This window comes from Sphingobacterium sp. BIGb0116, from assembly GCF_024808035.1.
GTDB lineage: Bacteria > Bacteroidota > Bacteroidia > Sphingobacteriales > Sphingobacteriaceae > Sphingobacterium > Sphingobacterium paramultivorum.
Genome location: NZ_JANUDT010000009.1, coordinates 230,686 through 346,028, shown reverse-complemented (window position 1 = coordinate 346,028; position 115,343 = coordinate 230,686). Strand labels below are relative to the sequence as shown.

The following is a 115,343-nucleotide window of genomic DNA, read 5'->3' as shown; positions in this document are numbered from 1 at the left end:
TCGACATTCTTTTCAACAAAAGATAACGCTGCTCTAATTAAACCTGGTGATTCAGACTCCAAAGTTGAATCATTCCTTCAAAAAGAAGCAGACAATGCTATCCAAAATTCATACAAAGTACTTCGTACACGTATCGACAAATTTGGCGTTGCATCTCCAAACATTCAAATTCAACAAGGTACAAACCGTATTTTGATCGAATTACCTGGTGTGAAAGATGAAAGCCGTGTTCGTAACCTATTACAAGGTTCGGCTAAATTGGAATTCTACGAAACATATACAAACCAGGAAGTTTATCCAATACTGGAAAATATCGATAAAACTTTAGCATCAACGTTAAAAGCTGCTCCAGCTGCTACGACAAATGCTGCTGCAGATACGAGCAAAAAATCAGATGATTTATTGTCTAATCTAACCGGTGGTAAAAAAGATGCTAAGAAAGACAGTGCTGCTGTAAATCTAGGTCAGAAAAACCCATTATTTGAAGTATTACGTCCAGCTGTTTATATGGGCGAAAACCAACAAATGGCACTTATGCCAGGTTCAATGGTCGGTATTGCTTCATTAAAAGATACGGCAAAAGTAAATGCTTACTTGCAACGTCCTGAGGTGAAATCAATCCTTCCAGGAAACTTAAAGCTTTTATGGGCTGTTAAACCTGAACAAAAAACACCTGAGCAACTATCATTATATGCAATTAAGGGGTCTGGACAGGACAATGGTGCTGTATTGACAGGTGATGTGGTCACTGACGCAACAGCAAACTTTGATGAGAAAAATCAACCTGTGGTTGGTATGCAAATGAACAGTGAAGGTGCTCATCAATGGAAGAAAATTACAGCAAAAGCAGCTCAAAACAGAGATGCAATTGCTATCGTGCTTGATAATGTAGTTTATTCTGCTCCTTCTGTAAACGGTGAAATTCCAAATGGTAGCTCATCAATCTCTGGATCTTTTACGGTAGAAGATACCAAAGATTTAGCAAACGTATTGAAGGCAGGTCGTCTTCCGACAACTGCTAAAATCGTTGAAGAAGCCGTTGTTGGTCCTACTTTAGGTCAAGCTGCCATTGACGCCGGTGTAAATTCTGCTGTTATCGGTATTATCGTTGTAATGATCTTTATGATCGCTTACTACAATACTGCGGGTATCGTAGCGAACATCGCGGTATTGTTAAACGTATTTATCATTATGGGGGTATTGGCATCCTTAAATGCTGTACTGACCCTACCTGGTATTGCCGGTATCGTATTGACAATGGGTACTGCTGTCGATGCAAACGTTTTGATTTATGAACGTATCCGTGAAGAACTAGGCTTAGGAAAATCGATCCGTCAGGCTGTTGCCGATGGTTACAAACATGCTTTACCTTCCATCCTGGATTCGCAGATCACAACCTTCTTAATTGGTATTATCCTATTTTTATTTGGTAGTGGTCCGATCTTAGGTTTCGCAACAACGTTAATGGTGGGTATTATTACTTCATTGTTTACTGCGATCTTAGTTACACGTGTTATCTTTGAATGGATGTTGGCGAAAGATTTCAAAATCAAAGTCTCTTTCCCTTGGTCTGCAAACACTCTGCATAACGCAAACTTCAAATTCGTGCAGAAACGTAAAATCTTTTACGCGATTTCAATCGTTGCTGTGTTAATTTCTGCTGCATCAATTTTCACAAAAGGATTCAGTTTAGGTGTGGATTTCCAAGGTGGACGTACTTATACTGTTCGCTATGATAAACCTGTGGACTTAGAAGCTGTGCGTACAAACTTGGATGATATCTTCAAGAAAACAACAGAGGTAAAAGTATTCGGTGCAGCCAATCAATTGCGTATTACAACAACTTACCATATTGAAGAAACTTCGGATACTGCCGATAAAGAAGTATTGGACAAATTAAACCAAGGTTTATCGAAAGTAGATGCGTCCAATAAACATGAGATTCTTTCGTCTCAAAAAGTTGGACCAAGTATCGCTACTGATATCAAATCCAGAGCAACCAGCTCAGCAATTTTCTCTATCATCATTGTTGCAGCTTACATCTTGATTCGTTTCCATAAATGGGAATATTCAGTTGGAGCAGCTATTGCAACAATTCACGATGCGATTATTTTATTGGGATTATTCTCTATCTTGGATGGTATCGTACCATTCTCACTTGATATTGACCAACACTTTGTAGCAGCGATATTAACTGTAATTGCTTACTCGGTGAATGATACAGTGGTTGTATTTGACCGTTTACGTGAATTCGTATCGAAACCAAATGCGCATAATGAAGATCTTGGCGATGTCGTAAACCATGCGATCAACTCGACATTAAGTAGAACAATTATCACATCGTTGACAATCGTATTTGTTCTTGCTGTATTGTTTATCTTTGGTGGTGAAGTTATCCGTGGATTCTCATTCGCGATCTTAATCGGTGTTATCGTAGGTACATATTCATCTATTATCTTAGCTGCACCTTCAGTATATGACTTACGTAAAGGAAAGCATTTGGCAGAAGGTAATACTGCTAAAAAAGCTGAAGTCGTAAGACCATAATAGCTGATATTGATAAAATAAAAAAGGGCGTTCGAATGAACGCCCTTTTTTATTGCATTCAAATTACTTGTCACACTAAATATTTTAAATATATTTGTTGTACTAAATATTTGTATGCTAAACGAAAAATTTGACCGCTACTCTTTCATCTTGGACCAAACAGCCAAGAAAGTAAAACAGTTCGCCCAATCTTCTTTTGCCGAGAAAGGATTTGATATTACTGTAGACCAATGGACCATTTTAAAGGCTTTGTACGAAACAGATCAACTTTCACAAAAAGAACTGGCCAAGCGCTGCGGAAAAGACCAGCCCACACTGACACGGATCGTAGATATCCTCCTTAAAAAAAATCTGGCTGAGCGGATCACTGACGAAACAGACCGTCGAAGTCTCTACCTCCATTTGACAGAAGAAGGAAAATTAAAAGTAGCATCGCTTACGCCAATTGTTACGGAGATTCGCATGAAGGCCTGGGAAAATCTAGCGGACAAAGATTTCGAAGCTTTCACAAGGATTTTGAATACAATATATAACAATTTAAATATAGAATAGCTATGATAAATACGGATATCTGTATCATCGGAGCAGGACCTGTTGGCCTATTCGCAGTTTTTGAAGCTGGGCTTTTAAAAATGCGCTGCCATTTGATTGATGTGCTCCCCCAAGTGGGCGGTCAACTTTCAGAGATCTACCCCCATAAGCCTATCTACGACATTCCTGGTTATCCGAGTATCACTGCGCAGGAGTTGATCGATAAACAGCTTGAACAGATTAAACCCTTTGACCCCACATTCACCTTAGGCGAGCGTGTGGAACATATAACAAAACAGGACGACGGTTCTTTTATTGTAGAAACCAATGATCATACGATGGTTCATACACAGGTCATTGTCATCGCTGGGGGCCTAGGTTGCTTTGAACCGCGCAAGCCCGAAATTCCAAATCTTCACCTCTTTGAAGGGAAAGGCGTAGATTATATGGTAAAAGACCCAGCCAAGTACCGGGATAAAAAAATCGTCATTGCCGGTGGTGGTGATTCCGCGCTCGATTGGACTTTCCATCTCGCAGATATTGCGCAACAGGTCACTTTAATCCACCGAAGTGACTCCTTCAGGGGCGCTCCGGACTCCGCTGAAAAGGTTTTCAAATTGGCCCAACAGGGTAAGATCAACTTATTATTGTCCCACAATCTGACCAATATTCATGGCAATGACTACTTGTCCCATGTTGAAACAACAAATAAAGAAAAAGAAGTCATCGCAACAGATGCAGACTATTTCATTCCCTTATATGGTCTTACGCCGAAGCTTGGTCCAATCGCAGATTGGGGATTAAATATCGATAAAAATGCGATAGAGGTCAATACGTTTGATTACTCAACCAATATCGAGCGGATCTATGCTATTGGAGACATCAACACCTATCCAGGCAAACTGAAACTCATTCTTTGCGGGTACCATGAGGCTGCACTTATGTGTCAAAGTGCTTTTAAATTTGTCTACCCAGATCAAAAATTGACATTCAAATACACCACTGTAAACGGTATAAATACATTCTAGCCATGGACGATAATTTAATTCAAGTCACTGTTATTGATCGTGATGAGACCGAAAATACGTTGGAGGTTCCTACCGATATCAATCTTTCACTCATGGAGATTTTAAAGGCATCCGAATATGAAATATTGGCCACTTGTGGAGGTATGGCGCTGTGCGCTACCTGCCATGTCGAAGTTGTCGAAGGCCTGGATACGCTTCCTTCAGCGAGTGATCAGGAGCTCGATATGCTGGATACGCTTCCGGATGCCGATGATCAAAGCCGGCTTGCCTGTCAGCTTTATCTGCATAATAACAACAACGGTATGAAAATCAAGATAAAAGGCGCGCTACAATAGTGTTATCATTGTGTATAAAATACACAATGATAACACTATTAATCTATTTTTTTTGAGACAGCAATATTCACCATAAAGAACTAAAAATCAAATAAGTACAAAACATATTGTTGAAAGAATTAGCTACTTTACAATAAAATTCACAACATATCAGCACAATAAATAAATATTTCTTAGCTTTTTGAGTCAAAATTTAAGATATTTGCAGCTTAATTCGATTGTACCGAATTTTTACAACAAACTATTAAAAATATGCCAAGCAATAGTTCAAATAGAAAATTCCCAAGAGTAATCATTATTGGTGCTGGATTTGGAGGAATTGAAGTTGCTAAAAAGCTTAAAAATAAGGAAGTTGAAGTTCTGTTGCTGGACAGAAATAACTTTCATACTTTTCAACCATTGATGTACCAAGTTGCTACGGGTACTCTTTCAGCGGACTCCATCTCTTTCCCTGTCCGCAAAATGTTCAAAGGCCAAGACAACTTTCATTTTAGACTTGCTGACGTAAAAAGCGTAGACAACGAGGCTAAGATTGTAAGAACAGATGTTGGTGATTTTGACTATGATTATTTAATTGTTGCTACAGGTGCTACAACGAACTTCTTCGGCAATCAACAAATCACAAAATATGCTTTGCCGATGAAAAACATACAAGAAGCATTAAATATTCGAAGCTATGTTTTACAGAACCTCGAACAAGCGGTACGGATAGAAAACCCTACTGATCGTAAGGCTAATTTGAATTTTGTAATTGTTGGGGGTGGTCCAACAGGTGTAGAACTTTCGGGGGCAATTGCAGAAATCAAAAACAATGTTCTTGAGAAAGATTATCCAGAATTGAAAAAATCTGAGATGTCGGTGTACCTGGTTGAAGGACTTCCAAAAGTATTGGCTAACTTATCTGAAAAATCTTCTAAAGATTCAGAAAAGTACCTCAAAGATTTGGGTGTAGAAATACTATTAAATGTTCAGGTAACAGGATATGATGGCAATTCAATTACTTTCGCCGATGGCAGAAGCATTGAAACAAAAACGGTTATCTGGGGAGCAGGTGTAGCTGGGCAATATCCGAATGGTTTCAAAAAGGAGATTATCCAACGTGGTAACCGTATACAGACAGACGATCAATGCCGTGTTATCGATATGCCAGCTGTCTATGCCATTGGTGATGTTTCGGCATTTATTACAGATGATCTTCCTCGTGGCTTACCAGGTGTTGCACCGGTAGCACAACAACAGGGAGCATATGTTGCAAAACACATTCTTCAAACAATGTCCAATCAACCAACCGAGAAATTCAACTATTTTGACAAAGGATCCATGGCTACGATAGGTCGTAATAAAGCTGTCGTTGACATGGGAAAAATCCATTTCAATGGATTCTTTGGCTGGATGACGTGGATGTTTGTCCATTTGATGTCCATCTATGGATTCAGAAATAAATTGATCACATTCGTAAACTGGTCGGTCAAATTTTTCACCAAAAACAGTGGTGTCCGTTTGATCTTTCACAAATATGATGAGCCGACTCCGGAAGAACAGCAGGCAGAAACAGCGCAATAACTTTCTATTGGAGTCTATATAAACTATTTCAATACATCGACAGCGCCATTATCCCAAACGATAATGGCGCTGTTTTTTTACCCCTATCTTACCTGTTTAATCCACTCGCCAAAAAGATGTAATAGCGGAGTGTGGGAACACTTCGAAACAACAGCCCTCTCCAGATAGTTGTCAAAACCACCTTTTCAAGATTGGATTCTTTCTTCTCGCAGTCAATGATTTCAAAAACACCTGCTTAATTCTTCTTTAACACGGCGTCCAATTAAAAATAACTTCACCTTGGACGTAAGAATTACAGATTATATTCGTTAAATTTAAAGACAGTTTTTTCCAGATAGAATTTACTTTCAGAATGTAGTTTTTTTTGATGTATAACCTCAAAAAGATTAATTTTTTTTGTGTAGGTTTGCATATTATTTTAAAATAGCTTAAGGATTAGCAGATGGGCTTATTTAATTGGTTTACGCAAGAAGTTGCGATTGACTTGGGTACTGCAAATACCCTAATAATTCATAATGACAAAGTAGTAGTGGATGAACCTTCTATTGTTGCATTTGACCGCACCACAAACAAAGTGATCGCCATTGGTCGCCAGGCCATGCAAATGGAGGGTAAAACACACGACAATATAAAGACAGTACGTCCTTTGCGTGATGGAGTAATCGCTGATTTTACGGCAGCTGAACACCTGATCAGAGGTATGGTAAAATTGGTAAACAATGGTAAGAGCTGGTTTTTCCCTTCCCTACGTATGGTTGTTTGTATTCCTTCCGGTATTACGGAAGTAGAGAAAAGAGCTGTGCGCGATTCAGCAGAAATTGCGGGTGCCAAAGAAGTCTATTTAATTCATGAACCCATGGCTGCTGCTGTAGGAATCGGAATTGATGTGGAAGAACCAATGGGTAATATGATTATCGATATCGGTGGTGGTACCACTGAAATTGCTGTCATCGCTTTATCGGGTATTGTATGTGACCAGTCCATTCGTGTTGCTGGTGATAACTTCGACTCTGACATCGTTCAATACATCAGAAGACAACATAACATCATGATCGGTGAACGTACGGCTGAAAAAATCAAAATTGAAGTCGGTGCTGCTCTACCTGAGTTACAGGAACCACCGGCAGATTTCGCTGTTCAAGGCCGTGATTTGATGACAGGTGTTCCTAAGCAAATCACTGTTTCTTATACCGAAATAGCGCATTGTCTAGATAAGTCCATATCAAAAATTGAAGAGGCGATCTTAAAAGCACTTGAAATCACTCCTCCAGAATTATCAGCAGATATTTATCAAACAGGTATCTATCTTACCGGTGGTGGTGCATTATTGCGTGGTTTGGACCGTCGTATACAAGCGAAAACTAAACTTCCAGTACATATTGCCGAAGATCCGTTACGTGCTGTCGTAAGAGGAACTGGTATTGCACTTAAAAATATTGGACGATTTAAATTTTTGATGCAATCATAACGTTCGATAATTAATAACAATATTTTATTAAAGAGCGATATAATATGCAAAACTATTATATCGCTTGCTTATTAAATACCCACATTAAAAAATGAGAAACCTTTGGTTATTCCTGAGACGATATAATGCATTCTTCTGGTTTATCCTATTTTTTGGATTCTCGTTATTTTTGGTGATCACCAACAATTCTTTCCAACGTAACTCTGTTTTAAATTCTTCAAATAGTATCATCGGAGGCCTGTATGCAAAGGTCAATTCCTGGAAAAGCTATCTGCACCTCGGGGAGACTAACGATGCACTTGCAAAGGAAAATGCACAATTAAGGAAGGACTTACAAGCCTATCGATCAACTGACAGCATCAAGATCGGTCCTGTCCCAGCAATCGATAGCAGTGAGTTTGGGCGTTACGAATTTATTATTGCGAATGTCATCAACAATAGCATTCACCAAAAGGCAAATACGATTACACTCGATAAAGGCAGTAAAGACGGTATAGAGCGAGGTATGGGTGTTATCGCTCCCAACGGGGTAGTTGGTATTGTTTTGAATGTTTCCCAAAACTTCTCGACAGTTCAATCCCTATTGCATCCAGATACGCGTATATCCGTTACACTGGGGCATACCGAGGTCTTCGGCTCGTTGGTATGGGGCAATAGCATGGATTACCGCGCGGCAATGGTCAAGGAAATTCCAAACCATATCAAAGTCAACAAAGGAGACAAAGTGTATACCTCAGGATATTCAGGACATTTTCCAAAAGGAATTTTTGTCGGGACGGTCATTCAGACGGGTATTTCTTCAGGAGATGCTTTTTTGGATCTTAGACTATTATTGAGCACCAATTTCTCCAACTTGCAACATGTCTACGTTGTAAAAGACCTGTTAAATAAAGAATTAAAGACACTAGAAGAATCGACAAAGGACAATGGCTAGGATTTTAATATTTAATATTATTCGATTTATCGTTTTGATAGGCATGCAAGTTTTCCTATTTCAAAATATCGGTTATTACAATCTGGTCGCTGCATTTCCCTATATCTTATTTATTTTTTTACTTCCGACAGGAACACCTAATTTCCTGGTGTATTTGATCGCATTTCTCACAGGACTTACCGTAGATTCATTTTATGATACCCTTGGTGTCAATACCGCGGCCTGTGTTGCATTGGCAGCCTTCCGTATTTTCTTCATGAAAATTACGCTCGAAGTTGAAGAACGCGAATCTTTTTTTACCCCGATGTTGGGGTTCATGAATATTCGCTGGTTCTTTTCCTACATCTTTTTCGGAACATTGATTCATCATACATTTTTGTATCTCTTGGAATCTTTTTCCTTCCAGCACATCCAATACACCTTATTGAGTATAGTTTTAAGTTGTATATTTACAGTAATTATCATGCTATTATTTAGCATATTATTCTACAAAAAGAAAGATCGGTTGTAGTAGATCGATGGATAGAAATTCATTTCTATGAACAGTTTTTTTGCGCGTAAGTACGTCGTTTCGGGAATCTTTATTGCCATCACATTGACCTTGGTGGCCCGCTTATTCTATTTACAGATCATAGACGATTCCTATATACATTCCGCAAACAGCAATGTCATGCGTAAGGTCATTGTGTACCCGGCCAGAGGGGTTATATTGGACCGAAAAGGAAAGGTATTAGTTCAGAACGAACCGGTATATGACCTTATGGTTACTCCACGTGAGGTGAAAGAAATTGACACCGCTTTGTTTTGCAAATTGATAGACATTGACAAGGAAGGCTTTATCAAACGGATGGAAAAGGCAAGAGTACACTCGCCTTACCGTGCATCCATTTTTGAAAAACAGCTTTCTGTACGGACATGGGCCCAATATCAGGAATACCAATATCAATTTCGTGGTTTCTATGTCCAAAAAAGAACAATCAGGAGTTATCCCGACAGCATAGCGGCTCAATTTTTGGGTTATGTGAGTGAGGTAAATGATAAAGATATTGAACGCTCCAATGGGTTTTATCGTAGTGGTGACTATATTGGCCGAAGTGGGGTAGAACGTTCTTATGAAGACCTTATTCGCGGAAAACGCGGTGTCAACAACTTAATGGTTGATGCGCTGAACCGCCCGAAAGGGGTATTTATGGAGGGGAAATACGACACACTTGCTGTTGCAGGGGAAGGACTGGTTTCCTCTTTGGATAAGGACCTCCAGATTCTAGGGGAAAACCTCATGAAAAATAAATTGGGGTCCATTGTCGCTATTGAACCTGCAACGGGTGAAATCTTGGCGTATGTAAGTAGCCCAAGTTACAATCCAAACATGATGGTCGGCAGACAGTCTGGCAATAATTATATGAAATTATTGAAAGACGACACCAAACCGCTTTTTAACCGTCCTATTCAAGCCTCTTACCCCCCAGGCTCTGTATTTAAGGTTGTTTCGGCACTGACTGCGCAGCAGGCTGGTGTTATTGATCGCAATACGGTATTTTTCTGTCCACATGGATATAGCTATGGTGGTGGACGCGGCTGGATGGGCTGTACACACTATCATGGATCAACTACATTACAGCGATCTGTAGCTGTATCATGTAATACCTACTATGGATTTACCTATGCTAAGATGATCGACGGACGTGGGCTTTCGGGACCTAAGGCCTACGATCTATGGCGCAATGCAGTGACACAGTTTGGAATTGGCCATAAACTAGGGATTGATCTACCGGGTGAAAAACCAGGTTTACTACCTACGTCAGATTTTTATACCAAACGATATGGTAACGATAAATGGCGTTCAAGTTTCAATATCTCCTTATCTATTGGACAAGGGGAAATGGGTATAACGCCGCTGCAAATGGCCAATATTATGGCTATCGTTGCCAACAAAGGTTTTTATTACAGACCCCATTTGATTAAAGGTATTGGCGCACAGAAAATTGCCAAGAAGGAATTCACCGAAAAAGTCAGTGCCGGTGTGGATGAGCGGTATTATCCTGTTGTTATCCAAGGGATGAGTGATGCTGTCAATACGCCCGAAGGTACTGCTTGGGCCAATCGTATCCCAGGCATCGAAATGTGCGGAAAAACAGGTACAGCACAAAACCCACACGGAGAAAACCATGCCGTTTTCTTTGCTTTTGCACCTCGAGAAAATCCTAAAATTGCCATTGCTGTCTTTGTTGAAAATGCTGGTTACGGTGGAACCTGGGCAGGACCTATCGCAAGTATGATGGTTGAGAAATACCTTAAAGACACGATAACTGCACCAAAATATATTCAGGACCGCATTTATAAAGCGAATTTTCTTCCTGCACCAAAAAAGGTTGTGGATCCAAAGGCTAAAGATGTAAAAAAGACGGATTCAGTCAAATCGAAAACCGACACCTTAAAATCAAAACGTCAGCTGGCTGCCTTAACAAAACCAAAGGAAACAATTGTTCACCATAGCGAGATAAAGAGAAGATATGAATAATCAAAAAACTAGTTTCTTTGGAAAGATAGACTGGCTAACCATCACTCTTTGGCTTGCGCTATGCTTAATTGGCTTATTCAATATCCGTGCGGCTGTATTTAATCCTGAACTACCCAATTTCTTTACCTTAGGGACCAATTATGGAAAACAGTCTTTATATCTTGTTTCCGCAATTATTCTAGGGGTATCCATTCTGATCATAGACGCCAAATTTTTCAGCTCCGCTTCACCGATATTTTATGGTATAACAGCTGTCCTGCTTGTTATCGTGCTCGTTGTAGGGCGAAATGTCGGCGGAAATCAGGCATGGATTGACTTAGGTTTTTTCCGCTTACAGCCCTCTGAGTTTGCAAAACTTTCAACCTGTCTGCTCTTGGCTAACTTTTTAAGTTCACAAAGTAATAAAGCTCCGACCATGCAGACACTGGCAATGGGAGCCGGTATTGTCTTATTTCCTGTATTTTTGGTTATGTTACAACCCGATACGGGATCTGCCCTTGCATTCTTTTCGTTGATTTTTGTATTCTACCGTGAGGGCTATGTAAATAATGAACTACTAATATTTGGCGGTCTCTGTATTTTACTTTTTGTCCTTGCTTTATTGGTCGAGCCATGGATACTTATCTTGATTTTAGCATTGCTCATTGGCCTTGTTATGTGGAACTACCGCAAGAGAAGGAAATACATTATTAATTTGAGTATACTTTTTGCAGCCTGCGCTGTATTTGTTCTCTGTGTGGACTTGGTGTATGAACATGTGCTACAACCCCATCAACGCGACCGTATTGACATTATCCTGGGCAAAATGGAAGACCCTAAGGGCAAAGGATATAATTTGAATCAGTCGAAGATTGCAATTGGATCAGGGCAGCTTCTAGGCAAAGGTTACCTACAGGGAACTCAAACAAAATACAATTTTGTGCCTGAGCAGAGTACGGACTTTATTTTCTGCACTGTTGGAGAAGAGTGGGGATTTGTTGGATCGGTTACCTTATTACTTATCTATCTCATCTTACTGCTACGCATTATTCATATAGCTGAACGACAGCGTTCAGCCTTTGCCAGGATATATGCATACGGTGTAGCATCCATCCTCTTTTTTCACTTATTTATCAATATCGGTATGACTATAGGTATTGTTCCGGTTATCGGGATTCCGCTGCCTTTTATTAGTTATGGTGGTTCATCCTTATGGAGTTTCACCATTTTACTGTTCATCATGCTTAAATTTGATTCAAATAGAAAAGGAGTTGTCTAAAAACAACTCCTTTTCTATTTGAATCCTTATTTGGTTTTTAGTTCTTCTCAACTCTTTTACTGCATCAATTGAGAAAAACTAAAGTCTCCCTTCATGGCACAGATAAACGGTTAAATACGTTCCAAAACGAGCTGTATAGCTTTATCAACAACTTCTTCAGGTGCGGAAGAAAACCGACCATCTACCCTACTTGCCAAGATTGCATTGATGGATAAAGCCTGATGTCCAAACATGTTAGCCAATGCATAAATACCAGCTGTTTCCATTTCCAAATTGGTGAAACGCTGATCTTTATATTGGAAGGACTTGATCAAGTCTATAAAATTGGGGATCGTATTAGTTGAGCGAACAGTCCTTCCCTGTGGAGCATAAAATCCGGGCGCAGTCAACGTGACTCCCTTCGGTAAATCAAAGGCAATTCGATCCAGAAGGCTTGCGCCAGCTTTCGCAACGTAGGGTTTTAGGTTTAATGCGGAAAAATATTCGGCTAGTTCAGCCTGAAGCGCCTGCTCCTCACCGTCGTAAGATCCCTGATAATAGTTCATCAATGCATCAAGACCTATTCCATAAGCAGAGGCCAAAATAGTTCCCATCTCAACATCTTGTTGTACCGCTCCAGAGGTTCCAATGCGAACAATATCCAATGAGCTGAGCGTCGACTTTACCGTTCTATTGGCGAAATCAATATTTGCCAGTGCATCCAGTTCATTCAACACAATATCTATATTATCAGTACCTATACCTGTTGAGATTACCGTCAACCGTTTATTTCCCAAATAGCCAGTATGCGTAATAAACTCACGCTTCCCTTTTTTGAGTTCAATACGATCAAAGTACTTCGATACTTTGGCTACACGATCTGGATCACCAACTGTGATTACTGTATTTGCCAGATCCTCCGGCAACAAATTCAGATGATATATACTGCCATCTGAGTTTAAAATCAATTCCGATTCGTTGATCATATCGTATATAAATAAGTTAACTGACAACCTTCTATTTTGGAAAACCGATCAACAATTCGATTGACTTGCATTTTTCGGACTTCAAACTCCAAATAACACTGATTATCAAATTTCTGCTTTTCAATTTCCACGTCCTCTTCCTTTATGATCCGCATAATATCATTCATATGGAGGTAATCAAAGGTAATACTATAATGGTCATTCACTGTACGCTCGATAATTTCTGCTTGGGTCAAAGCATCTTGGGTTGCTGATTTGTAGGCATTAATCAAGCCTGGGACACCCAACAAAGTACCACCGAAATAACGAACGACAATCACGATAACGTTGGTGACATCCATCGATAGGAGGACGTTCAAAATAGGGCGTCCTGCTGTCCCTGAAGGTTCTCCATCGTCATTCACGCGAAAGACCGCACGATCTGGTGTGAGACGATAAGCCCAACAATGGTGTCTCGCTTTCGGATGAATCGCTTTCACTTCCAAGATCAGATCTTTTAATTGATCTTCGGATTTAAATGGAAAAGCATAAGCAATAAACTTACTGCCCTTATCCCTAAAAATTCCCTCGTATTTTGCATCAATAGTCCGGTAAGTATCTTCAAATAAACTCATAGATATGCTATGATTAAAACTGAAACAATAGAAAGCGCTATGCCTATATAATTCAATAACGATAACCTTTCCTTAAAAAATAAGACGCCAATTAAAGCGCCCAATGAGATCACACCAATATTCATCCCAGTAAATACGACTGATGGATTTTCTGGTAGGGCACGATGCGCTTTCATATAGAACAGGATGTTACAAAAGTTAAATACACCCAAAACCAATCCATATCCCATAGCTTGCTTTGAAAAACGTTGCTGTTCCACAAAAAGGAAATACAGCAATAGCACCATTGCAATAAACATCGCCATCACAAAGATAATAAACATGGAACTGATATAAGGTATATTAACATGCAAGGCGACCTGTTTAAAGAGGATATCAATTATGCCCATACCGATAAATACCAATAATGGATAAAGCGCTTTATAACGCCTATCTGCCATCGAGCTACTATACTGATTTTTTTGCCAACCAATAGAACACAGGATGGCCAACAAACCAAAGGCTATTCCAAGCATCTTATGTCCCTCCATTTTTTCATGAAAGAAGAAAAATGATGCAAGCAAGGGAATAAACAACGATAAGCGTTGTGCAATCTCTGTCTTGACCAAACCACTATAGCGAATGGACAAAGCTATAAAAACAAACATCCCAGGAAGTAATATCGCCAGACTCGTATACAACGTAACCGGCATAGCATCCCATACCAGCGATTTTAGATCAGGTTGCAATACAAAATAGGTCAGTGCAACCGCCATGGGGTAATTCCAAACGATAACTTGTTTGGTTTCGACTCCATTTTGTTTTGCCAATTTTAATAAAACAGCAACGGTTACGCTGCAGATGACACTTAATAAAACAAAAATCATGATTCAAAATTCATTTATTTCCAAAGGCCACGTTTCTCCTGACGAGCCTGACGTTCCAATTTTACAAATAAATCTGCATATTGTACATTTGGTGCTAGCGTATAAGATACTGCATAACCTTGTTCAACCAAATCCCGATTGACAAATTTCTTTCCAATATACACATAGGCAAGAAGTCTTCCATACCGATCCCGTTTTCCAACGTCAAAGACTAACTTTACACTTTTCCCATTCAACATCCCCGTTAAATACTGCTTCGCTTCTTGACCATAGTAACCGATCTCCTTACGTGCTGTCCGTCTCGTTTCCGGGGCATCTACCCCTATCAACCTAACTTTCTCCCCTTTTGAGGTTCCATTTTCAATGACAAAGGTATCGCCATCGATAACGCGCTTTACCTTCGCGTCTTTTTCCTCTCCTTTAAACGTAAAACCTGTCAATAAAAAACAGATCATACATACACATACATAAAAATTACGTCGTTTTAGCATAAAATCCAGCGTTTGCCCAAAGGTAGTAAAATACTTTTTTAACAAAACAGCCAAAAAAAACGGAAATATTAATATTAAAAACACATAAATTTAATACAAAAAAAAACAACAAAAAATCACATAAAAACACAGATATTTTTAACATAAAAAATAACACAAAAACATAATTTATTATAAAATAAAAACAACAAAACAAAAACTTAAACAACTAAAAAACAACATAATACCAGGATTAAAGAAAAATAAACACTTTAAAAACATTACAAATAAACCACCAAAAATTAATCAAAAAAATCATATAAAAACACATAAAAAAACCATGAAATTAACTCAATATTTATAATAAAAAATTATTTTTTTCTTTGATATTTCAAAAACATTCGTACATTTGAAATGTCAAACAACAACAGGATGAACAGATCATATACATATTTCTATTTTAACTTCTTTTATTTTAAAAATAAGAGCCGGGATTAGATTGTGTATAAATCATAAAAAATACAAACAAGAAGAGTCCCGGTTCAAATGATCGGGACTCTTTTTTTTGGAGACAACATAGCGAACAAAAAAACAATGAGTTTAAAAATTGCAATACAGGGAGCAAAGGCTTCATTTCATGAAGAGGCCGCATTTAAATTTTTCGGAAGAGAAGTTGAAATTGTAGAATGTGATTCATTTAAAAAAACTTGTGAATTGCTGAAGCAAAGAAAAGTCGACTATATCGTTATGGCGATCGAGAATTCAATTGCGGGAAGTCTATTACCGAATTATAATTTATTGAGAGATTATAAGTTCCATATCACTGGAGAAGTTTACCTAAACATCCAACAGAATCTCATGGTATTGCCAGGCGTTAAATTAAAGGATATCAAACACATCGAATCGCATCCGATTGCCATTCGCCAATGTGAAGAATTTCTTTCTGAACTTGAAGGTGTACGTATAACCGAGGGATCTGATACCGCTGCAACTGCGAAAATGATTGCGGAGCGCAAATTAACGGATACTGCGGCAATTGCTGGGACATTGGCTGCTGAAATCTATGGTCTTGAAATATTAGAAAAGAGAATCGAAACCAATAAGAAGAACGCAACACGTTTCCTCGTATTATCCAATGAGGTTGTCGAACATAAGAATGCTAATAAAGCGTCATTATCATTCCAAACAGGAAATACAGTAGGATCTCTGGCGACTATTTTACAATGCTTTGCCGAACAGAATATCAACTTGAGCAAAATTCAGTCGATGCCGGTAATCGGAAAACGCAATGAATATGATTTTTTCGTTGACGTAGAATGGAAAAAACAAACAGACTACGAAGCAGCAATACGTAAAGTACTCAAACATAGTGTTAATTTCAATATTATGGGCGAGTATGTCAAAAACGAAAAACTATAATTAACAATTTACGCATACAATATTAAAATAGATAATCAAACTTAACATGAAAAATACATTAGACATCACTCCTTTAAAATCTTGGTTGGACACAGGAGACAAACCTTTAATTATCGCAGGCCCTTGTAGCGCAGAAACAGAAGAGCAGTTGGTATCGACAGCGCATTTGTTGGCAAATACCGGAAAAGTAAATATTTTACGTGCTGGTATCTGGAAGCCACGTACTCGTCCGGGAGAATTTGAAGGAATCGGTTCAATTGGTTTGGAGTGGTTGAAAAGAGCGAAAGAAGAAACAGGTTTATTAACAGCTACTGAAGTTGCTACTGCAAAACACGTGGAAGAAGCTTTGGCTGCTGGTGTGGATGTACTATGGGTAGGTGCACGTTCAACAGCCAATCCATTTACCGTACAAGAAATTGCTGATGCTTTACAAGGTGTAGATATTCCAGTATTTGTTAAAAACCCTGTAAACCCAGATTTATCGTTGTGGATCGGTGCATTGGAACGTATCAACCGTGCTGGTATCAAAAAATTAGGTGCTATCCATAGAGGTTTCTCTTCTTACGAGAAAACAGCATTCCGTAATGAACCAATGTGGGATTTAGCGATTCAGTTAAAAACTGCTTGTCCTAATCTACCGATCATCAACGACCCAAGTCACATCTGTGGAAACCGCGAATTGTTACCATACATCGCACAAAAAGCAATGGATATGGATATGCAAGGATTGATCATCGAATCACATATTGATCCATCTGTCGCTTGGACTGACGCAAAACAACAAGTAACGCCAGCTGCATTGGCCGAGTTGATCGACCACTTGACATTACGTAAAGCAGCTTCTGACAATCCTTCATTCGAAGATAAATTAGCAGAATTGCGTAGCAATATCGACAAATTAGATGATTTGATCATCCAAAAAATTGGTGAACGCATGAAAATAGCTGAGAAAATCGGCGAATACAAACGCGATAACAACGTGACAATTTTGCAGGTTAACCGTTGGGATGAAATTGTTCAAAAACGCACTAAATTAGCGGAAGCGCTTTCTTTAGGTAGCGAATTTGCGACGAAATTCCTCGAATTAATTCACAACGAATCTATCCGCAAACAAAATGCGGTCATGAATACTCAGGAGCAACCAACAGCAGAAGCATAATGAATCAAGAAGTCATCACGCTGACGCATCCTTCAAAAAAAATACAGGGCACGGTCCAACTCACAGGTTCAAAATCTGAGAGCAACCGTGCTCTTATTATCCAATCGCTGAGTAAAGGACAAGTTGAAATAGCCAACCTCTCTGAGGCTGCAGATACGGTTACCCTAAACCGCGTATTGCAAATCGCATCAGAACCGCAACCCGGTTATAATACGATTGACATAGGCCCTGCAGGAACGGCTATGCGCTTCCTTACAGCTTACCTCAACCTTGTTAAAGGAAATTTCATCCTGACGGGGACAGAGCGCATGCAACAGCGTCCAATCGGGATATTGGTCGATGCTATGAAAGAAATTGGCGCCGAAATCCATTATGAAAAAAAAGTGGGTTATCCTCCTTTGAAGATTGAAGGTGGATTATTTCAAGGAAAAGACCGTGTTAAGGTCAAAGGAAATATCAGCAGTCAGTATATATCCGCCTTGCTATTAATTGCTCCAGCATTAAAAAAGGGACTTACGTTAGAGATTGAAGGCGAATTAACTTCCAGACCTTATGTGTCCATGACCTTAGATATGCTTAAAAGTGTCGGGATCCAACATGAATGGACGGAGAATGCGATTAAAATTGCACCGCAGGTATTTGAAAAGCAAACCATATATGTCGAGCCAGATTGGAGCGCAGCATCCTATTGGTATGCTATCGTAGCACTAGCCGATGCTCATGCATCGATTATATTGCCCGGGCTAAGACAACATAGTTTACAGGGCGATATTGCCATCACAGACATTATGGCGCATTTTGGTGTTTATTCGAGCTTTGAGTCAGATGGATTGCATTTAAATAAAAAAGAAATCAATTCAGACAAAACGTTGTTCGACTTTAAAGAATGTCCTGATCTCGCGCAAACAGTAGTCGTTATCGCAGCAGCTTTAAAACGTGATGTTTCCTTTACAGGCCTAGAAACCTTAAAGATTAAGGAGACCGACCGTATCGCTGCGTTACAGACCGAAATCGCAAAGTTCGGTGCTGAATTGATCGAAGATGGTGATACCTATCACCTGAAAACAGCACAGGTATATCAGCCTGAAGATGTAACCTTCGACACTTATGAAGATCACCGTATGGCGATGGCATTTGCACCTCTGGCGTTAGTTTTTGACCAAATCAAGATTGCTGAACCTCAAGTTGTAGAAAAATCATATCCTGATTTTTGGAAACATTTACAAGCGCAAGCTTTTGTAATTGACTAACATATTAAAAACAGGGATTAACATCAACATTAATCTCTGTTTTATTATTCAATCTCCCAGATAGCCTTTAGCCTGGGACAAAAAATTGTGATGTAATCTATTAGGCCATATACGAGTTACAGATCCATAAATTTGTAGCCAGTCTGGTGCTTTAGAATTGCATTTAAAGGCAAATTTATCTAAGTTTATTGAAATTTAATTTTTATGGCAGGAAATTCATTTGGCGATTTATTCAGAATTAGCACTTTTGGCGAATCACACGGCAAAGCTATAGGTGTAATTATTGATGGTTGCCCTTCAAATATAACAATCGACGAGGAATTTATCCAGTCTGAGCTCGATAAACGTAAACCAGGTCAATCTAAGATCACGACACAAAGAAAAGAAAGTGATACCGCACAGATTTTATCTGGCGTATTCGAAGGGAAATCAACGGGAACACCAATAGCAATTGTTATCCCAAATGAAGACCAGCGTTCGAAAGATTACACACATATCAAAGATATCTTCAGACCTTCCCATGCTGATTTCACCTATCAGATGAAATATGGTATCCGTGACTATCGAGGCGGTGGACGGTCTTCGGCGAGGGAAACCGCTGCCCGTGTTGCTGCAGGTGCAGTAGCAAAAAGCTTCCTGAATCAATTTGGCATAGAAATCTTTGCCCACGTTTCGGGGGTAGGCACTATCGAGGCACCAAATGTAGATACCAAAGATTTAAAAGCTTTGCTTGAATTACGGGAAGCTAATATTGCACGTTGTGCAGATCCAGCAACAGCAAACGAAATGGTTGAGTTTATTGACTCGGTCAGAAAAGCGGGTGACACAGTTGGCGGACGTATTTCGGCTGTCATCAGACATGTCCCTGTTGGTTTAGGCGAACCGGTCTTTGATAAGCTCCATGCAGACCTTGCAAAAGCAATGATGAGCATCAATGCTGTACATGGTTTTGAATATGGTTCAGGTTTTGCAGGTTCGGAGTTGCGAGGTTCCGAACATAATGATATATTTGTAGCAGATGACCATGATTTAAATCGAGTGCACACACATACCAACTTCTCTGGAGGTATTCAGGGAGGGATTTCAAATGGTATGGATATTACTTTTAAAGTAGCATTTAAGCCTGTTGCCACTATCATGAGAGATCAAGAAACAGTGGATATCCATGGCAACCCTGCTATTGCAAGTGGCAAGGGAAGACATGACCCTTGTGTTGTTTCGAGAGCAGTAATTATTGTGGAAGCTATGGCAGCACTTGTAATCGCGGATCATCTACTTAAAAATCAAAGTTACAAACATGCTGCAAGATAATTATGTCGTAGGTGTTGATATTGGAGGCACACATATTTCTGCCTGTATCATTGACACAAAACAATGGAATATATACTTAGAAAACGTGGCCAGAAACCACGTTTTTTCTCAAGGAGATGCTAAAACGATTTTACAAACCTGGGCATCAGCTATACGCGATATCATCGCCACTTCTCCTGCTCCTATTCAGTTCATCGGCATTGCCATGCCGGGCCCCTTTGACTACGAAAATGGAATATCTAAAATACAGGGACAAAGCAAGTATGACAATCTTTACAATAAAGATGTCAAAACTCTTTTAGCTGAAGAATTGGGACTTTCGCCTACGTCTATTCACTTTATCAATGACGCAGCAGCATTCCTACAAGGTGAAATATTCGTACAGAACTTGCAAACAAACAACCGGATATTAGGAATTACGTTGGGTACCGGACTTGGTTCTGCGGTATGGAATAAAGGCGAGAAGGCCTTTGATGCAGCCCTATGGAACAGCCCTTATGAAGATTGTATTTTCGAAGAATTTCTTGTCACACGATGGTTCGTCAAACGTTTCAAAGAAGTAGCAGGAAAAGATGTTACGGGACTTAAGGAGATCTTAGATAATCATCGGGAAACTGAGGAATTTCAAATTATCAAAGATGAATATGCTAAACATCTCTTTGATTTTATGCAGTTCTTCGCAGAGAAACATTCTTCTGAAATATTTATCATCGGTGGCAATATCGCTAAGGCGCTACCTATTTTCATTGGTGACCGAAAAGAATTTGAAAGATTTCAGATTTACACCGCAATACTTGGTGAAAAAGCAGCTATGATTGGTGCTGCGAGTATATTCAATTAAGAAAAGATATCATCCCTCGTTGGAATACTTAGCTTAGTCAAACAAAAAAAGATATCCATCTATTAAAACATAGATGGATATTTTTCTGGATTAGCTTCATGCATAATTGCATACACTGTCTCGACAACATCGTCAGAAGATGGCTTCGAGAAATAATCCCCGTCGGAACCATATGGTGGGCGATGTGCTTTTGCAGTCAGTGTCCTCGGCTGACTATCCAATAGATAGTAGCCATTTTGCTTCTCTAAGATCTCTTGTAAGATGAAAGCTGAAGCCCCGCCTGGCACATCCTCATCTACAATAAGTAGTTTATTTGTTTTCTTCAGCGATTCGGCGCAAAGTTTTCCTTTGTCAAAAGGCTGCAATGTCTGTGCATCAATAATTTCGATAAATATCCCCAAACGCTCCAGTTCCACGGCTGCTTCTTCAACAACACGTAAAGTTGAACCATAGGATACGACAGTAATATCACGTCCTGCTTTAACACATTCGGCATAACCGATTGGCACCGTAAATTCACCAACGTTTTCTGGTAGACGCTCTTTTAGACGATACCCATTCAGACATTCGACAACAATAGCCGGTTCGTCAGAGCGGAACAACGTATTGTACATACCTGCTGCCTGTGTCATATTACGCGGCACACATACATGCAAACCTCTCAAGGATCCTAAAATTACCGACATAGGCGAGCCCGAATGCCATATACCTTCCAATCGATGACCCCTTGTACGAATAATTAATGGTGCTTTCTGACCAGCAAAGGTGCGATAACTTAAACTTGCCAAATCATCACTTGCGACCGTAATACCATAGATTAGGTAATCCAGGTATTGGATCTCAGCAATTGGACGAAGTCCACGGATTGCCAAACCTAGTCCTTTTCCTATAATTGAATTCTCACGAATACCGGTATCAAATACGCGATGCACACCAAGCTTTTCTTGTAGACCTGCAAAACCTTGATTCACATCTCCAATCTTACCGACATCCTCTCCAAATGCTAATAGTCTTTCGTCACGTCTAAAGTTCTCTTCAAAACATAGATTCAAAACCTCACGTCCATCAACCACTTTAGCTTCTTCACTGTAGACTGCAGGTACAACCGTCACATGAGCAGGTGAATCTACACCATCTGTAAATAATTTTGAATTATAACGTTTCTCATTCAGTTCCTGCTTCTCTTTATACCAATTTAATAATTGCTGGCGCCCATCGCTATGCTGACCTTTAAGCTCGTGCAATACCTTGCGAACCTGGCCGTAAACCTCTTTCAAAGAAGGCTCAACCATCGATTGTAATTTCTTTGACGCAAAATCAGCCCGCTCATTTGGAATGCCCTGAAGTAAATCAATGGCTTCCCTAGCTTCAATGCTCAACGTTTTAATATAATCGGCCCAAGCTCGTTTTTGTTCTTGACGAACATGGTCTTTGGCATGTTGATCCAATTGATCCAGTTCCTCTACGGTAGCAATACCAGAACTTAAGATCCATTCTTTCATTTTCGCTAGACAATCGAAGTCAGTCTCCCATTGCAATCTTTCTTGCGATTTATACCGTTCGTGTGAACCTGAAGAAGAATGTCCTTGCGGCTGCGTCAATTCGGTCACATGAATCAAACATGGAATATGTTTCTCGCGCGCAATAAGGGCAGCCTGTTCGTACGTTTCACATAAACCCGCATAATCCCATCCTCTCACTTTGAATATCTCAATTCCGTTTGTCAGTTCTTCCTTCTGAAAACCTTTGAGGACTTCTGAGATATCTCCCTTTGTTGTTTGAATTTCATTGGGCACAGATATCCCATATCCATCATCCCAAATAGAAATCACTGTTGGAATCTGGTGAACACCTACGGCATTAATAACTTCAAAAAATACACCTTCAGAAGTAGCTGCATTTCCGATAGTGCAGAATGCAACTTCATTTCCTCTATTTGAAAAATAAGATAGGTAGTCTAAATTTCTATTCTGCTTATACAACTTAGAAGCCAAGCCCAAGCCCAGCAATCTTGCCATCTGACCACCGGTGGTCGAAATATCTGAAAACGAGTTTTTCTGAACCATTTGATCCAACCAGTTCCCTTGGTCGTCCACAACACGAGTCGAAAAATGGCAGTTCATTTGCCTTCCTGCAGAAGAAGGATCTGCCTCGACATCGGGATGGGCATATAATTGAGAGAAAAAATGGTAGACATCACTGATGCCAGAAGCAAATATAAATGTTTGGTCACGGTAATATCCCGACCGCCAGTCCCCATTTCTGAAAACTTTAGCCATCGCGATTTGTGCCAATTCTTTTCCATCGCCAAAAATACCAAACTTAGCCTTACCTGTAAGCACTTCTTTACGTCCCAATAAACTCACGTAACGACTTTCTAAGGCAGTTCGATAATCATTCACAATAATCTTTTTGAACTCGTCAAAGCTCAAAGTGGAAATAGATTCATTGTTTTGGTCAAATGCAGTATCAAACATATTCTTTTTTGTTTCAACAAATTTAACAAAAATATTATTCTATATAATTGGTGTTTATCAAATAAATTGATAAACAATAACTCAGATTTGAAATAGAATATTCTAATTTCTCAAATTAGTACTTTTTGACAAAAAATCCTAATTTTTGCAGATTTTTAATTCCAATAAGCAGGCAAAAACACCATTGTCCTTTTAAATTTTTATTTTTGGGTTTTACATTCATTATTTTGAATTTTTCAGCACTTAAACTCGATAAAATCCTTATCGCTAATCTTGAAAAACAAAAGCTTTCTTCGCTTACACCTATTCAAGAAATAGCTATCCCTGCCATTTTGGAAGGTAGAGACTGTTTGGCGATTGCCCCAACTGGCACGGGAAAAACGGAGGCTTTCGCCATCCCTATTATTCAGCGCTTACGAACCAAGATTACCGCAGACCACCTATCGGTCCTTATACTCCTTCCTACACGGGAGCTCTGTATACAAACCAAACAGCGCATATCAGGTCTTATCGATGGTATGGGTTTGACTATCGCTAGTTTTTATGGTGGGGGAACTTATGAAAGTCAGCTTGAAGTTTATCCAAAAGCCCAGATGATCCTTGCTACTCCAGGACGTTTGTTGGATTTCATTGAACAAGGTATTATCGATCTAAAAACGATAGATACATTGGTGATCGATGAATTCGATCAATTGTTGGATCTCGGTTTCACGAAAGAACTCAATAAAATTATCGGCACATTGCGCGCTGAGAGACAAACCATTTTCAGTTCAGCAACGAAAACCGTTGAAATCGAAAAAATTGTTCGAAAGATATTAATTAACCCTGTTGAGATCACCCTAGAAGCAAAAGCAAAAAAAGGCCAAATAGAAGAATCTGTACTCTATGTCGATAAAAATGATAAAAAAAATCTTCTCCGTTATCTTCTTGAAAACCGTATTTCACAGCAGGTAATTGTTTTCACGCGAACAGTTCATGCTGTCGAACGGATCGCAACCGATCTAGATCGACACGGTATTTCTTGCTCGGCATTATATGGCGATAAATCACAGCAAAAACGAGAAGAGATTATTGATAAGTTCAGACAAAAAGAGGTACGTGTATTAATTGCGACGGACCTCTTGGCTCGAGGTGTAGATTTTCCAGACTTAGAGGCTATTATAAACTACGAGATTCCGGATACTCCTGAGCTCTATACGCATCGAATAGGTCGAACAGGCCGTTCGGAAGCCGCGGGAAAGGCGTTTACCTTTTGCGATGCAGAGGACAATGAAAAGTGGATAAAATTACAGTTATCCTTAAAACGGCAAATTAAAATTGATGATCAACATCCTTATTTATTGAGCTGGGAGAAAATGCTTTCCAGCAGCCAAAACAATCAACGAAAAGGCACCTCGAAATCAAGAAAACGTCGTTAATTAATAAATATTCTTTTACTTTTACCAGCAAATCAAAAAATCATAATCCGAGATGAATACAATACATTTATTTGACGATAGCAACAATGCGAATGATAATCGATTGGGAGACCTTGAAAAAACGATTATAATAAATAGCCTGATGGAAGTTCCCTTTGAAGAACGGGATGAAGAGTGGCGTGATATATTTCTGGCTAATATTGCTGAATGTACCTTAAAATTAGCAGAAACAGAAGTGGTTGTTGGGCCTGACGGATTTCCCTATTTTCAACTCGAAAGTGTCCCTAAGGATCAGAACTTTCAGGCTTTTGTCATTAAAAATCGGCTAAAGGATTTCGTGTTGCCAAAAGGTTTTGGTATTGCTATCAATACACAAAATGAAAACCCTGACTGGGTATTCACCTATGGCGACTTAGTTAACTACTTTTTAAATGCAGAGTTTTATACAGATGAAAGTGTTTTCTCAAAGAAAAATGAACAAACCATTATAGGCAAAGATGAAGAAATATTAGTGGGGCAACCTGCCGAGACAATTCTCCCACAGGCTGTCCGCACCCAATTACGTGAATTTCTGGATTATTATGGTGTAAAGAACGCAAAGGTTATGCTCCTTGCCCGTAATTATAAAGATGAAGAAAATGCTTCACAAGATTTGGCATTCAATATCGTTGCAAATCAATTCAGGACTGAAAAAGAATTTACAAATATCATGGAAGCAATAGGCTGGTTTCTTCCCAGACATTATTCCTATATCGGATTGGATGAATTTGCAGTAGACAATGGTTTTATGCCACTGTAAAAAAACAGAAACTAAATATATACAAACATAATTAACCCATGTTTCCATTTAACGTAAGAGTGTACGGAATATTGATCAATGAAAATCAAGAGGTATTGATCAGCGACGAAAGAACGGAAAATGTTTCATTTACCAAATTCCCTGGTGGGGGCTTAGAATACGGGGAAGGCTTATTGGATGCTTTGATCCGGGAGTATCAGGAAGAATGTGATTTTGACATTGCTGTGGTTAAGCATATTTACACCACAGACTTTTATGAGAAATCAAGCTTTAACGATAGCCAAATCATATCGATTTACTATCAGGTAAAGAATACCTCAGCTATTCAGATCAGAACGACTACCAAAGCTTTTGATTTCGATCCTGATCAGAAACCTGAAGATAATAAGCTTCAATCTTTTCGATGGGTACCAATTGAATCGGTTTTAACGGAAGATTTGACCTTCAAAACAGATCAAATCGCCTGGGAAGAATTCTTAAAAACAGTCAAGTAATAATAATTTTTCAATTTTCATCATTTTTATTTGTATTTAAAAAATAAAGACATATCTTTACGTAAACCAATGGAAATACTTGATTTTTTTAAAGTATTGACCTTAATAATTACATTTTATTATTTATTTGACATCTCGCATGTGACGAGGAATAAAAGTAGAGAAGCGTGGGATGGAGACATACATTGGTTTATTGAATTTGTAAATTCCTAGTCCTATAGGTTTTTTAATAGTTAGTGTGATTTTATGGCGATACTCCCCGTATCGCCTTATTTATTTGACACTCGTTTTCCAGCCCCTATTTGAATCCCATATAAGAAGCAAAACAAAGGTTTTTGTGTAAAACATCAACATTTTTAAAGCCAACTTGTGTCAATAAGTTTAGTTGGTAGATCAGCGATCTTGGCGTATCCTCATGCTCGATATAGTCAAAAACATGATCACGATACTGTTCATCCTTCAGGTTAGTTAAGTATTCACCATATTTTTCCCTGTAAATTAATTTTTGAAGCTGTTCATTATTTTGCTCAATCAAATCAAAAATCCACAGACTTCCTCCGGTTCTCAATAAGCGGAACAGCTTGCTAAACGCATTTTCCCAATCGTTATCATCTCGAAGATGATGTAAAACGGATGTTGCGATAATGACATCAAATTTGTTTTCCTCTAAAGCTGCAGCACGAAAGTCGCCTTTAATCAAATGAATTTCTCCATTGGTTAATTTTCCAACGCGTTCCTTTGCTCTATTTAACATTGGCTGGCTCAAATCCAACAGACTAACATTTGGATTAGACTGCAATTTTTGCAATAGTTTTACGTCGTAATTGCCAGCTCCACATCCAATGTCCAATATATTTTGAGCGTTTGGATAAAGACTAACAATGGCATCCGTAATAAGCTCCATGTTCCATACAGCATCCAATGTGGTTGCTTGACCTGTTTCTAAATTTGAGAACCGTTCGACATCATTGTCAAACCGTGTTTCAATCTCCTGTAGCGTCGCTTTGTTCATTTGTAAATTGTTTATTCTCTAAAGTTCAGATAGATTCCCCGTACAGCAGTATCTTACACTGTCTGGTCGGGCGTATTTTCATCCATTAATTTTTAATAATTTAAAGGTAGGACTAACTGGAATTCATTAAAAATATTTATTTTGTCATCAATTCATACCAAAAAAGTATCGATGGAAATCCGACATCTCATTTATTTCAAAACAGTAGCCGAAGAGCTTCATTTTGGCCGAGCAGCAGAACGCTTATTTATGTCCCAGCCGCCATTAAGCCGGCAGATTAAAGATCTAGAAGACGAATTAGGGGTTATTCTTTTCTTCCGAACCAACAAACGCGTCGAACTAACGGAAGCAGGTAAATACTTTTTGGAGGAGGTTGTGGAGATCCTACAGAATATCGAGCACAGCAAAACGATCACCAAACAGATCCACAACAATATCTCAGGAGAATTCAAACTGGGCTATATTAGTTCGACACCTAAGAAAATGCTTGCTACGGTATTAAAGCAAATTCAACAGAAATTTCCATACTTAAGAGTTAGTCTTTTCGAAACATCGACGCAGAAACAAAAATTGGCGCTCGAAAATGGAAAATTGGATCTGGGTATTATGCGTGCTCCAATTTATTCAAGTGAATTGCTTACCACTCCCCTTTTCGAAGACCCTATGGTGATTGTAGGTCATTCACAGGTGGAATTTAATGCGATCAACTTTTTTAATGAAAGTTTTATTTCCTTCAATCAGAAATACGCATCGGAATATCATCGGCTTGTTATTAATACCTGTAACCGCATGGGATTCGAACCCAAAATTGTACATCAGAGCAATTCGATGTCTTCCATCCTTGAGTTGGTGTCACAAGGCTTGGGCATGGCAGTCGTCCCTGCGTCCACTATCAAACAATACCCGCATTTAAACCTAAAAATCATGAAGCTTGAGGATATGGATAGCAAAACAGAAGTGATCCTGGTCTCTAATATAAAAAGTAAAAACAGTGCATTAGACGAATTTATAGCATGTATCCAGAAAGAGTATCTTGATTTTAATGCATCCTAAAGAGATATCTATTGAAATTCCAGCATAAAAAAACGGAGTCAGCATGTTGCTGGCTCCGTTTTTTTATGGGTTGAAGAGCGATATTACCTCTTCTCAAATTTATATGCTAAAGTTGCCATAAAACTACGCGGCGGAATCGGATTCACACTATAGTTTTCATGGATATAATAGTTAAACGCGTTGGTGATATTGGATAATTTACCCAAAATACTCCAGTTTTTATACGCATAACCAGCGGAGAAATCTATGGTTGTAAATGGACTAACGGAGATCAAACGATTAAGACCGTCGCGTACGTTGATCTTTGTATTATTCCAACCTGCATTACGTCTACCTGTATAAAATGCAGAAAAACCTAATTTCAGTCCCTTAACTGCTCCATTTTGAATGGTATAAAACACGGTTCCATTAGCCGTATGTGCTGTAGTTCCTACCAAACGTACATTTTCTTCGTTTCCAGAGATTTCAGTCACTTTCTCCTTACCATCAACGATGGTTGTATAACTTGAAATTGGATTGGTTTCGGTATAACGCATATAATTGTAGGAATAACCGGCGATAACATTCAATCCTGGAAGTAAGGTTCCAGTAACATCAACTTCCAATCCGCTGGAAGCCGTCTTTCCAGAAAATTCTTTCATATTTGCATCGCTATTGCTTGTTCCATCCGGAAGTACCAATAATTGTTGGGCAAAGCGATTGTTATTAATTCTATACCAAGCAACATTTGCGGATAACCTACCATTGAAAAAGTCATTTTTCACACCTGCTTCATACTGATCGATGATGGAGGGAGCCAAGGGTTGATAATTCACATCGTATCCCGAATTCGATGTAAAGTTATTTGCATAAGTAACATAGACACTCGATGAACGGATCGGCTGATAGATCAATCCAAATTTAGGCGACCATGCTTTGTCGACTTTTGCTCCGATCGGATTTTTTTGACCATCTAGATTAATAATCTCTTCCGATTGATTCGTCGCATAAGTATACTTTTCCGAATTCGGTGTACGCTGATACGTATAGCGAACACCAGCCAATACTTTAAATTGTTCAGTAACTTCTATTAAGTCCTGAAAAAATGCACCATAACGGAAGATATCCGTTGTTGTTTTGGTCAATAGATCAGCTTGTGGCATATCTGTTCGAAGTCCATTTCCCGAAGCCAAATGCTGCGCAGTTTGTGAGGGATTAAAGACATAAATGGAATCGTATACACCGCCCACATTTTTAGATGCATCAATTTTATAGGCATACGCATTTGAATGCGATTGATCGGCATCTGCTCCCACCAGGATCTTATGCTTGATAGATCCTGTTTTTACAGTTCCGGTTAGATTCAATTGCTGGTTGGCCGTAAACTCATTTGATTTGGATCGGGTTAAACTCCGCGGAGCAATTCCATTTTTATTCGCTTGAATCCGATCTGATCCATAATAATCACGATCGTATGTTTGGTAACTTGCTATTGCGTTTAAATTCCATGAATCATTAAACTTATGGTTCAAATTGATCTGCCCGTTTGAGGTATTTGTTCTGTTGAAAGCAAAAGGCACATTCATAAAAGTGTTTCTGCCAACTTCATTATTCAACTTTCCATCCACAGTTCCCATTCCAAAGTCTGGAGTAAAATCACTTTTTAAGTAATCGAATGTAAAGTTGAGATCAGTTTTATCGGATATTTTATATAAAACAGAAGGATTCACGTAAGTACGTTTTGATGTGACCTGATCCCTAAAGCTACCCGCCTTTTCATAAGTTCCGATAACGCGGAATGCAACCTTATTGGAAATTGGACCATACACATCCACTGTTGGTTTATAGAAGTCATAACTTCCTACGCGCATTGAAGCCTCGCCTCCATAATAAAATTTAGGCTTTTTCGTAACTAGATTTACAACGGCCCCACCAGATACACCGCCATATAACAAAGCAGAACTTCCTTTTAAAATCTCTACAGATTCCAAAGTGCTTGCCTCAATCGAACCTCCATTGTTGGTTCGCGCACCATTTTTAAATATATTATTCCCGCCTAAGCTATAGCCCCTTGCGTAAAAATTTTCGTTGACCCCACCGCGATTCGCTCCCATCGCGACACCGTTTGCATTTTTTAGCGCGTCACTCAGGCGATTAACCTGTTGATCCGCAATAACCTGTTCGTTTATAATTTGTACACTCTGCGGCAAATCCCGATCAATAATACCTGCTTTACCTACATTAACAGTTTTACTGTTATGCGAGTTGTAGCCCACCACTTCCACTTGTTCCAATTGAGATTCAGAAATATTCAAAGAAACATTAATGGCTGTCGCCTTTCCATTTTTAACCTCGATGGTACGCTCCTCAGCTCCATTTCCGATACTTTTGATCCGAATAGTATAGGTTCCATCTGGAAGATTAGAAAAATGGAAGCTTCCATCACCGGAAGTCGACGTAGACCTACCTAAAGAAACTATGGTTACTGTAGCCGATTCAATTGGTGCACCATCTTTGGTTTTAACACGGCCATGTATCCCCTTACTTTGCGCCGATGCATCCAAATGAATTGCTCCTACCAATCCTAGACTTAAAACAAGTCCTAGAAAAGTTCTTTTCATGTTAATAAATTGTGAGTTCGTAAAAATTATTTGTCGGCGCAAACATACGATATTATTTTATTGTTTAGAATAGTTTTAAATAAAAATAGCTTGTTATTGTAATATGTGAATGATTCAGCTATGGAGCATTTATTATATGTTGCAAGGATTCATTGTAACTATTTCTATTAATCATAAGGATTTCATTACATTTATACCATAACTAACATTCCAACCAATCAATTCAATGAGAAAGCATAAGCTCCTACTCTCCGTCTTTATTTTTCTATTCTTTCCCACATTTTTGTTGGGCCAGCACACACAGATCGATCATGATCTCACAGAAATTATGCGTCGGTATAATGCTGTAGGGCTCAGTGTGGTCGTCGTCAAAAACAATAAAATTGAATACCACGAAAATTATGGTTACAAAAACCTGGAAACCAAAACGGCTCTCGGAGAAAATGACCTCTTTAGAATTGCTTCTATTTCAAAGTCATTCACTGCAACATCATTAATGCAATTAATAGCAGACGGCCGATGCAAGTTAGACGACGACTTCGGGGATTTGATAGGTTTTCCAATCAGAAACCCCAATTATCCAGAAAAAAAAATCACACTCCGGATGATCCTTTCTCATACGTCCAGCGTCAATGATAAAAACGGTTACTTCAACCTAGATGTCATCAATCCGTCCAAGAACCCAAATTGGAAAGATTCCTACAATCTTTATGAACCCGGCACACAATACCAATATTGTAATCTCAATTTTAATATGGCAGGAGCCGTCCTAGAGAAACTGACCAATACACGTGTCGACAGCTACATTGTTAATCATATCCTCAAACCGCTCAACTTATATGGTGGTTACTGTATAGACTCCTTGGATCAGAAGAGATTGGTTTCCTTATATGCCTTTGATGAAAAGGGAAATCCACATGAAGAGCCCAGTGCCTATAATCCACGTCGGGAAGAACTCAATCAGTACATCTTGGGGTATAGCACTCCTGTGCTTTCTCCGACAGGTGGAATGAAAATATCTGCCTTAGATTTAGCCAGATACATGATGATGCATATGAATTACGGCCATAGTCAGAAAAAAAACATCATCACTAGAAAGTATGCGAAGATTATGCAGACAGCTGTAAATAAAGAATCGGGCTATGGGTTAGCGATTATGAACAATGCAAAAATTGTCCATGGTGTTACCCTGACAGGACATACCGGTTCGGCATATGGACTATATAGTGCCCTGTTTTTCAATCCAAAGAAAAAATATGGATTTATTGTGATAACCAATGGCTGCAATATTCCCGATAGCGATGACTTCAACCCTTTGCTTAAAGACTGCATAGGAGCCTTGTACGATGCATATATCAAATAGGCAACAGCTTACATCAAATAAACAAAAGCCAAACCAATAAAATCCAACCTTGTTGCTGAGGCTTATGGGAAAAACCAGAGGCCCTCGGATCGAATGGACAATAACAAAAAAAAGCTGCAGATTTTGCAGCTTTTTTTTTTGTTATTTTTACTATTTCTTGTTTTCTACCCAATTTACAATAGCCGGGTCCAGCGGATTCGTCGCTGAACGGAAACGATGTACAAGTTTACCGTTCTCATCAATCAAAAACTTTTCAAAGTTCCATTTGATTTCACCTTTAAAATCTGGGTTCTCCTGAGCGGTCAAATACTTAAACAAGGGTGATATTTGATCTCCTTTGACATCGACCTTTTCGGCCATTAGAAAATCAACACCATAATTTTGTTCACAAAACTCTTGAATCTGCGCATTTGACCCGGGTTCCTGTTGTCCAAAATTATTTGCCGGAAAGCCAATAATGACGAGCTTATCGCCAAAGGTTTTGTGCAATTCCTCCAGATCTTTGTACTGTTTTGTGAAACCGCATTTTGAGGCTGTATTCACGATCAATATTTTCTTTCCCTTGAAATCGGACATTTTCACTTCTTGCCCATCAAGTGTCGTAAACTTAAAATCATAAAAATTGGGATTGCCAAATAACATTGACATATACACCATAATAGTTGCAATAATCATATTTAATTATTTTAAAGACTTAACAATGAATTACTCTCTCTTTCCAGTACCGCATCAAAAAGCTCGTTGATAGGAGATTTTAAAATGGTACCTACCTTTATCTGATGTGTTTCACAGACTTCCCGTAAAATTAAATCAAAACTATAAGCAATAGAACCTACAAAGTGACATGCATATTTATTATAGTCCGGATAGGTCAAAATCGAAGCTTGAACAAATTCTTCGAATCCACTCTTTACCAGATCAATAATAAAGGGATGGGTAATATTATCGGACATGAACGGCGCAAACGATGCTAAGAAAGCATTTGGGCGTTCTTTTTGATAAACATTTTTGATCACGATCTCTTTATTGATTCTGTATTTGTTCGCAAATTTTTCGTTCAGATCTTTCGGCATACGGCCATATAGAAAAAGTCTGACAAGATTTTTTCCAAAATATGCCCCCGACCCCTCATCACCCAATACATAGCCATTTCCATTATGCGAGGGCATCAGCTCCTCTCCATCAAAAAAACTCAAATCAGACCCTGTCCCTAATGTCGCTACATAACCTTTTTTATTACCACAGGTCGCTATAGCACTCCCAAAAAGATCATTCTCAACAGAAATGTAAGCATTTTCGAATAAGGGTGTCAATGCATTTGAAACCATTTCCCGACGATCAGGTGTAATGCATCCTGCACCAAAAAAATACAACTCAGTAACTTCATCGGCATAGGGAATAATTTCGGGTATTTCCTTAATAACACGTGTGATTTCCTTTTCATTCACAAAAAAAGGATTGAGTCCATTTGTACTGAATGAGATAGGCGCACTATCTGGCAATTCCAACTTCCAATCCGACTTTGAAGAGCCGCTATCAACAACTAAGATCATACAAATTCTTGATTATTTTCCCCCTATAAACTACTGTATCAAACTTAGCAAAAATTCTGATAAAAAACAGATTTTTTGCTTCATCTCCCCAGCCCAATAAAAACCGGTATTTCATCCAAAGCAGCTATTATGCCTATCGATTTACACCTCATTTCTTAAATAAATTTATGTATATTGGAGGGTACTATTAGCTGCTTCCCGTCATTGTTCTTTTTCTACTAAAAGAACAATGACGGAGCACGCTGATTCATAATTGTAGAACCAACAATCTATTTTTTTGTTTGGTTAAGCGTACGATACTTTTAATTTTGTAAGCTCATACTAAAATCATTTTTCATGGACAGTGACCATTTCAATATACCCGAAATACATTTTGAGGTATCATTTTCAGAAGCACAAGCTCATTATATCGAAGTAAAAATGAGCATCGCAAAGCTCAATCAGTCTTATGTCGATCTAAAAATGCCGGTCTGGTCTCCTGGATCTTATTTAATTCGTGAATATGCTAAAAACGTAGAACGATTCCGATCATTTGACAAAACAGGAAATACAATTGCCTACCAGAAAATTTCAAAGAACACCTGGCGAATACCCACAGAATCTTTGGATCAGATCGAAGTAATCTACGCCGTATACGGTTTTGAAGTTTCTGTGCGTACCAACTTTTTCGATGGTGACCATGCTTTCATTGTGCCTACGGCAACTTTCTTTCATATAGATGGCCGTATAGACAATCCTTCGACAATCAGCATAGCACTAAAAGATTCTTGGGCAAGTATATCAACTGGACTCGAACAAATTGAAGAACGTAAGTTTTATGCACCAAATTTTGACATATTATACGATACGCCCATCGAAGCTGGGAACCAGGATGTCTGGAAATTCCAAGCTGCCGGCGTCGAACATGAATGCGCCATGGTCGGAGGTGGAAGCTATGATAAAGAACGCCTGACGAAAGATATCACACGTATCGTCGAAGAGGAAACCCGCATCTGGGGTTCGAACCCCAATGAGCGATATGTCATTATTACCCACAACTACCAATCTGGAGGTGGAGGTCTAGAACATCTCAATTCAACAGTATTGGGAGCCTCGAGAAATGCGTATCTAAATGAGACAAGCTACAAAAACTATTTGAGTCTCGTTGCACATGAGTATTTTCACCTATGGAATGTGAAACGCTTACGTCCAAAAGCATTAGGACCGTTTAATTACGATGCCGAAAACTATACCACGGGCCTCTGGATCATGGAAGGATTCACTTCGTACTATGATAATTTAATTATTAAACGCTGTGGATTCTATGATGAAAAAGAGTACCTCGCTTTGCTAGCTAACGATTTCAACATTGTATTAAACCGTCCAGGGCATACGATACAGTCTGCAGCAGCCTCAAGTTTCGATACCTGGATTAAATATTATAAGCCTGATGAAAATTCGATGAATTCAGGAATTTCCTATTACAACAAAGGTGCAATGCTGACAGCATTGTTGGATATTAAAATTATTGCCGCTACAGAAGGTAGACTAAAATTGGATGATGTTATCCGCGAGGCTTATGAGGAGTTCTTCCTAAAACTTGATCGTGGATTTGAAGAAAATGAATTGAGAAGCCTTGCTGAACGTATCGCAGGCACTTCGCTGGACGACATTTTCAATGCTGCTCATCAGGACGGAGAACTGGAATACAACGATTATTTTAATCTCGTTGGTTATGAAATTGTTGATACCAATGTTAATAACAACACGTTGACACTAGGTATTACAACCAACAAAGTGGATGGGTTAATTTCGGTAGCGACAGTGGAAAAAGATTCTGGTGCGTATGATGCCGGATTAAGTGTAAAAGACGAACTGATTGCAATTAATAATAACAGGCTCGATGTTAAAGACAAGGAAATTGATTTCATTGTTCAACATGCCAAAGAGGGGGAAACATTAAACTTCCTGGTGGCACGAGATGGTTTAGTGCGAGAAATCCCTGTTCAAATCAGAAAGAGCAATAAAAAGATATACGAAATCCGTCCGCTCAAAGAACAAACTTTTCTACAGGAATTGCTAGGTAAAATCTGGATGGCCTAACACAGAAGTATTATCATTTAAAAAAAGAATAGCGGGAAATCCCGCTATTCTTTTTTTAAAATTTATATCTTACCGAAAAACCGATCGGATCAAATAATTTGATACTGGATTCGTTTAGAAAATCAAAATATGGTTTTACATCCAATGAGATTTGAAACGGTGCCTGCGGAATATTATATTCAATACCTACGATACCGTCAATACTTAGATTAAGCTGTGAATCAAATGAATGGCGCTGACCATCTATAATTTTGTCTTTCTCCTTATAAGAACCGATACTGCCACCAAAACCATAATACCAATTAAACCCAGCAGTCAATGGTTTATAGATTTCATATAAGCCCACAACGCGGAAACGGCGAAAATCAGAATTGCTCTGAATACTCATAATTCCTTCCAATGCATGGTCCGAGTTAAGCGTGTGACGATATGTAATTCCCTGAGCAGACCCGAATCGTCCACCAATAGCACCCCTATTGTCCAACTGAGCCATAGCTCTATTGGATAATGCTCCAAACATCAGCATTCCACCGACAGCCAAAAATATTTTTTTCATAAAAATCGTACGCTTTTTTTGCTTTACATTTTTCCAAACATAGATAAATTGCTTTTTATATGCAATATAATTGCAGTGCACATAAAAAACTATTTACCAGAACTTCCCCTACGAAGGACCTTTTCAATAGGGTAAATATCCATTACAGCTATAACGAAACAATGTTTAATTTGTTATGACAATAATCCCAAATTATCCAACTTTATTTCTGTATATTTAGGTCAATACAGCATGTAGTAGTAACCAAATAAACTCAAGTGATATGGGCAGAATTTTTGACTTTATAACCTTATATAAAGAAAAATACGCAAAGGACATCATGGTGGCAGGGCGAGATGGAAATGGCCAGTGGAAGACATATTCTACCAAAGAATACACCGACGCAATTGACACCTTAAGCAGGGCGTTACTGCAATTAGGTCTCAAAAAAGGTGATCGGGTAGGAATCATGTCCGGCAACAGACCCGAGTGGAATTTAGTTGATTTTGCCTGCAATCAAATAGGTCTCGCAACTGTCCCCCTCTATCCCACTTTATCCGCACAGGATCTTTCGTTTATTGTAAATGACTCGGATGTCAACGTACTATTTGTCAGCAACAGAGAATTGACGGACCGTATTGAACAAGCCATCAAGGAGCACGGTATACACCCGCAACTGTATACATTTGATGCTATTGAAAATTATACGCAGCTAAAAACATTCATCGAAACAGCAAAAGATGACGAAACCGACCTTGCTCCACTTCGAGAGGCTGTTACAGAAGATGATCTATTGACACTGATCTACACTTCAGGTACCACAGGACGCCCTAAAGGCGTATACCTGTCCCACAAAAATGTATACAGCAACGTCTTGGCATGCAATCATCTCATCCGATCGGATTTCAAAACAGCACTAAGCTTTCTTCCGCTATGCCATATTTTTGAACGCATGGTGGTATATATGTACTATTCGAAAGGAATCCAGATCTATTTCTCCGAGACCTTAGACAATGTTGTTGCCGATATCAACGATGTCAAACCGGATGTATTCACCACCGTACCCCGTGTCCTGGAAAAAGTATACGATAAGATTATTGAAAAAGGGAAAGCCTTAACTGGATTAAAAAAGAAAATTTTCTTCTGGGCTGTTGATCTTGGTTTGAAATTTCAAGAACCGGAGCATAATGGACCGCTTTACAAGTTCAAACTTGCGATCGCTAGAAAACTGATATTTTCGAAATGGCAAGAAGCTCTTGGCGGAAATATTAAGATCATTGTATCCGGTGGTGCAGCTCTTCAAGAGCGTTTAGCGCGTGTATTCTGGGCCGCTGGGCTTAATGTACTTGAGGGGTATGGCCTGACTGAAACATCTCCTGTTATTGCTGTAAACTCTTACTTGCCCAATGGGTTGAAATTTGGAACTGTAGGTAAACCCCTGAAAAACTTAGAAGTTAAAATTGCTTCAGATGGTGAGATTCTTGTCAAGGGCCCTAGTATCACGACAGGCTATTATAAAAATGAAGAAGCTACAAAAGAAGCTTTTGACGATAATGGTTTTTTCAAGACGGGCGATATTGGAGAAATTACGTCCGATGGTTTCCTAAAAATAACCGATCGAAAAAAAGAAATGTTTAAGACGGCAGGTGGGAAATATATCGCGCCCCAATCCATTGAAAACAAACTCATGGAGTCTACATTAATCGGACAAGTCATGGTTTTTGGAGAAAATAGAAAATTTCCCGGAGCCTTGATTGTTCCCGCATTTGATGTGCTGTCCAAATGGGCAAACCAAAAAGGTATTACCAGTGGTTCAAACGAAGAAATCATCAAAAATCCGGAAGTAATCCAAAAATATCAAGAAGAAATTAACCGATTATCTACTAACTTTGGACATTGGGAAATTGTCAAGAAATTTATTCTTCTTCCAAAGGAATGGACAATAAACGACGGTCAATTGACACCAAAATTGAGTCTAAAACGAAAAATTATTTTAAAAGAGAACGAAGCCGCAATCGACAAATTGTATCAGGAACAAAACCAAGAGTAACAATTTGCACGATTATTGGAGCTGATCATCTTATTATGAAGCACGTTACACTACGAGATTTATTTACACTCGCCTACTGGAAAAGCATTTGGCATGTCTTAGTTGATGCCTTTAATGGATTCAATGATGACAAATGTATGAAGAAGAGTGCTTCATTGGCTTATTATACCGTCTTCTCCATCGGCCCACTTCTTATGATTGTTATCTGGTGTATCGGATTTTTCTATGGAGAACATCTTCAAAGTGGATCTTCAGCGCAGGATCAGGTGCTGGAGGAAGTCATGGTTCTTTTTGGTCAGGATGTGACCACACAGATCCAGTCCTATCTTCAGAAGATAACTTTCGAGAATAAATCTAATATGGGGATCACGATTGGTATCGTTACATTGATTCTGTCCTCCACGACCTTATTCGTTGATATACAGGATTCAATAAACAATATCTGGAAAGTAAAACCGAAACCAAAAAAAGGATGGCTAAAATTAATCATCAACAGGTTGATTTCTTTTTCCATCGTGATCGCCCTTGGCTTTTTGCTAATTGCCTCACTCATGATCAACGGAGTTATCGTTGCCGTGACCAATTTAGTCATGACTTATTTTCCTTTTATTCCGATTGCACTCATTTCATGGGTCAATACGGGTATCACATTTTCGGTCATTGTCATTTTATTTGGCTTTATCTTTTCCTTCCTTCCGGATGCTAAAGTAAAATTCAGAGACATGCTTGGCGGAGCTATCTTTACAGGCTTACTTTTTATGTTAGGCAGGTACGGCATTTCAATCTATCTGAACCTTTCCTCCACAGCAAGCTTTTACGGAGCCGCAGGATCTATCATTGTCATGTTATTATGGATCTACTATTCGGCTGCGATATTGTACTTTGGCGCGGAATTCACCAAATTTTATGCCATTAAATTTGGCGCAGGCATTATTCCGTCTACATTTGCAGTAGCGGTTGAACAAACGGAAAAAGTTAAAAAAACAGGCAGCGACGCCGAAGCACATGTTGGAGATACTATTCAGGTCTTAAAATAAGTCGTCTATTTTTTCTCTTTTTTGCCACTAATGGAACCATCGATGCCAATGACATTGATGACTTTATCCCCAATTTGTGTAATATCGGATTTTAATCCCACCATAACGGTAAAAATATTCACAGGAGTATCCTGTATCTTCCTAAAATTATGGAGATAACCAAGCTCAAGCCCTAAAAAGAAGCCGTTAAATTTATAATCTGCTCCAGCACCTATTTTGCTGGAGAAATTCAGGTGATTTTTATTTTCCATCTTAATAAGCTTTTGGTCCGCGAGCACATTTGCCCTTGGCTCACTCGTCAATCCTACACCAGGGCCTACAAAACCATAGATATTCAATAATCGCATCTGCTTCCTAATGCCCCCCGAAAATGAAAGGGTATAGAAATTGGTATTTGCATCTTCGATACGATACTCAAAATTAGGATCGACCAATCGCTGCTTATACTTGAATGAAAGTGTATAAAGTGTGGGGGATACAAAAAACATTGGATTTTTCAGGGAGATATCCAAACCAATGCTACCAGAAAACTTTGGCGAAAGTATATCTTTGGTTTTTCCGATCGGGAAGCCCATTCCCGTTGTACCCCAATAGTAAACTTTTCGATAATGTATCGTATCAACACCGCCCTGAGCCCGCGCGAAAGTCCAACACAAAGAAAAAAGAAGAAAAGTAAAAAAGAAATGTTTCATTTAAATGCGTTCAATATTGAATAACAACAATATTAAACGCATTTTGTTCAAAAAACCGTCAGGCTACAGGTAACTTTTTGATTGTGGTCCTTGATTGAATAGCAAATCGATAATGCTTAAATCGGGATAAAATCCATTTTTATCAGAAAAAACCTGATAATATTCTTTTGGATCACGCAATACACTTTCTTTTTTAGGATGGATCAGGTTACGGAAATCGATCATTTCCGAAGGCGCAGCAACATATTCTTCCGTAAACCCTAATGTTCGTTTAAGTTTGATCGATTTTAGAATGAGTTCTAATTGAGCAACATTAAAGTCTACCAAATACGCAAACTTTTCCTCATAGAATTGCATAAAATCATCTTCATAATATTCAAAATATGCAGAGCTACGGTAAGCTGTCTGAATACTTAGCCAATGTAAACGCTGCCAGTCAAACTCATAGCTTATCCGAATATCTTTCATAGGAACACGTTCTTTATTGCCATGTTGAATGGGTACGATCAAATCCTGCACACCATTTGCTGAAGCAATGCGGGCCCGCGTACGATAACTCTGCTTTTGAAAATGCTCATATTTCTCGATGATCAACGGAAGATTATGCTCTTGTATCGTATGAAAATAGGATATTGGTGGAAGATAACATGCCGGAAGTAATAACTGCGATTCCATAAAAACTGATGATTTTTGTTATAAGTGACGCAAAAATAACTTAAATTAAGGATATTTGTAAAGAACACTGGGAATTTTAGCTATAGCATGAAACAAAAAGCGTTAAACGCATTAATCTATATCATCTCTCTTCTCCCCTATTGGTTTCTATATTTGATCTCCGATGGGCTTTATTACATACTCTACTATATTATTGGATATAGGAAGAATATTGTATTTCAGAACTTAAAGAATGCTTTTCCAGAAAAAACGGATAAAGAACGTCTGGTGATTGCCAAAAAGTTTTATCGTTTTTTCCCGGATCTTCTTGTCGAATCGATCAAATTGAAAACGATTACGGCTGAGGAAGTCAAGAAAAAGATAACTTTGGATAATGTAGAAGAATTGACGAAACACCTCGAAGCGGGCAAAAACGTAATTGGGGTGACCTCACATTATGCCAATTGGGAGCTTGGTATTCACCGTTTGAGCTTAATCACAAACTTCCCTACGCTGATTGTATACAAACCACTCAACAACAAAGACATTGACACAGTATACAATGATATGCGAGGTCGGTTTGGCGCCGAAATGGTACCAATGAAACAAATACTCCGTCATATTGTAAAGTTGAAGGGCCAGCCCAATATCAGTATACTCGTTGCCGATCAAACACCGCTGTATTCGGATTCCGATTATTTTATTAATTGGCTAAATCAGGAAACATTGGTCTATACAGGAGCCGAAAGACTTTCTAGAATAAGTAAAGCACCTGTGGTCTATTGCTATATCGGAAGAAAGCCCAAAAGAGGGCAATATTTCTGTAAATTCGTTACTTTAATCGAAGATCCAAGTGGCTTTGGAGAACATGAAATTACCGATATACACAATCAATTTGCTGAACAGCTTATTCGTGAAAACCCAGAATATTGGTTATGGTCACATAATCGCTGGAAAAGAAAACGTAGAAAATGAGTGAATTACCAAAAGTAGCTGTCGTTATCCTCAATTGGAATGGCCGATTTTTTCTGGAAAAATTTTTACCATCCGTATATAACAGTTCGTATCCGAATGTCGAATTTGTCATTGGAGACAATGCCTCCGATGATGATTCAATTTCATTTGTGAAACAGTACTATCCGACGATTACTATCCTTGAAAATGATAAAAACTATGGCTTTGCAGGCGGTTATAACAAAATACTGCAGCGTGTAAATGCTGATTACTATGTACTCCTCAATTCGGATGTCGAAGTGAGCCAAAACTGGATTGAACCAGTGATTGAGTACTTGGAAAGAAACCCTTCCCTAGCAGCAGCACAGCCCAAAATACGCTCATTTCATAACAAGCAGAAGTTCGAACACGCCGGAGCGGCCGGTGGCTACCTGGATTACTTTGGCTTTCCTTTCTGTAAAGGTAGAATCCTACATGAAGTAGAAGATGATGCTGGACAGTACGATAATGAATCCGAAATCTTTTGGGCATCTGGAGCGGCACTTTTTATTCGCTCAGAAGCCTGGAAAGAGGCAGATGGACTTGACGAAGATTTCTTTGCTCATATGGAGGAAATCGATCTGTGTTGGCGATTAAAGAAAATGGGCTATGGGATAGGCTATTGTCCTAAATCTATTGTTTATCATGTTGGTGGGGGCACCCTCAATGCAAGTAATCCCAAAAAGACCTATCTCAATTTTAGGAATAACATGGTCATGCTGCAGAAAAACCTGCCGCTGGGCAAAGCAATATGGATTATTTTCATCAGGCTTTGGTTTGACTTTGCAGCCCTTGCTAAGTTTCTGATCGACAGGAAACCCAAGGATGCCTGGGCAATCAGTCGCGCACATCAGTATTTCTTCTTGAATATTTTCAAAAATGCTAAAAAACGAAAAAAATACAAGGTGAAAGAAAATACAAAAGGGCAGTACACAAAATCGATTATCATTGATTTTTACACAAATAACAAACATAAATTTTCTCAGCTAAATCCAGAGGATTTCAAATAGCGTATTATTTCCCTGTAACATAAAATGCAGAAAAACGCATTTTAAAAATAAAGCAGTCATTACGACAAGATTCTTTATTTATTTTATTTAAACGTACTTTTTATTTGTAATTTTGCAAAATGTTGGTGATGGATATTGAAAAAAAGATAAAAGACTTAACGGCAGAGCTCAACCATTATAACTATCAATACTATGTATTGGCGAACAGTGTTATTTCGGACTACGACTTCGACCTTAAATTAAAGGAACTCGAAGCGCTGGAAGCTCAATATCCCAACTTTGCCGACCCCAACTCCCCTACACAGCGTGTTGGTGGAGACATTACCTCCCGATTTCAAACGGAAAAACACCGCTGGCCAATGCTTTCATTGGGCAACACATACAATCAGGAGGAATTACTTGACTTCGACCAGCGAATCCGCAAAATTATCGGCGATCACTTCGAATATGTTTGTGAATTAAAATTTGACGGTTTATCCATCAGCTTGACTTATGAAAATGGCCTGCTAAGTAAAGCCGTTACGCGCGGTGATGGTACACAAGGCGATGTTGTCACAAACAATGTTAAAACCATTCGTTCTATACCGATCAAACTCAAAGAAGGAGATTATCCAGATCAATTCGAAATACGAGGTGAAATATTTATGCACAAATCAGCGTTTCTCCGCCTGAATAAGGAAAGAGCCGATAATGAGGAGCAAACCTATGCCAACCCAAGAAATTTCGCCTCTGGAACCATCAAACTCCAAGATTCTGCTGAAGTTGCAAAACGCCCATTGGACTGTTTCCTTTACTTTTTGTACTGCGACAACAGAACAAATCTATTTCACGACCATTGGAATAGCTTAAACCATGTCAAAGACTGGGGGTTTCACGTCAGCGAGCATAGCAGAAAGTGCAGCACGTTAACCGATGTTTTTGCATTTATTGACTACTGGGATGTCGAACGTCATAACCTAGGTTATGAAATTGATGGAATTGTTATTAAAGTAAATGATTACGCACAGCAGGAGGAACTTGGCTTTACTGCCAAAAATCCGCGTTGGGCAATATCCTATAAATTCAAAGCAGAGCGTGTAGAAACCAAACTGAACTCGATTAGTTATCAAGTTGGACGTACCGGCGCTGTTACACCTGTTGCCAATCTTCAACCTGTACAACTGGCAGGCACAACGGTAAAACGCGCTTCCTTACACAATGCAAATGAAATCGCACGTCTCGACCTACACGAAGATGACACTGTCTTTGTAGAAAAAGGGGGCGAAATTATACCTAAAATAATTGGGGTAAACCTCGAGAAAAGATTAGCAGGATCAACAAGTTTTGTCTACCCTACATCTTGTCCGGAATGCGACACAGTACTCATACGACAAGAAGGGGAAGCCGTACACTACTGCCCTAATGAAACTGGATGCCCGCCACAAATTGTTGGCAAAATGCAGCATTTTATCGGACGAAAAATGATGGACATCGAAGGAATGGGAGACGAGACCGTAGATACTTTCTTCAAGAAAGGTTTGTTGAACAATATCGTTGACATCTATGGACTCAAAGACCATCAAGATGACCTACAACAACTCGAACGCTTCGGTCAAAAATCAATCGATAACATGCTCAACGGCATCGAAAAATCCAAAGAAAAACCTTTTGAAAAAGTTTTATTTTCGCTTGGAATACGTCATGTCGGCGAGACGATTGCAAAAAAATTAGCTCAGCATTTCAAAAATATTGATGCACTAGCACAAGCCTCGACAGAGGAAATCGAAGGAGTACAAGATATTGGACGCCGTATTGCGGAGAGTGTCAAAGAATACCTAGACAATCCAATTCATCAACAACAGATTGTCGCACTGAGAAATTATGGCTTAAATTTCGAAATTGAAGAAAAGGAGATCATCCTTGCTAGCAATGCACTTGAAGGGAAAACCTTCCTGATTTCCGGTGTATTTGCAGATCATTCACGTGAAGAGCTAGCAGCAGTAATTGAAAGCAATGGCGGAAAGATGTTATCTTCCATTTCTGCCAAATTAAGCTATCTCGTAGCGGGAGATAAAATGGGACCGTCCAAACTAGCGAAGGCAGAAAAACTGGGTATCCCGATGATTAATGATAAAGAACTCTTTGAACTCATTAATCCCAAGTAAGTTTTTTTAATTAAATTTATATAAATACAAAAACAAGATGAACGAGCTTCACGGCGCAGGGGTAGCATTAGTCACTCCTTTTAACTCAGATGAATCTGTTGATTTCGAAGCATTAGGTCAGCTAATTGACTTGCAAATCAACGAAGGTATGGATTATTTGGTTTCTTTAGGTACAACTGGAGAAGTTGCCACTTTAACCAATGATGAACGAAAGCGTATCTGGGATTTTACTGTCAAGCGCGTGAACGGTAGACTTCCTTTGGTTGCTGGAATTGGTGGAAATAATACTGTCGAAATTGTGGAACAAATTAAGAGCTTTGATCCAACAGGCTTCTGCGCGATTTTATCCGTATCTCCTTATTACAACAAACCAACACAAGAAGGCATTTACCAGCATTACAAGGCTGTTTCAAACGCCTCTCCACTTCCGGTTATTTTATACAATGTACCTGGGCGTACGGGCAGCAATATAACAGCACAGACAACATTACGACTGGCCAATGATTTTTCAAATATCGTAGCCATCAAAGAGGCTTCTGGAAATTTTGCGCAATTCAGCGAAATTCTACGGGATAAACCCACAGGATTTCTCTTGATCTCCGGAGATGATCCGGTTACCTTGCCGATGATGTCTCTTGGAGCAGCTGGTATCATCTCAGTGATCGGAAACGCGTTACCGAAAAAGGTCGCCACATTAGCTAAGTTATGCGCTGAAGGCAATTATGCGGAAGCTAGATCGATCCATAATGAACTCCTTGACATTACAGACCTGTGTTTTATTGAAGGAAACCCTGCTGGTGTAAAATATATTCTACAGGAATTGGGGATCGGAAAAGATCAATTACGACTTCCTTTAGTCCCTGTTAGCGAGAAAATACAGGCAGCTATCAAAGAAGAATTAAAGAAATTGAACTAAAATATAGCCTAGTTCGGTTGAGAAAAGTTTAGATCCCTCCAAAGGATCTAAACTTTTTTATTTCAAAGCTTTGCAACATAACAATATAATAACTACCTTTGCACTTCCACAAAAGTGGAATTTTAAATAACAAAATTAATTAACACAATGCAACAGTACGAATCTGTAATCGTTCTTACCCCGTTGCTTTCTGATGATGCTGCGAAAGAAGTAATCGCAAAATTCAAAAACATCTTAACAGAAGGCGGAGCCGAGATTGTCGCTGAAGACAATTGGGGTTTGAAAAAATTAGCGTATCCAATCCAGAAAAAAACTACTGGATTTTATCACTTAACTGAATTCAAGGCTCCAGGTGAATTAATCAATAAATTAGAGGTTGAATACAAACGTGATGAGCGCATTATGCGTTTCTTGACTGTAAGCTTAGACAAACATGCTAAAGCATACAACGAGAAAAAACGTAGCGGTGCATTCAACAAAAAAGCTGAAACTAAAACTGAGGAGGGTGCAAACTAATGGCTAACGAAAATATCCAATACGTAACTGCTCCTAAAGTAGAGGACAACCGTAAAAAATACTGTCGTTTCAAAAAGAATGGTATCAAATATATCGATTATAAAGATGCTAACTTCTTGATGAAATTTGTAAATGATCAAGGTAAAATCTTACCTCGTCGTTTAACTGGTACATCTTTGAAATTTCAACGTAAAGTAGCTCAAGCTGTTAAACGTGCTCGTCACATCGGCTTATTACCTTACTTAGCTGATGCAATTAAATAAGGAGGACGATAGAAAATGGAAGTAATTTTAAAACAAGATATCAAAGGCTTAGGTGAGCAAAACGATATCGTTAATGTAAAGCCAGGTTTCGGTCGTAACTACTTAATCCCGCAAGGATTTGCTATCCAAGCGACTGAATCTGCAAAGAAAGTTTTAGCTGAGAACATCAAACAAGCTCAGTTCAAACAAGAAAAAATCAAAAAAGACGCTACTGAATTAGCTGGTAAATTGGAAGCTATCAAACTTTCAATCGGTGCTAAAGCAGGTGAATCTGGTAAAATCTTTGGTAAAGTAAACAGCATTCAAATTGCTGATGCGTTGAAAGCAAAAGGTTTTGATGTAGATCGTCGTCGTATCACTTTCGAAGTAGAACCTAAAGAACTAGGTGAATACATCGCAAACTTAAACTTACACAAAGAAGTGAAAGTTCAAGTTCCTTTCGAAGTAATTGCTGAATAATTCAGTTTATTTAGTCAATAATAAAAAGCGGCTATCCGAAAGGATAGCCGCTTTTATTTTTACCATACTTTACCCAAAAAAAACTCGCGTTACGGAGAGCAACGCGAGGCATAATCTAGGGTATTTGAAAGGGAAAATCTTTGTCAATTTCTATTTTTTTTCAAAAAAACAACTCCTAAATCATCGAGTCAAAAAAAACAATATCAAAACCGAAAAATCGAAACAAATTCTTTTCGAAAACCAATTTCAATACTCAAAAGAAGCAAAAAATATTGGTTTTTGCAAATAAAATTGATTTTTTATCAGAAATTAAACACAAATAGATTAAAACTAACAACAAAACCATATTAAAACACAAAAACACAAAAAATACAAAACATTACACTGTTAAAAAACAATATAAATATATAAAATCACACTAAAACAAATAAAATACAGACACAAAACAACTAAAATTCGAAATAAAATCAAAAAAATTGGATTTTAAAAACAAAAAAAAGCCTGAAATATAATATTTCAGGCTTTTTTTATTATTTAGCTAAGTTATGCTAATTGTTTTTCTAATTTCTCGTTCAATACTGATTTTGGAACAGCTCCAATTTGTTTATCAACTATTTCTCCATTTTTAAAGAACAATAAAGCTGGAATATTACGAATGCCATAACGAACAGAAATCTCTGGATTTTCATCCACATTTACTTTTCCTACAACAGCTTTACCTTCATAATCCTTAGCCAGTTCTTCAACCACAGGACCTACCATACGGCAAGGACCACACCATTCTGCCCAAAAATCAATTAATACTGGTTTGTCTGCTTTTAAGACAACTTCTTCAAAGTTGCTATCTGTAATTTCTAATGCCATAATCTTTTAATTTTATAAACCGAAGTTATATCTTTAATACTATTTAATTGCTAAAATCAATAAACAAAGATAGTAACAACTACCAATGTATTTGTAATCTTAATTACACAAATTCCAATCCAAACTAATTCAATCGGTAATTTATCCCTTCAAACTTATCTATACAGTCCAAAAATTCATTTGTTAGGTTTATTTTCAGACTTTTAGCTGGCATTTCGACAGATATTTCATCTTGGGGATCCCAAATTTTAAACTTTAATTGACAATTTGGCACAACCCCCTCAATCTCATTTTGCGCCAGTATATCTTTGATTCCGTCAAGAAATGCTTCATTCAACTTAGGTAAAGGAATATTAATCGTAAAACTCTTCGCCATCTTCTCACGAAGATCCGAAAGTAACTGTACACTACGCAGCTCAAAGCCCCAATTTCCAACCTGTCTGAAACGTTCCTGTACCAAACCCCGTAATTGCACAAAATAGCCCTCTTGCAAATATCCCTTCAACTTGACGTATTCTTCGCCAAAAACTGCCATATCATAAGAATCACTATAATCTTCTATGATAAACGACGCAAAAGGCTTACCAGTCTTTGTCAATCGATGGTTTGCCGATGCGATAATGCCACCAATCACCAATTCTTTATTCTTGATCCGATTAAACTCAAGCAAAGTCTCTTCATCGACCTCTGCCGCCTTAACCTTATTGATCAATGCCAAATCTGAAACCGAATTCTGACAAAAATGTTCAATTTCAAACCGGTATGTATCTAAGGGGTGACTGGTCAAATAAATACCGATAACATCTTTTTCATACTTAAGCTTTTCAATCAATCCCCATTGCGGACATGGTGCCAAAACGGGTTCCGGCAATTCTGCAGCACCACCTACACCAAACAAGCTCGCCTGGGCCGAACTTTCATTTTCTTTAAAACGCTGGCCGAATCGTATCGCCTTTTCCATTCCTGTTGAACTTTCATCCGAATGAAAATACTGTGCACGATGCGTATTGTCAAAACTATCAAAACCACCAGCATAAGCCAGGCTCTCGAAAGCTTTCTTGTTGACCGCACGAAGATCAATCCGTTTGGCCATATCGAAAACAGATTTATACAATCCTGATTGCCGTGTTTGCACGATAGCATCTACTGCTCCTGCCCCGACACCTTTAACCGCACCTATCCCAAAACGAATAGCTCCAGATTCATTTACCGTAAACTTATAATAAGATTCATTCACATCAGGACCAAGTACCTCTAGTCCCATACGTTTACATTCCTCCATAAAGAATGTCACCTGCTTGATGTCATTCATGTTATTAGAAAGTACGGCAGCCATATATTCCGCCGGAAAATGCGCTTTCAAATAGGCTGTTTGATAGGCAACCCAAGCATAACAGGTAGAATGGGATTTATTAAATGCATAACTTGCAAAAGCTTCCCAGTCGGTCCAGATCTTCTCCAGAACTTTTGCATTATGCCCTTTCTCCTCTGCCTGCGAAACAAACTTAGGCTTCATCTTATCCAGTACAGCTTTTTGCTTCTTACCCATGGCCTTACGCAAAACGTCGGCATCACCTTTCGAAAATCCAGCTAACTTTTGAGACAAAAGCATTACCTGCTCCTGGTATACCGTAATTCCATAAGTTTCTTTCAAATATTCCTCACAGGCATCCAAATCGTAAACAATAGGATCTATACCATGCTTCCGCTTAATAAAACTTGGGATATACTCAATTGGGCCCGGACGATAGAGTGCATTCATCGCAATCAAATCGGCAAATACCGTCGGCTTAAGGTCTCGCATGTACTTCTGCATTCCAGGAGATTCATACTGAAACACCCCTATGGTCTCTCCACGTTGAAAGAGCTCATAGGTAAGCTCATCGTCGATCGGAAATTGATCCGGATCCAGCACGATACCATGGCTTAATTTGACATTTTCGACCGTATCTTTTATCAGTGTCAGTGTCTTTAAACCCAAAAAGTCCATTTTCAGCAAACCGGCACTTTCAACAACGTGGTTATCGAACTGCGTCACATAAAGATCCGAGTCTTTTGCCAAAGAAACAGGAACGAAATTAGTAATATCGTCTGGCGTAATAATAACACCACAGGCATGGATACCTGTATTTCGTACAGACCCCTCCAAAACCCGGGCCTGTCTGATCGTTTCAGCTTCCAATCCAGCACCATCAGCAATAGATTTCAATCTATTAACAGCTTCAATTTCCTCAGTCCTCAGTTTTTCCTTTAAGCCGGCGTCATCTAAAGTAAAAATCTTGGATAATTTAAGATTCGGAATCAGCTTGGCAATTTCATTGGCATCCCCTAAAGGTAAATCCAATACACGAGCTGTATCTTTGATAGATGACTTTGCAGCCATTGTACCGTAGGTAATAATCTGGGCAACTTGACTAGCACCATATTTATTAATTACATATTGCATAACCCGTCCACGCCCCTCATCATCAAAATCGATATCAATATCGGGCATGGATACACGGTCAGGATTTAAGAAACGCTCGAAAAGCAAGTCATATTTAATCGGATCGATATTGGTAATTCCCAAACAATAGGCCACCGCTGAACCAGCTGCAGATCCCCGTCCTGGCCCCACAGAGACACCCATATCTCGGGCTGCCGCAATAAAATCTTGAACAATCAAAAAGTAACCTGGATACCCTGTTTTCTCAATGGTAGCCAACTCAAAGTCTAGGCGATCTCGAATATCAGTCGTAATTTCTTCATAGCGTTTCTCAGCCCCCACATAACAAAGATGGGCCAGGTATTTATTTTCACCACGTTTTCCCCCATCTTCAAGATCGGCTTCCACCTGAAATTCTTCGGGTATATCAAATTTAGGCAAAAGGACATCTCGGTTTAACTTAAATATCTCTATCTTATCGACAATCTCCTGGATATTTAAAATCGCTTCGGGCAAATCTTTAAATAGAGCCTTCATTTCATCCGAAGACTTGAAATAATACTCCTGATTCGGTAAGCCAAAACGGAACCCTCGTCCCCTACCTTTTGGCGTTGAGAGCTTTTCACCATCTTTCACACACAGCAAAATATCATGTGCATGCGCATCGCCTTTCTTCTCGTAATACGTATTATTGGTCGCAACAGTTTTAACCTCATATTTACGGGAAAACTTCAGCAACGTTTGGTTCACACGATCTTCATCTTCCTGACCATGACGCATCAATTCAAGATAAAAATCATCCCCAAATTGTTCTTTCCACCACAGCAAGGCTTCTTCGGCCTGGCTCTCACCAATATTCAGTATTTTATTCGGCACCTCGCCTTGTAAGTTACCTGACAAAGCGATAACATCTTCTTTATATTGAAGAATAAGATCCTTATCAATCCGCGGAACATAATAGAACCCGGACGTATAAGCAAAAGAAGCCAGTTTAGCCAGATTATGGTACCCGCGTTTATTTTTCGCTAATAACACAATCTGATAACCATTATCCTTCCTCGACTTATCTTTGTGGTTTTCACAAACAAAAAATTCACAACCAACAATTGGCTTTAAAAGCTGACCAGTAGGTTCCTGTCCATTTTCAACAGCCTCCGCATTTTGCGCTTCAACTTCTTTATTATGGCCTATAACACGAGAAACAAACTCAAAAGCCCCCATCATATTTCCGTGGTCCGTTAACGCAACAGCAGGCATATTATCCTTGACTGCTGCCGAAACTAACTTATCGTACGACATCGTCGACTGCAGAATCGAAAACTGAGAGTGATTATGCAAATGGGCAAATTTGGCATCCTTTAAAGCTGCTAACGCGTCCGCATCAACGACAACCTTGACTTCATCTGGCTGAGACCGTTTTCTAATTTCATCAGAAGCTGCTTTTAGGTTGATATGTTTCAGTCCAACAGTGGGTATAGGACCAGGATTGTTCGTTTTAAAATCGACAAAGTAGCCCGTATCGACCTGAAGTTCCTCAGTAGTGAAAACCTCTCTTCTGACAAGCTCCAGAAAACAACGTGTTGTCGCCTCAACGTCGGCTGTTGCATTATGTGCCTCAGCAAACGGTACTCCAAATAAATAGGAATGCAGCTCGGTCAAATTAGGTAATTTAAAGCGACCACCGCGACCACCTGGAATTTTCAGGAGTTCAGCTGTTACTTCCGTACAGGTATCTAATACAGGCATATTAGCCATATTAGACGCAACACTATAACGGTAAAATTCACAGCCCATGATATTCAAATCAAAACCAATATTTTGTCCAACAACAAACTTGGCTTTATTCAATGCCACATTGAATTTCTCTAGGACCTCCTGAAGCGGCACCCCCTGCTCTTCTGCCAATGCCGTCGATATGCCGTGTATTTTTTCAGAGTCATAGGGTATATCAAATCCATCTGGCTTAATCAAGAAATCGTGATGTTCGACCAAATTTCCCATCTCATCATGAATTTGCCAAGCCAACTGAATACAGCGAGGCCAATTGTCCGTATCGGTAATTGGTGCGTCCCAACGCTTAGGCAAACCCGTCGTTTCCGTATCGAAAATAATATACATAAAATTCTAACCCTCTTTAATACAATACATTAAATGCAAGACAATTTACATTTTTTTGAACTTGAAATTTACGAAATTATTAGAGAAGATTGTGTCAGATTTTTGCGAAAATCCACTAAAGAAAATCTAGCTTCACACGATACCGGCCGCTAGCTACGCTTTAATAAGAAACAGGATCATAAACTCCTCGATCTTCCTTTTTTTATGCGCCTCGAAAAAGTCAATATCAGGCCAAATCATCAAGCCCTCGAGCTCTTTCTTATCATGTATATCAAAAGATCCAACATTATGCCAACATCAAATTTACAGCTCCTTTAACACGTACTTCATAGGGACTTTATAGGGACCTCATTCGGACTTCATTCGGATGAATACCTATAATCTTCCTTTTAATTCCCTTTTATCTCCGGTTTTATTTCCTCTTAATTATGCGGTTGATATTGACTTATCTCCACCAAGTGTGGTAAAAATTTTCATCTAGAACCGCAACTTAACATCTACAGACCGACTGTCTTCCATTTGGGCATACTTATCCTCAATACAATTAAAAACGAGATAAGCACTATTAGGCGATAAAACACCTCAAATTTAATATTGTAATAGTTACACTATCCCAAGTATTTAGTATATTTGATTTTGACCCAAAAATCCATGATTAAAGCTATTTTTTTTGACATCGATGGAACTTTGCTAAGTTTCAAAACACATCAAGTTCCCGAATCTACTCAACAGGCATTTCAATTATTAAAAGAAAAAAACATCAAGGTATTTGTTTCAACAGGAAGGTCCTACAATCAGCTGGGGCATATTCGTTACCTCGATTTTGATGGATATATCACCTTCAATGGCGGGTATTGCGTCACGAAGGAACAGGACGTCATTTATAAAAATAACATTCCTCAAAAAGACATTCGCTCCTTATTAAATTATGCTAAAAAGCGTGAAGACCTGACTTTTTCATTCATGTCTGAAAAAGAAATTTCCTTGAACCAGGTTACACCGGAGGTATTCCAAATGTACCAGCAGGTCAATGTCCCCACCCCACCAGTTCGGGATTACGAACAGAATTTTGATCTTGACTCAGTTATGCAGGTCAATGTTTTCATCAATCCTGAAGAAGAAGCTGAATTCATGGAAAATGTGATGCCAAATTCAGTTGCTTCGAGATGGACGCCCGTTTTTGCTGATGTCAATCCTATGGGGCAAAGCAAAAAAATTGGAATAGATGTTTTTTTAGACCATTTCAACTTCACCTTGGAAGAAACCATGTCATTTGGCGACGGCGGAAATGATATTACAATGCTAGCGCACACCCATATTGGAATTGCTATGGGTAATGCAAATCCCGAGGTAAAGGAAATTGCAGATTATATAACAGATAGCGTTGATGAAAATGGCATCTGGAATGCATTAAAACACTTCAATATCATCTAAAGTTGGATAGTTAAGGTTATTCGAGAAGTATTGCTGTTACTATTCATCAGCAAATTATGTTTTTCCGGAAAAAGATAGTCCAATCGCTGTCGAAAATCACGTATCAATGTGCTGCTAAACTGGCTTTCCAGGTAATGGTTCACGCGATAACTCACTTCCAGCATAATCAGCTTTGATGAGCCCGATAATCGTATACGAACTGGATGAGAAAACATCGTATTATAACCATTTTCAACAGCATGCTGTACCACAGGAAAAAGAATGAGCGGCGGCAACATAATTTCATCCTGAGAGTGTAGCTTATTTTCCCATTTGACTGAAAAACCTGCTGGAAGAAAACGTTCGGCCAACTGCAAATATTGGTTCAACAAGTTAAGCTCTACCTGCAGAGCCTCAAATCGGTCAACATGAAGCTTAAGCAACTGCTCTTGAAAAGCAAAATACTCCACTGGATCTATTTTGTTACGTTGTATAAAATGCCCTATCAAAAAACTGTCCAGCTGACTGTTCCTAAAAGACAACCTATCCGCAAGTGCCAAAAGCTCTTCATTTCTTACACTCTTTTTACCCAAAAAACGATTGATTATACTCGACATTTCTTAAATTGCTGTAGATTAGAAACACAAAAATAAGGAAACATTATGTCAAATATTGCAATAGTTATTGAAGAAAGAGCCGCTGACATAGGCAATTTCTTAGTTGGCCGACTTCTGCCTTTCAGGCAGAAACGTATGGTCGGCCCTTTTATCTTTATCGACCACATGGGACCAGATAACATTGCCGAACCGCACTTTATGGATATTGCTCCACATCCGCATATCGGGTTATCCACATTGACTTATCTATTCGAAGGTAGCATTATGCACCGTGACAGCTTAGGAAATGCCGTGGAGATCAAACCTGGAGCAGTCAATTGGATGACGGCAGGTAAGGGTGTCACACACTCCGAAAGAACTCCCGAACAGCTGAGATCTACCCCGCACGACCTACATGGGCTGCAGATTTGGGTGGCCCTACCAAAAGAACTCGAAAAAATGGAACCTAATTTTGTTCACATAGAAGAACCGCAGCTTCCACATTGGACCGAAGACGGTGTATCTTATCGTTTAATTGCAGGTGAAATTAAAAACCATCGTTCCGAGGTTCCCGTATATAGTCCATTATATCTTATTGAAATCAAAGCAGAACAAGATGCGACCATCAAACTGGGCGATCACCTATATGGCGAAAGTGGATTATATATCCTTCATGGAACTGTTCATGCGGAAGGCCAGGAATTCGGTCCAAAACAGATTTTAGTTGCCAAGGATGCGAAACTATGTGAATTCGAAATGAAGGCGGGTACTTCAGTTTACATTTTTGGTGGTGAACCTTTTCCTGAACAACGATATATCGACTGGAACTTCGTCGCTTCAGACATTGAAACATTAAAAATAGCGCGCGAAAAATGGGAAAATCATGAATTTCCAAAAGTACCTGGAGATGACGGCTATATTCCAATCCCACCTGTAAATCCCACTTTAGGGCAGAAAAAAAATCAATAGCAATGTCCTAAACCAATAACAACGTGGACGTATAAATTGGAAAAAGTCGCACAAGTAGAAAGACAGAATAAGCAAAAATAAAAATGCTGGAAATCATACAACGACTTCCAGCATTTTTACTTAACCGATATGAAAGCCGACTAATGGGCTATCCCGCTCACACCACCGGAAACAACGAGTTTCATGGCATCTGTTGGAGACATATCTAATTTTTTGACCTTGTCTGCACTGATAATAACAACCTGTCCTGCAAAAGAGTAGGAATATGGAAAATACACCATAACATCTTCTTCAAGCCCAATGCTTTTTAAATCATGCTGCGTTAAGAAACCTATCTTCTTCAGACCAAACTCATTCACCGTCACCAAGACAGGTTCATTAAATTTCTTTGCATCACCAACAAAGGCCTCCGTAAAATCTTTAATCGAAGAATATAATGTATTTAAAAGTGGAATCCGCTGGATCTGATGATTAATCCACACTTTAATGGGGTCTGTAACAAAATTTGTAAAAATAAGCCCCGCCAAAACCAATACCAAAATAACGGTCAGAATACCTATTCCTGGAATATACAAGGGGTGCCCCCTATCATCCTCCAAAAAATGTTCAGTTAGATTCAATGCCGAATCAACTGATGCAACAATCCAAACTATTAAAAAAATAGCACCAGCAAGAGGAACCACTACCAGGACACCTCGTATCAAATAATTAATAAATCCTCTGATTAATTTACTAAACATGAATTGAAAATAAAATATTATTCAAAAATGCAGAATATCCTTTATTATTCATAAAAATATACTCTTTTTACGCGTTGGGAAATACTCGTCAGCAATTCATAAGGAATCGTCCCTATAGCCTTCGCCGCTGACTTTATATCAGGGTAAACGATAACTTCATCTTCCTCTCCAACTTCCACATCCGTTACATCCAACATACACATATCCATACATATATCTCCTATAGTAGGGACTAAAAAACCGTTTATCAACATTTTACCGACACCGTTACCAAAACGCCTATCGTAACCGTCCGCATAACCAATTTTAATTGTCGCAATCTTACTATCTCTATACAGGACGCCGTGCCTATTATAACCTACGGTTTCACCTGCTGGGAGGTATTTAATTTGCGTCACATTCGTTTTCAAGGTACTCGCCTCCCTAATGGGTAAATCATGACGCTCGATATCGATACCATAGAGACCTATCCCCAACCTCACCATATCAAAATACGCATTCGGCCACAATTCAATACCCGATGTTGCTGCAATATGACGTAGAAAAGAATATCCTATACCACTTTCGAGACGCTTTGTAAATTCATCCAGCAGATCAATTTGTCCTTGTGTAAATTCCCAATCCTTTTCATTACCTGCAGACGCTAAGTGGGAAAATGCAGATTTAACCTCTAAAATCGCTTCCGCACGTAACACAGCTATTAAACGATCGACCTCGTCAGGCATAAAACCCAACCGATGCATACCTGTATCTATCTTAATATGAATCGGAAAAGAAGCTATTTGTTTCGTTTTCAGAAAATTCAAAAAAGAAAACAATATTCTAAAGCTATAAATTTCCGGTTCAAGGTTATACTGAACAATGGACTCAAAAGAACTTTCATCAGGGCTCATCACTACAATAGGTAATTTTATGCCCGCACCACGCAAATCAACCCCCTCATCCGCAAAAGCAACAGTCAGATAATCCACCCGATTGAATTGCAAAAGGTTTGCTATCTCGAAGCTTCCACTACCATAAGAAAAAGCTTTGACCATGGTCATCAACTTCACCTGTTTCGGCAGCAGCTGTCGATATACGTTCAAATTATTCTCCAGTGCATTCAAATTGATTTCAAGCACTGTATCATGTGATTTTGCAACTAAAAGCTGACTGATACGTTCAAAATGAAACTCACGTCCTCCTTTCAATAATACCGTGGCATTTTCAAAAGAAAGCGACCTAATATCGGCCAAGAAAGCAGTTGTATCGCTATATGAAATAGAAGGCACTTCAAATTGTGCTGCCACTTTAGGCAACACTTCACCTATCAATATCAATTTATCCAAACGATACTCACTAAGCAAACGTTTCAGCTTGGACAAACTTTTTTCATCTTCGATATGGACACCAGGGATATCCGACAATATCAACATCTTGAACGGATGCTGTCCCTGCTGATTTAAAAACTCCAGGGCAATCTGCAGTGCATCTAGATCATTACTATACGAGTCATCGATAATTGAGCTATTCTTTTTTCCTTTTTTTAACTCAAGACGCATCGCCACTGGCTGCAGCTCTTTAATCCTCGCTGCGATCACTTCATTTTCATAACCAAAACGCAGCATCACCGCTACACAATTTATCGCGTTCTCAACATTTCCTTTATCCACAAACGGTACTTCAACAGCAAAGGTGCGACTGGCATAATAGAACGTGACCATAGTAAATCGGTCATTAACCTGCTTGATGGAATACACTTCCAAAGAAAGGCCCTCATCAAGCCCCCAGGAAAATTTTCGTGGTCTATATGGCAATTGAATATTTTCGAGGTAACTATTTGGAAAAATCATGGTTTCAACATTTTTAAAAAGCTCGAGCTTTTCATAGATCTTTTCCTCTTTAGATTTAAAACCAGCTTTGTGGGCAACACCGATGTTGCTCAATAGTCCTATAGTTGGTTTTATCATCTGCTCAAGGCGCAGCATTTCCCCTTTTTCTGAAATTCCCGCTTCGATTAGCGCAAGATTATACTGATCGGACAATCCCCACAAGGACAAAGCCACACCAAGTTGAGAATTATAGCTCTTAGGACTCCGATAAATCCTATATTCAGGAGACATAAGCTGGAAAAGCCACTCTTTTACAATCGTTTTGCCATTGCTCCCAGTAATTCCGATGACAGGATAATCAAATTTCTGACGATGAAAAGTTGCCAGCTCCTGCATAGCAACTAAACTATCCGCTACCCAAAGAATATTAGCTTCCAAAAGCTCCATTTCCTGTCCCTCATCGGCCTGAAGCACAAAGTTACGAACTCCTTTTTCGTAGGCTTCCCGGATATACCGATGACCATCTCTGTTCTTCTGAAGTGCAAAAAAAATCCCGTTGTCCGCCTGGGCAATTTTACGGCTGTCATAAAATAAATGCTGGACAAAAGAATTGGGATCCGTGATAAATGTGCGATTGGGATGTAAAATCTGGGCGATTTCCGATATTTTGTACATTCTCCTGATATATTTTGATTGTGTCAAAACTGAACATTTTTTTAGTTATTTCATATTATTTTTGAAATTTTGACAATATGTTTGACGAAGAAAAAAGAAACAAGAAGATATTAACGCAGCATCAGGCGCAGTTGAAAGCGGAAAGCTATTGCGTCTATCAAGAACGCGCACAGCAAGAAGTACGCGATAAGCTCTACAGCTGGGGACTAAACGAAGAAGAAGTCGAAAATGTATTGGCCAATTTGATCAGCGATAATTTTTTAAATGAAGAACGCTTTGCTATTGCCTACTGTAACGGAAAACTCCGCATGAAAGGCTGGGGTAAAGTAAAAATCAAGCAGGCACTCAAAGCAAAAAGGGTCTCCGAACAATTGATAAAAATTGCATTTAAGCAAATCGATCTAGATGAATATGAACAAATCTTAAATCATATCGTTGACAAAAAACTCCGTGAAATTAGTGGTAAGAACCACTATACAGTGAAAAACAAAGTTTATCAGTTTGCGCTATCCCGCGGATTTGAGAGTGATTTAATTTTTTCCACACTGAATTCAAAGGAGTTATAAAAAACACAGAAAGAAAGTAAATAAATATTTTGCAATATTAAATTTTCGCTCTATATTTGCATCACCAAAAAGGAACGCAAGGTTCTTTTGAAAATTGAAATAAAATTCCAATGCGAAAATAGCTCAGCTGGTAGAGCACAACCTTGCCAAGGTTGGGGTCGCGAGTTCGAATCTCGTTTTTCGCTCACCTGCCTAGGTGGTGGAACTGGTAGACACGCAGGACTTAAAATCCTGTTCCCGTTAAGGGAGTGCGGGTTCGATTCCCGCCCTAGGTACAAGAAAGCTCATCTAACGATGGGCTTTTCTTGTTTATGCGCGTATGTTACCTCGAATGGCTCTATCAAATTCACAAGACTCCCTTCAATCTTTAATAAACTTGCTTGCGAAGCTCATCAGCCAATGGACATTTTATTTTATCGCCATAAAAATAAGAGAAAGCCATAGACTAAACTTAACAATATAAGTTTCAACATGCCTATTTTATACTTGAATAAAAGAAAAAGTGAGAATAGCACCCAAACCAGAGCCATCGGCTCAATGGCATACCAAGAACTGACACCACTTGGAAATAGAATTCCTAAACCTAAATAACAGGCTAAATTAACGATTACACCAACCACCGATGCCGTCACTAAAGATAGGATAAATTGTATACATGTATTTTTTTGGGCCCGTTCGATCAGTGGCGCCCCAACAAAAATCAAGGCAAAGTTTGGCAAAAAAGTAAAATATGCTGTCGCGATCAAACCTATTGCTGCCATGAGATAGGACTGATGAAAATGATTGAAGCCAGCCATGAAACCAACATACGCCAAAACAACCACTAAAGGCCCCGGAGTCGTCTCTGCAAGAGCAAATCCATCTATCATCTGGCTCTTCGAAAGCCAAAACAATTTCTCTGTCACAAGGGCCGCAACATAGGGAATGACGGTATAAGAACCTCCAATCGTCAAATAAGCGGACTTTGTAAATAAAAAAGAAAGTGTCTTCCAAAATTCAGTATCGATGGTAAAAAACAGCAAAATGGTCAACGGAATCAACCATAGTAAGAAAAACAGCAGCACCTGAAGAGAAACACGACGGTAGGATACGGAAGGAAGTGTTTCGAGCGTATTGATATAATAAGCAGATTCAAACTGCTTATCTTCATTTTCACGATTAGCATCAATTTGGGAAGTTTTTGACAAGATTGTATATAGTAGTAGACCAAAAGCGATCACCCCCACAATAATCCAGGGCATTGGAACCCCAGCAAAATACGATAGAAAAAAAGCGGCCAATGCTACCAAATAATGCCATGTGCTGACAAGAGATTTCTGCCCTACCCGAAAGGTTGCAAATATAATGATCGCTAGAACTGCAGGTTTTAAACCCGAAAATAAAGCAATAAGCAATGCGGAGTTGCCATAGTGTGCATATAGCGTACTGAGTCCACATATAATAAGCAGTGAGGGAACAATAAAAAATACCCCGGCCAACACACCACCTTTTACGCCGTGCAGCTTCCATCCTAAATAAATCGTCAATTGATGCGCTTCCGGTCCCGGTAACAACATACATGCATTGAGCGCCTGAAAAAACTTCCTGTTACTTACCCATCTTTTCTTTTCGACCAAAAAATCGTGCATAATGGTCACATGGCCTGTTGTTCCACCAAAACTTATCCAACCTAACACAAACCAAAACCACATGGCTTCCCGAAAAATTGGCTTCTGTCTATTATCTTCTTCCTCTAAATTCATCTTTTTCAACGCTATTTGTCTTAGGCCCGGATTTTATCGAAAGCAATTTCTGCAGAACAGCACACATTCCGGTGTCTCCTGTTTTAAAATACCTTGTTTCGGGAGACCATATACAGCGGTATAAAACCGCTATATAACTGCATAAAAAAAGCGAGATATCTTAAATATCTCGCTTTTTTTATATTAAGAATTGGTCTGATAAACTATTTTTTATCTAAAATAGTAACTTCCACTCTTCTATTTTTTTGACGTCCTTCCGGACTTTTATTATCTCCAACTGGATTTGACTGACCGAAACCTTTTGCCGTGATGCGCGAATCAGCAACCCCTGAATCTACCAAGAACTTCTTAACAGACGCCGCTCTTTTATCGGAAAGCCACTGATTATACTCAACAGTACCCGTAGCATCAGTATACCCATCGACTTTGATCTTATTATTACTTTCCTTCAAGATCAACGCCAATTTACTAACTTCAGTTTTTGCCTTCTCAGATAGGTAAGAAGAGTTTGTTGGAAACAATAAATCAGACGATATACTAAACTTAATCCCTTCATCAGTTCTTTTCGCGTCATTAAAATCCTTCTTCACATTTTTCAAACCATCATCAGTTCCATCTTTTGTTACAACTGCACCTGGATTGACTACAATAGCTTGTTGTTTACAGGAAAATAACGATAAACTTGCACATAAGGTTAAAATTCCCAAATTAATTTTTCTAAGCATGTCGTTTCTAACGTATTTAATATCGATTTAAGCACGTAAATATAGCGAAAAAAGTCCAATATGACATCCCTTCTACGTCATATCTAACGTAACAAATCTATTTCTTGGTATATACTTTTTCTAAAGTCTTTTTTACCTCAGGAATATTCTCATACAATTTCCAAATCATGCCTGAATTTGCATTCTCGATCATCACGGCAATCGTTGCCTGATTCCTCGCACGATAGCTTTCAGAAACATCGTTGTTTTTAATATCAATCCAGCTTCTGAAACCATATTGTGTAAATAACACATCAGCGTATTCTTCGTAAAATTTACGCAATGCTTTTAGACCAATCTCCTTTTCAAATGGGTAAGCTGCAATAGCTATTGCAGGATTCACCAAATACCCCTGATACGTATCTTCCACATTTTCCACGCCCCAAATATCTGTAAATCGTGTCCCTATACTCATTTCATTATCTCTCCGTTTATAGGCAAGAATATAATTCGACAAATATTTCTTGTAATCTACAAAATCATCTACTTTCCCTTTAGGATCCATAATCAAAAAGGGACGATAAACAGACATCAATGATTCATTTAAACTGCCGCCCGCAATACTCTTGGCAAAAATAACTTTGTCGTCGGAGTAGATCGAAATCCCGGCATTTCCCATGTCGCCAACTAAAGGGTTTGCACTTATTGAACGCGCTAAAGAATCATTTAATTTCATTTTGAGTTCAGGAGCTAAATCATTGGACTCATCCCCAAAATACAATTCGTTGCCTTTATGTTTGGTTGCAAATCCATTGATATAAGCTGAAATAGCTAAAGGGTGGGTAGGTGAAGACATCGCCAGTAAATAGGTACCCAAACTCTCGTTAAATCCCCCCAAAGGCCTCGATCTAGCTGTACTGTCTACAGGCGACCACTTATTCCAGAGTACATCAGGATTCTGTGCGTCTGTAAAATAGTTCCAATTTATGCGTTCCCAGAGCTTCGTAATGTTATTTCTCAAGGTCTGTTCCTCAGGATCCTCTTTAGAAAAATATTGGCGAGCGATTAAAAGCGATTCCATGATATGGGAGGTTCCGCGCAAATCGTATGTTGGAATTGAATCGCGATAATAAGGCACCCCCGACCGGCCATCGTAAAGCGCCGTAAAGACCCCTTGATGTTGTTGTGCACTACTCAAAAATTTCACAATCCGTGTTAACCTGACCAAAAGAGCTTGTCGCGAGATCAAGTTATTCTCTCCAGCCACAAGCAAACCCAAGATCGCATAGCCAGTTTCATTTGTAGATACAATAGCCTGTCTATTGCCTCGATCAGGCAGAAACATACCACTATTCACATCATAGTTGTCTATAAAATAATTCACATGAGCATTCCGGATAAAATTTAACATCTCCGTATCCGTACCTTTTTTTGTCTGTACCTCCCTAACCTCAGAAAAAGGAGATTCAACATAATTATAGTCTACCCAAGCGATCTTATAATAATAAGATTTGTTATATTCATTTACTCTATCTAGCGACTTCTGTACATAGATGGGTAAAATTGCGATCGGCTGAAAATTGAGTTTATCTTCCGAACGGTAGATTTTCACATAGCGAATACTTGGTGTTAGCGGCAATTGCCAGACCAACTCGACTTGTTTATCCACGGAACTGATCTTAGATAAGATAGCTGCTGATGACAGTCTTACCTTTGGATAGTTTTTGGGCAAAAACTCTATTTGATCGATAAATAATTGATTTGTCTGCAGTGCAGTTCCATTCTGTTCCAAAATTAAAGCCGAAACAGGCTTCCCTAATGAAATTCCTACAAATTTGGCGACTGGAATGGAAACATTAAGCCAAGTATCATAAGCAAAATCATCGATATAATTTGCGATATCCACAGCATTTGTCCTTGTATCATTTTGCTGTAAGGTGACTTTTGGCAATTGTCCCTTTTCAGTATTGCTTTGAATAAAAAGCTTAAAAGTTAGCTGATCATCCTTGGCAATTAAATAGGGAAATTTCTGTTTATCGTTTAAAATACTTGCCTCCCATTTACCATTAGGAGAAGAAACGTACCGCAAAGAAAGCGAATTGCCTGGCGTAAAAAACAAGCTATCAGAAACTGGTAGGCTATAGCTTACATTTTGGATCCATGATTCACCAGTATAATGAGCGATACTCTTAGCATAACTCCCGTTGATAACACTATTGTCAAATAAAACCTCAGGATAACTTTCTGATCGAACAAGTGTAGGTAAGATCAGTAACAAAAGAAAGTAAAAATATTTTTTCAGCATAAGTCAACATTTTTCACAGGCCTACAATCAAAAACTAAGCCACCAGTACGATTATAACGCAAATGTAACAAAGGAATTCCAATGATATTATCCTCCCTAATTTTAATTTAAGAAAAAATGCGCTAAATTAGCCCTCTGAATATTTTCATAAAATAGATATATGAAAACCACGTTTGATTTTGAAAAGCCAATTGCAGACTTGCAATTGCAAATTGAAAAGGTAACTCAAGTTGCCGAAAAAACTCAAGTTGACATGAGCGCAACCGTTCGTGAGCTTGAAGAAAAGCTTGCTTCTACTGAAAAAGAAATATACGGCAATTTAACAGGCTGGCAGAACGTTCAAATGTCACGCCATCCGGATCGCCCTCAGACTTATGATTATATAGAAGCGATCTGCGACGAATTTATCGAGTTGCATGGTGATAGAACCGTTAAGGATGATAAAGCGATCGTCGGTGGTATGGCTTCTATTGATGGTAATGCCGTTATGATCATCGGTCATCAAAAAGGTAAAAACACCAAAGAGCGTCAATTCCACAACTTTGGAATGGCCAACCCTGAAGGCTACCGAAAAGCCCTACGTTTAATGAAAATGGCGGAAAAGTTCAATAAACCTGTGATCACGTTAATTGATACGATGGGTGCTTATCCAGGACTTGAAGCTGAAGAACGCGGACAGGGTGAAGCGATTGCACGTAACCTCATGGAGATGGCTGTATTGAAAGTTCCGATCATTTGCGTTGTTATTGGTGAGGGAGCTTCAGGTGGAGCTTTGGGTATTGGTGTTGGAAACAGAGTCTACATGATGGAACATACCTGGTATTCGGTCATATCACCTGAATCTTGTTCTTCTATCCTATGGAGAAGCTGGGATCATAAAGAAAAAGCCGCTGAGGCATTAAAATTGACTTCAGAAGACATGTTGGGTAACGGCTTGATTGATGGTATTATCCCTGAACCGCTAGGTGGTGCTCACCAAGATCCTGCGGCAGCAGCGGCTAATCTAAAAAGCCAGCTGTTGAAAGATCTTGCTGAATTGACAGCTAAAGATAGCGATACATTAGTTACTGAAAGAATTGATAAGTTTAGTAAAATGGGAGTGGTAACTGAATAATGTTATCAATACGACCCCACAGAATAAAAAAGTCAGCAATTAGCTGACTTTTTTTATGGCTATCCTGCATTAAAAATACGCCCACTCGTTCCAAGAAACAGCCTCCATACGAACCAATCCTATCCGCAAGTTTCCTAAAAGGCTTTTTTAACAAAAAATAATTCAGTAATTTTTAAATAGTTACAACTTTAATCAACAAAAAAGACAAAAACATTTTGCACAAATAACTTATTTTTCTACCTTTGCATCACTTTCAAAAACAGAAAGGATTCCGTAGCTCAGCTGGTAGAGCAATACACTTTTAATGTATGGGTCCTGGGTTCGAATCCCAGCGGGATCACAAAAGAAAAGCTAATCTTACGATTAGCTTTTTTTGCTTTAACAGTATTTGAACCCGAAAGAAGTGTCGCCAGGGTTCGATCGGAACAAATTAGGATCAAATAGGGACGAAAGTAGGTCTTATTACAGTGTTTGTTCAGTTCTCGTTCAGTGGCTCAATGATAGTTCAGTATAAACTGAATAATGACTGGACTAATTACTGTCTAAAAATTGATCTTCTCAAGACTCAGAAATAGGCCGGGTAAAGCAACATCACAGTGATCGAATCAATATTGCTCATACAAAAAGACCTCAATACATCGATCAGCGAGACCTCTAGCACTGCAAGGCCCTCCAAGAAGGTACCGTTAGTAAAAGAATAGAAAAGCCAGAATTTCCTTGAAATAATAATCATTAGCCTTAAGTGAATGTTTCATCATTAGGCTGGGTATATGATTAACTTGGTTATTTGATCGCTATGGAGCTGATCACCTTAGCCACAATGGCTTCGTAATCATTATCAAAATGGTGCCCTCCAGGCAAAATTTCTACAGGTGCTCCTGTATTTCTAAACTTCGCTGCAATCTCGCTATCTTCCCCGAAACCAAAAATACACAGTTTGTGCAGACTTACTTTTTTCAACTCCGCTACTACATCATAAGGTTCACTACGATCACCTAAACTCAGCATATCCGCCACATGGATCTCAAAATCGGCCTGGTCATCTGGCGATAACAAAACCAATCCAGTGGTCGCTTTTCTCAACTTCTCGGGAAGGCGGTTGGCGATAAAGGGTATCACACAGGCGCCAAAAGAATAACCCATTATCGAAAAAGTGATATTAGGTTCCCTTTCCTGAAAATAGGTCAAGATCTCGGACACTTCCTTTGTCGTCTGTTCTGGTGTCTTTGCATTCCAAAAATATTTCTGTGCATCCAAGCCAATCACTTTGATCCCCTTTGTCGCAAAAGCACTGGCCAACCCCCTGTCGAAACTGGTCCAACCACCATCGCCAGAAATCATAAACATCAATTCCCTTGTAGAGCTCTTGGGTTCCAGTATCTCAATGGGCATATCCGTTTTGAGTACGCCTGTATTTTGGCTAGGCTGGCCCGCCACCTGCAACTTCTGAAAAGCCATCCGGAACTGGGGCAGCCAATTATCGGCAATGGAGAAACCATGCCCTACTTTAGGCAAGCTGACCAATTGGACATTTTCTATCCCTTTAAGAAAATCTGCTGTGGCATTAAAGGGGCAGGTCTGATCTTTTACACCATTAAGTACCCAAAACGGAGCGGCCAACTTTTCGCTACGATCCAGATAATAACTTTTTCCGGGCTTTAAGATATGGGAAGATAATCCACTGCCCTTACAGAGTGGTTTAGCAATATTGATATCTGGACAGAAACCTAAGGCAATCCCACCACGAAAGGTACCTGCCGGAGCCTGGGCAATCAAGCCATAGATCAGGGTTGCCCCATAGGAGTAACCTACCAATATGGGTTTCTGATAGCTTTCAAACTGATATTTCTTTTGGAGGGCCATGCTGAGCTGCTCGAAATCTGCAGCAGGATAATAACAATCCTTTTTTGAACGTGCCATTGAGGTAGCAAAATGCTTCGCGTCGATACCGGCGACGAGCGCCCCCTGTGCAGCTAGAAATTTAGCCATATTAATTACCCCAAACTGCCAACCCCCATCTCCAGAAACAAATAACACCAAGGCATTTGGTTTACCTTTCGGCGCGTACATGCTCAGCTTGCCGAAACTTCCATAGGAGAAAGTCTGTTGGGCGATGGCACATTGCGAAAACAACATGATAAAGAAATATAAAATAAGAGATGATCTTTTAGCGGTTTGATCCATGGCAATCCTTCGATAGCGGTTAATATTTACTAGTGTAATTTAATAAAATGCGAATGGATTATGAAAGATATTTCTACGGTATTTTACCTTAAGAGCTATCTGAGCACATAGCACCAACCTAGATCATATAGGCGATCTACCTGGCCGAAATGTATTTAGCTGTAGCGTTTTGAACGGTTCTCGATTCCGCAAGACAGATGCTCACTAAGCTCAATACAAATTATTCGGGCAGCAATATTACTTCCAAAAACTTCACCATTTCTGCCCCCGCTATAGTATGGGCACTTAATTCAATCACTTGCTTGCCTTTTGGCAATACCACCGTACCCAATTCAAGTTGATTGTCATGCAAACTGACAGAAGACGACGGATCTATTGTAAAATCAATCTTCTTCCCCCCTAAATTTAAGCCGAGCTTCCCTCCCGTACCTGCAACATCTTTCACATACCGTATAGCCACCTTGAAGCGTCCGCCATTTAACACATTCGTTTCCCATCTCAAACCCTGACTTAAACTAGCCCAACCCGTCACATAGTAGCGATTCCTTTTACCATCCCCAAACTTCATCGGACTACCTATCTGTTTTGCATAAAAGGTCAGTAGCCGATTTTTATTGATATTATGATCCACATACATTAAATCAGGATTTATTGGATTAGTTATCGTATCCTTCAATTGCACCACCACAACCAGGTCATCATCCTGAGACGTTATTTGATCTATAGGAATATGCAGTCCATCTTTGTCGGACCTATATTTTCTGATCGTTTCTCCCGACAATAACGAAACAGAATTAACCTTAGCAATCAGTCCACCGACAATCAGATCATTCCGTAGAGGGCGTTCGAAAACGTGTAAATACAGGGTATTTTTACGTTGGGTAATGACTCCCCACGGCTGACGAGGCAAACGAGATGGTCCAACATCAATGACACTTCCACTACTCCCCCGCATCCAGTAACCTAAGCCCTTTAAAATAGCGACATCAGCGCTGTCGATGCTTCCGTCACCCTTGGGGCCAATATTCATTAGAATATTCCCACCCATGGCCCTAGCCTTCGCTAAGAGTTTGATAAAATGAGCGGTCGGTTTATGGCTCTTATCGGTCGACGAATAGCCATAGGATTCATTTGTAGTTGGTATGGCCTCCCAATAAGCGCCAGAAGCAACTGGATAATACTCCTCAGGTCGATCTGCCGTATTCAGATAATCGCCATAATTCTTTTCCTCGGTACGCGCCAATCGACCATTGACTATGATATTCGGATCTGCTGTTCGAATAGCCTTTAAAATTCTCAGGTTTTCAGATAGCGGCAACTTATGAGGTGTATCAAACCACAACAAATCCGGATGATAGCGCTGAATAAGTTCCTCAATCTGTGGAATCGCCTTTTGATCTACATAATGCCTGGCCTTTGTCAACCATTCGGGATGTTTGTCAAACCAATTTGTACCACCCAACAATTTATCCCCACCTGGATTACTGTAATCCCAGTCATTACCCGGAGCATCCGGATGCTCCCAATCAAAAGCATGCGAGTAATAGAATCCAAACAAAAGCCCATGTTTATGGCAGGCTGCTGCTAATTCCGCCAATGGGTCCCTTTTAAATGCGGTGCTTGACAATGAATAGTCACTTGAAAATGCAGAAGGGTACATCGCAAAGCCATCATGATGCTTAGCCGTGATGATAAAATATCTCATCCCTGCATTTTTTGCCAACAATACCCATTCCTCTGCATCAAACTTTAAAGGATTAAATCTACGTGCAGAATCAAGATACTCACTACGTGGGATTTTCATCACACGCATCAGATGCTCCGCATAGCCCCCTCCCGGCCTCCCCTTCCAAATATTTCCATATTGAGAATAAACACCCCAATGAACAAACATACCAAATGAGGCTACCTTCCATTTTTCTAGGCGTTGTTCACGAGTTAATGCAGCTTGTTTCCACCAACCAGTTTCTGCTTCAACAATCGCATTTTTATCACGTGCTGTCGCATCATTAAACATATTTGAAGCCTCATTGCCCTCATTTACATTTTTAATCTGTGCGCTCGAAAACAATATTCCCGAAGAAAGCATAAGAAGAAAAAAATACTTGATTTTAAACATAACTTTGGTTTTATGAAGATGGCAAATCCAACCTGAAGGATTTCAGGCAGACACCCTTTCTAAATTTATTGAATTATCGTTCCTGGCGACCTAATGGAAGGAATACAGGATCGATTTTAACTATAATCAAAAATAATCTAAAACTACATTTTATTAGTGTACAATTCGTTCGTTTTAGGGGAAATATTGATCCGAGTCCCCCAAAAAAGAAAACCTATTCTTTAATAGGATGTTTATATCGTATATACATCTTAAAATAAATAAACAGTGATCTAAGCGATAGATTGCTCCATGGTCACCAAAAGATCTTTTAAATATTTTTAACATAATCAGATACAAGCTATCTGTATTTATTGAATATTTGTCTAAAACTTTAAATTAATATGGAAAAACTAACCGCCAAAGCCAGCATCCAAATTCAGAAACCAATCAACGAAGTTTTTGAGGCTATTGTAGATCCTAATAAAATGAATCACTATTTTATAAAATCTTCAACTGGACGTCTAGAGACAGATAAAACGGTAGAATGGACATTTCCAGAATTTCCCGACAGTTTTCCCGTGACAGGAAAAACCATCAGCCCCAATTCTCATATCTCTTTTGACTGGAGTGGAGGACTTCCCAATCAACTGGTAGAAATTGCACTATCCACATTCGGAGAAAACGCGACGGTCATAAAGATTACAGAACACGAGATGAACAACGATGCAGATGGGATTCTAATTATGATGCGACAAACAGAAGGTTGGGCCAACTTTTTAGCGTGTATGAAAGCGTATCTAGAATATGATATCAATCTGAGAACTGGAGCTTTCGATTTTATGTTCCAAAAATAGTGCTATCGAAAAATAGCTGCTCATCGAATTGCTTCAAATACAATACATTCAATTAAGGTTATCCGAATATCCGGCAAAGACTTCAACTATACATGGCAAAAAATAAAACTGCATATACCGAAGCATCTGTCCAAGACTTTATAAAAACAGTTGACGACCCACAAAAACAAATCGATAGTGCAACACTGATACAGCTTATGGAAACCACAACGGGTGAGCCGGCTAAAATGTACGGACCAACTATCATCGGATTTGGAAACTATCATTATACCTATGCAAGTGGGCATGAAGGCTATGCTCCATTGATCGGATTTAGCCCCCGAAAATCAGCAATCTCCCTTTATGTATTTACCGGCGCCGATGAGCACCGACATTTGGTCGATCAGCTAGGGAAATTCAAAATAGGCAAAGCTTGCATATACATCAAGAAATTAAGCGACATCAATATAGAGATACTCCATCAGCTTATGTCCGAAACGATACAGTTTATTGAAAATAAGTATACGAGAATCAAAGAATAACACAAATTATGGGAACGAGCATCGCAACAATAGACGAATATATCAATCAATTTGAAGAGGAGAAAAAAGAATATCTGATCAAGGTGAGACAGCTTATTGCTGGCCTAGTCCCTCCTTCTGCAGATGAAACGATCTCTTATCAAATGCCGACCTTCAGATACAAGGGTAATATCATCCATTTTGCGATGAACAAAAACCATTTGGGCCTCTATCCAGGACCCGCTGCTATCGAGTACTTCGCTACAGAACTCAAAAATTTTAAAACCACAAAAGGTGCGATACAAATCCCCTTGGATCAACCGATTCCAACACAAATAATTACCGATATTGTCAATTTTAATATTGATAAGCTTAAAGACAAACAAGGTCCTAATTGGTACCAAAGCCGAGGGAACTGGCAGGAGGCCGAAGAACTCATGCAGCAAATCATCCTGCAAACTTCCTTAAAAAAGGAATTCAAATGGGGGAGTTATATCTATACTCATAAAGGAAAAAATGTCATCGGTTGGGGCGGCTTTAAAAATTTCTTTTCCCTCTGGTTTTATAATGGTGTATTCTTAGCAGATCAGGATAAACATCTCATCAGTGCCTCCGAAGGAAAAACGAAAGCATTACGACAATGGCGCTTTGAAGACGTTATGGATATGGATGTCGAAAAAATAGCCGCCTATATCCAAGAATCCATCCAAACCATTGACGAGGGAAAAGAGCTCAAACCAACTAAATCTCCAACGAAGCCTCCCACCGGTCTATTATTAGAAGCGCTACAGGCAGATCCGATCTTCGGGGAAAGTTTCCGGGCTTTAACACCAGGAAAACAGAAAGAATACATCGAGTATATCGATGAGGCCAAGCAAGAAAAAACGAAACAATCCCGTCTTGAAAAAATTAAGCCGTTGGTCCTCGCTAAAAAGGGCTTGAACGACAAATACAAATAGGTGAACGCTAAAACAAAAAGAAAATGATGAATAATTCAATTATCCCATCCATTTGGTTCGATCAAAACGCGCAGGAAGCCTTTGATCTTTACTGTCGCATCTTCCCCGAAAGCCATATTAGCAATAGCTCTCCCATCGTTGTTGAAGCTGTCCTAAACGGTGTAAAATTTATTGGAATAAATGGAGGTCCCATATTCAAACCCAACCCATCCATATCTTTTATGGCCATTTGCGAAAGCAAAGAGGAAATTGATCGTATCTGGAATTCACTTTCTGCGGGCGGCAATACCTTAATGCCACTAAACTCCTACCCTTGGAGCCCTTATTACGGCTGGCTGGCCGACAAGTTTGGCGTCAATTGGCAATTATACCTCGGTAAAAGGAGCGATACCAACCAGCAGGCAATTGTACCAACCTTAATGTATTGCGGAGAGCAACAGGGAAATTGCGAACAAGCTTTAGCTTTTTATGCGGAATTATTTCATGATTTTCGAAGCAATGGGATCATGAAATACACAGAAGGTGAATATATCGGATCAATCCAACATACCCAATTTTTAGTCCGGGATTTTACGCTCATGGCAATGGATAGCGGAGTTCCTCAAACTTTCACGTTTAACGAAGGTATTTCACTCACCATCCTCTGTAAAGATCAGCAGGAAATTGATTATTTCTGGAATAATATCACGAAGAAAGGTAAAGAGAGCATGTGTGGCTGGTGTAAAGACGAATTCGGCGTAAGCTGGCAGATTGTACCCGAACAAATTGCAACATTACTACAGCGACCGGGGGCAAATGAAGCGCTCATGAAAATGAAAAAAATTATTATCCAGGAGCTCATAGGATAATTTCAAGAGGGACCTCAAGCTGAGGATAAGAGCTATGTAAAATAGTATTAAGAAAAGGGGATGAATAATCCCCTTTTAAACTTTCACTTGCAATGCCAATGCGTACAATTTCATTTGCTTAATCATGGATAGCAAGCCATTTGCCCTTGTCGGTGACAAATGTTCTTTTAACCCTATTTTATCTACAAAATATAAATCGGCATCAACGATCTCCTTGGCGCTATGTCCAGATAGCACTTTGACCATTAAACTCACCAAGCCTTTTGTGATAATCGCATCGCTATCTGCCGTAAAATACACTTTTCCATCTTTTATTTCCGGGAAAAGCCATACCTTGGACTGACATCCTTTGATGATATATTCATCTGTTTTGTATTGTTCATCAATTAGAGGCACTTCTTTTCCCAGCTGGATGATGTACTCATATTTTTCCATCCAATCCGTAAAGAAAGCAAAATCCTCAATTAATTCATCCTGTATTTCATTAATGGTCATACCTATTTTTTATTAAATCAACATATTGACCGCGCGTTGGATACCGGCGACCAAAATATCTATTTCCTCTTTTGTATTATATACCGCTAAAGAAGCACGAATAGTTCCCGGGATACCGAACCTATCCATGACAGGTTGGGCACAATGGTGGCCTGTACGCACAGCGATTCCTAATTTATCCAAGATCACACCAACGTCATAAGGATGAGTACCGTCAATTACAAATGAAATAACGGAACATTTCTTCTCGGCCGTTCCAATAAACCGCATGCCTGGGATTTCAGCCAACTTCTCCGTAGCGTACTGCAACAAATCATGTTCGTAAGCCTCGATATTTTCCAGACCTATTGAATTGATATAATCTATAGCCTCGTTCAAACAGATACCGGCCTCAATATTGGGTGTACCGGCCTCAAATTTAAAGGGCAGTTCGTTATAGGTCGTTTTTTCAAAAGTAACTTCTTTAATCATATCTCCACCACCTTGATAAGGCGGCATCGCGTTCAATAAATCCTCTTTACCGTATAACACCCCAACTCCAGTAGGGCCGTACATTTTATGTCCGGAGAATACCAGAAAATCTACATCAAGCTTTTGAACATCAATCTGTATATGTTGAACCGCCTGCGCAGCATCAACTAACACAACAGCACCATGTCGGTGAGCAATTGAAATCATCTCACTCACAGGATTGATTGTCCCAAGGGAGTTTGAAACATAGGTTACAGCAACTAATTTGGTTTTCTCATTAAACAAATTGCTGTAGGCATCCATATCAAGCTCACCTTTATCGTTCATCGGAATGACCCGAATTTTACAGCCCTTTTCATCACAAAGCATCTGCCAAGGCACAATATTAGAATGGTGTTCCATCGCTGAGATAATAATCTCATCACCTTCATGGATAAAAGCTCTGCCATAACAAGTTGCAATCAGATTAATTCCATCTGTTGTTCCTTTGGTGATAATGATTTCCTTATCTTCAGCGGCATTGATGAAAGCCTGAACTTTTTTCCGAGTCACCTCAAAAGCGTCCGTCGATATCTGACTAAGATAATGTACGCCACGATGCACATTACTATTCATATCTGTATAATAATGTACAATCGAATCGATAACAGAACTCGGCTTCTGTGTTGTCGCGCCGTTATCCAAATAAACCAATGGTTTACCATTTACTTCTCTCTTGAGAATCGGAAAATCGGCACGTATTTTATCTATATTAAATTTTTCCAACGTCGTCTAAATAATTTATACAAAGTTAATAGTATTTTATCGAATACGGGCTGGCCAATCTGTTTTTTATGTCATTATCAATGTCGGTTTTCGAAGGTGTCCTCAGCCAAAAAAGGATTTTTTGGCATTTTAAACAATTATAGTTAGCTTTTATAATTTATTGATGCTATTTAGTTACCTTTGTAATGATATGCAAGAATTACCTCTAAATTTACCAGAAGGCTCACGTAAAGAAGTGATGGCCTATTTGGAACCGTTCATGCTCAATGAGATGAGCGAATACCTGAAGCCTGTTGAAGAAATGTGGCAACCTGCCGATTTTCTTCCAGATTCTTCTAGGGACAGTTTTTTTGAGGAAGTAAAAGAGTTGCAGGAAAGTGCAAAAGAACTCTCTTATGATTTGGTCGCAGTATTAGTTGGAGACACCATCACCGAAGAGGCCCTTCCAACGTACGAATCATGGTTGACCATGGTAGAAGACGTTGACAAAAACGAGCAAGGTGGATGGATGAAATGGGTACGCGCTTGGACGGCTGAAGAAAACCGCCACGGTGATCTGTTGAACAAATACCTTTATTTGTCGGGTAGAATAGACATGCGTCAATTTGAAATGTCTACGCAATATCTTATTCAAGACGGTTTTGATATCGGTACTGGTGCAGACCCTTACCGGAATTTTATTTATACTTCATTTCAGGAATTGGCAACCAACGTTTCCCACCGTCGTGTATCTGGGCTTTCCAAAAAAAGCGGTGATAAACTTTTGGCAAAAATGTGTGGTGTCATCGCATCTGATGAAGCACGCCATGCCAAAGCCTATATGTCTTTTATTTCAAAAGCAATCACAGTAGACGCGAGTGAAGTCATGATTGCATTTGAGGATATGATGCGTAAAAAAATCGTTATGCCAGCCCAGTTCTTAAGAGAAGCAGGCGAGCCCCAAGGAGAAGCGTTTGCACATTTCTCAGACGCGGCCCAACGATTGGGAGTATATACTGCTTTGGACTACGTGGATATCTTAAAAGAGCTGAATAGTGAGTGGAAAATAGATCAAGTTACCGGCCTGAATGATAAAGGTGAGAAAGCGAGAGATTATCTACTGAAACTACCAGATCGTTTGGCTAGACTGGCTGATCGGATGAAGGTTCCAGAAAAAGATTATAAATTCAAATGGATTTATTGATATAAAAAAAAGCTTGATTTAATAATCAAGCTTTTTTTATGTTGAAAGAATAACTTTACTGTGTCAAAATTATTAACGCTTATTTCACGTTACCCATCAATTTACGCACAACGGGCGACAAGGCTATAAGCACCACACCAGCAATCAAAGAATATAAGCCTAATTGTTTATAACTCTCCGTATAAGTCACCAATTTATCCGCCAATGAACTTCCTTCCTTAGCTTCGGCCATACTAGCACCGATCAAACCTGCTACATATTGACCATAAGCACTCGCCAAGAACCACATTCCCATCATGATACCTTGTAATCTCGCCGGAGACAATTTCGTCATAATGGAAAGACCAATTGGTGATAGACAAAGCTCCCCAACGGTAATCACAAGCAGCGCAAGGGTAAAGACATCCAATGAGGTCATACCGTCGTGAGCGAATAAACGCGTAGCAAATAGAACATAATAACCTAATCCCAAGAAAACAAAACCAAGACCAAACTTAATAATGGTATTTGGCTCAAGTTTACGTTTGCCCAGCCAAATCCAAAAAAGGCCAAAAAGAGGTGCTAATGCAATAATAAATAATGCTCCACCTGAATTGTTAACACCATTTGGATCGAGCGTCATAACGCCCAATAAAGAATCATTCAAATGCTTAGCAGCAAAGATGCTTAAGGAACCGCCACTTTGCTCATATATTCCCCAAAAAATAATCGAGAAAAGAATAAACACCAGGGCTGCAATTAATTTCTTCCGCTCTTCAGCAGTCACTTTAGACATTTCATAGAAAAGATACAACAGCGTCAATGGGCCAATTGTGTACATAAAATAGTCTGTATACTGCGTTTTTGACACCATGATCTGAATAATAGGGATAAAAATCAACGTGGCAATATATACAGCATATTCTACCCATTTCGGTAATGCCTTCGTCTTTACTATGGCCTCAGGATCCCCTGGTTGAAGTCCTATTGGTCCTAAATGCCTTTTGGTAAAGTGAAAATTCACTAAACTAACCAACATTCCTACCGCCGCCAAACCAAAAGCGACATTCCAACGATGTCCCTCAGAAATAATTGACGTCAACATATATCCTTTACCGATCGCAACACAGATATATCCACCTAAGAATGCACCTAAATTTATTCCCGCATAAAACAACGAAAAACCACCATCACGACGAACATCACCTTTTTTATACAGCTCGCCTACCATCGTTGATATGTTGGGTTTAAAAAAACCGGTACCTATAATGATAAATGATAAACCAAAAAAGAAATACTTATGCGGATCTGCTGCAAGAAATAAGCTCCCTACGATCATCAATAAGCCACCCCAGAATAAAGACTTTCTAAAACCAAGAATTTTGTCTGCAAACAGCCCACCTATGAATGTAAACGCATAAACAAATGCCTGTGTCGCTCCATACTGTAAATTGGCATCCTTTTCAGCAAAGTTTAGTTGTGTGATCATAAAGAACACCAACATACCGCGCATACCATAGAAACAGAATCTTTCCCACATCTCGGAAAAAAACAAACTCCAGATTTGCTTTGGGTACTTTCCGTCAAAATTTTGAATCTCTTCTAGCGATTCCCTTGTACTAACCTCCATACTAATTTATATTAATCAAAAAAGCTTCTTTCGTAAAAGAAGCTTATATATTTGTTATTTAATTCCGTGCATCAATCGTTTAATCAATGGATTAAACAGCATTACCAACAGGCCTGCTAAGGCAGGAATTGCTGTAAATAAGAAGAAGAAGTAACTCAAGGAGTGTTCCTCTTGAATTGTTTCCACTTGTCCTCCCAATACCGCTGCAACCTTCTGTGCAATAGCAATCGCCAAATACCAGATTCCAAACATAAATGCAAGCATGCGAGCCGGTACCAATTTCGATACGTAAGAGAGGCCTACCGGTGAAATAAATAATTCACCCAATGTATGGAACAAATAGGTCAGCACCAAAAATACCATCGAGATTTTAGCACCCTGACTTATTCCTATTGATCCTAATCCAATAATGAAAAATCCTATCGCAACCAAGATCAGACCAAAGCCATATTTAAAGGCTGCTGATGGATTATACTTCGACTCCCAAATTTTGGATACCGAAGAGGCTAGTGCAATAATAAAAAATGAGTTTAAGATAGAGAACCAAGAAACTTTGATTTCTGATGCTTCTTTATTGAACTCATTGTACAACATCCAGATTACTGCTCCCCAAATCAACCCAAAACAGATAAACAATACGATATTTGAAATGGCAATTTTGTCCCAGGTTACTTTTGCCAATTTAATCAGAACCCAAGAGATAATCGAAAGCGGTACAATCGTCAATAAACCATTTACCACATTAAAGGTTGTCAATGCAGCACCAGTAAGTGATCTATCAATATTATCTCTAGCCACAAGAACTAATGAAGTTGCCCCCTGCTCAAAGCTCATAAAAAAGAAGACCAAGAAAAAAGCCAACAGCACAACTGCGAACATCCGATCCCTTACAACCTTATCATAACGCATAATCCGTGTAACAATAAGATATATGAAGAGAATTAACGCCACAATGACCATTATATACTGCCCTCTTAGAAACGGCGTATCCAAACGAGAAAATACATCAACAATACCATTCTTAGATAAAGGGTCATTAAAAGCGTATACAAAACCAATAATAGAAACTATCGCTATCAATACATAATCACGTATGGTAAATGGATTTCTTGTATCCGTATCCTCAGCGATAACTTTATGCTCCCCAGAGGTGGACTTATTTAAAACACCAAGATTTCCCATGAGTGGTTTTGCGAAAACAAACTGCAGTGTTCCCAAAAGCATAAAGATACCAGCCAAACCGAATCCCCAATGCCAGCCGTAAGTTTCGGCAATATATCCGCATAGCATCATACCAAAGAAAGCGCCGGCATTGACCCCCATATAGAATATGGTATAAGCTCCGTCCTTTTTTTCTGGCAGATCTTTATACATTTCACCTAAGATAGATGGCATGTTAGGCTTGAAGAAACCCGTTCCGATAACTAGACACACTAAACCAAGGAAAAACATAATCGAAGTATCAAAGGCCATGGCAGCATGGCCAAGCGTCATAATCGCCGAACCGATAATCACAGCTTTACGTGATCCAATATATTTATCCGCTATAATCCCTCCTATAATAGGAGTTAAATAGAGCATCATGGCATAGGTCCCATAAAGTGCTCCAGCTTGTTGTGCAGTCCAGGACCATCCCGAGAAAGGACTACCTTGAATAACTGCAGCAGTTAAAAACTGCATTAAGAGTACACGCATCCCGTAGAACGAAAAACGTTCCCACATTTCAGTAAAGAAAAGGACAAAGAGCCCTGAACGCTGTCCCAATACATTTGACTTAAAAAAATCAGTCGACGGGCTAGTCGCAATATCCCCGTTTAATCTCCCCATAAATAATCAACCTTTATTTTTTGATAAAATACTTACAAAGAAACAAAAACAAAATCACTTTTGACCAAAATAAAGTTGCATAAACAAAAAAAGGCAACCCTTTGGATTGCCTTTTCGGTAACAATTTTAATATGCCTTATCTTTTGTGCAATTGCTCATAAAGGTCAATAACCTTTTTCTGCAATTCAATTACTTCGCTATCGCGTAGTTGTAATTTTTGCGTCAAAGCATTCACCTCATTTACATACTCTTTGTCTTCTTCAGAATCAGAAGTAGATAAAAGTTGAACAACTGTCAAATTGAATAATTTTGAGATTTGATTCAGGCGAGACAAATTCACATCTGTAATCCCTGTTTCAATTTTAGAAAATGCTGGGATTGAGATATCCAATCGTTTTGCAACATCCTCTTGACTCCACCCCTTTTGGTGTCTAAGTAATCTGATTTTTTTTCCTAATGCATTCATCTGGTAGATATTTTAAACAAAAATAATAAATTATAATTTAATTTACATTAAATTATAATTTTTTCTCTAAAAATCTCTAAAAAACCGATCAGCCAGCACGGACAAATTAACCCCATTATAATTATTTAAACTCATAAGAAGTAAATTGTAGCCCTTTGATTTGACACCATCTAAAAATGAATAGAGTCCGTCTAAACTTACAACAACCTCTAAATCAGGATTATTAAAATTATCCTTAATATTATTTGGGACACTTTCGATATCTTTATTAAGTTCTTTACAAGAATTTATATTCACGTAGACCACAGATACATCCGACTCTTTCATCGAGTTTGCATATTGTAACAAAAAGGAAGAATCTAAACTATCATACGAGTTTAATTCGATAATTGTGACCAATTTCTGATTAGGAAATTGCTCTTTCACGGCGTGAATACTTGACTTCACTTTATCCGCATTACAGGCATAATCCTGATAAACCACAGATCCTTCCGAGCTTGCAACAAACTCCAAATAACGGATCGAAGTATTAAAACTTTTTATAGCCTCAAAGAACTCTTTCTTTTTGATCCCCAACCATTCGCAGATCGTATATGCCCCAGCAATATTGGATAAGTTGTGCTTACCAAACACTTGCAAAGGAATATCACCATCCGGTGTGCTGATATAAGTTACTCCCTTATTAATTGTATAATCAGGAATCTTATAGCCATGTCTATTGATCTTACAATCTTTCGTATCTTGAAGAACCTTCTGTAACACAACATCTTCCTTATTATAAATTAAGGTACCTTTATGTGGAATTGAGTCAATAAAATCTTCAAATTGTTTAATATATTCCTCTTGTGATATTTTCGAGTTAAACTCATTCCATACAATACCCGAAATTAAGGCTATATTCGGTTTATAATACAAAAACTTAGACTTCGGATCAATCTTGGATGAAACATATTCATCTCCTTCGATAATAATAATCTTATTATGCTTAGTAATATCAACCAACTTATCAAAGCCCCTTAATTGAGCTCCTACCAAATAGTCAAATTCTTTTCCTAGAAATCGCATAACGTGCATCACCATACTCGTTATGGTTGTCTTACCGTAACTTCCAGCGATAACCACCCGGATTTTATCCTGTGAAAGCTCTTGTATAAATTCTGGAAAAGAATAAATTTTAAGACCTAATTCTTGCGCCCGCTTTAATTCAGGATTATCCGCCTGGGCATGAGCACCCAAGATCACAGCATCAATATCCTCCGTCACTTTTTCCTCAAACCAGCCCAATTGATTAGGAAGCAATCCTGCTTCAATCAAATGAGAACGGGAAGGCTCCACGATCTGATCGTCAGAACCTGTCACTTGATGCCCTTGTTTTGCCAATGAAATAGCAAGGTTATGCATCACACTACCACCTATTGCTATAAAATGAATCCGCATAGCTAAATTATCGCTTCACAAACTTGGCTGCACACCAATTATTTAAAACTTTATTGGAGATAAACTCAAAACCTAATGACGTCGCCGCATCGCTTAAGATTGCTAAATCTTCCTGCTCATAGAAACCACTTAGGTACAGCTCACCCCCTGTACGAATGCTCAATGCATACTGAGGTAATTGTTCTAAAAGAATGTTACGATTAATATTTGCCAAAATCACATCAAAGACCCGATCTGTTAATACTTCGTAAGATCCGCAGAGCGCTTCAATATCCTCAACATGATTGAGTACCCTATTTTCGATCACACTTTCAACACATATTTCATCATAATCCACAGCCAACACAGAATTCGCTCCTTTTTTTGATGCCAAAATGGCCAAAATACCTGTACCGCAGCCCATGTCTAAAACCTGCTTGCCATTAAAATCATTCTCCAAAATATACTGAAGCATCATCGAAGTTGTTTGATGATGGCCAGTGCCAAAAGACATCTTCGGATCTATAATGATTTCATAGGGAAACTCCGGTTTTGCCTCATGAAAAGTTGCACGCACATAGCATTGCCCCCCCACCTCAATTGGGTTGAAATTACTTTCCCACAATTTGTTCCAATTCTGGTTTTCTATTTCCTGTATCTTATAATCGACCTCTAGGCCTTCATAAGGTTGAAGCATCAAAGTTTCTAATGCTTGCAAGTCAAGATTTGCAGCTGAAATATAAGCTGCAAATCCAGATTCGGTATCCTCAAAAGTATCAAAGCCAATATCAGCCAAATCAGATATCAACAAATCCTTTTGCCATTCTTCACCTGATCGCATTTGAAAGATAACCTCTACGTATTTCATTTCTAAAAATTAGCCGTTAAATACTTTAGCGATATCAATAAAATCTCTCGATTTTAAAGAAGCCCCTCCTATCAAACCACCATCGATGTCGGCTTGAGCAAACAAATCTTTTGCATTACCTGGATTACAAGACCCTCCATAAAGAATACTTGTATTATCAGCAATCTCTTGACCATATTGGTCAGCTAGCACCTCGCGGATAAATTTATGAACCTCCTGTGCTTGCTCAGGGCTAGCTGTCAAACCAGTACCAATTGCCCAAACTGGCTCATATGCTAATACCACAGATGCAAAAGCTTCTTTAGACAAGTGGAACAATCCATCTGTCAATTGTGTTTTGATCACATCAAAGAAAGCTCCAGATTCGCGTTCTTCTCTTGTTTCTCCAATACAGAATATTGGTGTTAAATCATGCTTTAATGCAATATCCACTTTAGATGCCAACAATGCATCAGTCTCACCAAAATAAGCACGTCTTTCAGAGTGCCCCAAAATAACATGTGAAGCACCTACTGATTTTACTTGTGAAGCCGAAATCTCACCTGTATAGGCTCCGGACTCAGCTTGGTGAATATTCTGTGCACCGATATTTACATTTGCAACATTTTTCGACAATTGTCCAAGACTTGACAAATGAATAAATGGGCTACAAACAACCAATTCTTGGTTTCCAATCACTTCATCTTTGGCCATATTGATAATTTCAGAAAACAAGCTCAATCCTGATTGATAGTCTAAATTCATTTTCCAATTACCAGCTACGATTTTTTTACGCATGATTTTACGATTTAATTATATTTTTTGTTAAGTTGATTCAATTTATCTTTAATCTGCTCCGAGAGCTCTTCCCCTTTTGATGCATACAGCGTCTCCAAATATGCCATAAACTTATCAAATTCATAAGTTTGCGCACCTCCGTCAAACACCCAAGCAAATGACGGTACAAATTTAGCATAAAAACTTGTATCTGCTAGCATGCTTGCAATTCCAATTACCGTCCCTGTATTTAAAGCCGAATTGATACCAAGACGCGTATAGTCTCCAATAAAGGTTCCGCATTTTAACAGACCTGTATCCCGAACACCATCCAATGCATAATCGTAAATTGAAACGGCCTTTAAGTTATTCTTTAAATTGGAATTAGAGGTACCAGCCCCTAAGTTACACCAATCCCCTATCACCGAGCAACCTAGATAACCATGATGCCCCTTGGCCGAAAAATCACCAATGACGGAATTCCCGATCTCTCCCCCAATGACACTCTGCTTCCCTATCGAAACATTGCCATAAATCGTAGCGCCCATTTTTACAACGGCTCCTTTACCAAGGTATAATGGACCACGCAAATGCGCTCCCTCCATAATTGTAACATCTTCATCGATATATATGGGACCTTGTAGGGTATTGAGGGTAGCACATTCCATGCTAACACGAGCGGCTACATAAAGGTCATTACCTAACAATTGATTTGTCACAGATATATCGAACGACTGAACACCTTGTACCAGAAGATTGAAATCACGTGTTATTTCAGTTCCTGTAAGCAAAAACAGATCTTCTACCCCCTTTAGTAGATCCACTGACGTATCAAACTCTTGTACACGATAAGAGCCCATATGGGTATAACAACAAGCTACAACGTATCCACCCCATACAAGGACCTCTCCTGCGCCCAAGCGCTGTATAGCCTGCAATAATACTACTGACGGGATAACGTTCTCAGACAGCCAAATAACCCCCTCCTCGTTCGAGTGAGCGGTAATATAGTGTACATCAAATTCTAAAGCTAATTTTTGCCATTTCTCCCGTAAAGTCAGTATACCAACCCGAAGGTCCAAACAAGATTTCACGAAAGTAAATGGATAAAGACTCTTTCTATCAAAAGTAGTTAATGGGGAGCTAAGCTTATCCAACAATTGGATCGAATCAAAGCAATCTGTAAAGAAGATTTTCACAAATTAAAAATAACAAAAAAAACTCGACAAATTATATTTATCGAGTTCTTAATATTGTAATATACAGATCTGCTACAATTATTTTTTGTTGTAACGATTACGGAATTTGTCGATACGACCAGCAGTATCAACCAATTTCATTTTACCTGTATAGAAAGGGTGTGATGTATGAGAGATCTCTAGTTTTACAACTGGATACTCATTACCATCTTCCCATGTGATAGTTTCTTTAGTATCAACACAAGATTTTGTAATAAAAGCATAGTCATTTGACATATCTTTAAATACAACTAATCTGTAATTTGAAGGATGCAAATCTTTTTTCATTATTATTATGATTACGTATATTCAATTATTGAGGTGCAAAGATAACTTATAAAAATGTAACTTACAACAATTACGAAGAATAATTAGTTGAAATTTTCCACATTTTAGTTAACAGCACTTATCAAGGGTACAAATGTAACAATCTTTATCCTAAACCAAAGAATAATTTTGTTTATCGACTTTTTTACCTAACTTAACTCACTACAATTAAATCACTTACATAATTATGAGCAAATTAGATGAAAAAATTGCTGCATATGTTGCAGAATCAAAAAAGCTAGGCTTATCATTAGATGAAGCATTTATTGCAAAAGTAACAAAAGGAATAGGACCTTCCATTTACAATGCAGACTCCGAAACCGTCGCTGCATCAGATCCCGAAGAACTGAACCGTGTCAAACAAAATTTTTTGATCAAAAAATTAGGCCTAAAAGATGGGCCGGATTTAGACAAGGCACTAGAGGAAGTGATTACCGCTATTGGCAAATCCAATAAAAATAAATACCGTGTATTAGTATATGCTTTATTGGCAAAGAAATTCAAAAAAGAATCTGTTTACCAATAAGCATCAACTTTTTTACTCAACTCCTAACCAAAGACCATTTCTCCAAAAAACTCGGGGAGATGGAAGTTAGGAGTTGGGTTTTCTATTTTATTCCAAGATATAAAATGTGGTTGTTTGAGATGATCACCACATTTATAAAAATTTCCATGTATCAGTTTACCTTTCAGGTCTACAACATCGTCAAACTGAAATACAGCAAGTGGAATTACCTCAATCATACTCCATCGCTTATCGGAACCATTGCGCTCAATTAAAGAGTAAGTACGCACCTGTTCTATCGTTGTAATATCCAACCGATTTCGACTAGCCTTTTCAGCCGGGCCATAACCGATCAAGCCCGTTCCAATTAGATTAAATTCCAGGTTATAATAATGTTTACGTCCATCAAATGAAATAAAGAACTCCACACAACTATCTTCCCATACATTTTGATTTGTTTCGGAATAATTACCCCGAAGTTGTTCTTCGACGACATCGTACTGCAACACTAGATACTCCCGGGTGTAGCCAATCTTAAATTGTACCTCAGGTTTATACGGGAAAGATTCGCTCCAATTATTAAACTCCAAAGAATGCGATTCAAGATTGCTCAAGAGCTTCGACAAAGTATGATAATCTAGTGTATTGGTCAGCTCCGCTGCGATAGGCAAAATGGTTAGTTTTTTCATTCGAATATTTTTTTTTACAGAAAAAAGAAGCTTCATCTACGCGATGGAAGCTTCTCAATATGATTAAAGGTATAAAATTGTTAAATGCAATCAAAAACTACCTTTCGCATAAATGCTTCATTCTTTTCCATCTCTTCAACCAATTTCAGTTGCGTATTTGTACGCACCAGATTATGGTCCTCATATTTAGTCTTGTAGTAATGATCTCCTTCCAAATAGTCCGTTAAGAAACGTACTCCTTGCATATATGGCAATAAGAAGGCTCCATCTACTAATGTTTCTTTCTCCAAAGTTGTCAAGAAGTCATTAGCTTCCTCCAAATAACCTTCGGCATATGCCTTATATAAAGCAAGATTTAGCAGAATTTTCGAAACATCCTTCTCATCCTCGGCAACGGGGTTAATAATCGTCCGAATAGCATCCCCAAAGTCATATGCCACATAGCCCGGCATGACAGTATCTAAATCGATGACACATTGCATCTTATCGTGGCGATCTAAGAGCACATTATTAAACTTTGTATCATTATGTGTAATACGCAGCGGAAGCTCCCCCTTACTACCAAGTTCAAGAATGGTTTTCATTCGATCTTCACGACTAAAGATAAAATCCAATTTGTCTTTCACCGACGCTACGCGTTGACAGACATCTTTAGCGATCGCTTTTCGAAGATTTTCGAGTCTAAACTCTATATTATGAAAGTTAGGAAGTACCTCAACGATCGATGAAGCATCTAAATCCGAGAGCTGCTTTTGAAACAAACCAAAAGCACGACCACCCTCAGCGGCTTGTACCTCAGTCTCTACAATATCATAGCTTTTGGTATCCTCTATGAGGATAAACATGCGCCAATAATTATCCTGACTATCTTTTATATATAATTTCCCATCTTTTGTAGGAACAATTGTCAATACATGATCGCTGATTCTTTTTCCTTCAGCGACTTTAACTTTCTTACTAAGATGCTTGGTGACAATCTCAATATTATGCATTAATCCATCCACGTTCGGAAAAACATGGTGGTTAATACGTTGTAATAAATGCGATATACCGCTATCTACAGTAGTAACTACACGATAAGTATCATTGATATGACCAGAACCAAACGGTTGCACTGAAATGATATCTCCTTCTAATGTGAATTGTTTTGCTGCGCTCTCTACTACTAATTGGTTAAAATCAGACATTAAACTATGTTTTTTAAATCATCAATGTGCTTGCAATATCACAAATTGAATTAATAAATGATAATTTTTATTTCAATCAAACGTTTGCATGAAATTTAATAAAATTAAGCAAACGTTTGCACTTTCATTTATCCCAAATGAAATAATATATTTGTTAATAGTAGCCAGTCTTAAGGACTGTTTTCAAACAAGTAAATAACTAATATACAAACTCCTTATATCTCAAAACAATGGATAGAAGAAATTTCATAAAATCGACTGCCATCACTACAGCTGGAATCGGTGTCCTTTCAAGTACAGAATTATTTGCTCAATCAAATGGGAAAATAAAAATCGGTTTTATTGGCGTAGGCCTTAGAGGACGTAATCACGTTCAAATTGCCCTAAACAGAGATGATCTAGAAATTGTGGCTGTCTGTGACACCCAGGAAGAATCTCTAGCACAATGCCGTAAACAATTCAATGCAAAAGGCACCAAACTTCCAAAAGAGTATACTGGTGGAGTTGATGCTTACAAAAAGATGTTAAGCAATGAAAAATTAGATGCTGTCATTATTGCAACGCCTTGGCAATTCCACAAAAACCAAGCTATCGATGCAATGAAAGCTGGTCTATACGTGGGTTGCGAGGTTATTGCAGGTTTAACGCTACAAGATCACTGGGATATTGTGAAAGTATCCGAAGAAACTGGAAAGCCTTACATGACCCTAGAAAATGTTGCATTCCGTCGTGATGTACTTGCTGTATTGAACATGCACAGACAAGGTCTATTTGGTGAATTGTTGCACCTGGAAGGCGGTTATCAACACGATTTACGCGAGGTATTATTCAATGACGGAAAAGCCTATTATGGCCATGGCGTTGAATATGGTCCGAAAGCGATTTCTGAGGCACAGTGGCGTACACAGTTCAATATCGACCAAGATGGTGATCTATACCCTACACACGGTTTAGGTCCAATTATGCAATTTGCAGATATCAACAAGGGCAACAGATTCACCCATATCACTTCGTACTCAAGTAAAGCCCGCGGATTGGCAGCCTATGTCAATAAAGTTTCCCCGGGACATCCTAACGGTAAGATCAATTACAAAAATGGTGATATCACTCAAACGATGTTACAATGTGCGAATGGAGAAACCATGTTATTAACGCATGATACACACTTACCAAGACCTTACTCTATCGGTTTCCGCGTACAGGGAACAGACGGTATTTGGATGGATGTTGCCAAAGGTATTCACATCGAGGGTAAATCCAAACCACACACTTGGGATTCTGCGGACGAATGGGTAAAGAAATACGATCACCCAATCTGGCAAAAATATGAAGAGGTAGCAAACGGTTCTGGTCATGGCGGCATGGACTGGTTTGTATTCAATGCGTTTATTCAGGCTGTAAAACAAAAGGTACAGACTCCAATTGACGTGTATGATTCGGTAACCATGAGTGCCGTATTCCCATTATCTACCGAGTCTATTGCAAAAGGAAATAAAACGTTGGAATTCCCTGATTTCACAAAAGGAAAATGGAAAACCAAGAAAAACACCTTTATGTTAGATGACAGTGGAATGTAATTGAAAAAACACGCCTATTATCATAAAAGCCGTATTGAAAGATATACGGCTTTTTTTATGAATACTTGACATAATCATAATAATCCTACTATTTGGCTGGTCTTTTCCGTAAATTAGCCCTAGCAAATAACTTTTTCAACTCATTATGCTTACCGAAGCAATTATTATTTTAGCCCTGATTATTCTAAACGGAATACTATCGGCATCAGAAATATCCATCGTATCCAGCAGAAAGGCAAGGCTACAGGCTGAAAGCGATAAAAACAATGCCGCTGCCAAAATAGCGCTAAACCTAAAAGAATCGCCCAACAGCTTTCTATCCACTGTACAAATAGGTATTACCCTTATTGGAATCCTAACAGGATTCTTTTCTGGCGGCAATATTTCATCTTACCTCGTAGAGATCTTTAATAAATCCAGTATCATAGCCCCCTATAGCGAACAGCTCGCCGTCATCATTGTCGTCTTTATCATCACCTACTTTTCGTTGGTGCTTGGTGAACTGGTCCCCAAACGTATCGGTATGGCTATTCCGGAGAAGTACGCCATGCTGATCGCTTACCCGATGAACCTGCTCAGCAAAATCGTTCGGCCATTTGTATGGCTACTAAGTATGTCGACAGAGTTTATTGTCAAAATACTCAATATCAAGAGTAGCGGCAATAGTGTCACAGAAGAAGAAATTAAGGCGTTAGTAGACGAAGGTGTCGACAGTGGCGTCATCGAAGGTATTGAGCACGATATCGTCGACCGTTTGTTGAGTTTAGGTGACAAAAAAGCGGTCAACCTAATGACTCACCGCAAAAGCATTGTATTCTTGGATCTGGAAGATTCCTTTGAAGAAAACAGAAAGATCATTCTGGACAACGATCATTCCATCTACCCAGTCTGTGAAGGTGGCCTCGACAATATTAAAGGTGTTGTTCATGTAAAATCATTACTTCGTCAATGCCTCCAGAACGAAGCATTTGATCTAAGAACACTTATGTTACCGATCAAGTTTGTTAATGAATTCAGTTCATCTTATAGCATTATGAACACCTTACGTACCTCCAGTATACATCAGGCGGTTGTCATTGATGAGTATGGCTCACCACAGGGAATTATTACGTTACGGGATATCGTTGGCGATTTGGTCGGCAACATCACAGAAAGCGACCTAAGTGCACGTCCGACAATACGTCAATTGGAAAACGGTGATTATGTTGTCGACGGACAATATCAGATCGAGGATCTTTTGGATGAATTTGAAATCGGTCTTTCTGAAGAAGACGAAGATGAGATCAACAATGTAACCACCGTAGGAGGCCTGGTATTCCTAAGATTAGATCATGTACCCGAAGAAGGCGAACGTGTCCGATTTAAAAATCTAATTTTCGAAGTGCTTGATATGGATGGACACCGCATCGATAAACTACTTTTAAAAGTGGAAGAATAAACATAAATAAGCATCAATAGTAAAAAAGAGATAAAAAAAGGGCCAATCAGTGTATTGATTAGCCCTTTTTTTGTGATGCTATCGATCCTGATTAGTTGATCCCATGCATCATTTTTTTCAATATTGGATTCAAGACAATTAATAGCAATGCCGTAACCCCAGGAACTATTGCAAATATCATAAAGAAATAGGACATCGAATGCTCTTCTGTAATGCGATCAATGTATGAGCCTAAAAATCCACCTATAAAATTGGCAATTGCCGAAGCACAGAACCAGCAACCGAAAAGAAGCCCTAAAAATTTCTTTGGGGAAAGCTTACTAACATAAGACAAGCCAACAGGTGAAAGACAAAGCTCCCCTGCTGAATGAAAGAAATAGGCGATCACCAACCAAATCATACTCACAGACGCTGTCTTTGCTCCTTGAGGAATCTCGCTCGCCCCATAAGCTAATGCTGCAAATCCAATTCCCACCAATATTAAACCTAGCGCAAACTTAACTGGTCCCGAAGGATTCCAGACCTTCTCCCAAAATTTGCTAAATGACGATGCCAGTGAAATAATAAAAAATGCATTCAATATTTGAAACCATGAGGCCCCAACTTCCGATCCGGTTATTCCAATTTCTCGAAATACTTTCCATAAGCCCAAGCACCAAATGATACCAAATGAGACAGCGGTAAATAAAATAGTCAATGGATACTGTTTATATATTTTTCTAGCCAATGCTGTTAAAACGATCGTCACAATAACGATAGGCACAATAGTCAAAATAGTATCAATCCATTTAAATGTCACTGCTGAACTTCCAGACAGGACTCTTTGTGTATAATCCTTTGCAAAGATAGACATGGATCCGCCCGCCTGTTCAAAAGACAAAAAGAAAACCACACTAGCCAACATAAATATGGTGACAACGATTAACCTATCACGGACAACATGTGCAGGAATGACCTCTTCCTCCTCTTCGTGATTTTTGATCTTTTTTTCATGGTAAGCCTGAAGTGCTTTCGGTGAATCTCCGATAATTCCAAATATCTTTTGTCCAAAATAGAATTGCAACATACCAAAGAACATAAATACTCCAGCAAGCCCGAAACCATAATGCCAACCAATTTTTTCGCCGATATAACCGCATAGAAGCATTCCCAAAAATGACCCGGCATTGATGCCCATATAGAATATGGTATACCCTGCATCTTTTTTAGGACTTTGATCTGGATAAAGATTTCCCACCATAGAAGAAATATTAGGTTTAAACATCCCGTTACCCAAAATCATTAACACAAGACCGAGATAAAAGAAATTGGAATTCACACCCTCAAATGCCATAGACAGGTGCCCCAATGTCATTACCAAAGCGCCTATCAAAATCGCCTTCTTAAAACCGGTTAGCTTATCCGCAATCATTCCACCGATCAATGGTGTTAAATAGACAAAACCAGTATACAAACCGTAAAGTTTCATGGCACGTTCGTTACTCCATTCCCATCCTCCATCAGCAAGGGAACTTATTAAAAATAAGGTCAACAATGCCCGCATACCGTAGTAACTAAACCGCTCCCACATCTCTGTAAAGAATAGCACAAATAATCCGGCAGGATGCCCATTTACCATCTTGTCATCGATCCCCTGCTTAGCAAGATGTGCTACAAGAACTTGATCTTTTTCTTGATTCATATAATTTCAATAATTATTTTATAACTCAGGTTTTGTTTTTATTTTGATAAAAATCGCTTGAAGATACACTATTTTTCTATGAATTAATCAATTCCATGCATCATCTTTTTTATTTTTTTGTTGGCCAGAATAAGAAATACAGCAGCCACCATAGGAATTACTGTAAATACAGCAAAGAAATATGACATGGAATGAGATTCTGTAATCTTATCAATATATGACCCAATAAAACCCCCTATAAAATTAGCTATGGCATTGGCACAAAACCAAAAACCAAACAATAACCCCAGGAATTTTTTTGGCGATAGTTTACTGACATAAGAAAGTCCGACCGGACCAATACATAATTCGCCCACTGTATGAAAAAAGTACGCCAACACCAGCCAGATCATACTAACAGAGGCCGTCTTTGCACCGGTAGGAATCTCAGAGCTTCCAATAGATAAAGCTGCAAAACCGACTCCAACCAATGTCAGTCCCATTGCAAACTTAATTGGACCAGAAGGATTCCACACTTTCTCCCATATCTTACTAAATGATGTGGCCAGGGTAATGATAAAGAAAGAATTTAACATCGGAAACCAGGATACAGTAACTTCTGAATTCATACCATAATATTCCCGATAAACTTTCCAAAGGCACAAAGACCAAATGATCACAAAAGAAATACTCGAAAAAAGTATGATCATAGGGTATTTACGTACGATTTTCTTCGCTAAAACAAACAGTACGCCAGTAATTACCACAATCGGCAAAACCGTCAATGCAGCATCCAACCATTTAAATAAAACCGCCACTTCACCACTCAATACCCGTTGTGTATAATTTTTCGCAAAGATCGTCATCGAGCCACCTGCTTGCTCAAAAGCTAAATGGAAAACAATACTTGACAACATAAAAATGGCTATTACCAGCAAACGATCACGAACAATATGCTTTGGATTTTCTTCTTCTCCGGCTGCAATATCGGTTAACTCTTCTTGTTTCTGGGGTGTATTTCCAATTTTTCCGAAGATGGGCTGCGCAAAATAGAACTGCAACATTCCCAAAAACATAAATACTCCGGCAAGCCCAAATCCATAATGCCAGCCGATCTTCTCACCAATATAACCGCATAGCATCATACCTAAAAACGCTCCCCCGTTGATGCCCATATAAAAGATGGTATAACCCGCATCCTTTTTACCTCCTTTATCCGGATATAATTTCCCTACCATCGAAGAAATATTGGGTTTGAACAAACCATTTCCCAAAACAATCAGCACCAAACCCGCCAAAAAGAAGCTTTTATTAAATCCCTCTAAAGCCATAGCGATATGTCCCAGCGTCATAATTATAGCTCCGACCATAATGGATTTTTTATATCCTGTTAGGCGATCGGCTATAATCCCGCCGAACAGTGGCGTTAAAAACACCATCCCGGTGTACAAACCATAAAGCTTCATGGCCTCGGAGTTGGTCCAACCCCATCCTTGTTGGGCAATGGTAGAAACCAGAAAATTTACCAACAGTGCCCGCATACCATAATAGCTAAAACGCTCCCACATCTCTGTGAAGAATAATACAAACAAGCCGGCAGGATGCCCTTGTACCAATACATGTTCCGCCCCTACTTTTTGCAAATGGGTTTCAAGAACAGCATTTTTTTCAAAATTCATGTTTTTTTTAGTCGTTATTTTTCAAAATAAGGTAGTGCGATTTCCATTTATAAAATATACCATCGGTAAACGGAAAAATCCGATGATCCTCTACACAAAGAAAGAGGTTGTTCACTCGTCTTCATATACTCAAGCAAGATAGTGAAGATTTTAATAGGTTTCTAACGAATGGACTGCAGTTTTTTTCGTTGTTGCATCCGAGCAACACTTCAATTAAAACCTATTTAACGAGCCGAGTTCCTTCCATTTCCTGAAAAGAACTCGACTAGTTAAATATTAGATCAAAGGGCGCAAACGTTCCAGTAATTTTTTAGTAGCAAAAATACCCTCTTCTTCGCTCAACTTACTTCCCTCATATTCAATCCCCACATAACCTTTGAATTTTGCTTTTTTAACAATCTTCAACATACGCTCATAGTCAATTTGCGTTTCATTTCCATTGGCATCAAAATCATGTGTTTTGGCACTCACACCATGTGCATAAGGCATTAGATCCGTTACACCTTGATAACGATCATACTCATAGAAATTACCAAGATCAGGTAAACTTCCACAATACTTACTACCCACTGCTTTTAATGTATTAGCCAACCAGTCACCATGTGAAGAGATACCACCATGGTTTTCTACAATAATGCTAATCCCCGCTTTTTTACCAATATCAGATAGCGCTGTTAAACTTTCAACAACACGTTTACTCACTTCCTCAGGAGTCCCTTTTCCAGCCGCATTGACACGGATTGCATGACAACCTAAGAAATTAGCTGCAGAAATCCACTTATAATGGTTTTGCACGGCTTGTTTTCTCTTTGTTTCATCTTCATCACCGAGATTTCCCTCACCATCAATCATAATGAGTACATTACGTACACCATTATCTTTTGCACGCATATTTAGCTCAGTAAGGTAATTATTATCATTAGCCTTATCCTTAAAAAACTGATTTACATATTCCACCCCATAGATACCGTATTTTTTGGCAGCCAATACCGGAAAATCCAAATTGTTCAAATCTCCCTTGAACAAGGATTTATGCAATGACCATTCAGCCAAGGAAATGTCAAACCAATCTTTCTTTGCTGCCGCAAAACTCTCCAAAGAGGGAGCTAATGCTATACCAGCAGACGCTAGTGCAAGGTTTTTAAGAAAATCTCTTCTTGAATTCATGTGTTTAGATTTAATGTGTTATTTAAATATTTCCCCAGCCAGTAGTCAACACATCAACGAGGTGCATCGTCTGAATGGGTAATTTATGTTTATCGATATAAGATTGAAGCTGTAGCAAACAAGATGAATCAGTGGAAATAATATAATCCGCATTCAGATCAAGTGCATTGCGCACTTTTTGCTCAGCCATTGCTGCGGATATTCCTTCGAATTTAACGGCAAAACTACCCCCAAACCCACAACATGTCTCGCTATCTTTCACCTCCACCATCTCCAAACCTAAGACCTTACTCAATAATTTCCGTGGTTCCTCTTTAATCTTGCACTCTCGCAAAGCCGAACAAGAATCGTGGTACACCGCAACACCCTCAAGCTCAGCTCCAAAATACTCTTTTTTTAGCACGTTTACTAAAAAATCAGAGATTTCCATAACCTGTTGCTGTATTTTATGACACTGATGGGAATCGGCCGAATTTGCGAATAAATCATTATAAGCATGTCGTACCATACCAGTACAAGACGCCGAAGGAGAAATAATCACATGATCTCCTGAGAAATCACCTAAAAACTTCCGTCCGACCTGTTTTGCATCATCCCAAAATCCAGCATTATAGGCAGGCTGGCCACAGCATGTCTGCTCAGGATTATAGACAACCTCGCAACCGACCTTTTCTAATAAACGAGCCGTATTAAATGCGGTCTCAGGGTAAAGCTGATCTATAAAACAAGGAACAAAAAGTTCTACTTTCATATGCAATTCAATCAATAAAATTAAGATTTATTGGATACTAATATCCGGATCAAAAGTAACAATCCAATTACAAAAAATAAAGAAAGAACCAATGCCGAATATCGTATATTATGTGTAACCTGTTCTATAAACCCGAATGAGAATAATCCTATAACTATAGCAACTTTTTCTGTGACGTCATAAAAAGAGAAGAAAGCAGTCGTATCTTTGATATCCGTCGGAATTAATTTAGAATAGGTTGAACGCGATAAGGACTGAATCCCGCCCATAACTAAACCGACCAATGCAGCAATAATATAAAACTGAAGTGGAGTAGATAAATAAAAGGCCGAAATACATATGCCTATCCAGATCATCACCACAACGATCAACACCTTAATATTCCCAAAAAGCGTAGATAAATAAGACATTAAAAATGCACCTAAGATAGCTACGAGCTGAATGAGAAGAATTGTAGCAATCAACCTTTCTGCGCCTAAATGCAAAATTTTCTCCCCAAAAGAGGAGGCTACAATCATCAAAGTCTGAACACCAATTGCATAGAAGAAAAAAGCCGGCAAAAACTGCTTTATTTCAGGAATACCTTTGATTTTTTGGATAACATGGCCGAATTCATCCCGTACATTCTGAACAAAACTCTTACCTGTGTTATTCTCGGTTGCATCGATTTTAGGCAGGTATTTGAAAGGAATCATTGAAAACCCAAGCCACCACAATCCGACCATTAGAAACGATATACGGGCCGGTAGTGAAGCATCTGTAATACCAAACCATTCAGGCTTAAGCACCACTATAAAACAAAGAATCTGTAAAGTGACACAGCCAATATAACCATAAGCAAAACCTTGCGCACTCACCTTATCTTGTTGATCGACTGTCGCCAAAAGCGGCAAATAGGAATTATTAAACAAAACACCGCCAATATACCCCATCGCTGCAAGCACAAAACAGATGATACCAATTTCCAAAGTTTCAAGCTTGAAGAAAAATAAGCACATACATGCAACTGCTCCAACATAAGTGAAGAATTTCATAATCTCTTTCTTTTTTCCTTTTGCATCAGCGTACGAAGAAATAAAGGGCAAAGAAAAAGACATCAACAGATAGGCAAAGGCCAAAGAAAAATTAGAAAGTGCGGTATTGACGACTTCAATCCCAAAGAAACGAACAACATCACCATGCTCTTTTGTGGTAGTAATTGCGGTATAGTAAACAGGGAATATCGTGGAAGTAATAACAAGGTTGTAAGCAGAATTGGCCCAATCGAACATGGCCCAAGAACGAATCAATTTTTTATTGTTTTTTACAATTGCTTCCATTTAAATTGGCTTAATAAGTTTGACGAATATAAGTAATTATTTTAGCCATTTCTTTACGAATTGCACTTGCTCGATCATCTATATAATTATTGTTCATAAAAGAAAATGCCAAGCGCCTTCCTGTCCGTGTGATCAAATAACCACTTTGATTATAGACAGATGTAATCGTTCCCGTTTTAGCAAAAACAAACGGTTCTCCGAGATCTTTGCTATAGGTACGTTTTAGGGTACCATCTACACCTCCAGCCGGAAAAAGACGAAAACGTTCCTTCTCATCCGGCAACTTATTTTTCAAGACGACCAATAGATCGACATTATTCTGGGGAGTCACTTTGTTATAGGATGATAGTCCCGATCCATCAAAAATAGCAACCTCAGCTGAAAAGTATTTATAAACGTTATTCTTCATCCAGTCCCGCACCAAGTAAGTATCAAATTGACCGAATTGTTTCCACGAACACATCATTAAAAACTGTTCAGCAATAAAATTATCACTTGGCAACATCATTTCACGGATTAAATTTTTGGTACTGCCTGAATAGAGTATCTTGGTATTGCTTGGTTTTTGGTAAGACAATAAGGTCACGGATTTACCTAGACTATCCGACAATAATTTAATAAATAAGCTATCAGAATAGATAAATGGAACCTCATTGACATAACCGCTCGGAACGGGACGTTTGGACATCCAAAAAGAATTTTCACGAAATGAGCGGGAAAGTTCAAAATCACCTACCTTAGGTTCCGGCAAAAAATCCAGTGAATTTTGAAAACTCGCTGGAGAGGTCGATAAATAATTATAACCTTTTTGACGAAAAGTGACCACATTGCCATAAATAGGAAATGTACTGATTTCAGGCTGATAGTAAGCTTCAAAATCTTCCATAGCCCAACCATGTGCAAAGAACTTATTTTTCATTTTCCCTGGTACAACAAAAATGCGTTTATTCGTATTTTTCAAAAAGTTATACACTACCCTGGTATCTAACCGATTATGCAGAAACGTCGGATCACCTGTCCCCCAGATAAGCAGCGAGTCTCCGCGTTCCACATACTCCAAACCAGGTATTGAATCGCCCAACAGTGCTAGAGCAGCATAGGTGGTATACATTTTTGTATTGGAAGCCGGTGTAAAATGCTTATTGCCGTTTATGTCCATCACATATTTATTGGCATTTAGGTCATACAAAGAAAAACCAACAAAATGATCATTTAATATTTTAGATTCTTGAAATAGCTGATAAACATCCTCAAAGCTCTGAGCCTTCGCTACAAAAGTAGCCGCTGGCACAAACCAAAGCAGCAACAATGCACTTAAAATTTTTTTCATCAGTTCAAACATACAAAAAACTGCAAGAACTCCCTTTCGTCTATTGCCAAAATTCAGATACAAATCCTATAAAAAGGAAAGGGAGAGACATTGTCTCTCCCTTTCCTTTTTAAAACTATCAAAAATTAATATCCTGTATTTTGTGTCAGAGCTCCACCACTTCTGTCAATCTGCGATTGTGGAATTGGGAAGTAATCATTTTGTGGTTTATAGCTTAAGCCTTTATAGCGGGCCATAAAACCACCTTCAAACGTTGCGTAGCTTTCCAATACAGTTTTCGCCTCACCCCAACGCACGAGGTCATAGAAACGATGTCCTTCCATCGCTAATTCTAAACGACGTTCAAAACGAACAGCTTTGCGCGCATAATTTTGGTCTGGGAAAGAAGTATAGGGTTTAACAACATATACTGCCGCTGCTACATTATCGCCAGTCGTTTTAGGAGGTAATTTTGCGGCACGCTCACGAACTGCGTTTACCAGATTCATTGCTGCACCTAAATCTCCTAATTCAACCTGACATTCAGCTGCCATTAAAACGACATCAGCTAAACGAATAATATTAACATCCAAGTCAGTAATATATGCCGCTCCTGAGGCAGTATGTGTTGCATGCAAACTCTTCGGAATCATTGTTTTTATACCAACAAATGGTCCACCCGAGCTCACCTCACGAATCCATGCATCACCTGGCATGACACCATAATCATAGAAATTTACACCTCTACGGCCAACCGTATAATCTAAACGTGGGTCAAAACGAAGTGTAATATCAAGTTTATATGTTTTTTTTGCGTCATCAGACAAACCGAAATCTGATTTATATGGATTATTTCGATAAGAACCATCCAACAATGGTAATCCACTTGCATCGACTTTATACGCATTAACCAAATCAATGGTCGGCTGATAGAAACCACAACAACCTACAGGATTACTTCCATTTAATCCAGACAACATATCACCAACATTGGCATTATCACCAGATCCATCTGGATTAATCACATGTTTAGATACCAGTAATGCCTCCGGGCCGTCTTTTGTAAGTACATCAAAGTTATTTTGGTACGGCATCGTACGTAGATCCTTTGCACCAATAACTTCCTTAAACAAAACTAGCGCATCCGCATATTTTTTCTGGTAGAGGTAAACTTTACCCAAATAAGCTTTCGCGATATTTTGATCCATACGTCCGGCTTGGCTATTGATTTTTGCCGCTGGCAAATTAGCTATTCCTGCTTTTAAATCGTCAATAATCTTCGGAAGTATATCATCCTTATTCGGTTTCGTTTTAGCCTCATCATCTGTTGTATTCTCATCAACATACGCTAGATTTTTAAAAACACGCCATAAATAAAAATAATAGTGCGCTCGCAACACTCGGGCTTCACCTTCTATTTCCTTCGCACGTGCAGCCGTTACCGTTTTTCCACCTGCTTGGTCAGCCTTCAGAATACGTAACGTATTATTTGCCCTTAATACGCCCTCATAATAGACTTCCCACATTTGACTCAGGTTGTCATTCGAACTATTTGGCGTATGAAATTCGATCATATTCATGTTCGGTTGATCGGTTGCCTCAGATCCTTTATGTGCATTATCTCCAGCAACTTCACCAAACAACCATTGGCTAGGCGCCGAAGAGTAATTCCCCCAGGTACCGTTGACATTGCCGTTTAATATACCATACGCCCCAATAAGAGAGGCCTCTATACCTTTTGAATTTACAATCTGAGACTCAGGCAATTCAGCTTGCGGATCACGCTCCAAAAAAGATTTTCCACAAGAGGCTAATAAAGTCAATGATATACCTAAAACTGTAATTATATTTCTTTTTTTCATTTCAATCAAATTTTAACTTAAATCACTAAACCCTTAAAATCCTAGACTAACACCCAACATATATTGACGAGCCTGTGGATACACACCAAAGTCTACACCCAAGGCTGGGTAAGTCGATGGAGTAGCCGTAACTTCTGGATCAAGCCCCTCATATTTAGTAATTGTAAACAGATTTGTTACCCCCACATAAGCACGGAGTTTCTTGATACCGGTATTATTACCAAAAACCCGATTGGTATCGAAGTTATAGCCAACTTGAAGGTTTTTCAGTTTCAAGAAACTTGCATCCTGTACATAGTAGCTCGAAGAAGCATACTCATAAGGTGAAGCATTTCTAACTTGAGAAGGGATCATGCTACCGCTATTCGTTGGACTCCATTCATCCAATACGCGCGTACTTTTTTGACCTCTAAACACACCAAAATCTGTAAAATACCGCGTAGCTTCATAGTTTTGATTACCCTTTGAGCCATAGAAGTAGGCCATAAAATCAAAGTTTTTATAAGCCGCATTGATATTGAATGAATACACAAAATCAGGATGTGGGCTACCTATAACGGTACGGTCACTTGCATCAATTTTGCCATCACCATTGACATCCTCAAATTTAAGTCCACCAGCTCTCGACTTTCCATCCTCATATTTAGCGACACTCGCATTGTTGATATCTGCTTCCGAATAAATACCAATTACTTTATAGCCATAGAAAGCACCAAGAGGTTCTCCAGGTTTTAAGATGGAGGTTTCCATACTTCTAAAACTACCGTACACTTGTTGGGTTACTGATGGTGCCAAAGAAACAATCTTGTTCACGTTACGTGAAATAGTAGCGGACAGATCCAATTTAAATGCACTTTCTTGACGTCTACCGTAATGATAATTCAATGAAAACTCGATACCTTTATTTTGCATATCACCAATATTTACATAAGGCGATCCGGCCCGGCCTGCGGCAACAGCAGGTAAAGGCAACAGGTACAGCATGTCTTTCGTCTTTTTATTGTACCAATCGAAAGATCCATCAAAATCACCTTGTGCGAGGGTAAAATCCACCCCAATATTTAATGCGGATACTTGTTCCCATTTCACGTCCGGATTACTGTAGGCATTGTGCCACATACCGGAAGTCAAACTTCCGTCAATGGGATATGAGGATGAATTAATAGCGACCTGATAGCGATTCAGATATTGATTGGCTGGAATACGTTGGTTCCCCGTCACACCATAACCAGCTCTGATTTTTAGATCCGAGATCCATGAAACACCTTTCATGAACTCTTCCTCCGACAAGCGCCAAGCTGCACTCGCTCCAGGGAATGTTCCATATTTATTGTTCGGCCCAAAATTAGAAGAACCGTCACGACGCACTGTTGCACTTAAGATATACCGATCTTTGTAGGAATAATCCACCTTTCCAAACACCGAAAACAAGGAACCTACAGAACCGCTACCTTCACTGACGCGACCGGTTGAAGCGGCATCCAAGTAAAGGTAATCAAGCGATGACATTGTAAAAAAGCCATTTCCTTTTCCTCTTATCTGCCTATTTCTATTCTGAATAGCTTCCGTACCAGCGAGAATGCTCAACGTATGCGCCTCATTAAATGTTTTTTTATAATTTAAAGTATTTGTCCAAGTCCATTCTTTATTCAGTCCAAAAAATTCATTAATTCCGTTGTTAAAACTTCCTTCTGTAAACTCAGGGTTTGGATAGGTATAAGATACACCATTGTAGTTTTCATACTTCATACCAAAACTGCTACGGAAGGTTAATCCTGAGACAATATCAAATTCCCCAAAGACATTCCCGAAAAACATATTGCTCTTATTTTTATTATCCTTGGCACGATAGGCGATAGCAACAGGATTTTCGCCATTACCATACTGTCCGCCAACAGATCCTGCAAAATTTCCGCCCTCATCATATACAGGAATGATATTATGAATACGATACGCAAAACCTAAAGCACTACCTTCACCGATATAGTCCCCGGCAGTATTGGTATTTACCCCCATACCAAATCCTTCCGTAAAACTATATTGCATATTTTCGCCGAAACGTAGTTTATTATTAAAGGCAGAGAAGCGTGTGTTTGAACGAAGATTATATTTTTCAAAACCGGTATGAATAATCGTTCCTTTTTGTTTCAGATAACCGCCCGAAATCGCATAGGAAGCATCTTCACCACCTCCTAAAACGCTAAGTTGGTGCGACTGAGTAGGCGCATTTTGGGATAAAGCATCAAACCAGTTGGTTCCGGCCTTATTTGCTTTAGTAATTTGATAAAAATCGCTTCGGCTACTCGCATCGTACTTATATTTTGACATATCCACGTCTGCGGCTGTAATCACATCTTTCCCGCCCACTTTAGGTCCAGCAATAAGGTAATCAGGCATCACATTGTTTGTGCCGTCCAATCTGTTTTCAATATCCAATGTTTGTTGTGGAGACAACATTTTTGGAAAACGCCCACTGTTTGGAACCTGCACACCATAATAAGAGTCAAGGCTAAATTGAGGTTTTCCACTTTTACCGATTTTTGTGGTAATGATGACAACACCATTATTTGCACGTGAACCGTAAATTGAAGCTGCTGATGCATCTTTTAAGACCTGCATCGTCTCAATATCATTTTGATTCAACCAGCTTAACTTTCCTTCATAAGGCACTCCATCAATAATGTAAAGCGGCTCGTTGTTGTTGATCGTACTGTAACCACGAATTTTGATCTGTGGTGTAGAACCAGGGGCACCATCGACTACGATCTGAACACCTGTTGCCCGCCCTTGCAACGCCTCAACAGCACTCGCAGCCGGGGTAGTTTTCAATTCCTTCACATTGACAACGGCAACAGCACCAGTTAAATCTTTCTTACGCTGTGCCGAATAACCTGTGACAACAACCTCTTCCAAGGCATCTTCTGAACCGCTTAAGGAAATTGAAAGATCAGCTTTCGAAGAAACAGTAACTTCAGTACTTTTGTACCCAATATAACTGATAATCAACACATCGCCCACTTTTGCTTGAATGGTAAATGCACCATTCTCGCCGGTTGACGTCCCGTTACTGCTCCCCTTGACTTTCACAGATACACCAGTAATACCTTGACCTGTAGCAGCATCCTTCACGACCCCCTTGATAGGTGTCTGTTGTACGCTCCTTGTTTTGATTAATGAAACGACTTCAACTTTGCCATGGCTAGTTAATCCACTGGCAAATCCATGAGTGGTCATTCCTCCCCCAATGAGAAGAGAACTCATAATCAGAAACCTCTTATTGAACTTTTGGCCCAATATGAGATCAAAACAGCAATTTTTGTCCGTTTTTTTCATCATAATTTTACTAAATAGGTGGTTTAAAAAAATTTATGTTTACGCTTTAGTTGTTTTAGTTGATATTGGTTATTATTTAAGTTTTTGGTCATTTTTTTAGGTCTGACGACAACAATGCTATATTATTGGCAGATTCAGGCCCCTTGGTTATTCATTTTTTTCTAATTTGGTTATTTTTCCAGAAATGTTAAAATCTGTTAAATAAATGTAAAGAATAATAAATGTAAAAAAAAAGGAAAAATCTTAATTAATTCACAAAGCGCTATAAATCAAGTTATTGTATTTTATACACTAAGTTACAATGCAATACTATTGTTACACAAGTACATCCTTTTGTTTTTTATATCCGGAACGTTTCCCAAAATTCAATATGCATTGTCAAATATTCCGCAAATAGGTCCAAATAAGCTAAAAGCTCCTTATATTTGTTGTTGATGAATGTAAGTAATTTATTAGAACGGGCGCTCCGATTTGAGTTCCTATCCAAGGAAGAGGGTGTTTTTTTATATCAAAACGCACCTACAGCTGATTTGACTTTCGTAGCCAATGAATTGCGTAAGATACAAGTGCCACATGGTAAAGTAACCTGGCAGATCGACAGAAATGTCAATACCACCAATGTGTGTATTGCAAATTGCAAATTTTGCAATTTTTTCCGTCGCCCTGGTCATGAAGATAGCTACATTACCGATATTGAAAGCTACAAACAAAAGATAGAGGAAACTTTTAAATACGGTGGCGACCAACTGCTGCTGCAAGGTGGCCATCACCCGGATTTAGGTATTGAGTTTTACAAAAACCTTTACAAGCAATTAAAGGAACTTTATCCTACGCTAAAACTACATTCTCTCGGCCCACCTGAAATTGCGCATATTTCCAAGTTGGAGAACATGAGCCATATTGAAGTTTTGACACAATTGAAAGAAGCAGGACTAGACTCGCTACCTGGAGCGGGGGCTGAAATTCTCAATGATCGTGTGAGACGGCTTATATCAAAAGGAAAATGCGGTGGTAAAGAATGGTTAGATGTTATGCGGGCAGCCCATAAAATCAATCTACCAACTTCTGCCACCATGATGTTTGGTCATATCGAAACGATAGAAGAACGTTTTGAACATTTGGTGTGGATTCGCGAAGTACAGGATGAAAAACCTCAGGAATCCCATGGATTTATTGCGTTCATCCCTTGGCCTTTCCAAGATGATGGCACCTTATTGAAAAGACTGCGCGGTATTACCAATAATGTAACGAGCGAAGAATATATCCGCATGATTGCCTTAAGCCGCATTATGCTTCCTAATATTAAAAATATACAAGCTTCCTGGCTCACCGTCGGAAAGCGCACAGCGCAATTATGTCTGCACGCTGGAGCGAACGATTTCGGCTCAATTATGATCGAAGAAAATGTTGTTTCGGCAGCTGGTGCACCACATCGGTTTACGTCAAAATCTATACAGGAAGCTATTTTGGAAGCTGGATTCAGCCCACAACTACGAACTCAAAAGTATGAGTTTCGCGAACTACCAGCCCATATGGTCGAACAGGTCATTAACTATTAATACGATACATTGAAAGACGTCATAAGAAATATTGAAGCAATTATATTTGCTTCTGCGGAAGGAATAGATCTTGCCGATATCAAACAGATTTTGCAGGAAGCCTTAGCCATCGAAGTATCCAGGGAAGAGCTACGTGACTTGATTAAAAAAATTGAAACGAAGTACCAGGACGAAGACTATGTACTCGAATTACGCTATATCAACAACGCCTATCAGTTTTTGACAAAAGCTGTTTATCATGAATCGATACAACAGCTCCAAAATCACAATAACAAGCGAAAACTAAGTCAATCAGCACTAGAAACGCTCGCAATCATTGCCTACAGACAACCGATAACAAAATTAGAAGTGGAGCAGATTAGAGGTGTCAGCTGTGATTACTCTATTCAACGGTTACTGGAAAAGAAGTTAATCAAAATTGCTGGAAAAGCAGATAGTATCGGAAAACCATTACTTTATGCAACAAGCCAGCAGTTCATGGATCACTTCGGAATCAATGGTGTGAGAGATCTCCCTCAATTGAAAGACATCGTTACCGAGGACAATGCGATTGGCGAAACAAATGAATAAATAAAATAAAATAAATTTTTATTTTCAAAATACAATTCAACATACTGATTAACAGAAAAATAAAGCTTAATATTTTTTTAAAAAAAAGTTTTAAAAAATAGTTTTCTTCTCTAATTTTACAACATTGAATAAGAAACAATAAAGTATTATTTTATGAACACGGCAACTTTAGCTAACGAAGATCTTGAAGAAGTAAAATTCGCATCTTTCAACGGTCCTGATGACGATGATGATGATTTCGATGATGATTTCGATTTACCTGAAATCGACTCGATTGGAGGATTGGATGACTTCGATGATGACGATGAATTTTAATATTTTAGTGCGATATAACACTACCTATTAAAACACCAGAGTATCATTAAAAAATAAGGCGTTCAATTTGATTGAACGCCTTATTTTTTACTTTACTTGATCGATCAATTTATGTAATTCCATCTTGGGAATCATTCCGCTTTGTCGCCATACCTGTTGGCCATTTTTGAACAACACGAAAGTAGGCACGCCACTTACCTTATAAATCGAAGCAATTTTTGGATTCTTATCCACGTCAATCTTAATGATAGACAAATCATCTTGATAAAATTCCTTTACATCCTGTAAAACCGGCGCCATAGTCTGGCAGGGACCGCACCACGTCGCAAAAAAATCCACCAAAACCAGCGAATTTGATTGAATAATCTGGTCAAAAGTAGCCATTATTGATTCTCCTTTACTTCTTCTTGCAATGCCTTATACCCACCTTGGATATTGCATATATGTTTAAATCCTTTAGCACTCAAAATAGATACAGCTACTGCACTCCTATAACCTGATTGACAGTGTACATACAGCTGTTGATTGTCTTTTTTAAGCGTAGAACCAAAATTAACGAAATCTGTTAATGGAATATTCATTGCATTGTCAATATGTCCATTACCAAATTCTTTATCTGTTCTTACATCCACAATATGACCTTGATCTGATCTTTTCATGAATTCCCCTGCACTGATATTACTCAACGAGACTACATCTTCGCCACTTTTCCAAGTTTCAATGCCGCCTTCTAAAACCCCAATAATATGGGTATAACCTAACTTTAATAAATGATGATAAACCGTATCTTGACTATCTATGTCTGTAATCAATAAAAGCTTTTGGGCTTTATTGGGAAACACGTGCGCCAAAAAGTGATCAAAAGGACCTTTAAAGCCTATATTTATTGATTTAGGTACAAATCCTTGTAGGAATATATCGCCAGGTCGCGTATCAAGAACTTGGATAGCTGTTTCACGACGCAATTTTTTAAATTCTTTCAACGTTAGTCGTGGTAAATCTGAAGCGGGTTGCGACATCTCGACCTGATGACTCTTCGATTCCGCATGTAATTGCATTTGACCATTAAACAGTACTAAACAAACCCCACATAATGTGATAAAAACTCTACGCATATATTTTACTATTTAAAAGGAATAAGCAGCTTTTCCAATTCCTCAATTTTACCATTGTATATATTTAAGTCCACATTGCCCTGAATCCCTCTGACAGTACCTTTTTCAGAAAATTGCCAAAAAGCCCAATGGTCTTTGGGGTTCTCAACCCAAAAGTTATAATTTGCAATCCACAACGTATAAGCTGCAAATTCCTTTTCCAAAAAGTCACTATAAAACTTATCTCCGGAGTAAAGAATGGGTTTTACTTTGTAGTGGGCTTCGACTTCTTCAAGCCAACGTTTTAGCCCAACTTTCAAGCTATCCATAGATTGTTGTTTTGGATGCTCCTCAATATCCAAGACCGGCGGAAGATCGCCAGACTGTAGTTTAACCTTCCGAATAAAATTCTTCGCTTGCTTGACCGAGTTCTCATTGGGTCTAAAATAATGGTAGGCGCCTCTCAAAACTGCCCTATTTTCCGTTTTACTCCAATTTCGACTAAACTTATCATCAATTCCTTTTTCACCCATTGTCGCCCTGATAAACACAAAATCTATCGGAAAATGATCATTGATTGTGCTTACCTTTTGCCAATCTATTTCTTCCTGATAGGTAGACACGTCTATGCCAAACACCTTATCATCGTGCTTGCTCATAATCTCAATATTACGAATATCATATTTAGCTTCCTTCGTCAGAGACTTGTCTTTGGAGGTAGCCACGCGAAAATAGTATATAATTCCAGCCCGATAATGCCACACAACAAGACAGAGGAAAAGCACCAGCATTCCTGCTATCATCCAAATCCACTTTGTTCCACTAACTTGACTTCCTTTTGTACTTGTTTTCTTTCTTTTTGATCGCTGTTGTGCCATAGCACGATGAAGTTACGGCAATAGCAATTAACTCGCAAAATTTTCGCAACAATTTATATTTTTGTGTATGATCGTATACAACCCCAAAGACTGGCTTTCGGCAACTTTCAAGTTGCATAAATCAGATACCTTCAAAAAGTTACTGCCATTTCTTGTTTTGATAGCGTTTTATTCCTGGATGATTGCCTTTCTTGAATTGGAATACCTCAAACTAAATGAAAAGAGCTGGGTCAAAAACATTACCATTGTCCACAACCTACTCGGTTTTGTTATATCGCTTTTACTGGTATTCCGAACAAACACGGCCTATGACCGCTGGTGGGAAGCCAGAAAACAATGGGGTACATTGACCAATGTTAGTAGAGCCTTTTCGTACAAACTAAATGCCATGCTGGATGTAGATGACAAAGTGAATCGTAGTTTTTTCAGAAAGGCAATCCCCCTATTCGCAGAAACACTATACGATTTTTTAAGATCGGATTACACCAAGTTTATGCTCGACGAAAACGAACACCCTGAGTTAAAGGCTTTGGATAATAAAAAACATGGTCCGAACCAAGTCTCTACCATGATCTTCCACAAAATCAATGATCTATATAAAGAAGGAACTATAACTGGCGATCAGCTTATTATCCTTAATGAGGAAATTATTACCATGACACATGTTTGTGGAGCTTGTGAGCGTATTAAAAACACCCCAATACCATTAGCATATAGTGCATTTATCAAGAAGTTCATTATCTTCTATACCATGACCCTTCCAGTAGGTTACGTTTTTTCCATCGGTTACTTTGTTGTGATTGCTGTACCATTCATCTTATATGTTTTAGCATCTCTTGAGTTAATTGGCGAGTCCATTGAAGAGCCATTTGGTATCGACCAGGACGATTTACCGATCGACAAAATTGCGGCCAACATCAGGAAACACTGCCATGAGATTATCCCTGCATAGACTTTTTTAAAAACAATCTAGCTCATTTTCAAACGCTAAGACTAGCTATAGAAAATAAGTTTTGTAAATCTATTCGAAATTTCTACTTTTGTCGCGGAGAGTTGGCAGAGTGGTCGAATGCGGCGGTCTTGAAAACCGTTAACTGTCACAGGTTCGGGGGTTCGAATCCCTCACTCTCCGCAGAAAAAGCCTTTCAGAAATGAAAGGCTTTTTGCTTTTGCCCCTTTATTCTCCCCCATCAAAAGATCAATTTTCTTATAGTACCATTCCATTCGAATTATCAGAGCGTTACCTACAAGAAAACAACATTTCACACAACTCTTCTTTGCCACATGCACTCTTTTTCACTTTTTTCATTCTTTTATGTAATAATCTGTAATTCATAACATCTAATAAGCAGAATATTCTAGAAAACCATAATTACTAATTTTAAATTCAATTCTTATGAAAACTATTGTTCTTCGTATCAATAAAGATCTACCGAACTATTTATGCCATTTCACCAAAGTCGCTATTTCAATACTTTTACTTATGATTTACGGATCGGTATTTGCACAAAAAAAATATGATTTTCAGGTCAGTATCTATGGAAAAGGAACACCAATCATTCTTATTCCAGGATATAGCTGTAGTGGAACCGTATGGACAGAAACTGTAAATCACCTAAAAGACAAATACGAATGTCACGTGCTTACACTTCCTGGCTTCGCAGGACAAGCAGCTATTAAAGAAGCATTGCTTGAGACTATGCGCAATGAAATCATAGCATATACAGAGGTAAAAAAAATGCAAAATCCGATTCTTCTAGGTCATAGTTTAGGTGGCTTTTTGAGTCTCTGGATCGCAAGCACCGCACCTTCGCTATTTCAAAAAGTTATTGTTGTGGACGGAGTACCGTTCTACCCGGGCATGCAGAACCCAAATACAAGTGTAGAGGAAGTAAAAAAGTTTGTCGATAAAGATGCACTTATCGCACAATTTACTTCGATGGGAGACCAACAACTTAGTGCCTATGCTAACAATATAGCACGACAGCTGGTAACCGATTCTATAAAAGCCAAAACAATAGCCGAATGGCAAGTACAGAGCGATAGAGTTACATTAGCATCTGCTTTTTATGAAATGATGACGACGGATATCCGTCAGGATCTTGCTAAAATTACCATCCCCGTTTTGGTACTAGGTAGTAAGTACGAAACGCTGGAAAAATCACAACAGATTCTTTCCGAACAATATAAGTATGTGAAAAAGCTAACTTTACACAATACCAACAGTAAGCATTTTATTATGTATGATCAGCCAATATGGTTTTTTAAAGAACTAGATACATTTTTAAAATAACCCGATGACCAACAAAGAAAACTTTGAGATTATTTACAAAGAATATGCGCCGGCCATCCGCAAGTTATGCCTCAGTTATACCGGAGACCGAGATAATGCAGAAGATTTAATCCAAGAGACCTTCATTACTGTATGGAAAAAACTCGACAGTTTTCGCAACGATGCCAAATTAAGCACCTGGATCTACAGAATAGCGATCAATAATTGCTTGACGAGTATGCGAAAAAAACATCAACATTTAAAAAAAATAACCGACACAAGCTGCATCGATATACCAGAGGATTCATCGAATGAAAAAATACAGCAGATTGATCTGCTGTACAAATGTATCAGCAAGCTAAAAGAAGCTGATAGAGTACTGATCACATTGGTATTAGATGAAAAACCTTATGAGCAAATAGCAGAAATTACGGGAATTACAGAGAATAATCTCCGTGTAAAAATCCATAGAATTAAAAAGGAATTAACCGAAATTTTCCATAAATATGCAAGACTTTAACGATTTACAACATCTTTGGAAACAGGATAGCAAACAAAATATCTTGTCCCCAAAACACCTGAATAAGGCCAAAAACTTTCGTCAAGAATTAATAAGGAAAGAAATAGCCGGTGCTGTTTTATTGCTTGCAACAGGATTAATTATTCTTACTCTGGCATATTTCCTTGATTTTAGGCATAAAACGCTCGCATTGTACACATCGATGTTTATCGTATCCTTCCTTTGTTTTATACAGGCATACTTAATGTTGACTACTGCACGTAAAGTCAAAAAGATCAACGAAGTAGCTTTACCTACTAAACATTTACAACAGTGGCAACAGTTTGATTCCTTTCGAAAGAAAAGAATTCATTGGAACATGCCGATTTATCATCTACTTCTCGGTATAGCGATCTCGATCTATCTTCGGGAAATCCTAGCGGGTGCTAGTTTCCACTATTATTTACTGACTTACCTTCCAACCTATAGCTGGATTCTATTTTCCTACTTTTATCTGGGCAAAAGACAACTCGCTAAAATTGATCGATCAATCAACGAAGTTATTTTTGAATTACAGGAGTTAGAACGACAGTTCGGGAATTGAAAAATCGGATTATATATGCTCCTAAAAAATACATTCATGGTTACATTTTTAATTGCAATAAATAAGCTAAAACAAGATTATGATCACATCTAAAGCGAACATATCGTCCACGGCAGAGCCCGCTATCTCCAATATGACATCGAAAAGTGGGTTACCCCTTAAAAATAACCAACTGGTATTCAACTACATTTCTATTTAAGAGTGCTAAAACTGCTTTTAAACAAAGAAAAATGTAAAATAAGTTTTGTAATTCTACCCAAAATTTCTACTTTTGTCGCGGAGAGTTGGCAGAGTGGTCGAATGCGGCGGTCTTGAAAACCGTTAACTGTCACAGGTTCGGGGGTTCGAATCCCTCACTCTCCGCAGAAAAAGCCTTTCAGAAATGAAAGGCTTTTTGCTTTTTAGCCCAATTTATTCCCTTACTCTTCTTAAGAACTTACCTCAAGTTTATATCCTTTACCACGTATAACCGTAATTTTGATATTCGGATCAAACTCCAATTTTTTTCTAAGTTTTGATATAAACATATCTAAACTGCGCCCAACAATAATCCCCTCATCTTCCCAAATTTCTTTTTGCAGCCGTGTTCGCGCTATCGTTTGGTTGGGAGACAAGGCGAAAATATGCAACAGACGGGTTTCCGTTCCAGTGAGATCTATGGTATTTTCATTAATGACCATTTCTCGCTCCTGCGGATTAAACAAAACGGCCCCAAAGGTTAAAATACTGTTATTTTGATCGTCTAACACAGCGCTTCGCCTCCGATCCGATTTCCAAAAAAAGAATCCAGCAAATGCTAAAAACAACAGGATACCAAGAAAATAGCTATTCGCTGCTGTATTTATCCCGCTAGGTTTAAATTTAATATTGATCATGTAACATCCTTTAGGTTGCACTCTACCTCTACAAGCAATAATATCATCTTTTTTATTATGGGAAATAGCATATCCATAAGCTACACTCGAATTGCCACAGTTGAGGACGTTAACGACATAATCACGGGCAAGAGGATCATTGACCAACAGGCGCTGAATAACACTCACCAGTGAGTCTGGTTTAAAGGTGATTTCATTCTCAAACCTGATCTGATATTCATTTTCTTGAATCTTTTCTATCGGAAGTACCCTTGATCTACTGTCTCCAGACTGCGTAAGCAGTTCATCTCCTACCCTCCTAAGCAAAACTTCTCTCCTAGCGCTATCAAAATCGTCTGTGCCAGTCATATCAAAAGCAACAAAGGCCATCGCAATAAACAAGAGTATTATGCCGCCATACAAGTACTTGCGGTTCCCTGAGAAAATATTTCGGCTTTCAGACATACGATTTACAATTTATTTACAAAGATTACATCACTATTTACAATCTAAATCCCTCTATATAAGTATCATCAAAGTATTTTTGTTACATCACTCTAAAAAAGATACGAGAGAAAAAAAGTTTGAACGGCTCTAATTTACTGGGATAAATCTAATGTTCATTAAACTTTTAAAAATATGAAAAAAATTATCTACGTATTGGTTTTACCGCTCGCTATAGGAAGCGGCTTGGCCTTTGCCAATCGCGAAATCAAAAATGAAACCTTTAAAAAAACGGCCCCGAATTCACACACTCCTACTGAAATGACCGCCGAAATGAATAAATGGGAAGCGAGCCCCAATGGTATAAAGTTCAAAAAATGGCAAGAATCTCCCGAAGGTATAAAAGTACTTGACAATGCTGCGAAAATAAAGAATCAAATAAAGAATTCTGCCAACATAGAGGCGGTTGTAACTTCTCTTTATCTTCCACTAGGTGCACAGTTAGGTTTTGGAGTGATGGTTAGGATTAATCGTGAAGACTATATTCTAAGTTTTGGTCTGGAAAATTCTAATGAATTTCAACAATTGAAAAGTCTGAAAGTAAACGACAAAATAACGATAAGGGGTCGTACCGTCATGTACGCACCTAAGTATTCGTATCCAATAGTAGCGGGCAACTATGTACAAAAAGCTAACAAAATAATTTATAAACGCATCCCTAACCAAGGCGGTTGCTGAGTAACCTTCCTACCACTCCGCAAGAAAAGCCTTTCAGCATTGAGGGGCTTTTTTGCAAACCACTAGAAAAATTTCGACAGCCTAGCAAGCGTCCTAAATTGATTGAAAGGACAAAATAACAAGTGAATTGGTCAAATCGGATCAAAAACGAACAAACTAGAACATAGCATAAAAAAAACTGATTATCAACAATTAAGAAAAAAAAATACAGAAAGTACTTGAGAAAAACCTCAGTTTTTAAAAAAAATACTGTGGAATCCATTCTTCTCTGTCATCATAATAATGAGTAACAACAAAGTGTTAACCTAAAGATGACGATCATGGCAGAATTAAATCAAAAAACGCAAGAAACGGAAAAAAAAAAATAAGAAGCAGAAAAATGGCTCCTAAAGTAGATTTAACAGCCATGGTAGACCTCGCATTTCTTCTCATTACATTCTTTATGTTGACCACAACATTAAATAAACCTTCTGCAATGGATATCGCCATGCCAGACAAAATTAAATCAGATGTAGAAAGTTCGGTTCTTATTGATGAAAACCGCACGGCGACTCTTATTCTAGGCGAAGGAAAATTCATGTGGTATCATGGGGATTTCAAAAAACCGATCAGCTCTTCAAAAGTACCGGTAGATATCGAGAAAGGGCTCCCAGCCGTTATTGCACAGTTAAAAGCTAAGATAAGCACCATGCCCAATACAAAGGACATGATTGTATTGATTAAGCCTAGCAAAGAAGCGCGCACAAAAGATGTTATTCAGACGATAGATCAATTGAAGGGCCAGCATATCGCACGTTACGTGATCAGTAAAACGCAAATCGAAGAAGAAAAGCAATTGCTCGCTGCACTCCAGTAACATTGATTTGATCGATATCCTATCCATGCATTGAGTCAACCTATTGAACGAGCCTTTTATAGGTAAAATCAATTAATATCATCAAAAAACGTGGAAATGCTTTCTATCTGATGAAATAGACAATAACAAGTTTACCGAAAGGTCGTATGATCGATCTTTCGGTAGATTCCAGATCCGTACCGTAAATTATCTTTTATCCAGATTGTTCCAATAACGTTCCACATTCTCTTTTACCTCAACCGGTAGGGACGCATAATTGTCTGAAAACGTTGTCTGACCATAACCATCTGCTTCCTCCGCACGGAGACGGTAAAACTTATTTTTATAAAGAACTAGTCCAATACAGCTTAGCTGCTTTTTTAGGTCATCCTTTGGATGCCTTGAATAGATAAATAATGCATCCAATTTACCATCCCTATCCGCATCAAAAAATGCCTTTCGAGATTCCCAAACCGACGTAACGATCCCTTCTTCGGATATGGATTCATCAGCCACAAGCTGCCACATTCCGTCTATCTGCTGAAATTGTTGTACATAAAGTTTGTCGGGATCGGCACCCCGTTCCTCTTTTGAAAACACAATATAATTATCTTCTTTTGGAGTTTGAATGCGTTCCACTTGTAACACACGCTTCCCCTTAAATGGAAAACCAGAAGATTGAAAATTTTCCTTATTGATCGAAATTGTTGTAACCTGCGCCTCAGCAGCATAAAATCCCATCGATAATAGGATTAAAAGAACGTATTTTCCCATATGTTTTTCCCTTAGTATTGAGTCAATTTACTGACAATAAAAGAGAATTACAATATTTCAACGAGACATCTTTACATCCAAGTGATGCGATTCTCTATAAATGTCACTACATTTAATCCAGACAAACATCATGAAGAAGTTTCTGATCCAGCTATAGGTCTTTATTCATGAGCTTAGATCATACGCCGATGAAACAGGATATTCAAACACTCGATGATATTAAAGTATTAGTAGATCAATTCTATACGACGATACGTAACGACACTTTGCTCGGACCTATTTTTAAAGAACGAATCCAAGACAATTGGACTATACATCTTGAAAAGATGTATAGTTTTTGGCAGACTATCCTACTGGATGAACATAGCTATTTTGGCAGCCCCTTTCCACCCCATATTAACTTGCCCATTGATGCGCAACATTTTGGTCAATGGCTCAAATTATTCGAAGCAACAGTAGATCGCCTATACAGTGGACAAAAGGCCGAAGAAGCCAAATGGCGTGCGCAGAAAATGGCACAAATGTTTCAGTTCAAACTGGAATACCTACATGCAAACCCCAACAAGAAACCATTGATCTAAAGTTAGCCTACAAAGCCCACTTGATAGCATTGTTAAATAAAAAGAAAAATTAATCCATAAAAAAAGCCCTTGGAAATTTCCAGGGCTTTTTTAGTTGATGTGATTCAATTTATGCTTTTTCTTCTTTTAAGGAAGTAGAATCTTTTTTGGGTTCCTTTTCTTCAAAACCTGAGCGTAAAATTTCATCCCATAAGGAAGAACTTACTCCAAAACCTTTTTCTGGATCCGAATAATGGTGCAACATATGGTGCTGTTTGATCCGTTTGAAAATACCGCTTTTAAAATTAGCATGGTGCATTGCATAATGACATTCATCATAGATCAAATACCCCACCATAAAACCTGAGAAGAAGCAGGCTAAGATAAACTCATTTGAAAAAAACAATGTAAAACCAAGATACACCAAAAGAGCTAGTGGAATACTCGCTGACAATGGCATCACCAAACGCATACGGTCTCTTGGGTAATCATGATGCACACCATGGAAAATAAAAGCGATGCGCTTTCCCCATTCCGTTGTCGGGTGAAAATGAAATACCCAACGATGTAATGCATATTCAAAAGCAGTCCAAAAAGCTAAACCAAAAATAAAATACCCAATGTATGTTAAAAAGGAAATCTCTCCCCAAACTAGCGCTTTATACGAAAAGAAAACAACCACGGGTACATAGAAAATCAAAGGTACACTCCAATGCACTTTCGTCAAAGACTCTAAAAAGTCATTGTTGAACATGCGCGTAG

100 protein-coding genes and 5 tRNA genes (2 of these 105 only partly in view) are annotated in these 115,343 nt (G+C 38.7%); 57 read left to right on the top strand and 48 right to left on the bottom strand.

The window, feature by feature from the left end; genetic code table 11:
- The 10 genes from secDF to rodA form a co-directional block, all read left to right on the top strand.
- Positions 1 to 2,547: the 3' portion of a protein translocase subunit SecDF gene (gene secDF / locus M2419_RS21310; RefSeq protein ID WP_159731315.1), read on the top strand. Its footprint begins 435 nt before the window's first position; the window shows 2,547 of its 2,982 coding nt (coding positions 436-2,982); its start codon lies off the left edge, out of view; its stop codon occupies positions 2,545 to 2,547.
- A 114-nt stretch (positions 2,548 to 2,661) separates the two neighbouring features.
- Entirely contained in the window at positions 2,662 to 3,099 is a 438-nt protein-coding gene (locus tag M2419_RS21305; RefSeq protein WP_159731313.1) for a MarR family winged helix-turn-helix transcriptional regulator, read from the top strand.
- A gap of 2 nt (positions 3,100 to 3,101) precedes the next feature.
- Entirely contained in the window at positions 3,102 to 4,106 is a 1,005-nt protein-coding gene (locus M2419_RS21300) for an NAD(P)/FAD-dependent oxidoreductase (protein WP_153847710.1), read from the top strand.
- Between the two features lie 2 nt (positions 4,107 to 4,108).
- Complete coding sequence (locus tag M2419_RS21295) at positions 4,109 to 4,441, top strand: 2Fe-2S iron-sulfur cluster-binding protein (protein WP_159731311.1); 333 nt, start codon at positions 4,109 to 4,111, stop codon at positions 4,439 to 4,441.
- A 252-nt stretch (positions 4,442 to 4,693) separates the two neighbouring features.
- Positions 4,694 to 6,004: an NAD(P)/FAD-dependent oxidoreductase gene (locus M2419_RS21290; protein WP_159731309.1), complete on the top strand. Its 1,311-nt coding sequence runs from the start codon at positions 4,694 to 4,696 to the stop codon at positions 6,002 to 6,004.
- Positions 6,005 to 6,446: 442 nt separating this feature from the next.
- On the top strand, positions 6,447 to 7,472 hold the full coding sequence (locus M2419_RS21285) for a rod shape-determining protein (protein WP_046671815.1): 1,026 nt from the start codon (positions 6,447 to 6,449) through the stop codon (positions 7,470 to 7,472).
- A gap of 91 nt (positions 7,473 to 7,563) precedes the next feature.
- Complete coding sequence (mreC, locus tag M2419_RS21280; RefSeq protein WP_070566004.1) at positions 7,564 to 8,406, top strand: rod shape-determining protein MreC; 843 nt, start codon at positions 7,564 to 7,566, stop codon at positions 8,404 to 8,406.
- Complete coding sequence (locus tag M2419_RS21275) at positions 8,399 to 8,917, top strand: hypothetical protein (protein WP_046671817.1); 519 nt, start codon at positions 8,399 to 8,401, stop codon at positions 8,915 to 8,917. Before mreC ends, M2419_RS21275 begins: the two co-directional genes overlap by 8 nt.
- Before the next feature lie 27 nt (positions 8,918 to 8,944).
- On the top strand, positions 8,945 to 10,927 hold the full coding sequence (mrdA, locus tag M2419_RS21270; RefSeq protein WP_088162766.1) for a penicillin-binding protein 2: 1,983 nt from the start codon (positions 8,945 to 8,947) through the stop codon (positions 10,925 to 10,927).
- Positions 10,920 to 12,185, top strand: a complete 1,266-nt coding sequence (gene rodA, locus M2419_RS21265) for a rod shape-determining protein RodA (protein ID WP_153847713.1) — start codon at positions 10,920 to 10,922, stop codon at positions 12,183 to 12,185. Before mrdA ends, rodA begins: the two co-directional genes overlap by 8 nt.
- A 110-nt stretch (positions 12,186 to 12,295) precedes the next feature.
- Here the strand turns inward: rodA and M2419_RS21260 are convergent, their stop codons facing one another.
- From M2419_RS21260 to M2419_RS21245, 4 genes are read right to left on the bottom strand one after another with little or no spacing between them, the layout of a single operon-like run.
- Entirely contained in the window at positions 12,296 to 13,150 is an 855-nt protein-coding gene (locus M2419_RS21260) for a nucleoside phosphorylase (protein WP_153847714.1), read from the bottom strand.
- Positions 13,147 to 13,764 carry a YigZ family protein gene (locus tag M2419_RS21255; protein ID WP_153847715.1) on the bottom strand — a complete coding sequence of 206 codons (618 nt, stop codon included), beginning with the start codon at positions 13,762 to 13,764 and terminating at the stop codon, positions 13,147 to 13,149. Before M2419_RS21255 ends, M2419_RS21260 begins: the two co-directional genes overlap by 4 nt.
- The gene (locus tag M2419_RS21250) at positions 13,761 to 14,630 is read right to left on the bottom strand and encodes an EamA family transporter (RefSeq protein WP_153847716.1); all 870 of its coding nucleotides are present in this window, start codon (positions 14,628 to 14,630) and stop codon (positions 13,761 to 13,763) included. The genes M2419_RS21255 and M2419_RS21250 overlap by 4 nt, the downstream gene beginning before the upstream one ends.
- Positions 14,631 to 14,644: 14 nt before the next feature.
- Positions 14,645 to 15,121 (bottom strand): thermonuclease family protein, encoded by a 477-nt coding sequence (locus M2419_RS21245; RefSeq protein ID WP_153847717.1) that lies wholly within the window; start codon positions 15,119 to 15,121, stop codon positions 14,645 to 14,647.
- A gap of 573 nt (positions 15,122 to 15,694) precedes the next feature.
- Between M2419_RS21245 and M2419_RS21240 the strand changes: the two genes are divergently transcribed.
- The 5 genes from M2419_RS21240 to M2419_RS21220 all read left to right on the top strand — a co-directional run bounded on the left by M2419_RS21240 (position 15,695) and on the right by M2419_RS21220 (position 21,080).
- Complete coding sequence (locus M2419_RS21240; RefSeq protein WP_046671823.1) at positions 15,695 to 16,519, top strand: prephenate dehydratase; 825 nt, start codon at positions 15,695 to 15,697, stop codon at positions 16,517 to 16,519.
- Positions 16,520 to 16,565: 46 nt separating this feature from the next.
- Entirely contained in the window at positions 16,566 to 17,678 is a 1,113-nt protein-coding gene (locus tag M2419_RS21235; protein ID WP_046671824.1) for a chorismate mutase, read from the top strand.
- Positions 17,678 to 18,928 (top strand): 3-phosphoshikimate 1-carboxyvinyltransferase, encoded by a 1,251-nt coding sequence (gene aroA / locus M2419_RS21230; protein ID WP_153847718.1) that lies wholly within the window; start codon positions 17,678 to 17,680, stop codon positions 18,926 to 18,928. Before M2419_RS21235 ends, aroA begins: the two co-directional genes overlap by 1 nt.
- 204 nt (positions 18,929 to 19,132) lie before the next feature.
- Positions 19,133 to 20,239, top strand: a complete 1,107-nt coding sequence (gene aroC, locus M2419_RS21225) for a chorismate synthase (RefSeq protein ID WP_046671826.1) — start codon at positions 19,133 to 19,135, stop codon at positions 20,237 to 20,239.
- The gene (locus M2419_RS21220) at positions 20,226 to 21,080 is read left to right on the top strand and encodes an ROK family protein (protein WP_153847720.1); all 855 of its coding nucleotides are present in this window, start codon (positions 20,226 to 20,228) and stop codon (positions 21,078 to 21,080) included. The genes aroC and M2419_RS21220 overlap by 14 nt, the downstream gene beginning before the upstream one ends.
- Before the next feature lie 62 nt (positions 21,081 to 21,142).
- Here M2419_RS21220 and M2419_RS21215 read toward each other — a convergent pair whose 3' ends face one another.
- Positions 21,143 to 23,557 carry a thiamine pyrophosphate-dependent enzyme gene (locus M2419_RS21215; RefSeq protein ID WP_153847721.1) on the bottom strand — a complete coding sequence of 805 codons (2,415 nt, stop codon included), beginning with the start codon at positions 23,555 to 23,557 and terminating at the stop codon, positions 21,143 to 21,145.
- Between the two features lie 206 nt (positions 23,558 to 23,763).
- Between M2419_RS21215 and M2419_RS21210 the strand changes: the two genes are divergently transcribed.
- From M2419_RS21210 to M2419_RS21200, 3 genes are read left to right on the top strand one after another with little or no spacing between them, the layout of a single operon-like run.
- The gene (locus M2419_RS21210; RefSeq protein ID WP_159731305.1) at positions 23,764 to 24,975 is read left to right on the top strand and encodes a DEAD/DEAH box helicase; all 1,212 of its coding nucleotides are present in this window, start codon (positions 23,764 to 23,766) and stop codon (positions 24,973 to 24,975) included.
- 52 nt (positions 24,976 to 25,027) lie between these two features.
- Entirely contained in the window at positions 25,028 to 25,774 is a 747-nt protein-coding gene (locus M2419_RS21205) for a hypothetical protein (RefSeq protein ID WP_153847723.1), read from the top strand.
- A 38-nt stretch (positions 25,775 to 25,812) separates the two neighbouring features.
- Positions 25,813 to 26,268, top strand: a complete 456-nt coding sequence (locus tag M2419_RS21200; protein ID WP_153847724.1) for an NUDIX domain-containing protein — start codon at positions 25,813 to 25,815, stop codon at positions 26,266 to 26,268.
- 298 nt (positions 26,269 to 26,566) lie between these two features.
- Here the strand turns inward: M2419_RS21200 and M2419_RS21195 are convergent, their stop codons facing one another.
- Positions 26,567 to 27,280 (bottom strand): class I SAM-dependent methyltransferase, encoded by a 714-nt coding sequence (locus M2419_RS21195; RefSeq protein WP_153847725.1) that lies wholly within the window; start codon positions 27,278 to 27,280, stop codon positions 26,567 to 26,569.
- Between the two features lie 141 nt (positions 27,281 to 27,421).
- Between M2419_RS21195 and M2419_RS21190 the strand changes: the two genes are divergently transcribed.
- A complete protein-coding gene (locus M2419_RS21190) occupies positions 27,422 to 28,333 on the top strand; it encodes a LysR family transcriptional regulator (RefSeq protein ID WP_228280122.1) in 912 nt (303 codons plus the stop codon).
- Positions 28,334 to 28,416: 83 nt separating this feature from the next.
- Here the strand turns inward: M2419_RS21190 and M2419_RS21185 are convergent, their stop codons facing one another.
- On the bottom strand, positions 28,417 to 30,933 hold the full coding sequence (locus tag M2419_RS21185; protein WP_153847727.1) for a TonB-dependent receptor: 2,517 nt from the start codon (positions 30,931 to 30,933) through the stop codon (positions 28,417 to 28,419).
- Positions 30,934 to 31,159: 226 nt separating this feature from the next.
- Here M2419_RS21185 and M2419_RS21180 point away from each other — a divergent pair, with 226 nt between their 5' ends.
- On the top strand, positions 31,160 to 32,296 hold the full coding sequence (locus M2419_RS21180; RefSeq protein ID WP_259255565.1) for a serine hydrolase: 1,137 nt from the start codon (positions 31,160 to 31,162) through the stop codon (positions 32,294 to 32,296).
- Between the two features lie 150 nt (positions 32,297 to 32,446).
- On the opposite strand, the gene M2419_RS21175 is transcribed toward M2419_RS21180, so the two are convergent.
- Both M2419_RS21175 and M2419_RS21170 read right to left on the bottom strand, forming a co-directional pair.
- The gene (locus M2419_RS21175; protein WP_075993996.1) at positions 32,447 to 32,971 is read right to left on the bottom strand and encodes a glutathione peroxidase; all 525 of its coding nucleotides are present in this window, start codon (positions 32,969 to 32,971) and stop codon (positions 32,447 to 32,449) included.
- An 11-nt stretch (positions 32,972 to 32,982) separates the two neighbouring features.
- Positions 32,983 to 33,849 (bottom strand): N-acetylglucosamine kinase, encoded by an 867-nt coding sequence (locus tag M2419_RS21170; RefSeq protein WP_153847729.1) that lies wholly within the window; start codon positions 33,847 to 33,849, stop codon positions 32,983 to 32,985.
- 336 nt (positions 33,850 to 34,185) lie between these two features.
- Here M2419_RS21170 and M2419_RS21165 point away from each other — a divergent pair, with 336 nt between their 5' ends.
- A complete protein-coding gene (locus M2419_RS21165) occupies positions 34,186 to 35,931 on the top strand; it encodes a M61 family metallopeptidase (protein ID WP_259255564.1) in 1,746 nt (581 codons plus the stop codon).
- A 55-nt stretch (positions 35,932 to 35,986) separates the two neighbouring features.
- Here the strand turns inward: M2419_RS21165 and M2419_RS21160 are convergent, their stop codons facing one another.
- A complete protein-coding gene (locus tag M2419_RS21160) occupies positions 35,987 to 36,487 on the bottom strand; it encodes a hypothetical protein (protein WP_120333413.1) in 501 nt (166 codons plus the stop codon).
- Between the two features lie 262 nt (positions 36,488 to 36,749).
- Between M2419_RS21160 and M2419_RS21155 the strand changes: the two genes are divergently transcribed.
- Positions 36,750 to 38,516 carry a long-chain fatty acid--CoA ligase gene (locus M2419_RS21155; RefSeq protein ID WP_159731301.1) on the top strand — a complete coding sequence of 589 codons (1,767 nt, stop codon included), beginning with the start codon at positions 36,750 to 36,752 and terminating at the stop codon, positions 38,514 to 38,516.
- A 35-nt stretch (positions 38,517 to 38,551) separates the two neighbouring features.
- The gene (locus M2419_RS21150) at positions 38,552 to 39,553 is read left to right on the top strand and encodes a YihY/virulence factor BrkB family protein (protein ID WP_153847732.1); all 1,002 of its coding nucleotides are present in this window, start codon (positions 38,552 to 38,554) and stop codon (positions 39,551 to 39,553) included.
- A gap of 5 nt (positions 39,554 to 39,558) precedes the next feature.
- Here the strand turns inward: M2419_RS21150 and M2419_RS21145 are convergent, their stop codons facing one another.
- Entirely contained in the window at positions 39,559 to 40,245 is a 687-nt protein-coding gene (locus M2419_RS21145) for a hypothetical protein (RefSeq protein WP_075994001.1), read from the bottom strand.
- Positions 40,246 to 40,308: 63 nt separating this feature from the next.
- Positions 40,309 to 40,920, bottom strand: a complete 612-nt coding sequence (locus M2419_RS21140) for a WbqC family protein (protein ID WP_259255563.1) — start codon at positions 40,918 to 40,920, stop codon at positions 40,309 to 40,311.
- Between the two features lie 87 nt (positions 40,921 to 41,007).
- Here M2419_RS21140 and M2419_RS21135 point away from each other — a divergent pair, with 87 nt between their 5' ends.
- The 7 genes from M2419_RS21135 to rplI all read left to right on the top strand — a co-directional run bounded on the left by M2419_RS21135 (position 41,008) and on the right by rplI (position 47,200).
- On the top strand, positions 41,008 to 41,874 hold the full coding sequence (locus M2419_RS21135) for a lysophospholipid acyltransferase family protein (RefSeq protein ID WP_159731297.1): 867 nt from the start codon (positions 41,008 to 41,010) through the stop codon (positions 41,872 to 41,874).
- Positions 41,871 to 42,902 (top strand): glycosyltransferase family 2 protein, encoded by a 1,032-nt coding sequence (locus tag M2419_RS21130; protein ID WP_159731295.1) that lies wholly within the window; start codon positions 41,871 to 41,873, stop codon positions 42,900 to 42,902. The genes M2419_RS21135 and M2419_RS21130 overlap by 4 nt, the downstream gene beginning before the upstream one ends.
- 119 nt (positions 42,903 to 43,021) lie before the next feature.
- A complete protein-coding gene (ligA, locus tag M2419_RS21125) occupies positions 43,022 to 45,046 on the top strand; it encodes an NAD-dependent DNA ligase LigA (RefSeq protein ID WP_182330800.1) in 2,025 nt (674 codons plus the stop codon).
- A gap of 37 nt (positions 45,047 to 45,083) precedes the next feature.
- Positions 45,084 to 45,962 carry a 4-hydroxy-tetrahydrodipicolinate synthase gene (dapA, locus tag M2419_RS21120; protein ID WP_159731291.1) on the top strand — a complete coding sequence of 293 codons (879 nt, stop codon included), beginning with the start codon at positions 45,084 to 45,086 and terminating at the stop codon, positions 45,960 to 45,962.
- Between the two features lie 147 nt (positions 45,963 to 46,109).
- Positions 46,110 to 46,478, top strand: coding sequence for a 30S ribosomal protein S6 (gene rpsF, locus M2419_RS21115; RefSeq protein WP_046671750.1), 369 nt, complete (start codon positions 46,110 to 46,112; stop codon positions 46,476 to 46,478).
- Positions 46,478 to 46,741, top strand: coding sequence for a 30S ribosomal protein S18 (gene rpsR, locus M2419_RS21110; RefSeq protein WP_028071347.1), 264 nt, complete (start codon positions 46,478 to 46,480; stop codon positions 46,739 to 46,741). Before rpsF ends, rpsR begins: the two co-directional genes overlap by 1 nt.
- Before the next feature lie 15 nt (positions 46,742 to 46,756).
- The gene (gene rplI / locus M2419_RS21105) at positions 46,757 to 47,200 is read left to right on the top strand and encodes a 50S ribosomal protein L9 (protein ID WP_046671751.1); all 444 of its coding nucleotides are present in this window, start codon (positions 46,757 to 46,759) and stop codon (positions 47,198 to 47,200) included.
- A 543-nt stretch (positions 47,201 to 47,743) separates the two neighbouring features.
- Here the strand turns inward: rplI and trxA (M2419_RS21100) are convergent.
- Complete coding sequence (gene trxA, locus M2419_RS21100) at positions 47,744 to 48,064, bottom strand: thioredoxin (protein WP_046671752.1); 321 nt, start codon at positions 48,062 to 48,064, stop codon at positions 47,744 to 47,746.
- A 124-nt stretch (positions 48,065 to 48,188) separates the two neighbouring features.
- On the bottom strand, positions 48,189 to 52,607 hold the full coding sequence (gene dnaE, locus M2419_RS21095) for a DNA polymerase III subunit alpha (RefSeq protein ID WP_153847737.1): 4,419 nt from the start codon (positions 52,605 to 52,607) through the stop codon (positions 48,189 to 48,191).
- 651 nt (positions 52,608 to 53,258) lie between these two features.
- Between dnaE and M2419_RS21090 the strand changes: the two genes are divergently transcribed.
- Positions 53,259 to 54,041 carry a Cof-type HAD-IIB family hydrolase gene (locus tag M2419_RS21090; protein ID WP_159731289.1) on the top strand — a complete coding sequence of 261 codons (783 nt, stop codon included), beginning with the start codon at positions 53,259 to 53,261 and terminating at the stop codon, positions 54,039 to 54,041.
- Here the strand turns inward: M2419_RS21090 and M2419_RS21085 are convergent.
- Positions 54,038 to 54,637: a hypothetical protein gene (locus M2419_RS21085; protein WP_153847739.1), complete on the bottom strand. Its 600-nt coding sequence runs from the start codon at positions 54,635 to 54,637 to the stop codon at positions 54,038 to 54,040. The two genes, M2419_RS21090 and M2419_RS21085, sit on opposite strands and share 4 nt — an antisense overlap.
- Positions 54,638 to 54,682: 45 nt before the next feature.
- Here M2419_RS21085 and M2419_RS21080 point away from each other — a divergent pair, with 45 nt between their 5' ends.
- Positions 54,683 to 55,585, top strand: a complete 903-nt coding sequence (locus tag M2419_RS21080; RefSeq protein WP_120333353.1) for a pirin family protein — start codon at positions 54,683 to 54,685, stop codon at positions 55,583 to 55,585.
- Positions 55,586 to 55,725: 140 nt separating this feature from the next.
- Here M2419_RS21080 and M2419_RS21075 read toward each other — a convergent pair whose 3' ends face one another.
- Together M2419_RS21075 and M2419_RS21070 are read right to left on the bottom strand one after the other, a co-directional pair.
- Entirely contained in the window at positions 55,726 to 56,325 is a 600-nt protein-coding gene (locus M2419_RS21075; protein WP_153847741.1) for a DUF502 domain-containing protein, read from the bottom strand.
- Positions 56,326 to 56,369: 44 nt separating this feature from the next.
- On the bottom strand, positions 56,370 to 58,811 hold the full coding sequence (locus M2419_RS21070) for a bifunctional UDP-N-acetylmuramoyl-tripeptide:D-alanyl-D-alanine ligase/alanine racemase (RefSeq protein ID WP_159731287.1): 2,442 nt from the start codon (positions 58,809 to 58,811) through the stop codon (positions 56,370 to 56,372).
- Positions 58,812 to 58,888: 77 nt separating this feature from the next.
- Here M2419_RS21070 and M2419_RS21065 point away from each other — a divergent pair, with 77 nt between their 5' ends.
- The 3 genes from M2419_RS21065 (at position 58,889) to M2419_RS21055 (ending at position 59,652) form a co-directional block, all read left to right on the top strand.
- Entirely contained in the window at positions 58,889 to 59,377 is a 489-nt protein-coding gene (locus tag M2419_RS21065) for a regulatory protein RecX (protein ID WP_153847743.1), read from the top strand.
- Positions 59,378 to 59,489: 112 nt separating this feature from the next.
- Positions 59,490 to 59,562, top strand: a tRNA-Gly gene (locus tag M2419_RS21060).
- Positions 59,563 to 59,567: 5 nt separating this feature from the next.
- Positions 59,568 to 59,652, top strand: a tRNA-Leu gene (locus tag M2419_RS21055).
- Positions 59,653 to 59,790: 138 nt separating this feature from the next.
- Here the strand turns inward: M2419_RS21055 and chrA are convergent.
- The 3 genes from chrA to M2419_RS21040 form a co-directional block, all read right to left on the bottom strand.
- A complete protein-coding gene (gene chrA, locus M2419_RS21050) occupies positions 59,791 to 61,119 on the bottom strand; it encodes a chromate efflux transporter (protein WP_159731285.1) in 1,329 nt (442 codons plus the stop codon).
- A gap of 203 nt (positions 61,120 to 61,322) precedes the next feature.
- The gene (locus tag M2419_RS21045) at positions 61,323 to 61,844 is read right to left on the bottom strand and encodes an OmpA family protein (protein ID WP_153844742.1); all 522 of its coding nucleotides are present in this window, start codon (positions 61,842 to 61,844) and stop codon (positions 61,323 to 61,325) included.
- A 97-nt stretch (positions 61,845 to 61,941) separates the two neighbouring features.
- On the bottom strand, positions 61,942 to 64,128 hold the full coding sequence (locus M2419_RS21040; protein WP_153844743.1) for a glucoamylase family protein: 2,187 nt from the start codon (positions 64,126 to 64,128) through the stop codon (positions 61,942 to 61,944).
- A gap of 160 nt (positions 64,129 to 64,288) precedes the next feature.
- On the opposite strand from M2419_RS21040, the gene M2419_RS21035 reads away from it, so the two are divergent.
- Positions 64,289 to 65,242, top strand: coding sequence for an acetyl-CoA carboxylase carboxyltransferase subunit alpha (locus M2419_RS21035; RefSeq protein ID WP_153844744.1), 954 nt, complete (start codon positions 64,289 to 64,291; stop codon positions 65,240 to 65,242).
- A 267-nt stretch (positions 65,243 to 65,509) separates the two neighbouring features.
- Positions 65,510 to 65,582, top strand: a tRNA-Lys gene (locus M2419_RS21030).
- A 443-nt stretch (positions 65,583 to 66,025) separates the two neighbouring features.
- Here the strand turns inward: M2419_RS21030 and M2419_RS21025 are convergent.
- Both M2419_RS21025 and M2419_RS21020 read right to left on the bottom strand, forming a co-directional pair.
- Entirely contained in the window at positions 66,026 to 67,378 is a 1,353-nt protein-coding gene (locus M2419_RS21025; protein ID WP_159731283.1) for an AcvB/VirJ family lysyl-phosphatidylglycerol hydrolase, read from the bottom strand.
- Positions 67,379 to 67,646: 268 nt separating this feature from the next.
- Entirely contained in the window at positions 67,647 to 69,545 is a 1,899-nt protein-coding gene (locus tag M2419_RS21020) for an alpha-L-fucosidase (protein WP_159731281.1), read from the bottom strand.
- Positions 69,546 to 69,928: 383 nt separating this feature from the next.
- Here M2419_RS21020 and M2419_RS21015 point away from each other — a divergent pair, with 383 nt between their 5' ends.
- From M2419_RS21015 to M2419_RS21000, 4 genes are all read left to right on the top strand, one after another.
- Positions 69,929 to 70,381 (top strand): SRPBCC domain-containing protein, encoded by a 453-nt coding sequence (locus M2419_RS21015; RefSeq protein WP_159731279.1) that lies wholly within the window; start codon positions 69,929 to 69,931, stop codon positions 70,379 to 70,381.
- 92 nt (positions 70,382 to 70,473) lie between these two features.
- Entirely contained in the window at positions 70,474 to 70,902 is a 429-nt protein-coding gene (locus tag M2419_RS21010) for a DUF1801 domain-containing protein (protein WP_088162799.1), read from the top strand.
- Positions 70,903 to 70,910: 8 nt separating this feature from the next.
- A complete protein-coding gene (locus M2419_RS21005; RefSeq protein ID WP_200845677.1) occupies positions 70,911 to 71,840 on the top strand; it encodes a DUF1801 domain-containing protein in 930 nt (309 codons plus the stop codon).
- A gap of 23 nt (positions 71,841 to 71,863) precedes the next feature.
- On the top strand, positions 71,864 to 72,688 hold the full coding sequence (locus tag M2419_RS21000) for a VOC family protein (RefSeq protein WP_159731277.1): 825 nt from the start codon (positions 71,864 to 71,866) through the stop codon (positions 72,686 to 72,688).
- Positions 72,689 to 72,763: 75 nt separating this feature from the next.
- Here the strand turns inward: M2419_RS21000 and M2419_RS20995 are convergent, their stop codons facing one another.
- Positions 72,764 to 73,183 carry a SufE family protein gene (locus M2419_RS20995; protein ID WP_153844750.1) on the bottom strand — a complete coding sequence of 140 codons (420 nt, stop codon included), beginning with the start codon at positions 73,181 to 73,183 and terminating at the stop codon, positions 72,764 to 72,766.
- A 12-nt stretch (positions 73,184 to 73,195) separates the two neighbouring features.
- Positions 73,196 to 74,419, bottom strand: a complete 1,224-nt coding sequence (locus tag M2419_RS20990; protein WP_159731275.1) for a cysteine desulfurase — start codon at positions 74,417 to 74,419, stop codon at positions 73,196 to 73,198.
- A gap of 190 nt (positions 74,420 to 74,609) precedes the next feature.
- On the opposite strand from M2419_RS20990, the gene M2419_RS20985 reads away from it, so the two are divergent.
- Entirely contained in the window at positions 74,610 to 75,602 is a 993-nt protein-coding gene (locus M2419_RS20985) for an acyl-ACP desaturase (protein WP_159731273.1), read from the top strand.
- 79 nt (positions 75,603 to 75,681) lie between these two features.
- Here the strand turns inward: M2419_RS20985 and M2419_RS20980 are convergent, their stop codons facing one another.
- The 8 genes from M2419_RS20980 to M2419_RS20945 all read right to left on the bottom strand — a co-directional run bounded on the left by M2419_RS20980 (position 75,682) and on the right by M2419_RS20945 (position 84,070).
- Entirely contained in the window at positions 75,682 to 77,211 is a 1,530-nt protein-coding gene (locus M2419_RS20980; protein ID WP_115046804.1) for a peptide MFS transporter, read from the bottom strand.
- A gap of 54 nt (positions 77,212 to 77,265) precedes the next feature.
- Positions 77,266 to 79,038, bottom strand: a complete 1,773-nt coding sequence (locus tag M2419_RS20975; RefSeq protein ID WP_259255562.1) for a peptide MFS transporter — start codon at positions 79,036 to 79,038, stop codon at positions 77,266 to 77,268.
- Between the two features lie 136 nt (positions 79,039 to 79,174).
- Positions 79,175 to 79,504: a helix-turn-helix domain-containing protein gene (locus tag M2419_RS20970; RefSeq protein WP_153844754.1), complete on the bottom strand. Its 330-nt coding sequence runs from the start codon at positions 79,502 to 79,504 to the stop codon at positions 79,175 to 79,177.
- Positions 79,505 to 79,570: 66 nt separating this feature from the next.
- Positions 79,571 to 80,941 carry a Mur ligase domain-containing protein gene (locus M2419_RS20965; RefSeq protein ID WP_159731269.1) on the bottom strand — a complete coding sequence of 457 codons (1,371 nt, stop codon included), beginning with the start codon at positions 80,939 to 80,941 and terminating at the stop codon, positions 79,571 to 79,573.
- Positions 80,942 to 80,948: 7 nt separating this feature from the next.
- The gene (prmA, locus tag M2419_RS20960) at positions 80,949 to 81,788 is read right to left on the bottom strand and encodes a 50S ribosomal protein L11 methyltransferase (RefSeq protein ID WP_153844756.1); all 840 of its coding nucleotides are present in this window, start codon (positions 81,786 to 81,788) and stop codon (positions 80,949 to 80,951) included.
- A gap of 9 nt (positions 81,789 to 81,797) precedes the next feature.
- Complete coding sequence (tpiA, locus tag M2419_RS20955) at positions 81,798 to 82,565, bottom strand: triose-phosphate isomerase (protein WP_120333340.1); 768 nt, start codon at positions 82,563 to 82,565, stop codon at positions 81,798 to 81,800.
- Between the two features lie 11 nt (positions 82,566 to 82,576).
- Positions 82,577 to 83,743 (bottom strand): putative sugar nucleotidyl transferase, encoded by a 1,167-nt coding sequence (locus M2419_RS20950; protein ID WP_153844757.1) that lies wholly within the window; start codon positions 83,741 to 83,743, stop codon positions 82,577 to 82,579.
- A gap of 78 nt (positions 83,744 to 83,821) precedes the next feature.
- Positions 83,822 to 84,070, bottom strand: a complete 249-nt coding sequence (locus tag M2419_RS20945) for a type B 50S ribosomal protein L31 (RefSeq protein ID WP_046671774.1) — start codon at positions 84,068 to 84,070, stop codon at positions 83,822 to 83,824.
- Positions 84,071 to 84,296: 226 nt separating this feature from the next.
- Between M2419_RS20945 and M2419_RS20940 the strand changes: the two genes are divergently transcribed.
- Positions 84,297 to 84,635: a DUF2853 family protein gene (locus M2419_RS20940; RefSeq protein WP_088162808.1), complete on the top strand. Its 339-nt coding sequence runs from the start codon at positions 84,297 to 84,299 to the stop codon at positions 84,633 to 84,635.
- 23 nt (positions 84,636 to 84,658) lie between these two features.
- On the opposite strand, the gene M2419_RS20935 is transcribed toward M2419_RS20940, so the two are convergent.
- Together M2419_RS20935 and M2419_RS20930 are read right to left on the bottom strand one after the other, a co-directional pair.
- A complete protein-coding gene (locus M2419_RS20935; RefSeq protein WP_159731265.1) occupies positions 84,659 to 85,303 on the bottom strand; it encodes a carbohydrate-binding family 9-like protein in 645 nt (214 codons plus the stop codon).
- Positions 85,304 to 85,383: 80 nt separating this feature from the next.
- A complete protein-coding gene (locus M2419_RS20930) occupies positions 85,384 to 86,490 on the bottom strand; it encodes a phosphotransferase enzyme family protein (protein WP_088162810.1) in 1,107 nt (368 codons plus the stop codon).
- 230 nt (positions 86,491 to 86,720) lie between these two features.
- Here M2419_RS20930 and M2419_RS20925 point away from each other — a divergent pair, with 230 nt between their 5' ends.
- The gene (locus M2419_RS20925; protein WP_153844759.1) at positions 86,721 to 88,067 is read left to right on the top strand and encodes a Gfo/Idh/MocA family protein; all 1,347 of its coding nucleotides are present in this window, start codon (positions 86,721 to 86,723) and stop codon (positions 88,065 to 88,067) included.
- A gap of 145 nt (positions 88,068 to 88,212) precedes the next feature.
- Complete coding sequence (locus M2419_RS20920; protein WP_159731263.1) at positions 88,213 to 89,505, top strand: hemolysin family protein; 1,293 nt, start codon at positions 88,213 to 88,215, stop codon at positions 89,503 to 89,505.
- A gap of 91 nt (positions 89,506 to 89,596) precedes the next feature.
- On the opposite strand, the gene M2419_RS20915 is transcribed toward M2419_RS20920, so the two are convergent.
- The 8 genes from M2419_RS20915 to M2419_RS20880 form a co-directional block, all read right to left on the bottom strand.
- Positions 89,597 to 91,186, bottom strand: a complete 1,590-nt coding sequence (locus M2419_RS20915) for a peptide MFS transporter (RefSeq protein WP_153844761.1) — start codon at positions 91,184 to 91,186, stop codon at positions 89,597 to 89,599.
- Between the two features lie 83 nt (positions 91,187 to 91,269).
- Positions 91,270 to 92,844, bottom strand: coding sequence for a peptide MFS transporter (locus M2419_RS20910; RefSeq protein WP_153844762.1), 1,575 nt, complete (start codon positions 92,842 to 92,844; stop codon positions 91,270 to 91,272).
- A gap of 276 nt (positions 92,845 to 93,120) precedes the next feature.
- Positions 93,121 to 94,011: a TIM barrel protein gene (locus M2419_RS20905; RefSeq protein ID WP_088162814.1), complete on the bottom strand. Its 891-nt coding sequence runs from the start codon at positions 94,009 to 94,011 to the stop codon at positions 93,121 to 93,123.
- A gap of 22 nt (positions 94,012 to 94,033) precedes the next feature.
- Positions 94,034 to 94,762 carry a (Fe-S)-binding protein gene (locus M2419_RS20900; protein WP_153844763.1) on the bottom strand — a complete coding sequence of 243 codons (729 nt, stop codon included), beginning with the start codon at positions 94,760 to 94,762 and terminating at the stop codon, positions 94,034 to 94,036.
- A gap of 20 nt (positions 94,763 to 94,782) precedes the next feature.
- Positions 94,783 to 96,081: an MFS transporter gene (locus M2419_RS20895; protein ID WP_153844764.1), complete on the bottom strand. Its 1,299-nt coding sequence runs from the start codon at positions 96,079 to 96,081 to the stop codon at positions 94,783 to 94,785.
- A gap of 10 nt (positions 96,082 to 96,091) precedes the next feature.
- Complete coding sequence (locus M2419_RS20890; RefSeq protein ID WP_228280121.1) at positions 96,092 to 97,411, bottom strand: D-alanyl-D-alanine carboxypeptidase; 1,320 nt, start codon at positions 97,409 to 97,411, stop codon at positions 96,092 to 96,094.
- 125 nt (positions 97,412 to 97,536) lie between these two features.
- Positions 97,537 to 99,252, bottom strand: coding sequence for a RagB/SusD family nutrient uptake outer membrane protein (locus M2419_RS20885; RefSeq protein WP_153844766.1), 1,716 nt, complete (start codon positions 99,250 to 99,252; stop codon positions 97,537 to 97,539).
- Between the two features lie 33 nt (positions 99,253 to 99,285).
- Positions 99,286 to 102,588 (bottom strand): TonB-dependent receptor, encoded by a 3,303-nt coding sequence (locus tag M2419_RS20880; protein ID WP_227550086.1) that lies wholly within the window; start codon positions 102,586 to 102,588, stop codon positions 99,286 to 99,288.
- Positions 102,589 to 103,019: 431 nt separating this feature from the next.
- Here M2419_RS20880 and mqnC point away from each other — a divergent pair, with 431 nt between their 5' ends.
- The 3 genes from mqnC (at position 103,020) to M2419_RS20865 (ending at position 105,029) form a co-directional block, all read left to right on the top strand.
- On the top strand, positions 103,020 to 104,144 hold the full coding sequence (mqnC, locus tag M2419_RS20875) for a cyclic dehypoxanthinyl futalosine synthase (RefSeq protein WP_075994034.1): 1,125 nt from the start codon (positions 103,020 to 103,022) through the stop codon (positions 104,142 to 104,144).
- 9 nt (positions 104,145 to 104,153) lie between these two features.
- Positions 104,154 to 104,714: an SMC-Scp complex subunit ScpB gene (scpB, locus tag M2419_RS20870; RefSeq protein ID WP_182330793.1), complete on the top strand. Its 561-nt coding sequence runs from the start codon at positions 104,154 to 104,156 to the stop codon at positions 104,712 to 104,714.
- A 153-nt stretch (positions 104,715 to 104,867) separates the two neighbouring features.
- Positions 104,868 to 105,029 (top strand): hypothetical protein, encoded by a 162-nt coding sequence (locus M2419_RS20865; RefSeq protein ID WP_167450446.1) that lies wholly within the window; start codon positions 104,868 to 104,870, stop codon positions 105,027 to 105,029.
- Positions 105,030 to 105,116: 87 nt separating this feature from the next.
- Here the strand turns inward: M2419_RS20865 and trxA (M2419_RS20860) are convergent, their stop codons facing one another.
- From trxA (M2419_RS20860) to M2419_RS20850, 3 genes are read right to left on the bottom strand one after another with little or no spacing between them, the layout of a single operon-like run.
- Positions 105,117 to 105,413 carry a thioredoxin gene (trxA, locus tag M2419_RS20860; protein WP_153846864.1) on the bottom strand — a complete coding sequence of 99 codons (297 nt, stop codon included), beginning with the start codon at positions 105,411 to 105,413 and terminating at the stop codon, positions 105,117 to 105,119.
- Entirely contained in the window at positions 105,413 to 106,144 is a 732-nt protein-coding gene (locus M2419_RS20855) for a rhodanese-like domain-containing protein (protein WP_153846863.1), read from the bottom strand. The genes trxA (M2419_RS20860) and M2419_RS20855 overlap by 1 nt, the downstream gene beginning before the upstream one ends.
- Positions 106,145 to 106,152: 8 nt before the next feature.
- A complete protein-coding gene (locus M2419_RS20850) occupies positions 106,153 to 107,001 on the bottom strand; it encodes a glycoside hydrolase family 25 protein (RefSeq protein WP_145331182.1) in 849 nt (282 codons plus the stop codon).
- Positions 107,002 to 107,068: 67 nt separating this feature from the next.
- Here M2419_RS20850 and M2419_RS20845 point away from each other — a divergent pair, with 67 nt between their 5' ends.
- The 6 genes from M2419_RS20845 to M2419_RS20820 all read left to right on the top strand — a co-directional run bounded on the left by M2419_RS20845 (position 107,069) and on the right by M2419_RS20820 (position 110,739).
- Positions 107,069 to 107,953 carry a bestrophin family protein gene (locus M2419_RS20845; protein ID WP_153846862.1) on the top strand — a complete coding sequence of 295 codons (885 nt, stop codon included), beginning with the start codon at positions 107,069 to 107,071 and terminating at the stop codon, positions 107,951 to 107,953.
- A gap of 95 nt (positions 107,954 to 108,048) precedes the next feature.
- Positions 108,049 to 108,133: transfer RNA gene (locus tag M2419_RS20840), tRNA-Ser, on the top strand.
- Positions 108,134 to 108,397: 264 nt separating this feature from the next.
- Entirely contained in the window at positions 108,398 to 109,294 is an 897-nt protein-coding gene (locus M2419_RS20835; RefSeq protein WP_153846861.1) for an alpha/beta fold hydrolase, read from the top strand.
- Between the two features lie 4 nt (positions 109,295 to 109,298).
- On the top strand, positions 109,299 to 109,793 hold the full coding sequence (locus M2419_RS20830; RefSeq protein ID WP_153846860.1) for an RNA polymerase sigma factor: 495 nt from the start codon (positions 109,299 to 109,301) through the stop codon (positions 109,791 to 109,793).
- Complete coding sequence (locus M2419_RS20825) at positions 109,780 to 110,376, top strand: hypothetical protein (protein ID WP_153846859.1); 597 nt, start codon at positions 109,780 to 109,782, stop codon at positions 110,374 to 110,376. The genes M2419_RS20830 and M2419_RS20825 overlap by 14 nt, the downstream gene beginning before the upstream one ends.
- Positions 110,377 to 110,654: 278 nt before the next feature.
- Positions 110,655 to 110,739 (top strand) — tRNA-Ser (locus M2419_RS20820).
- Between the two features lie 65 nt (positions 110,740 to 110,804).
- Here the strand turns inward: M2419_RS20820 and M2419_RS20815 are convergent.
- On the bottom strand, positions 110,805 to 111,695 hold the full coding sequence (locus M2419_RS20815; protein ID WP_153846858.1) for a winged helix-turn-helix domain-containing protein: 891 nt from the start codon (positions 111,693 to 111,695) through the stop codon (positions 110,805 to 110,807).
- A 174-nt stretch (positions 111,696 to 111,869) separates the two neighbouring features.
- Here M2419_RS20815 and M2419_RS20810 point away from each other — a divergent pair, with 174 nt between their 5' ends.
- Positions 111,870 to 112,412 carry a hypothetical protein gene (locus tag M2419_RS20810; RefSeq protein WP_153846857.1) on the top strand — a complete coding sequence of 181 codons (543 nt, stop codon included), beginning with the start codon at positions 111,870 to 111,872 and terminating at the stop codon, positions 112,410 to 112,412.
- A gap of 379 nt (positions 112,413 to 112,791) precedes the next feature.
- Complete coding sequence (locus M2419_RS20805; protein WP_153846856.1) at positions 112,792 to 113,268, top strand: biopolymer transporter ExbD; 477 nt, start codon at positions 112,792 to 112,794, stop codon at positions 113,266 to 113,268.
- A gap of 186 nt (positions 113,269 to 113,454) precedes the next feature.
- On the opposite strand, the gene M2419_RS20800 is transcribed toward M2419_RS20805, so the two are convergent.
- Complete coding sequence (locus M2419_RS20800) at positions 113,455 to 114,021, bottom strand: hypothetical protein (protein WP_153846855.1); 567 nt, start codon at positions 114,019 to 114,021, stop codon at positions 113,455 to 113,457.
- Between the two features lie 167 nt (positions 114,022 to 114,188).
- Here M2419_RS20800 and M2419_RS20795 point away from each other — a divergent pair, with 167 nt between their 5' ends.
- Positions 114,189 to 114,602 carry a group III truncated hemoglobin gene (locus tag M2419_RS20795; protein ID WP_228280120.1) on the top strand — a complete coding sequence of 138 codons (414 nt, stop codon included), beginning with the start codon at positions 114,189 to 114,191 and terminating at the stop codon, positions 114,600 to 114,602.
- Positions 114,603 to 114,711: 109 nt separating this feature from the next.
- Here the strand turns inward: M2419_RS20795 and M2419_RS20790 are convergent, their stop codons facing one another.
- Positions 114,712 to 115,343: the 3' portion of a sterol desaturase family protein gene (locus tag M2419_RS20790; RefSeq protein WP_227550237.1), read on the bottom strand. 37 nt of this gene lie beyond the right edge of the window; only the last 632 of its 669 coding nucleotides appear in the window; its start codon lies beyond the right edge, outside the window — the gene reads right to left on this strand; the stop codon is at positions 114,712 to 114,714.

Coding starts and splice junctions, on each gene's coding strand:
- M2419_RS21305 (WP_159731313.1), top strand. CDS start 2,662: ATGCTAAACGAAAAATTTGACCGCTACTCTTTCATCTTGGACCAAACA.
- M2419_RS21300 (WP_153847710.1), top strand. CDS start 3,102: ATGATAAATACGGATATCTGTATCATCGGAGCAGGACCTGTTGGCCTA.
- M2419_RS21295 (WP_159731311.1), top strand. CDS start 4,109: ATGGACGATAATTTAATTCAAGTCACTGTTATTGATCGTGATGAGACC.
- M2419_RS21290 (WP_159731309.1), top strand. CDS start 4,694: ATGCCAAGCAATAGTTCAAATAGAAAATTCCCAAGAGTAATCATTATT.
- M2419_RS21285 (WP_046671815.1), top strand. CDS start 6,447: ATGGGCTTATTTAATTGGTTTACGCAAGAAGTTGCGATTGACTTGGGT.
- mreC (WP_070566004.1), top strand. CDS start 7,564: ATGAGAAACCTTTGGTTATTCCTGAGACGATATAATGCATTCTTCTGG.
- M2419_RS21275 (WP_046671817.1), top strand. CDS start 8,399: ATGGCTAGGATTTTAATATTTAATATTATTCGATTTATCGTTTTGATA.
- mrdA (WP_088162766.1), top strand. CDS start 8,945: ATGAACAGTTTTTTTGCGCGTAAGTACGTCGTTTCGGGAATCTTTATT.
- rodA (WP_153847713.1), top strand. CDS start 10,920: ATGAATAATCAAAAAACTAGTTTCTTTGGAAAGATAGACTGGCTAACC.
- M2419_RS21260 (WP_153847714.1), bottom strand. CDS start 13,150: ATGATCAACGAATCGGAATTGATTTTAAACTCAGATGGCAGTATATAT.
- M2419_RS21255 (WP_153847715.1), bottom strand. CDS start 13,764: ATGAGTTTATTTGAAGATACTTACCGGACTATTGATGCAAAATACGAG.
- M2419_RS21250 (WP_153847716.1), bottom strand. CDS start 14,630: ATGATTTTTGTTTTATTAAGTGTCATCTGCAGCGTAACCGTTGCTGTT.
- M2419_RS21245 (WP_153847717.1), bottom strand. CDS start 15,121: ATGCTAAAACGACGTAATTTTTATGTATGTGTATGTATGATCTGTTTT.
- M2419_RS21240 (WP_046671823.1), top strand. CDS start 15,695: ATGAGTTTAAAAATTGCAATACAGGGAGCAAAGGCTTCATTTCATGAA.
- M2419_RS21235 (WP_046671824.1), top strand. CDS start 16,566: ATGAAAAATACATTAGACATCACTCCTTTAAAATCTTGGTTGGACACA.
- aroA (WP_153847718.1), top strand. CDS start 17,678: ATGAATCAAGAAGTCATCACGCTGACGCATCCTTCAAAAAAAATACAG.
- aroC (WP_046671826.1), top strand. CDS start 19,133: ATGGCAGGAAATTCATTTGGCGATTTATTCAGAATTAGCACTTTTGGC.
- M2419_RS21220 (WP_153847720.1), top strand. CDS start 20,226: ATGCTGCAAGATAATTATGTCGTAGGTGTTGATATTGGAGGCACACAT.
- M2419_RS21215 (WP_153847721.1), bottom strand. CDS start 23,557: ATGTTTGATACTGCATTTGACCAAAACAATGAATCTATTTCCACTTTG.
- M2419_RS21205 (WP_153847723.1), top strand. CDS start 25,028: ATGAATACAATACATTTATTTGACGATAGCAACAATGCGAATGATAAT.
- M2419_RS21200 (WP_153847724.1), top strand. CDS start 25,813: ATGTTTCCATTTAACGTAAGAGTGTACGGAATATTGATCAATGAAAAT.
- M2419_RS21195 (WP_153847725.1), bottom strand. CDS start 27,280: ATGAACAAAGCGACGCTACAGGAGATTGAAACACGGTTTGACAATGAT.
- M2419_RS21185 (WP_153847727.1), bottom strand. CDS start 30,933: ATGAAAAGAACTTTTCTAGGACTTGTTTTAAGTCTAGGATTGGTAGGA.
- M2419_RS21180 (WP_259255565.1), top strand. CDS start 31,160: ATGAGAAAGCATAAGCTCCTACTCTCCGTCTTTATTTTTCTATTCTTT.
- M2419_RS21175 (WP_075993996.1), bottom strand. CDS start 32,971: ATGATTATTGCAACTATTATGGTGTATATGTCAATGTTATTTGGCAAT.
- M2419_RS21170 (WP_153847729.1), bottom strand. CDS start 33,849: ATGATCTTAGTTGTTGATAGCGGCTCTTCAAAGTCGGATTGGAAGTTG.
- M2419_RS21165 (WP_259255564.1), top strand. CDS start 34,186: ATGGACAGTGACCATTTCAATATACCCGAAATACATTTTGAGGTATCA.
- M2419_RS21160 (WP_120333413.1), bottom strand. CDS start 36,487: ATGAAAAAAATATTTTTGGCTGTCGGTGGAATGCTGATGTTTGGAGCA.
- M2419_RS21155 (WP_159731301.1), top strand. CDS start 36,750: ATGGGCAGAATTTTTGACTTTATAACCTTATATAAAGAAAAATACGCA.
- M2419_RS21150 (WP_153847732.1), top strand. CDS start 38,552: ATGAAGCACGTTACACTACGAGATTTATTTACACTCGCCTACTGGAAA.
- M2419_RS21145 (WP_075994001.1), bottom strand. CDS start 40,245: ATGAAACATTTCTTTTTTACTTTTCTTCTTTTTTCTTTGTGTTGGACT.
- M2419_RS21140 (WP_259255563.1), bottom strand. CDS start 40,920: ATGGAATCGCAGTTATTACTTCCGGCATGTTATCTTCCACCAATATCC.
- M2419_RS21135 (WP_159731297.1), top strand. CDS start 41,008: ATGAAACAAAAAGCGTTAAACGCATTAATCTATATCATCTCTCTTCTC.
- M2419_RS21130 (WP_159731295.1), top strand. CDS start 41,871: ATGAGTGAATTACCAAAAGTAGCTGTCGTTATCCTCAATTGGAATGGC.
- ligA (WP_182330800.1), top strand. CDS start 43,022: ATGTTGGTGATGGATATTGAAAAAAAGATAAAAGACTTAACGGCAGAG.
- dapA (WP_159731291.1), top strand. CDS start 45,084: ATGAACGAGCTTCACGGCGCAGGGGTAGCATTAGTCACTCCTTTTAAC.
- rpsF (WP_046671750.1), top strand. CDS start 46,110: ATGCAACAGTACGAATCTGTAATCGTTCTTACCCCGTTGCTTTCTGAT.
- rpsR (WP_028071347.1), top strand. CDS start 46,478: ATGGCTAACGAAAATATCCAATACGTAACTGCTCCTAAAGTAGAGGAC.
- rplI (WP_046671751.1), top strand. CDS start 46,757: ATGGAAGTAATTTTAAAACAAGATATCAAAGGCTTAGGTGAGCAAAAC.
- trxA (WP_046671752.1), bottom strand. CDS start 48,064: ATGGCATTAGAAATTACAGATAGCAACTTTGAAGAAGTTGTCTTAAAA.
- dnaE (WP_153847737.1), bottom strand. CDS start 52,607: ATGTATATTATTTTCGATACGGAAACGACGGGTTTGCCTAAGCGTTGG.
- M2419_RS21090 (WP_159731289.1), top strand. CDS start 53,259: ATGATTAAAGCTATTTTTTTTGACATCGATGGAACTTTGCTAAGTTTC.
- M2419_RS21085 (WP_153847739.1), bottom strand. CDS start 54,637: ATGTCGAGTATAATCAATCGTTTTTTGGGTAAAAAGAGTGTAAGAAAT.
- M2419_RS21080 (WP_120333353.1), top strand. CDS start 54,683: ATGTCAAATATTGCAATAGTTATTGAAGAAAGAGCCGCTGACATAGGC.
- M2419_RS21075 (WP_153847741.1), bottom strand. CDS start 56,325: ATGTTTAGTAAATTAATCAGAGGATTTATTAATTATTTGATACGAGGT.
- M2419_RS21070 (WP_159731287.1), bottom strand. CDS start 58,811: ATGTACAAAATATCGGAAATCGCCCAGATTTTACATCCCAATCGCACA.
- M2419_RS21065 (WP_153847743.1), top strand. CDS start 58,889: ATGTTTGACGAAGAAAAAAGAAACAAGAAGATATTAACGCAGCATCAG.
- chrA (WP_159731285.1), bottom strand. CDS start 61,119: ATGAATTTAGAGGAAGAAGATAATAGACAGAAGCCAATTTTTCGGGAA.
- M2419_RS21045 (WP_153844742.1), bottom strand. CDS start 61,844: ATGCTTAGAAAAATTAATTTGGGAATTTTAACCTTATGTGCAAGTTTA.
- M2419_RS21040 (WP_153844743.1), bottom strand. CDS start 64,128: ATGCTGAAAAAATATTTTTACTTTCTTTTGTTACTGATCTTACCTACA.
- M2419_RS21035 (WP_153844744.1), top strand. CDS start 64,289: ATGAAAACCACGTTTGATTTTGAAAAGCCAATTGCAGACTTGCAATTG.
- M2419_RS21025 (WP_159731283.1), bottom strand. CDS start 67,378: ATGTTGTTTTCGCAATGTGCCATCGCCCAACAGACTTTCTCCTATGGA.
- M2419_RS21020 (WP_159731281.1), bottom strand. CDS start 69,545: ATGTTTAAAATCAAGTATTTTTTTCTTCTTATGCTTTCTTCGGGAATA.
- M2419_RS21015 (WP_159731279.1), top strand. CDS start 69,929: ATGGAAAAACTAACCGCCAAAGCCAGCATCCAAATTCAGAAACCAATC.
- M2419_RS21010 (WP_088162799.1), top strand. CDS start 70,474: ATGGCAAAAAATAAAACTGCATATACCGAAGCATCTGTCCAAGACTTT.
- M2419_RS21005 (WP_200845677.1), top strand. CDS start 70,911: ATGGGAACGAGCATCGCAACAATAGACGAATATATCAATCAATTTGAA.
- M2419_RS21000 (WP_159731277.1), top strand. CDS start 71,864: ATGATGAATAATTCAATTATCCCATCCATTTGGTTCGATCAAAACGCG.
- M2419_RS20995 (WP_153844750.1), bottom strand. CDS start 73,183: ATGACCATTAATGAAATACAGGATGAATTAATTGAGGATTTTGCTTTC.
- M2419_RS20985 (WP_159731273.1), top strand. CDS start 74,610: ATGCAAGAATTACCTCTAAATTTACCAGAAGGCTCACGTAAAGAAGTG.
- M2419_RS20980 (WP_115046804.1), bottom strand. CDS start 77,211: ATGGAGGTTAGTACAAGGGAATCGCTAGAAGAGATTCAAAATTTTGAC.
- M2419_RS20975 (WP_259255562.1), bottom strand. CDS start 79,038: ATGGGGAGATTAAACGGGGATATTGCGACTAGCCCGTCGACTGATTTT.
- M2419_RS20970 (WP_153844754.1), bottom strand. CDS start 79,504: ATGAATGCATTAGGAAAAAAAATCAGATTACTTAGACACCAAAAGGGG.
- M2419_RS20965 (WP_159731269.1), bottom strand. CDS start 80,941: ATGCGGATTCATTTTATAGCAATAGGTGGTAGTGTGATGCATAACCTT.
- prmA (WP_153844756.1), bottom strand. CDS start 81,788: ATGAAATACGTAGAGGTTATCTTTCAAATGCGATCAGGTGAAGAATGG.
- tpiA (WP_120333340.1), bottom strand. CDS start 82,565: ATGCGTAAAAAAATCGTAGCTGGTAATTGGAAAATGAATTTAGACTAT.
- M2419_RS20945 (WP_046671774.1), bottom strand. CDS start 84,070: ATGAAAAAAGATTTGCATCCTTCAAATTACAGATTAGTTGTATTTAAA.
- M2419_RS20940 (WP_088162808.1), top strand. CDS start 84,297: ATGAGCAAATTAGATGAAAAAATTGCTGCATATGTTGCAGAATCAAAA.
- M2419_RS20935 (WP_159731265.1), bottom strand. CDS start 85,303: ATGAAAAAACTAACCATTTTGCCTATCGCAGCGGAGCTGACCAATACA.
- M2419_RS20930 (WP_088162810.1), bottom strand. CDS start 86,490: ATGTCTGATTTTAACCAATTAGTAGTAGAGAGCGCAGCAAAACAATTC.
- M2419_RS20925 (WP_153844759.1), top strand. CDS start 86,721: ATGGATAGAAGAAATTTCATAAAATCGACTGCCATCACTACAGCTGGA.
- M2419_RS20920 (WP_159731263.1), top strand. CDS start 88,213: ATGCTTACCGAAGCAATTATTATTTTAGCCCTGATTATTCTAAACGGA.
- M2419_RS20915 (WP_153844761.1), bottom strand. CDS start 91,186: ATGAATCAAGAAAAAGATCAAGTTCTTGTAGCACATCTTGCTAAGCAG.
- M2419_RS20910 (WP_153844762.1), bottom strand. CDS start 92,844: ATGAATTTTGAAAAAAATGCTGTTCTTGAAACCCATTTGCAAAAAGTA.
- M2419_RS20905 (WP_088162814.1), bottom strand. CDS start 94,011: ATGAATTCAAGAAGAGATTTTCTTAAAAACCTTGCACTAGCGTCTGCT.
- M2419_RS20900 (WP_153844763.1), bottom strand. CDS start 94,762: ATGAAAGTAGAACTTTTTGTTCCTTGTTTTATAGATCAGCTTTACCCT.
- M2419_RS20895 (WP_153844764.1), bottom strand. CDS start 96,081: ATGGAAGCAATTGTAAAAAACAATAAAAAATTGATTCGTTCTTGGGCC.
- M2419_RS20890 (WP_228280121.1), bottom strand. CDS start 97,411: ATGAAAAAAATTTTAAGTGCATTGTTGCTGCTTTGGTTTGTGCCAGCG.
- M2419_RS20885 (WP_153844766.1), bottom strand. CDS start 99,252: ATGAAAAAAAGAAATATAATTACAGTTTTAGGTATATCATTGACTTTA.
- M2419_RS20880 (WP_227550086.1), bottom strand. CDS start 102,588: ATGATGAAAAAAACGGACAAAAATTGCTGTTTTGATCTCATATTGGGC.
- mqnC (WP_075994034.1), top strand. CDS start 103,020: ATGAATGTAAGTAATTTATTAGAACGGGCGCTCCGATTTGAGTTCCTA.
- M2419_RS20865 (WP_167450446.1), top strand. CDS start 104,868: ATGAACACGGCAACTTTAGCTAACGAAGATCTTGAAGAAGTAAAATTC.
- trxA (WP_153846864.1), bottom strand. CDS start 105,413: ATGGCTACTTTTGACCAGATTATTCAATCAAATTCGCTGGTTTTGGTG.
- M2419_RS20855 (WP_153846863.1), bottom strand. CDS start 106,144: ATGCGTAGAGTTTTTATCACATTATGTGGGGTTTGTTTAGTACTGTTT.
- M2419_RS20850 (WP_145331182.1), bottom strand. CDS start 107,001: ATGGCACAACAGCGATCAAAAAGAAAGAAAACAAGTACAAAAGGAAGT.
- M2419_RS20845 (WP_153846862.1), top strand. CDS start 107,069: ATGATCGTATACAACCCCAAAGACTGGCTTTCGGCAACTTTCAAGTTG.
- M2419_RS20835 (WP_153846861.1), top strand. CDS start 108,398: ATGAAAACTATTGTTCTTCGTATCAATAAAGATCTACCGAACTATTTA.
- M2419_RS20830 (WP_153846860.1), top strand. CDS start 109,299: ATGACCAACAAAGAAAACTTTGAGATTATTTACAAAGAATATGCGCCG.
- M2419_RS20825 (WP_153846859.1), top strand. CDS start 109,780: ATGCAAGACTTTAACGATTTACAACATCTTTGGAAACAGGATAGCAAA.
- M2419_RS20815 (WP_153846858.1), bottom strand. CDS start 111,695: ATGTCTGAAAGCCGAAATATTTTCTCAGGGAACCGCAAGTACTTGTAT.
- M2419_RS20810 (WP_153846857.1), top strand. CDS start 111,870: ATGAAAAAAATTATCTACGTATTGGTTTTACCGCTCGCTATAGGAAGC.
- M2419_RS20805 (WP_153846856.1), top strand. CDS start 112,792: ATGGCTCCTAAAGTAGATTTAACAGCCATGGTAGACCTCGCATTTCTT.
- M2419_RS20800 (WP_153846855.1), bottom strand. CDS start 114,021: ATGGGAAAATACGTTCTTTTAATCCTATTATCGATGGGATTTTATGCT.
- M2419_RS20795 (WP_228280120.1), top strand. CDS start 114,189: ATGAGCTTAGATCATACGCCGATGAAACAGGATATTCAAACACTCGAT.